Below are 115,343 nucleotides of genomic sequence, written 5' to 3'. Positions count from 1 at the left end.
TCCGCATTCGCTGTCGGGCGGCATGCGCCAGCGCGTGATGATTGCGCAGGCGCTGGCCTGCGATCCGCAACTTTTAATCGCCGATGAGCCGACCACCGCGCTGGATGTCACGGTGCAGGCGCGCATTCTGCATATCCTGCGCGACCTGCAACGCGAGAAGCAGATGGCGGTGCTGTTCATTACTCACGACATGGGCGTGGTGGCAGAAATCGCCGATCGCGTGGTGGTGATGCTGCGCGGCGAAGTGGTTGAACAGGGCACGGTAACTGAAATCTTCAATGCGCCGCAGCATCCTTACACCAAAGCGTTACTGGCGGCGGTGCCGAAGCTCGGCGATATGCGCGAACACGCATGGCCGCAGCGTTTTCCGCTGTTGGGCAGCAATGCTAGCGATAACAGCGAGCAGCGCACCGCGCGCTATGACGAAACGCCGCTGCTGGATGTGCGTGGCCTGAAAGTGTACTACCCGATTCGCAGCGGGATTTTCTCGGCGCTCACCCATCAGGTGCACGCGGTGGAGCAGATCGACTTCAGCCTGTGGCCGGGCGAAACCCTGGCGATTGTCGGCGAAAGCGGCTGCGGCAAATCCACCACCGGCCGGGCGCTGATGCGGCTGATTAACAGCGACGCCGACAGCATCCATTTCCAGGGCAATGAAATCGCCAACCTGAAAGAGGCGCAGTTCCAGCCGCTGCGCCGTGAAATTCAGATGGTGTTTCAGGATCCTTACGCCTCGCTCAATCCACGTCTCACTGTCGGCTTCACCATTGCCGAACCGCTGCTGCTGCACGGCAGGGTGAAATCGCTGGAAGAAGCGTCGCCGCAGGTTGATGCGTTGCTGAAAAGCGTGGGCTTATTGCCGGAACATGCGCGGCGCTATCCGCACGAATTTTCCGGCGGCCAGCGCCAGCGTATTGCGATTGCGCGCGCCATGGCGTTGAAACCCAAAGTGATCATCGCCGACGAAGCCGTCTCGGCGCTGGACGTCTCAATTCAGGCGCAGGTGGTGAACCTGATGATGGATCTGCAACAGCAAACCGGCGTGGCGTGGATTTTTATCTCGCACGACATGGCGGTGGTGGAACGTATCGCTAACCGCGTGGCGGTGATGTATCTCGGCCAGATTGTTGAGCTGGGCCCGCGCCAATCGGTGTTCAACCAGCCGCAACATCCTTATACCCAACGTCTGCTGGCCTCGGTGCCGGTGGCCGATCCCCAGAACCGGCAACCCCGCACTTTCGAAGAGGGCGAAATTCCTTCGCCGCTGCGCAAGGTGGGAGAAACGGTCATTAAACCGCGTTATCGCCAGGTTGCTCCGCAACACTGGGTCGCTGACTTTGTTTCGCGCTAACCCTCAATACCAGGAGATTTCATGAATCCGATTTTTCGCCGTACTGCGCTTGCGCTGGGATTGACCCTCTCGCTGGCCGCCGCCGCTCAGGCGCAGGATCTGCGTATTTCGATGTATGCCGATATCACCGGCCTCGATCCGCACGATACCTCCGATAACGTCAGCTACTCGGTGCAGAGCGGCATCTTCGAGCGTCTGTTCCAGTTCGATGCAAAGATGAAGCTGCAGCCGTGGCTGGCGACGAGTTACACCAGCAACGATAGCGCCACCGAATTTACCCTGACGCTGCGTAAAGACGTGACCTTCCAGGACGGCACGCCGTTCGATGCTGAAGCGGTGAAAGCCAACCTCGATCGCCTTGCCGATCAGAGCAAAGGCCTCAAGCGCAACAGCCTTTACAAGATGATTGCTAAGGTAACGGTGCTGGCGCCGGATCAGGTGAAAATCGATCTGAACCAATCGTTTGGTGCCTTCATTAACACGCTGGCGCATCCATCGGCGGTGATGTGGAGCCCGGCGATTCTCAAGCAGTATCCGGAAGAAGCGCAGCTGCGTCTGCATCCGGTCGGCACCGGCCCGTTCAAGTTTGTAACGTGGCAGCCGGGCAAAGCGGTGACGCTGGCGAAATACGACGGCTACTGGCAAAAAGGCTGGCCGAAAGTGGATAACGTGATCTTCTCGCCCAGCCCGGAAGATGCCACGCGCGTTGCGGCGCTGAAGTCGGGCCAGGTGGATGCGATCTGGCCGCTGCCATCCGATCTAATCGCCACCGTGCAAAGCGACAGCAAACTGGCGGTGCAGCGCGATCCGAGCATTTATCTCTATTACATGGCGATCAACACTCAGCACAAACCGCTGAATGATGTGCGCGTGCGGCAGGCGATCAACTACGCCATCGACCGCGATCTGTGGCTGAAAGTGGCGTTTGCCGGTATGGGTAAACCGGCCAGTTCGGCGATTCCGGAAGGCGTTCAGTTCTACCAGAAGCAGAGCGCGCCTAACTATCGCTATGCGCCAGATGAAGCCAAAGCGCTGCTGAAGGCCGCCGGTTATCCGAATGGCCTCGATCTTAAACTGTGGGTCACCAACGCCACCGCCAGCGTGCGTGCCGCGCAGGTGTTAAAAGCGCAGCTGGCAACGGTGGGCATTCGCGCCACGGTCACGCCGATGGATTCCGGCACACGCAACGCCAAACTGTGGGGCGTGAAGGATCCGAAACAGGCGGAATTTGATCTCTACTACGGCGGCTGGTCGACCTCAACCGGTGATGCCGATTGGGCCTTGCGTCCACTCTACGCCACCGAATCCTGGGTGCCGACCTCGTATAACGTTTCGTACTTCAGCAACGCCGAAGCCGACAAAGCGATTGCCGGTGGCTTAGCCACCGCCGATCCGGCCAAGCGTGGTGAAGCCTACGCCGAAGCGCAGAAAGTGTTGTGGAAAGAGGCACCGGTAGCGTTCCTCGGCACGCCAGACAACCTGGTCGGCAAACGCAGCACGCTGAGCGGTGTGTCGATGCTGCCGGATGGTAACTTCCTGTTTAATCAGGCGACGTTTAAGTAAAGGTTGGGTGCTCGCTTTCATCCTGCGAATGTGCTCGCTGTCCCCCTCCTCGGTCCTCCCCCATAAATGGGGGAGGAAGATGCTGCCACATGCAGCTTCATCACTGGCATGTGGCAGCATCTCCTTCCCCCGCAAGCGGGGGAAGGCCGGGATGGGGGGCAGCCAGCACGGTCTGGGGACAGCCAGCACGATCTGGAGACAGCCAGCACCATCTGGGAGCTACCAGCACCATCCCAAAAAATAAAGGAACCGCATGTTCGCATACATCATTCGCCGACTGCTGGAGATGATCCCCGTATTGCTGGTGGTCTCGCTGCTGGTCTTCGGCTTCATCAAACTGCTGCCTGGCGATCCGGCGCGTATCTATGCCGGACCGGATGCGCCTTTGGCCGCGGTGGAAGCAGCGCGTCAGCATCTCGGACTTAACGATCCGCTGCCGCAGCAATATATCAACTGGATCGGCGGCCTGCTGCGTGGCGATCTGGGCGTCACTTATCGCACCCAACAGCCGGTGCTGGACGTGATCAAACAGGGCTTTATGCCGACGCTGTGGCTGGCGCTGGCCGGGTTTGCCTGGTCGGTGATTCTGGGCTTATTCCTCGGCGTATTTGCCGCACTGAAACGCGGTAAATGGCAGGACTGGACCTTAATGAGCGTCGCCGTCGGCGGCATCTCCATGCCCACTTTCTGGCTCGGTCTGCTGCTGATCCAGTTCGTCGCCATGCCGTTTGGCCTGTTCTCCGTCAGCGGCTTCAACCAGCCCAGCGACATCGTATTACCCGCGATCACGCTCGGTTCCTCGGTGGCAGCGGTAATGGCGCGCTTCACCCGTTCGGCGTTTCTTGAAGTGGCGCAGGAAGATTACGTGCGCACCGCCAAAGCCAAAGGGCTGCGCAATCGGCTGGTGACATGGAAACACGTGATGCGCAATGCGTTGATCCCGGTGATCACCATGCTCGGTTTGCAATTCGGTTTCTTACTCGGCGGATCGATCGTGGTCGAAAGCGTGTTCAACTGGCCGGGATTGGGCTGGCTGTTGATCGAGTCGATCAAGGCGCAGGATCAGCCGGTGATCCAGGCATTAGTCATGCTGTTCGTGTTTGAATTTATCGTCATTAACCTGCTGGTCGATCTGCTGTATGCCGTGGTCAACCCAGCAATTCGCCTGCGACAGGAGCTCTGATGAGTCTGCAATCTCTGCCTGCCCACGCGCAGGAGGCGATCCGTTCGCCGTGGCGTGATTTCCTGCACGCGCTGGTGCGTAATCCGCTGGCGCTGGTCTCCGGTGGCTTTGTGCTGCTGCTGGTGCTGGTGGCTATTTTCGCACCCTGGCTGGCGCCATGGGATCCGATGGCGCCGGACTGGATGGCGCTGTCATCGCCGCCGTCCAGCACGCACTGGATGGGCACCGACGAACTCGGCCGCGATCTGTTCAGCCGCATCATTTTCGGCGCGCGTATCTCACTGTACGTTGGCGTGCTGTCGGTGACGCTCGGCATGGTGGTCGGCGTGCTGCTGGGCCTGCTGGCGGGCTATTACGGACGCTGGATCGATATGCTGATTATGCGTGGCTCCGACGTGCTGTTCGCCTTTCCCGGCATGCTGCTGGCGATTGCGGTGGTAGCGATTCTCGGTCCGGGACTCAACAACGTCATCATCGCGGTGGCCATCTTCAGCGTGCCGGTATTTGCCCGTATCGTGCGTGCTTCTACGCTGTCGCTGAAACAGGCAGCTTATGTTGAAGCGGTGCGCTGCGCCGGTGCGCCGGATCGCGTGATTCTGCTGCGCCATATTCTGCCGGGCACGCTGTCAAACGTGATTGTCTATTTCACTATGCGTATCGGCACCAGTATTCTGACCGCCGCCGGGCTGAGTTTTATCGGCCTCGGCCCGGAACCCGATGTGCCGGAGTGGGGCAATATTCTGGCGATGAGCCGCAGCATGATGATGGCGGGCTTGTGGCACGTCAGCGTGTTTCCGGGTCTGGCGATATTTATTACCGTGCTGGCGTTTAACCTGCTGGGTGATGCGCTGCGCGACACGCTCGATCCCAAACTGAAGAGCTAAGCATGGACTTTCAACAACTGCAGCGCGACCTGCTGCTGCAACGCTGGCGCAACGAGCGTCAGCTGGGACAACCGCGCAGCGCCAGCGGGCCAACCAATCGCATCAGCGATGTGCCCGGCGTGCGCGTCGGTCACTACACGCTAGCCGACGGCGAGCGACAAACCGGCGTTACCGCGATTGTGCCGCCGGGCGACAATCTGTTTATCCAGCCGCTGCCTTGTGCGGCGGCGGTGTTTAACGGTTTCGCCAAGCCGGTTGGCCTGGTGCAGGTTGAAGAGTTAGGCGTGCTGCAAACGCCGATTCTGCTGAGCAACACGCTGGCGATTGGCACGCTGTTTACCACGCTGGTGCGCGATGCCATCAGCCGTAACCCTGAGTTGGGCCGCAGCTTGCCCACGGTCAATCCGCTGGCGCTGGAGTGCAATGACGGCTGGCTTAACGATATTCAGGCGCTGGCGATCACCGAAGCGATGGCGCAGCAAGCACTCTATGACGCCACGGCAGATTTCGATCGCGGCAGCGTCGGTGCCGGGCGCGGCATGAGCTGTTTCAGTTTGAAAGGCGGCATTGGCACGGCATCGCGCAGTATTCCGTCGCTCAACGCCACGCTGGGCGTGCTGGTGCTGGCGAACTTTGGCGCGTTAACCGCGCTGACGCTGGATGGCGTACGCCTGGGTGAGATGATCGCGCCGCTGCTGCCGGAACTGACGCCGCAGCGCGATGCCGGTTCCATCATCATTATTATGGCGACCGATGCGCCGCTCGATGCACGTCAGCTGAAGCGCGTGGCCAAACGCGCCGGTGCCGGTTTGGGACGACTAGGCAGTTATTGGGGCCACGGTTCGGGCGATATCGCGCTGGCGTTTTCCACCCAGCCGCAACCGCAACCGCCAGAAGAGTCCACGCTGGAACCGCTGCTCGCCGCCGCCGCCGATGCCACCGAACACGCGGTGCTGGATGCCTTACTCAGCGCCGAATCTGTCACCGGTTTTCGCGGCCATCATCGGCCGTCGTTAACGGAAGTATTGGATAAATTAAGTTGATGAAAATCTTTATCTCAGCCGATATCGAAGGCATCGCCGGCGTGATGCGACCAGAACAGTGTTCACCCGGCCACGCCGAATACCAACTGGCACGCGGATTGATGGAACAGGAAGTTAACGCCGCGATCGATGGCGCCTTTGCTGGCGGCGCAACGGAAGTGGTGGTGGCCGACAGCCACGCGCAGATGACCAACCTGCGTGCGGAAAATATCGATCCCCGCGCGCGCATGGTGCAGGGCAAACCGCGCGGCTTATCGATGGTAGAAGGCATTGAGCAGCAGCCGTTTGATGGCCTGTTCTTTATCGGCTATCACAGCGCGGCGGGTGAACCGGGTGTGCTGGCGCACACCATTAACGGCCGTGCGTTCTGGCGCATTCACATCAACGGCAAGGTGATGGGCGAAAGCGACATTTACGCTGCAGCCGCGGCTGAACAGGGCACGCCGCTGTGGCTGGTGAGCGGCGACGACCAGCTTAAAGGCTGGATTGCCGAGCATTATCCCTCGGTGGATTACGTCTGTGTGAAACGCGCCATCTCGCACACCTGCGCCGAATCCATTAGCCCGCAGGCAGCGCAAAATGCCATTCGCGCTGCAGCGACGGCCGCCGTGCAACGCAAACGCCAGGTCAGCACCACGCGCCTGAGCGCGCCCTATGAGATGCAGCTGCAAGCCAGCAAACCGGTGCTGGCGGATTTGTTCAGCCTGATTCCCGGCGTGACGCGCATTGACGCGGTCACCGTTGGCTATCGCGCGGATGACATGAACACGTTGATTAGCCTGCTGAGCGCCTTCTCCTATCTGGCGACCACGCAGTCGTAATGTAAAATGTGCGATAAATCGCGCCGCTACCAATATGTGCACATACCGTAGCGGCGCAATTTATTGCGCGATGTGGAAAATAGCGTCATCAGGTCGGTCCGCATTTCCTGCTGAATTTTGCTAACCTGCGCGCAATTTATATATAACAACGAGGCAGTCATGCAGCTCTGCAGTTTTTATCTTATTGAACAGCAAAGAAAAAGTTACGGTATTGTGCAGCAAGAGGGCGTGATTGATATCGGCTTGCGTCTTGGAGCTGACTGCCCGGACCTGAAAACCTTGCTGCAACGCGGCGCGTTAAGCGATCTCGACGCCTATGTGTCCCAGCCGATTGATCACCCGCTTAGCGCCATTCGCTTCCTGCCAGTGGTGGAAAATCCTGGCAAAGTGTTCTGCGTTGGCATGAACTACGCTGACAAACGCAAAGAGTTTGCCGAGACGATTGAAGCGCCGACGCTATTTGTGCGTTTCGCGGATTCGCTGGCGGCGCACCAGCAGCCGCTGCTGAAACCCATCACCACGCAGGAATTTGATTACGAAGGTGAACTGGCGGTGATCATCGGCCAAGCGGCCTATCAGGTGAAAGCCGCCGATGCGTTGCAGCACGTTGCGGGCTACAGCTGCTTTATGGATGCCACGGTGCGCGACATGCAGTTTACCTGGTTCACCGCCGGGAAAAACTGGCAGCAGACCGGCGGTTTCGGACCGTGGATGACCACCGCTGACGAGATCCCCGATCCGCAGCAGCTGGCGATCAAAACCTGGCTCAATCAGCGCGAAGTGCAGAACGACACCACCGCCAGCATGGTGCATCCGGTGGCGAAGATCATTGAGTACATCTCCGCGTTCAGCCCGCTGTCGCCAGGCGATGTGATCATCACCGGTTCACCGGGCGGCGTCGGTAAAAAACGCACGCCACCGCTGTTTATGTTCCCCGGCGATGAGATTGAAGTCGAAATCGAGAAAATCGGTCGTTTACATCATTACGTGGCTTAGTGCCCGTCATACTTCGAGCCGCCGCTGCGTTGGCTACGTGTGCTCACCCCAGTCACTTACTGATGTAAGCTCCTGGGGATTCACTCACTTGCCGCCTTGCTGCAACTCGAATTATTTAGGGCGTGCTGTCTGTAAAAAGCGCACCACGCGGCTACGATTCAATTGCAGCCGCAGGGTGTCGCCTTCGCGCGCAATCGCGAAGCGCTTCTCCCACGGTCCATCCTGCGCGGTGGCTAATAGGCGATCGTTGCCCAGCGACTGCAAACGCGCACGAATTGCCGCCGGGCCGATGCCCATGATTAAGCTGTCGCCCTCAATCACCAACTCGCTGCGCCACTGCGGCGCGAACCAGCGGCCCTGCAGATGATCGAGGCTGGCCTGATCGGCCTGCACCGGCACAAAACGTCGGGCGGCATGACCAATCTCTCCCACAATCGCCGCGCCAGCATGGCGTAGTTGCATCGGGAAAGTGCTGGAGAGCGACACCGCCGTGCCGTGCACATCGTCACGCCACAAGGTTTCGCCTGCGCCGAGCCAGGTGGCGGTCACGCCTTTGATTTCCAGCCAGTCGGCGGCGTCTTCCGCCACGTAAAGTCCGGGCGTTAAATCGTGTCCTTTCTCCGGTAACGCGCGATTGAGCAGCGCCGCCATCACGCGCAGCACGCTTTCCGACGTGGTGACATCTTCGCGGTTGGCGACCAGCGCCACGCCGATTTTCAGCTCCGGATGCAGCAGGAAATAGCTCTTATAACCGGCATGCGAACCGCCGTGACCGAACAGCGTCTGGCTGCCAAGCGTCGAGCTGGTGATGCCCAAACCGTATCCGCTGGTGCGGCCATCGTTGAGATGACGCGGCGCGCTCAGGCGCTGCAGCACGCCCGCACCCGGCCCGCTATCGGCCAGCAGGCTTTGCAGCCAGCGCGTCAGATGATTCAGGCTGCCGGTGACGCTGCCCGATGCCGAGAGATGCAAACCGGCGCTGGAGTGCTGCCACTGCGCGCCGTTTTGCCAGTAGCCGGGCACTAAACCGGGCACAATATCGAACCAGCTTTCCGGCGCAATCAGGTTGATATCCAGCGGATCGCAGATGTACTGCTGCAGCAGGTCATTGAATAACACGCCTTTGGCTTTCAGCGCCTCTTCAACCAGCCGATAACCGGTATTGGTGTAGGAGATTTCGCTGCCGGGCGCGTAGTTGAGATCGCCTTCGCGCGCGACAAAATCCAGCAGGTCGTCGGCGCGGGTGGCGTTGTACACCGACAATCCCAGCAGCGATAAGGTTTCGCGCACGTCCGGCAAACCGCTGCTCATATCCAGCGCCTGGCCGACGGTGATCTGGCCGTTGGCGCCGCGCAGCTGCGGCAGATGCTGCACCAGCGGATCGTCGAGCTTGAGATAGCGGCGGCCCGGCCCGGTCACCAGCGCAGCAAACAGATGTTTGGTGATGGAGGCGAAACGTACCACGCTGTCGGCGCTGAACGGCGTTTGCTGCGCCAAATCAGCCAATCCGGCGCAGTGCGTTGAGTGAATCTGCTGCGCATCAAACAGGATCATCGCACCGCCCGGCGCGCCTGGCTGTTGCCAGCTTTCAGTGATCTGTTGTGCGACATCCGCGGCGCGTTGCCAGTAAGCGGTCATGCCGGTTCCTCCAGCGTCATGCTGAGATCGAAAAGTTGGGCGGTATGTGGATGCTGGATGCGCCGCGCGCGCAGATCGTCGGCGCTCAGCTGTTCCACCATCTCGCCATTCTGCATCACGCCAATGCGCTGACACAGATGCGTTACCACCGCGAGGTTATGCGTCACCATAATGTAGGTGAGTTTGCGCTCGCTGCGGAGATCGCTGAGTAAATTGAGTATTTCGGCCTGCACCGACACATCCAGCGCCGAGGTCGGCTCATCCAGCAGCAGCACTTCCGGTTCGGCGATCAGCGCGCGCGCAATCGCCACGCGCTGACGCTGGCCGCCCGACAGCTGATGCGGATAGCGGAAACGCACCGACGCGGGCAACCCCACTTCGCTTAACGCCTGGCTAATGCGCTGTTCGGCGCGATCAAGCTGATGCACCAGCAGCGGTTCGTGCAGGATGCGATCGATGGTCTGGCGCGGGTGCAGCGAACCAAACGGATCCTGAAATACCATCTGCACCTGACGATAGAAGGCGCGGCTGCGTTTGGCGCTGAGCTGCATGCCACCAAACAGCATGCTGCCTTGCCAGTCGGCATTCAGTCCGGCGAGCGCGCGCAGGATGGTGGATTTGCCCGAGCCGCTTTCACCGACCAGGCCAAAGCTTTCGCCGTTACCGACCGAGAAACTGACGTCTTTTACCGCCGTGTGCGCACCGAAGTTGATGCGCAGGTTATCGATTTGAATCATAAATTATTCTCGCCACGCGGCATCGCGCTGCAATACGGGTAAACGTTCGCGCGGATGGCGCAACGACGGCAAACACGCCAGCAAACCGCGCGTATAGGGATGCTGCGCCTGCTGCAACTGCCCGGCATCGAGCAGCTCAACGATGCGGCCGGCGTACATCACCGCCACGCGATCGCAGAAGTGCGACACCAGCGGCAAATCGTGGCTAATCAGAATCAGCCCCATGCCGCGCGCCGATACCAGCTCGTCAATCAGCTTAAGGATCTCCGCCTGCACCGTGGCATCCAGCGCGCTGGTGGGTTCATCGGCGATTAACAGCTCCGGATCGGGCGCCAGCATCATGGCAATCATCACGCGCTGGCCCATGCCGCCGGAAACTTCATGCGGATAGCGTTGCGCCACGGCTTCAGGGTCGCGAATCTTCACCAGCTCCAGCAGCTCAATCGCCGCCTGCATCGCCGCTTTGTGGCTGCCGCCTTTGTGCTCGCGCCAGGCTTCGGCAATCTGCTGGCCAATGGTCATCACCGGATTAAGCGAGTATTTCGGGTCCTGCAGGATAAAACCGACGCGCTTGCCGCGAATTTTGCGCAGCACTTTCTCGCTGGCTCCGCGCAGATCGATGCCGTCAAAGCGCAGCACATCGGCGCTCACTTCCGCGTTGCCCGGCAGTAGCTGCATCAGGCTGCGCGCGGTCAATGACTTGCCGGAGCCGCTTTCGCCGACAATGGCGAACTTCTCGTGGCCAACGCTAAAACTGACGCCGCGCACTGCTTCAACGGTTTCGCTGCGCGAGCGGAAGGCAACGCGCAGGTTCTCAATTTCCACCAACATTTAGCGCTCCTTAGGATCCAGCACGTCACGCAGACCGTCGCCGAGAAAGTTGAACGCCAGAGACGTCAGGAAAATCGCGATACATGGCATCAATGGCACCCACCATTCGCTGAACAGGAAACGACGCGCGGTGGCGATCATCGTGCCCCATTCCGGTGACGGCGGCTGCGCGCCCATGCCGAGAAAACCGAGGCTGGCAGCGGTGATGATGATGGAGCTCATGTCCAGCGTGACGCGCACAATCAGGCTCGGCACGCACAGCGGCATGATATGTCGCAGAATAATGCGCAGCGGCGAAGCGCCGGTCAGACGGCTGGCGGCGATAAAGTCGCTGTGGCGGAACTGCAGGGTTTCGGCCCGCGCCAGACGCGCATACGGCGGCCACGACGTCAGGGCAATCGCCAGAATCGCGCTCTCCACGCCGGGTTTCAGCGCGGCGACAAACGCCAGCGCCAGAATCAGACGCGGGAAGGCGAGGAAGATGTCGGTCAAACGCATCAGCGCTTTATCGATGAAACCGCCGGCATAGCCGGCGATGCAGCCAATCAGCAGACCGAGCGGCGCGGTGAGCAGCACCACGGCGATCACCATGCCGAGCGTGGTGCGGCCGCCGTAGATAATGCGCGTCCAGACATCGCGCCCCAGCTCATCGGTGCCGAGCCAGTGCGCGGCGGAAGGGGCCGCAAGACGGTTTTCCAGATGCTGCATACCGGGTTCGAACGGCGTCAGCCACGGGGCAAACAGCGCCAGCAGCAGCATCACCGCCACCACCAGCAATCCGGCCATCGCCAGCGGATTACTGCGCAGGCTGAGCCACAGGCGATAACGCCGGCCCCACACCGCCTGGCGGCGATTGGCTGGCGTGTCGTCGAGCAGCCATTCTCGTGAGAAGAAGATCATTTTACGCGCGGGTCCCAAAGTCGATAGAGAAGGTCAGCCAGCTGATTGAGCAGCACATACACGGTGCCGACCAGCAAAGTGGCGCCGATCACCGGGTTCATGTCGGCGTTCATCAGCGATGTGGTGAGATATTGGCCGATGCCGGGCCAGGCGAAGACGTTTTCCGTCACCACCGCGCCCTCCAGCAATCCGGCGTAGGTCAGCGCCAGCACCGTAACCAGCTGAACCGCCACGGTGGGAAACGCATGCCGCCAAATCACCCGCCGTGATGACAAACCTTTAGCGCGCGCGGTGATCACGAACTCGCCGCTCAGCGCGTTGAGCATAAAGGTGCGCGTCATACGTGTGATGTAGGCCATGCTGAAGTAGGCCAGAATCAGCACCGGCTGCGCCATGTGGGCCAGCGCATCCCAGAAGGCGTCGGTTTCTCCGGCCAGCAGCGAATCAATGGTGAGGAAGCCGGTGACCTGCGGCACCATATCCTGCCAGATGATGTCCTGCCGTCCGGGGCCGGGCGCGATGCCGAGCACCGCGTAGAACACCAGCAGGCTCAGCAGCGCCAGCACAAATACCGGCAGCGAATGGCCGGCGAGACAGATCACGCGAATGGTTTGATCGACCCACGAACGTTGACGCACCGCCGCCCACACGCCAAGCGGAATGCCGATCAGCGCCGCGATGATGATGGCCGCCGTTGCCAGCTCCATGGTGGCGGGGAAGAAGCGGGCGATATCGGTAATCACCGGATTCGAGGTGAGAATCGATTTACCGAGATCGCCATGCAGCAGTTGATTGAGGTAGTGACCAAACTGCACGTAAAGGGGCTGATCCAGCCCCATTTCTGCACGCACGCGCTCAACCACCGATTGCGGTGCGTTATCACCGACCGCCGCCAGCACCGGATCGGTGGGCATGACGCGGCCAATGAAAAAGGTCAACACCGACAGACCAAACAGCGTCAGCACCAGGCTTCCCAGGGTGCTGACGATTCTCTTCAGTAACGGCATCAGGCTTTTTTCACCTGCGCATACGGCCACTGCTCCAGCACGGTCATGTGGACATCACTCAGCGCTTTGCTGGTGGCCACGTTTTTGGTCTTCTGCATCATGAAAATAAACGGGCTCTTCTCGCGGCCTAACTGCTGAATCTGCTGATAGAGCGCGATGCGCTTCGTCGGATCCGGCTCATGCAGCGCCTGCTCGGTGAGTTTGTTAAATTCATCGTCTGACCAGCTGCAGCGCCACGCCAGCGTTCGCGCACGCGCGTTATCGCTGTTGTCGGTGTTAACGCAGAAGGCTTCGGTGTTGGAGTTGGGATCAAAGTAATCGGCGCCCCAAACCGTCAATGCCAGCTGATGCTGACGCGCACGCATCTTGGTCAGAACCTGGCGGTTTTCGGCGGCGATCAGTGACACTTTGATGCCAATCGCGCCCAATTGCGTCTGAATTGCCTGCGCGATGTCCGGATAGGGTTGCATGGAGTAGTGATCGAGGGTGATTTCGAAACCGTCCGGATATCCCGCTTCGGCCAGCAGCGCTTTGGCTTTCGCCACATCTTTGTGGAATGGCGTATCGTCCAGCGCCGCCGGGAAGCCGCTCGGCAGGAAGCTTTGATGGGTAACAAAACTCATCGACAGAATGTTTTTCTGAATGCTGTCGTAATCCAGCGCCCACTTCAGCGCCTGCCACACCTGCGGTTTTTTCAGGTAAGGATTATTGGTGTTGCACGACATCAGCATGATGGCCGACAGCGACTGATTCACCAGCGACACGCTGCTGTCGTTTTTCACCTGCAGCAGCTGTTCGGTGGTGAGGTCATATGCGGCATCAACATCGCCTTTTTTCAGCATCAGCGCCTGCGCGGCTGGGTCGGCAATGTGTTTGAGGATCACGCGTTTGGTTTTGCTGGCGCCTTTATATTGCGGGCTGATCTCCAGAATCACCGTTTCGCTGGCATTCCAGGTGCGCAGGGTAAAGGCACCGGAACCAGCGCTGTGCTGTTTCAGCCAGCCGTTACCGAAGTCATTGTTCTGCTGGTTCGCCAGACAGGCTTTCTTCGACACGATGCTGCCGACGGTGGCGGACAAGCAGTAGAGCAGGAAGGTTTCGGCCGCCGGCGCGCCGAGTTTCATCTCCACGGTGTGCGCATCTTTCGCGGTGACCCGCTGCGTCACGTTGTCTTTGGTAAAGCCAAACTGGTTGATAATAAAGGCCGGGCTCTTATCCAGCTTGACGATACGCTCAATCGAGAACGCCACGTCTTCTGCGGTAAGCGGCGAACCATCGGCGAATTTGGCTGCCGGATCGAGATGGAACGTGTAGGTGCCGTTATCGCTGCTGACGTCCCAGCTTTGCGCCAGTTGACCAATCACTTTATCGGCTTGATTGGGATCGGGCGTGACTAAACGTTGATAGAGGTTGCCGCAGATCTGGCCGCCGGTGGCTTCGAAGCTTTCGTGTGGATCGAGGCTGGTGATGTTATCGAGCTGCATCGCGATCACCAGCATGGTCGGCGGCGTCGCGGCAAAGGAAGCATTCAGGCTGAGGTAGGAAACAACAGGTACAGCAGTGCATCCTGCAAGAAAACGTCTTCTGGTAACCATGTAAACTCCCAACTTATTGATAATTAAAATAAAAAATTGCCGTTTGATTGTTTTTTGTCTTGACTTTAGGCACCCGCCGGAGGATTAATACCGGTTCTACGTCCTTTGTTTCACGCGTATGGTTTTGCCCTTTTATGGTGCAATTTGCTCCGCCAGCTGGCAGTGCTGCGCTTTCCCCCGAACATGGAACTGAACAACATGTCTGACTCGATTACCCTCGATATTCCGGTCTTTGACGGCCATAACGATGTGCTGAATAAGCTGTGGCAGCACCATCAGCCGGACGCGGTTAATGCCTTTTTTACTGGCACCAAAACGGGCCAAATGGATTTGCCGCGTATCCGTCAGGGAAATATGGCAGGTGGCATTTTCGCCACCTGGGTGCCGTCCCACCCTCTGATTGCAAGAAGTGCGCCAGACTTCGCAGATTTTCCTCAGGAAATTATCAACTCAGCGCGCGACGCGACTTTTTCCATGCTGGCGCTGCTGCTGCGCATTGAGCAGGCCTCGAATGGCCAGGTGAAGATTTGCCGCAGCGTGCGCGAGATTCGTCACTGCATGGCGAACACGGTGTTAGCGGTGGTGATGCACGTCGAAGGTGCGGAAGCGCTGGATACCCACGGCGAGCTGCTCGACATGCTGTATGCCAGCGGCTTGCGCACGCTGGGACCGCTGTGGAGCCGCCCGAATCAGTTCGGCGACGGCGTGCCGTTCCTCTATCCCTCGTCGCCGGATATCGGCAACGGCCTGACGGCAGCGGGCAAGCAGCTGGTGCGCGACTGTAATCGCCGCCGTATCATGGTCGACTTGTCGCACATGGATGAGAAAGGCTTCTGGCATACCGCCGAAATCAGCGATGCGCCGCTGGTGGCGAGCCACTCCAACGCGCATGTGCTCAGTGCGCAGTCACGTAATCTCACCGATCGCCAGCTGGCGGCGATTGCCGAAACCAACGGCTTTGTAGGCGTCAATTTTGCCGTGCCGTTCCTGCGTGAAGATGGCGATCGCCATGCGCCGACCGGCGTCGATGCCATCGTGCGTCACGTTGAGTATCTGCTGGAAAAAGTGGGGGAAGAGGGCGTCGGTTTTGGTTCGGATCTCGATGGCGCCACCATGCCGGGCGATCTGAAGGACGTGGCCGGATTCCCGCTGCTGGTGCAGGCGCTGGCGCAACGCGGCTATTCACGCGAGCTGCTGGAGAAGATTTGCCACGGCAACTGGCTGCGCGTGCTTGAAGCCACCTGGGGCGAATAATCATGCGGCTGCGGCATATTGAAGTCTTTCAGGCGATTGTGCAGACCGGCAGCATCAGTGCGGCGGCGCGTTTGCTGAATGTGTCGCAGCCGAATGTCAGCCGCGTGCTTAATCACGCCGAGCAGCAGCTCGGTTTTGCGCTGTTTGAGCGGCGCGCGCAGGGCATGGTGGTGACGGCAGAAGGGCGGCGCTTGCTGCCGGAAGTGGAAGATATCTATCAGCGTTTACAGGCGATTACCCAACTGACCGAGCAACTGCGGCGCGGCGAAGGGCAAACGGTGCGCGTGGGTGCTGCGCATGCGTTTGGTCAGATGGTATTAGCACCCGCGCTGGTGAACTGGCGGCAACAGGCGGCGTCGGTCAGCGTGGAACTGGTCACCGAGCACTTCAGCACCTTGTGCCGCATGCTGATGGATAATCAGCTCGATTTCGCGCTGGTGTTTGGTCAGCAGGTGGATGCCGATTTACTGGCGGAACCGCTGTTTCAGTCGTCGATGGTGGCGTTGCTGCCGCGCGATCACACCCACCATGAGCCGGTGACGCTGGAGTGGCTGTGCGCCAACAACCTGTTGATGATGCAGAATCAGGATCCGCTTGGTCGGGTGCTGCACCGCGCGCTGCGCGATAAAGGGCTCAATCCGGCGGTATCGCTGTCGATTAAAACCTATTCGGTGATTGCCGATATGGTGCTGGCGGGCGGCGGCGTCGGGATTGTCGATCTGTTTACCGCGTGCCGTTATGCCGACCAGCTCAAGTTGTTGCCGGTCGCGCAGCCGCTACCGTTTGAAGTGATGTTAATCAGTCGCCGCGATCAGCCGCAGTCGCAATCAACGCTGCAGCTGAAACAGGTGATTCGCAACAAGCTGTGGGAGATCGCGCGCCAGTGTGAATCGCAGTTTTTCACCCGCCCGGCATAACGCCAATTGCCGGTGTGCATATTCATAGTCACCCGGTCGCCATGCATGGCGACTTTACGGAGCTTACAGCGATTGTGAGTTAAGAAAACGCATTGCTGCTGCAGCGAGGCTGTTGAGGCGACATCCCAATCCGCTGAACGATTGAGGGATTCCAGGACGAGCCGCATGGATGCGGCGAGAGGTGGCGTTGAGCAGGAGCGAATCGACACCGGTCCGTCAGGAATCGTGAATGAGTGAAGGTACCGCGAAGCGGCGGGTTGGGCTGGCGCAAGGCCTGGGAGTGCAGAGGGCGTGGCCAGACGCCCTCTGCTCGGTCGCCGCACGAAGGTGCTGCAACTGCCTCAGTACGAGGCGAACGAAAGTCGCACTGCGCTTAACTGACATGTATTACGCCATTCCTGGCGACCATTCAAACCCCATCGGTAATCGGCTTACGCACCAGCAGCAAATAGGCCAGCGCACCCACCACCGTCACACCGGCGCAAATCATCAACGCCAGGCTAAACGACTTGGTGGTATCCAGCACCCAACCGGTGATCACCGGGGCGAACGAGGCGAACACGAAGCTGGCGAAGTTCTGGATGCTGCCGACCGAGGCGGTCATGCGCGCCGTGACGTTGGCGTGAATCAGACCCCAGCACGATGTACCGGCAAAGTGGATGCAGAACAGCGCCATACCAATCATGGTGACCGCGCTGGTGGTGTCGGTGGCACGCGTTACAAAGGCGGTAAACGCGGCGGACAACAGCATGCCCGTGACGATAGAGACCTTACGCACCTTCACCGCATCATGGCCACGACGCACCAGCGCATCGACCACATAACCGTTCAGCAGCATGCCCGCCGCGCCGAACAGGAATGGAATCGCGGCCAGTAAACCGGTGCTTTTCAGGTCGAGGTTATAAGTGGATTGCAGATAGCCCGGCAGCCACGCGATATACAGCCACGCGGTGTAATTGATGCCGCTGAAGCCAATCATCATGCCCCACATGGTGCGCTGCTTGAACAGGCCGCGCCACTCGGCAAAACTCAGCGGCTCTTTGCGCGATGCTACGCTGCCCGCCTGCAAATAGTGAATCTCTTCACCGCTCAGTGTGTTGTTATCGCGATCGCGGTACATCAGATACCAGCCGATGGCGAGAAACATGCCGAGCACGCCGATAGTGATAAACATGCCGCGCCAACCCATCACCATCATCATCGCGGCCAGAATCGGTGGCGCAATCGACAAGCCAATCATCGAAGCGGCGTTAAACATGCCCATCGGCATGCCGCGATCTTTGATGTTGAACCAGTCGTTGATCACCTTGACGCCGCACGGGTTCATCGGCGCTTCGCCAATACCTAAGCCGATACGCACCAAAATAAACTGGGTGAAGTTATGCACCAAACCGGCGGCCGCCTGGAACAGCGACCAGAAGAACATGCCAATCGCCAGCATGATGCGCGGCCCTTTGCGATCGAGCAGCGCACCGCACGGCAGCTGCGCTAAGCCATACGCCAGCGAGAAGGCCGACAGCAGCACGCCAATTTCAGTCGCGGATAAACCCAGTTCTCCCCGGATGGTCATATTGGCCACCGACAGCGAACTGCGGTCGAGATAGTTGATCATGGCGGCGAACAGCAGCAGCAGCATGGCGGTAATCTGGATCTTTCTGATGCGCGGCGAGCGCACCACGTCACTGCGTGCCGGGATAAAATCTTGCCCGTCTGCAGCCGGTTGTGGCGCGTTTTCGCGGCCACGAGCCGAAGTATTTTCCATTGCGACCTCCCGGATCTGGGTACTTATCGTTATGCGTTTGTGTGGGATCCTGCGGCAGCAAAACGGTGCTGCCTCAACGGATTGACTTCGAGACTAGAAGCAATTAGATCGGGATGTTGCGGAGATGTTTCAGATTCGTGCGGGAGCTAATGCTTTGTGGTTTTTAATCGGTTTTTAATTGTACTGGCGGATCGAACGGATCATCGATGTCTTGGCGGTGCCGAGATGATTGTGCAGGGCGCACAAGGCTTCGACATCCTGACGGCTAATTAGCGCTGTCAGAATCGCCATATGTTCCTCCAGCGCCACGATATTTCTCTGCTTAAGATCGGTTTCATCCCATTGATAATGTGAGTGAAAAATCACGGAAATAATCTCCAGCGCCTGATTAAAAAACGGATTGTTAGCGGCGGAGAGAATCAGCGTGTGCATCTCTTTATCCAGCGCGGCGAAGTGACGGTAATTGCTGGCGATGGTGTCACGCATCGAACGATGGCGATCCAGCAGGTCGCGCGCCTGCATCCAGCGCTCATCCTGCGAGGGCAGGTTGAGAAAACGGGTCAACGCGTGGGTTTCCAGCATTTCACGCAGCTCAAACAGGTTCTCGGCATACTTCTGATCGAACTTCTTCATGCGCCATTGTCCGCGCTTTACCGGTTCCAGCAGGTCATAACGCATAAAGCGCAGCAGGGATTCACGTACCACAACCGGACTGACCTTCACCTGCTGGGCTAACTGCAGCTCGCTAAAAGTATCGCCCGGCATCAGTTGACGCTGATTAATCAGGTTGAAAAAGGTCTGCTCAAACTGCAGCGCCTGCTGATCGATCGGCGGCGTCAGGGCGTTAAAACCATCTTCTTCGCTGGGATCACGCACGATAACGTAGGTTTCATCCACCTTTTCCAGCACGCCGCGCTCATGCAGATGCTGCAAAGTGTGGCGCACCGTAGTGCGGCTGATGTTGAACATCTCAGCCAGCGCCGCCTGCGGGGGTAACGGCGAACGGATATGCCGTTTGGCAATGCCTTCCAGCATCTGGTTAATCACGTTCTGACGTAGATTCTGGCTGCGGCTCATACGCGTCTCCGGTTTTTTATCTATTAAAAACCATACAAAGCCCAAAAAAAGCGGTTGGCTTCACACTTCCCCCAATGCAAAACGCTGCCATCGGCGATTTTCGCCATAACTGCGACAACAGCACAGGAGAAGCCAATGACAATGATGAAAACGCTGGTAGTCGCCGAGCCGCGCCAGATGGTATGGCAGCAGCGCGCGAAGCCGACGCCCGCCGCCCATGAAGTTCTGATCAAACCGATCGCCGCCGGCATTTGTGGCACCGATATCCACGCCTGGGCCGGAAATCAGCCGTTTTTCAGCTATCCACGCGTGTTGGGGCATGAGCTGTGTGGCGAAGTGGTAGAACTCGGCAGCCAGGCCAGCGGCTTCAGGCTGGGCCAGCGCGTGGCGCTGATTCCTTACGTTGCCTGCCAGCAGTGCGATGCCTGTTTAAGTGGCAAAACCAACTGCTGCGAAAAAATCTCGGTGATTGGGGTGCATCAGGATGGCGGTTTCTGCGAATACCTTAGCGTGCCGACCAGCAATTTGCTGGCGGTGGATGAGGTTGATCCCGAAGCCGCCGCGCTGATTGAACCCTTCGCCATCAGCGCGCATGCGGTGCGCCGTGCGGCCGTTACGGCGGATGAGCAGGTTTTGGTGGTGGGTGCAGGTCCGATTGGCCTTGGCGTGGCCGCGATTGCGGCGGCGGCGGGGGCGAATGTGGTGGTGGCCGACACCAGCGAGCAACGCCGTGCACACGTAGCGCAGAAGCTGGGTTTGGCGACGGTAAATCCATTAGACGCCGATTTTGAGGCGCAGTTGCGGGCGGAGTTTGGTGGGCGTTTGCCGGCCAAAGTGATCGATGCCACCGGCAGCCCAGCGGCGATGAACGGCGCGGTGAAACTGATTCGTCACGGCGGCACCATCGTGTTTGTCGGCCTGCACAAAGGCGATCTGGTGATCCCGGATATCGAGTTCCACAAAAAGGAAACCACGCTGCTGGGCAGCCGCAACGCCACGCTGGAAGATTTCGCGAAAGTAGGCGAACTGATGGCGAACGGGCAGCTTCGTGCCGACATGATGCTCAATCGCCATTATGATTTTTCTACCCTGGCAGATCGCTTTGAAGCGGATGTGATTAACAACCGGGAACTGATTAAGGGCGTGATTCACTTCGAACGTTGATATTGGCACCAACCGTAGCGGCGCAATTTATTGCGCCAAGAGGGGTTGGCACGGTGCCTTCACTGATGCGCGCGATAGATCGCGCCGCGACAACACTGTGCCTCCTTCACCATATTGTCTGCATTGCCAAGCCAGCGTATTATCTCCCGCCTAAGGTGATGGCGTGCCACCTTCCTCAACCGCCGTTCTGGTCACAGACGGCTGATGACGCCTGACAACACTCGTATCCCTGCGCGGGAGACGGCGGTGTGTCAGGTGTTATTCTGTCCTGCCGCGGCCCTGCGCGTCATTCATTTCAGGAGCTCCAAACTATGTTGAAATCGTTACTGGCGGTGGTGCTGGGCGGTGCGGTGGGCTGTACGCTGCGTTGGTTGATCTCATTACGTTTCAACGCGCTGTTTCCCAATTTGCCGCCCGGCACCTTGATGGTGAATCTGGTGGGCGGTTTTATCATCGGTGCGGCGCTGGCTTTCTTTGTGCGTAATCCGCATATCGATCCCTTTTGGAAACTGTTAATTGTCACTGGCTTGTGTGGCGGCTTAACCACCTTTTCCACTTTTTCTGCAGAAATTGTTGGGTTGCTACAATCAGGTAAATACCTTTGGGCGATGTCGAGCGTGATGGTGCATGTTATTGGTTCGCTGCTGATGACCTTCGCCGGTTTTGCTGCGGTCAATCTGCTGGGATAACCATCGCGCTTGAAATAACTCCTCAGAGGTAGATACTGATCGCCATTCTGTGCGCGTGACGCACAGAATTTGTCACCGATTATCCGGACGATTAAGGAGCTGTGTCATGCGTTGTAACCCTAAATTCCTTAACCTGGTGTTGTTAAACGGTGAACCTGAGGAGAAGCTGCGTGCCGCACGCGCCGCCGGTTTCGATCAGGTTGAGATCTGGCGCGACGATGTGCAAGCCAGTACGCCACAGTTAGCGAAGCAGTTGCAGCTTGGCTTCACCAATGTGCAGGTGCTACGCGATTTCACCGGTGCGCCGGATCGCGACCGCCAGCAAAAACGCGAAGAGCTGCGTCAGTTTATTCAGATTGCCCAAACCATCGGCTGCGACACCATTCAGGCACCGGCCAGCACGCGTGACGATTGTGTGGCGGCGCGTATTGATGAAGATTTACGTTGGATGGCATCGGAAGCCGCGCGTTACAACATGCGCATCATGTATGAGCCGATGGCGTGGTGCAGCGTAGATAACACACTGCCGCTGGCGTGGGAACGGCTGCAACGGCTGGACCAGCCGAATATCGGTTTGGTGGTTGATCTGTTCCACATCTGCGCGTTAGGCGGCGATGCGTCGCAGCTGGATGGCATTCCCGCCGACCGTATCTACGAAGTGCAGCTGTGCGATATGGCCGACATGCCACCGCAGGATAAGCAGCCGCTCAGCGAGTACGCGCGTCACCAGCGCCTGTTGCCGGGTGATGGCATCATCGAAGTGGAACGCTTTGTCGATAAGCTGAAAAGTGCCGGTTACAGCGGGCCGGTCGGCATTGAAGTGTTCAACGATAAGTTGAAGGCGCAGCCAGCAGACGTGGCTGCGCAAAAAGCGTGGCAGGCGTTAAATCGTTACTGGCCTTAATCCTGCAAACATTGCGCAATAAAACCGGCGGCATCCATCGCACCCTGCGATGAAATGGTGTGGCCGGTTGCCGCTTCATAACGCGCTTCCACCGTCACGCCAGCCTGCTGTAAACGTTGCTCCGCCGATACGCTTTCGCTAAACGGAATCACCTCATCGGCTTTGCCGTGAATCAGCAGCGCAGGCGTATACGGCTGCGGCGTTAATGCGCCATCAAATGCCAGACGGCCGGAAAAGGCCACCACGCCAGCCAGCGGATAACGGCCCGACGCCAGCGCATCTAACGCCATGATCGAACCCTGCGAAAAGCCCACCAGAATCACTTTGTCCCACGCATCCGCCATGCCGTGCTGCGCCATCAGCTGCTGCAGCGTGTCATCAAAGGCGGCGCGCGCCTCACGCACGCGCACCGGGCGGTTTTCGGGCGTGATGCCGGTCAGGCTAAACCACTGATATCCCATCGCGTGTTCAAAAGGATAGGGCGCATTCGGCGAGGCAAACGCCACATCCGGCAGCAGGCGCGCCCAATGTTCGCCGAGCACCGCGAGATCATCGCCGTTGCTACCGACGCCATGTAAAAAAATCACTAACGCTTTTGCCATCGCCCTGTTCCTTATAAATCGTAGGCCGCCATATCCGGGCCAACCGGCACAATGCCGTTGGGATTCAACGCTTTAATTGAATAATAGCCCTGCTTGATGTGATCGATATTCACCGTCTGACGCACGCCAGAGACCGAAAGCATACTCTTTAGATAACGATCGAGCAGCGGATAGTCGCGCAGGCGGCGCAGGTTGCATTTAAACAGGCCGTGATAGGCGGCGTCAAAGCGCACCAGCGTGACGAACAGGCGGATATCCGCTTCGGTTAAGCGCTCGCCGAGCAGGAAAGTACGGCCATCCTGCAAGCGCAGCTCCAGCTCATCTAACTGGCTGAACACATCGTTGAACGCCTGCTGATAACTCACCTGTGTGGTAGCAAAACCGGCGCGATAGACGCCGTTATTCAGGCGTGGATAGATCGATTCGTTCAGCGCGTCGATCTCTGCGCGCAGATCTTCGGGATAAAGATCGATGCGATCGTCCGCCAGCGCGCCAAAGCCGCTGTTCAGCATGCGCAGGATATCGGCTGACTCATTATTGACGATGGTTTGCGTCTTTTTGTCCCACAGCACCGGCACGGTGGCGCGGCCGGTGAAATCGGCATCGGCACGGGTGTAGAGTTCGTGAAGGTATTCGGCTTTATTCAGCCAGTCGCGATCCGCGCCAGGATAATCACCGAAGCGCCAGCCTTGCGCGCCGAGCTGCGGCTCAACCACCGACACGCTGATGACCTTATCCAGCCCTTTCAGACTGCGCGCCAGCAGCGTGCGCGAGGCCCACGGACAAATCAGCGCCACATAGAGGTGATAACGATCCGGCTCGGCAGCGAATGCGCTGGAACCATCTGCACTAATCCAGTGACGAAAACTGGAGGTCTGGCGCACAAATCCGCCTTGTTGATCGGTGGCTTGCACCGGATGCCACTCTGCACTCCACTTACCGTTTACCAGCATCGTCTTCTCTCCTCAGTGTTGATGAAGTGAGCATACAGCGCTGCTGGTTAGGCGATAATCCGGGCAAAATGGCTTTCATTGCTTCCAAAATGGAAGGAATTAGCCGGGCGGATGGTGCTGGAAATGGGCGGCGAGGAAATCGATCAACAGCCGGGTTTTCTGCGCCAGATGACGCGCCGGCGGATAGAGCGCGAACAGGCCCATGGGCGGCGTGGCGAATTCCTCTAATAGCGAGACGATTTCACCGCGCTGCAGTGCGGGTGCGGCAATAAAACCTGGTAGCCGCGCAATGCCCAATCCGGCGATCGCCGCCTGCAAACAGGCTTCGGTATTGGAGAAACAGAGACGACCGCGAATCGGCATGCTGACGCTGTCGCCGCACGGCGTGACAAACGGCCAGTGCCAGGGATCGCGGAAGTTGGTATCGCTGATGCACTGATGTGCCGCCAAATCGCGCCAGTGCTGCGGCGTGCCGTGTTGCAGCAGATAACCGGAAGACGCCGCCACGCGGATCGGCACATCGCCGAGGCGGCGCGCGATTAGGCTGCTGTCATCAAGCTTGCCGATGCGGATCGCCATATCAAAGCCTTCATCGACGATGTTAACTGCACGATCGGAGAAGGTCACGTCGAGTTCGATCTGCGGATAATGACGCGCGAACTCCACCAGCACGCTGGCCAACACCGCAGTACCAAAGGTACCGGGCGCGCTGATTTTCAGGCGGCCGCTCGGCGTAGTGGCGCTGTCGCGCACCGTGGCATCCAGCGTATCAAAGGCTTCCAGCAGGGTTTTTACCCGCTCGTAATAGGCGCGACCGATTTCGGTGGGCGAGAGCGCGCGCGTGCTGCGTTTAAACAGCTGCACCCCGAGTTCCTGCTCCAGCCGGGAGACCAGCTTCGACGCCTGGCCGCTGCTGGTGCCGAGGCGTTCAGCCGCCCCGGCGAAGCTGCCCACTTCCAGCACGGCGACAAACATGCGGTCACAATCGAGGCGATCCATGAACATTCCAGCTGACGAGAAAATCGTAGGGTGCGGCCTGCGGGCCGCCCGTGTCAAATTCTGCACTGTGCATTTGGGGTGCAGTTCATGACTGGCAACCCTACAAAATCGCGCCGGTCCGCTGTGGATAACCGCCGCACCGGGCTAGACGGTCGGGGAAGGGAAATCGAAGCAGAACGCAGTCAGACTGGTGCAGGAGTAACGAACGATGACAAAGCTGGAAAAACAGTTGCTGAGCGCATTAAAGCAGCTACAGCAGGACTATTCGCTGCGGATGAGGGAGTGGGACGCCGCCTTAGGGGAATTGCAAACGATGTTTGGCACTACGCAACGGATGTTATGTTCAATTCACCCGCGAGGCTGTCTGATCTAAAGAGCATTTTTCAATAAAGTAATTCAGGTGTGAAACTAATGGGGTATGATTAACCCCCATTAACCCTATAAATCAAATGGAATTGGAATGGAGATAGTTGGCGATAACACCTGTGTAACCAGCGTTGTACCCAAATCTAAAACCGTACTGTGCCGGGGTAAACCCCGGAAATACTGGATGGAGTTGCAGTTTGTTGATGAAAACAACGTGCCGGTTTCCGGACTGAACGTCAGTCTTGAATATCATCCTCTGGCTACGGCTGCGGAGGTGGCTGCGTCAAAACGGTTTGGCAAAGACGGCTACGATCCGACGCCTCCGCCAAATCCGCCGGTCGGCGTCACCGACAGCCAGGGCCTGGTGCGGTTTGATAACCTGTACTGGATCGGCGTTAACGTAAAAGCTGACGGGCAGCAGCTGGCTGACGAGATGGAGCAGCGCCCCTTGGGCGTCAGGCGCAACCCGAACAGCCATCCGGAAAGTAAAAACCGTTCCAGGCCGGCCACCCGGGATCTTACATGGCAGTCAGACGTGCAGAAAAAGGCGGATGCGGCCGGCCAGCGGCACCACTACGTGACAATCGGACAGCTCTGCGACCGGCTTCCAGTGATTGATAACTGGAAAGAGAATGAGCCACCCCGGTTTCATTTCCCCAGCGGCGATGTGATGAAAGGGACGCCGATTGCGCGGGAAGGCCTGGATCAGCGACATGTCATCGAAGTCTGTCCATTCCGGGCGTGGTCGCTGGTGCTGCACGACACGAAAGATTACTCGCTGGCAAACGGCTATAACCTTGGGGTGATGGCCGATATGGCCTACGCAAAGGGCGGTGATACGGTCATAAAACAGTTCTTTTTTGAACAGTGTCTGGATCTGTCCCGCACGCCCGAATACATCGACTTTCCGTCGTTTTCTCAGGCTCTGGTCGTTGACGTGCCGTTCAGTCAGCGTTATACCGCTGCCGAGTTTCTTGATTCAGCAGGCAAAAGTGGTGGTGACAACGATCGTCCGTTGCTCGACAGTACGCAGCTTTTTTACATCGAAAATGCAGAGCAGGTGGTGGTGTCGTGGCGGGGAACGCAGGAGCTCCCCGACTGGCTGACGGATGCCTCTTTTTCGCCACAGCCCTGTCCCGCTGAACTGGCAAAAGCCGGGCGTATTCACGGCGGTTTTTTAGATGCCTACCATCTGGCTAAACGGCGTTTTGATGCACAGTTTTCAGCGATAAGAGCGTCACTTGCTAAAGATGGGAAGAAAAAATTGTTTATCTGCGGGCACAGTCTTGGGGGCGCTCTGGGGCTGACTTATGCTGCAGAGATGAAGGCTATTGAGCCGATCCTTTACACCTACGGTATGCCGCGCACCTTCACTGCGGACGCGGTGGGACGCCTGTATCAGGTGACCCATTACCGGCACGTTAACGACAGCGACACCATCACCAGCGTGCCGTTTGATGCCAATCTGGACAACTGGCTGTACGGCAAGTTTGGGCCTCTCGGCGCCACGTTAGGTTTTTTCTGGGCTCTGACCACCGAACTGCCGGCGCAGATGGGAGGGCTGTATATCGGGGAACACTACTGGCACCACGGCAAGCCGGTGGTGTTCTTCCGCACTACCCAGACCGGTTCATTCGAAGAATGCAGGGTGATGATGAATCCGAATACGTGCAGACGGCTGAAATACAGCCAGCAGTACAAGGTGAAGCTGTTCCTCGTTCCGTCAATGGCAGAGACAGAAAGCGAGGAGGCGAAAGAGGCGCAGGAGGCGTTTATCAGCGAGTTTCCGATGGCCGATATTCAGAAGATTTTCCCACGCAATACCAACCCCGCTTTTGACCACGCGAGCAACCCCGCCCGGCACTCGATGGTGAAAGAGTACCTGCCGTTTCTGAATAACCAACTGCTCGAGATAGCTGATCCGGAGCGGAAGCTGGGCCGTAAAACGTACAGGGCCGACTTCAGGCAGCAGATGGACACATTCGGTGACAGCTCTCCCCCGGAGGAGCTGAAGCGAAACCGGATGTTCCTGGCTCTGCAGGATATGGTGGGGAATTCGCTGATTATTACCCGAAAGTATCCTGGCGGAGAAAATGCTCTCATTCGTTTCAAATCGGTTGCGGAGGAAGAAGTTGAACTGTCTAACTAAAACGCTCGCGGCGCTTTTTCCGGCAATTGCACTGTTGCCGCTGAGCGGCTGCGCCAGTCGTCTGGACTATACGCTGAACCCTCCTGTGAGTAACGATTGGGTGACTGTGACCGTAAAATTACCGCAGGAAACGGAGGCGCTGCCGCTGGATGTTTTGTACCGCTCAGAGACGTGTCGGAAAGAGGTCTATGACAACACCACTGAGTCGCATGTGACTGCGGTCAGGGGGCTGAATCCTAAACTGGTGACGTTGCAACCTCAGGGGAATGGTGATATCCGGCAGGCGCGGGTCGCCGTTGACGGGGGCGGTCGATGTGAATGGAAGCTCAGTGCTATAAGGGTTGATATACAGCTGAAAGGAGATGATCCGTTAGCCTCGGGGAAACATATTCTTCCAACAAGCTATGTTTTTGGTTTTGATGATCAGGCTTATGGAAGCGGTGAAGGTTCCGGCAGAAAGCGGGAAGTTCATGGCGATTTAACGTTAAAAAACGAGCTATTTCCCATGACCGTCTTTAATCGCGTATTTAATGAGAACACTATAGCGCTGTTTGGCGGAGATACTAACTATGAAAAATGGAGCCGCCACTACAGGCTTTTTGATTCAAAACATATACTTATCGAGCCAGTATTATATTCAAAAAAAATAGTTAGTCTTGAAACCCCTAAGAGCCGGAAGGATAGCCCAGGGATGACCGTATTGTATCCAGATGGGTCAACTGAAAAGGTCGATGACATTTATCCGAACTACGACAAACTGCTTCGGATGAAATAGTTACTTGTTTATCGTTCTGAAAAGGATCTTCTAGAGATCCTTTTTTTCTGCGCGTAATCTCTTGCTCTGTAAACGAAAAAACCACCCGGCAAGGTGGTTTTTCCGAAGGATCAGAGACCGGCAAGTTTCTGAACTGTGGTAACTGGGTGTACGAAACCGCAATTACCAAAACTGGAGTGAACCCGTTCCCCTACACATTCAGTGCGCTGCACCTTTTCCCACGCGGGAAAACCTGTTGAACTAGGCGCCTGCTTTCATCTGGCCGGGAGCCGTGAATGTCTTTGCTACATCTGTCGTCGCTGGCGGAGATCTCCGCCGTCGAATGGGATGCGCTGTTACCTGACGATCAACCGTTTTTACGCCACGCATTTCTCTTGTCACTTGAAGAGAGCGGCAGCGTGCGGCCCGAAAACGGCTGGCAGACGGATCACCTGCTGTGGCGCGAAAACGGCACGCTGCGTGCGGCGCTGCCGGGCTATCGCAAACGCCATTCGCGCGGTGAATATGTGTTTGACCATGCGTGGGCGGATGCCTGTCAGCGCGCCGGTATTCCTTACTATCCGAAATGGCTGGGCGCGATTCCGTTCAGTCCGGTGACTGGCGCACGCCTGCTGGGCGATGAAGAAGCGGTGCTGAAACTGCTCAGCGTGCTGCCGGATAACCTCTATCAACACGGTCTGAGCGGCGCGCACATCAACTTCACCACGCCGTTCGCCAACCACATCATGCAGCAGCAGCCAGACTGGCTGGAGCGCCTCGGCTTGCAGTATCACTGGCACAACAAAGGCTACCGCGATTTTCAGGATTTCCTCGACACGCTGATGTCGCGCAAGCGCAAACAATTGCGTAAAGAGCGTGAGCAGGTGATGAGCAGCGGCTTTGAATTCAGCTGGTATCGCGGCGATGAGCTGCGCGAAGATCAGTGGGATTTTGTTTACACCTGTTATGCCAACACTTACGCGGTGCGCGGCCAGCGGCCCTATCTGACGCGCCACTTCTTTAGCCTGCTGGCGGAGCGCATGCCGCATTCGATTCGCGTGGTGATTTCCTCGCTACAAGGGCAACCGGCAGCGATGGCGTTCTGCTTAATGGACGGCAACACGCTGTATGGCCGCTATTGGGGCTGTCTGGCGGAGTTTGATCGTCTGCATTTCGAAACCTGCTTCTATCAGGGCATGGATTTCGCCATCGCGGAAGGTGTGCAGCGTTTTGATGCGGGCGCGCAGGGCGAGCATAAGCTGGTGCGCGGCTTTGAGCCGCACATTACCCACTCGTGGCACTATCTGTGTCATCCCGGTTTGCGCGATGCGGTGGCGGATTTTCTGCTGCAGGAACGGGAAGGCGTGCGCGGCTGGGCAATTGAAGCGCGCGACGCCTTACCGTATCGGCGTGGTGATTAATCCGCGCCGACAAAACCGCCGGTCTGATGCTGCCACAGGCGCGCGTAAAGTCCGCCGTGCGCCAGCAGTTCGCGGTGGTTGCCCATCTCGACAATCTCACCCTGCTCCAGCACCACCAGACGATCCATTTTGGCGATAGTGGAAAGACGGTGCGCGATAGCAATCACCGTTTTGCCCTGCATCAGCGTTTCCAGGCTCTCCTGAATCGCCGCTTCCACCTCGGAATCCAGCGCCGAGGTGGCTTCGTCCATGATCAGAATCGGCGCATCTTTCAGCAGCACGCGCGCGATGGCGATACGCTGACGTTGACCGCCCGACAGCTTCACGCCGCGCTCGCCCACGTGCGCATCCAGCCCGGTGCGGCCTTGCGGATCAGAAAGCAGCGGAATGAACTCGTCGGCGCGCGCGCGGATAATCGCCGCCTGCAACTCCTCTTCCGTCGCATCCGGACGACCATACAGCAGGTTTTCGCGAATTGAGCGGTGCAGCAGCGACGTGTCCTGCGTGATCATGCCGATTTGCCCGCGCAGGCTCTCTTGCGTCACTTCAGCGATGTTCTGATCGTCAATCACAATGCGGCCGCTGTTGATGTCATACAGCCGCAGCAGCAGATTCACTAGGGTGGATTTACCGGCGCCAGACGGCCCAATCAAACCGATCTTCTCGCCCGGCTTGATGTTGAGGTTGAGGCGATTGATCACCTGACGGCTGCCGCCATAATCAAAGCGCACATCCTCAAAACGAATCTGGCCGCGCGTCACCTGCATGTTTTTCGCATTCGGTTCATCCTGCACGCTCAGCGGCTGCGCGATGGTATTTAGGCCGTCCTGCACCATGCCGATGTTTTCGAAGATGCCGTTCACCACCCACATGATCCAGCCGGACATGTTCACCAGACGGATCACCAAACCGGTCGCCAGCGCAATCGCGCCAACGCTGATCAGCGACTGGCTCCACAACCACAGCGCCAGGCCGGAGGTGCTGACAATCAGCAAGCCATTCAGCGTTGAGAGCGTGATATCCATGGTGGTGACCATGCGGCTGGCGTGCTGGGTTTTGTCGGTTTGCTCCTGAATGGCTTCGCGCGCGTAACGCTTCTCCAGATCGTTATGCGAAAACAGTTTGATGGTGGCGATGTTGGTGTAGCCGTCGACAATGGTGCCCATCAATTTCGAGCGCGCTTCCGATGACACCACCGAACGCTGTTTAACGCGCGGCACAAAGAAGCTCAGCGACACGCTGTAAGCCACAATCCAGATCACCAGCGGAATCATCAAGCGCCAGTCGGCTTCGGCGAACAGCACCAGCGAGGTCACCGCGTAAATCACCACGTGCCAGATGGCGTCCACCAGCTGTACCGCCGAATCACGCAGCGAGTTACCGGTCTGCATGATGCGCTGGGCAATGCGCCCGGCAAAATCGTTCTGGAAGAAATTCAGGCTTTGACGCAGCACGTAGTTGTGATGCTGCCAGCGGATCATGCTGGTCATGCTCGGGTTAATACTTTGATGCACCAGCATATCGTGCGCAGCAATCACCACCGGCCGCAGAATCAGCGCAACAAAACCCATCCACAGTAATATTTGCCAGTTATCGCTGAACAGCGAAGCGGGCGTCGAGTGATTAACCAGGTCAATGATGCGGCTGAGATAGCTGAACAGCGCCACTTCGATCAGTGCTTGCGCCAGCCCGACAATCAGCAGCGCGACAAAGCTCGGCCACACCTGACGCAGATAGTAGAAGTAGAACGGCCAGACGCTGGCGGGTGGGGAATCGGTTGGCGCATCCTGGAAAATATTGATAAAACGTTCAAAACGGCGATACAACATAGAATCACTCTTCCCGAAATGGTGAGAGTTAACAGCTTAGTGCAAGTGAAAAGGGATTACCGACATGGATTTACACATTCGCGGTCGTGAGCCGGGCGATGCCGCCGCCTACCAACGCCTATACAGCCATCCTGACGTTTATCGCTGGACCACGCAGTTGCCTTGTCCGAGCATAGCGACCTGGCAGAAAAAATTCGAAAAGATGGATGAGCTGGGATACATCGGCTTTGTTGCGGAGATTGAGGGTGCGATGGTCGGTGAGCTCACGCTGTTTGTCGAACAGCGTCCGCGCACGCGTCACAGCATCAGTTTTGGTATCAGCGTCGATCCGGCGTTTGGCGGGCGCGGCATTGGTGAAAAGCTGATCCGCAACGCCATCGATTACGCCTTCAACTGGCTCGGCATCATGCGCATTGAGCTGGAAGTGTTTCATGATAACGAACGCGCGCTGGGCCTTTATCAAAAGCTGGGCTTCGAGCGCGAGGGCGTGAAGCGCAAAGCCTGCCTGCGCGACGGCGAATATCACGATATCGTGCAGATGGCTAAACTAAAAAACTGATGGGTTTTGCGCAATAAATTGCGCCGCTACGGTTTTTGCACATGTTGTAGCGGCGCGATTCATCGCTCGCGTTTGACCTTTTACTGACTCTTCTCAACGTACTTCTGCATATTCTCTTTGGTCACCAGCTCAAACGGGATCCACACGTGTGAATCCACTTTCTCGCCTTTGATCAGCCTCTGTGCCACATCCACCGACGTTTTGCCCTGGCCGACCGCATCCTGGAAAACCGTGACCTGAATTTTGTCCTGCGACAGCGCTTTCAGGCCGTCTGGCGTAGCATCGATACCGCCAATCAGCACCTTTTTATTGCTTTTAGCCAGCGCCATGGCCGCGCCTATCGCCATCTCATCGTTATTAGCCGCAACGATATCAATCGCTTCATCGTTGCCCAGCCAGCTATTCATCAAATCCATGCCTTCATTGCGCGCGTAGTTGGCGGGCTGTTTCTGTACCACTTTCATGCCGGGATATTTCGCCACCACTTGCTCAACGTCTTTGGTGCGTTGCAGCGCACCGGCGTCGGTCAGGTTACCGATCATGATCGCCACATTGCCTTTGTAGTTAGCCATTTTCGCCAGCGCTTCCATCTGCAAGGTGCCGGATTCACGCTCGTCGGAGCCGACAAACACCACGCCGGCCGGCAGCGATTTATCGCCCGGCGTGCGGTTGACGTACACCAGCGGAATTTTTGCCTGCTGCGCCAGCCTGGTGAGCTGCGGCGTGCTGGCGGAATCGACCGGATCGACGATGATCGCATCCATGCCCGCACCGATAAAACTCTGCACCTGATCGGTCTGACGTCCCACATCGCCGCGTGCATCTTCAAACTGAATATCAAGCCCACGCGCTTTGGCTTCTTTATCAATCGACTGGCGAATAATGGTGAGGAAGTTTTGATCGAAGTAGGCCATCGACACGCCAATTTTTTCCGCCAGCGCCGAGGCTGACGTTGAGAGCAGGCCGAGCAACACAATCGCCTTGAGGGTTTTCATCGCAGACTCCAGAGTAAGCTTGTTATTAGAATGAATGTTTCATTGAGTTTAAAAATGGCTCAATGAAATCATTTTCAGCCTACGAGGCCGCCACCCGGCTGACAATCGGCAAGGTTGGATTTTGCAGCTAAGCGCACACTTTGCTCTCGGGTGCGTCTTTCCTTCGCGCACTCATAGTTGCACTGCGAAGGATTTTCTTAGAGTTGGCGCACATTGCGGTGCAACAGCCTGATGATTTTTGAGGTTCTGTGCAGCACAGCACCTCACTTTGTGCCAGCGGCTAAATCTGGCGCTATTTTGCGCCGTCGATTCCGCCATTCGCACAATGACCGTGGGTGAAACTGCTTTCTATAGTTGCTCAACAGGGAAATAAAGCGGTATTCCGGCATGTTTCATTTGAGGAATTCAGCCCATGCAAAAAGCCAATCATCGTCCACAGAACAGCCACGTACGTATTGGGATCCTTTGCCTGATCCTGTTTCTTTCCGTGGTGGCGTACGCCGACCGCTCGATCCTGTCGATCTCAGGATCGGCGATCAAAGATGAGTTTGGACTTTCAGCGATCCAGCTTGGTCTGATCCTCTCGGCGTTTAGCTGGGCCTATGTGATCGGCCAGATCCCCGGCGGCCTGTTTCTCGATCGCTTTGGCACCAAAAAAGTGTATGGCGTGACGCTGGCGCTGTGGTCGATCTCCACGTTGCTGATGGGCTTTGTCGGCGAGTTCTCCAGCGGCATGACCATGGCGCTCACGCTGATGTTTGCGCTGCGTTTCGCGCTGGGCCTGATTGAAGCACCGAGTTTTCCCGCCAATGCGCGCGCAGTGATCATGTGGTTCCCCAGCGCTGAACGCGGCCGTGCTTCTTCACTCTTTGCCTCGGCGCAATATTTTGCCGTCGCCATCTTTTCGCCGCTTTCCGGCTGGCTGGTGTCGCGCTTCGGCTGGGAATGGCCGTTCTTTGTGCTGGGCGGCATTGGCGTGCTGGCAGTGTTTGTCTGGATGGGCTTAATGCGCAGCCCGCGCCATCATCCGCAGGTCTCGGAAAATGAATTGCGCTACATTGAGCAGGGCGGTGCGCTGGTTGATATCGATTCGGCACAAACGCTAAAAGCGCGTCCGCCGTTGAGCAAAGCGATGTTCAGGAAGCTGCTCAGCAACCGCATGCTGTGGTGCGCCTATATCGGCCAATACTGCATCATCGCGTTGAGCTACTTCTTCATTACCTGGTTCCCGATCTATCTGGTGCAGGCGCGCGGCATGAATATTCTTGATGCCGGCTTTGCCACCATCGCACCGGCGGTATTTGGTTTTCTCGGCGGCATCAGCGGTGGCTATATCTCCGACAAACTGCTGGCAAGCGGCTGGAGTTTATCCTGGGCGCGTAAAACGCCGTATATTGTCGGCATGCTGATGGCGGCATCGCTGGTTCTGGCGGCGGTGATCCCCAGCAACGTCGGCATTATCGCCATGATGTCGTTCGCCTTCTTTGGTAAAGGCGTGGCGGCGGGCGCCGGAACCTGGACGATTGTCAGCGATACCGCACCGAAAGAAGCGGTTGGCCTGGCGGGCGCGATTTTTAACGGCATCGGCAATATGGCGGGTTTTATCACGCCGCTGCTGTTTGGCATCATCGTCGGCTTGACCGGCAGCTACAGCATCGGGCTGGTGTTTGTCGGCGCGCACTGCGTGGTGGCTGCACTGCTGTTCCTGCTGGTAATGGGACCGATTGAACGTGTTGGTGCGGAGCAGAATTCCGTAGCCTCTTATGAAAAGCAGGAGAAGGAGCAAGGCATTAAAGCGGTTTAATACTTGGATCATATTTTTTTGGAATCCCGATCTGAAATTCGTTATGATGTTAAATATTGCACTTGAGCACAGTGCGTGAGTGCAATAAATTGCCTGCCATGTTTACATTAGGTGTGGCGGCAGATGAAGGGTTCAATTCACAGTTTCAGGGATGATTGGCTGCGATTATTTTTTGTTTATGCAACGCCGCATAAGCATATCCCGGCCATGATTGAGTCCGCATTGGCGCGCAAGCTCGACATCATCCATGCCGCAACATCGCATCATGATTTGCGTTCACCACCGGGTAATCGCTTTGAGGCCTTAAGACCTCCGCTATTGGGATATTATTCAATACGGATAAATGAGCAGTATCGACTAATTTTTCAATGGGTTAATGGCACGGCAAGAGATTACTATCTCGATCCACACACTTATCGTAAACACCGCTACCAGCCACTTGTGGCCAACTGCTAACCGTTAAAGAGAAGCAACAATGAAACAGGCGATGCGTAAACCGACCAGCGTTGGCGATGTTCTGCAGTACGAGTTCCTCGAGCCGCTTAACCTCAAAGTGAATGACCTGGCAGAGATGTTGAACGTGCACCGCAATACAGTCAGTGCATTGGTGAATAACAACCGTAAACTGACCACCGAAATGGCCTATAGGCTGGCAGCTGTTTTCGATACTTCAGTCGATTTTTGGCTGAATCTGCAGCGCCATTTGGATCTATGGGAAGTGGAAAACGATGCCAGAACACAGGAAGAGTTGAGCAGGGTAACGCCGTTAAGTGCCTTTCTGGCGCAACGTTCAGCGGTTGTAGCCTAAAATCATGGTCGCCATTAATGGCGATCCAACGACGTAAAATTCGCATTTATACGCACCCCTCTCGCAAACCTCACCGATCGCACAAATCCACTCTGAAGATTTTTTGCTCAGCTGCCGATACCTCCTTACCACCCACTGATATTAAGGAGCGATATCGTGATAAAGCTGATTAATGTTGACGAACTGCGGCAGGGAATGTTTATCCACAAACTGGAGGTTTGGTGGGTCAAAGATAAGCGCATTCGCAACCAAATGCTGATCACTGATAAACGCCAGATCGCGATGATCCGCAATGAGGGGATCCTGCAGTTATGGATCGATCTCGACAAATCGGTACAGGCACCCGTCACGCCTGCGCCGAAAAAAGAGATTCCTCAAACCCCGTTTTTCCAGGAGATGGATCAGGCGCAAAGCATCTTCAATCAGGGGAAACCGCAGGTGCTGGCGATGTTTAACGAGGCGCGCATGGGGCAAGGCCTCGACCTCGATTACACCCTTGATCTGGTTGATCAAATTGCCGGTTCGATCACCCGCGAACCCACGGCGCTGCTGAGCGTGGCGCGGCTGAAAAATCACGACGATTACACCTATCTGCACTCAATGGCGGTGTGCGGTTTGATGATCTCGCTCGGCAAAAAAATGGGCCTCGATGAGCATCAGCTGCGGCGCGTTGGTATGGGCGGTTTGCTGCATGATGTGGGTAAAGCCGCGGTGCCGCTGGAGATTCTCAACAAACCCGGCAAGCTCAGCGATGAAGAGTTCACCGTGATGCGTCAGCATCCGATCGTGGGCGCGCAGATGCTAATGGAAGCCAATGCCGGTGAAGATCTGCTGGATATCGCGCTGCATCACCATGAAAAATATGACGGCAACGGTTATCCGCACGGACTGAAAGGCGACGAAATCTCACTGTATGCGCGCATGGCATCGGTATGCGACGTCTATGATGCCGTCACCTCGAATCGCCCTTATCGCCAAGGCTGGACGCCTGCCGAAGCGATGCACAACATGTTGAGCTGGCGTGGCCACTTCGATAACACGCTGCTGCACGCCTTCGTACGCACCATCGGCATTTATCCGGTGGGATCGCTGGTGCGACTGGCTTCCGGGCGCGTGGCGCTGGTGGTACAGGCGGGCGAAAAATCGCTGCTCAAGCCCAAAGTACATGTGTTCTGGTCGCTGCACGCGCAGCGCGAAGTGAAACCGGAAGCGCTCGATCTCGGCGACAGCTTCTGCACCGACAGCATCACCGGCGCGGAAGACAGCGGCTTATGGCAGAACATCGATCTGAACCGCATCTGGGCGTTAGAAAGCGCTTAATTCTTCACCATTTTTATACTTTATTTACGCCCGCTTCCCGCCTTTTTACCTCTTCTTTATGCCGCGCCGCGCATGCTTGCAGCACTACCTAAATCCTCTGGAGGTTGCTGTGAGCGTGGGCGTGATAGCCGGCATCGTGCTGGTGTTTGTTCTTCTGGGCTACCTGATTTATGCCCTGCTTAATGCGGAGGCATTCTGATGGCGGCGAATGCATTCATGCTAATTGCGGTGTTTCTGCTGGTACTGATGGTGCTGGCACAACCGCTGGGACGTTATCTCGCCCTGTTTGTCGCTGACAAGCCGCTGCTGCCGCGCACCGAAGGCGCGCTGTGGCGACTGGCCGGTGCCGACGGCGATGCCATGCGCTGGCCGCACTATCTGCTGGCGATTCTGCTGTTTAACGCGCTGGGTTTTGCCTTGCTGCTGCTGATGTTGATGACGCAGGCCGCGCTGCCGCTGAACCCGCAGCATCTGCCTAATCTCAGTTGGGATCTGGCGCTCAATACCGCCATCAGCTTCGTTACCAACACCAACTGGCAATCCTACGCCGGGGAAAGCACGCTGAGCTATTTCAGTCAGATGGCGGGCCTCACGGTGCAGAACTTCTTGTCGGCGGCGACCGGTATCGCCGTGGCGTTTGCGCTGATTCGTGGTTTTGCCAACCGTTCGCTGGATACGCTCGGCAACGCATGGCGTGACCTGACGCGCATTACCCTTTACGTGCTGCTGCCGATCAGCCTGGTTATCGCGCTGTTCTTCGTCAGCCAGGGCAGCATTCAAACCTTCGAACCTTACCATGCGCTCACCACGCTGGAAGGCGCGCAGCAGACGCTGCCGCTCGGGCCGGTGGCATCGCAGGAAGCGATCAAAATGCTCGGCACCAACGGCGGCGGTTTCTTCAACGTCAACTCGGCGCACCCGTTCGAAAACCCGACGGCGCTAACCAACTTCGTACAGATGCTGAGCATCTTCCTGATCCCGGCGGCGCTCTGTTTCACCTTTGGTCAGCATCTGGGCGATCGTCGTCAGGGCCACATGCTGCTGTGGGCGATGACCATCATGTTTGTGCTGGCGGTGATCACCGTGATGTGGGCCGAACTGCGTGGTAATCCGCACTTCCTCGCGCTCGGCGCAGACAGCGCCATCAACATGGAAGGCAAGGAGACGCGCTTCGGCATTCTCAACTCCAGCTTGTTTGCGGTGATCACCACGGCGGCGTCGTGCGGTGCGGTTAACGCCATGCATGACTCCTTCACCGCGCTCGGCGGCATGGTGCCGATGTGGTTGATGCAGCTGGGTGAAGTGGTGTTCGGCGGCGTCGGTGCTGGCCTGTACGGCATGCTGCTGTTCGTGCTGCTTGGCGTGTTTATCGCCGGGTTGATGATCGGTCGCACGCCAGAGTACATGGGCAAAAAAATCGACGTGTGGGAGATGAAGATGACCGCGCTGGCGATTCTGGTGACGCCAACGCTGGTGCTGCTCGGCACCGCGCTGGCGATGATGACCGACGCCGGTCGCGCCGGTATGGCCAATCCTGGTATTCATGGCTTCAGCGAAGTGCTGTACGCGGTTTCCTCTGCATCCAATAACAACGGCAGCGCCTTCGCCGGACTGAGCGCTAACACGCCGTTCTGGAACCTGCTGCTGGGCTTCTGCATGTTGGTGGGCCGCTTCGGCATCATCATTCCGGTGCTGGCGATTGCCGGTTCGCTGGCGGCGAAGAAAATTCAGCCAGTCGGCAACGGCACGCTGCCAACGCACGGCCCGCTGTTTATCGCGCTGCTGATTGGCACCGTCTTGCTGGTGGGCGCATTGACGTTCATCCCCGCGCTGGCATTGGGCCCGGTCGCGGAACATCTGCAATCAATTCAGGGATAACGGAATCATGAGTCGTCAACAACTGGCGCTGTTTGATGCGGCGCTAACCCGCGTTGCCATGCTGGATGCGCTGAAAAAACTCGATCCACGCGTGCAGTTCCGCAACCCGGTGATGTTTTTGGTGTGGATCGGCAGCGTGCTGACCTCGGTATTGGCGGTGGGCATGGCCAGCGGCGCGCTCAGCGGTAACGCGGGCTTTACCGCCGGCGTCGCCATCTGGCTGTGGTTCACCGTGCTTTTCGCCAACTTCGCCGAAGCGCTGGCGGAAGGGCGCAGCAAGGCGCAGGCCAACAGCCTGAAAGGCATCAGTAAAACCAGCGATGCGAAAAAACTGGCCGAAGCGCGCTACGGCGCAGCCTGGCACAACGTGGCGGCCGATACGCTGCGCAAAGGCGATGTGGTGCTGGTGGAAGCCGGTGACATCATTCCGTGCGACGGCGAGGTGCTGGAGGGCGGCGCATCGGTGGATGAGAGCGCCATCACCGGTGAATCCGCGCCGGTGATCCGTGAATCGGGCGGGGATTTCTCCTCGGTGACCGGCGGTACGCGCATTCTTTCCGACTGGCTGGTGATTCAGTGCAGCGTCAATCCGGGCGAAACCTTCCTTGACCGCATGATTGCGATGGTGGAAGGCGCGAAACGCCGTAAAACGCCGAACGAAGTGGCGCTGACCATTCTGCTGGTGTCGCTGACAATTGTGTTCCTGCTGGCGACCGCCACGCTGTGGCCGTTCTCAGCGTATGGCGGCACGCCGGTCAGCATCACGGTGCTGGTGGCGCTGCTGGTGTGTTTGATCCCGACCACCATCGGCGGCCTGCTGTCGGCCATCGGTGTGGCGGGCATGAGCCGCATGCTGGGCGCGAACGTTATCGCCACCAGCGGCCGTGCGGTGGAAGCGGCGGGCGACGTAGATGTGCTGATGCTGGATAAAACCGGCACCATCACGCTTGGCAACCGTCAGGCGACGCAGTTTCTGCCCGCGCCGGGTGTCAGCGAACAGCAGCTGGCCGATGCGGCGCAGCTGGCATCGCTGGCCGATGAAACGCCGGAAGGGCGCAGCATCGTGGTGTTGGCGAAGCAGAAATTTAACCTGCGTGAGCGTGACTTGAGCAGCATGGGGGCGAGCTTCATTCCCTTCTCGGCGCAAACGCGCATGAGCGGCGTAAACGTGCAGGATCGTCTGATCCGCAAAGGCGCGGTCGATGCGGTTCGTCGCCACATTGAAGCCAATCATGGCCGCTTCCCGTTAGAAGTGAATGCCGCCGTCGAAGAAGTGGCGCGCGCTGGCGGCACGCCGCTGGTGGTGGCCGAAGGCGCGCAGGTGCTGGGCGTGGTGGCGCTGAAAGATATCGTCAAAGGCGGTATCAAAGAGCGCTTTGCCGAGCTGCGCAAGATGGGCATCAAAACGGTGATGATCACTGGCGATAACCCATTAACCGCGGCGGCGATTGCGGCGGAAGCGGGTGTCGATGACTTCCTGTCTGAAGCGACGCCGGAAGCCAAGCTGGCACTGATTCGTCAGTATCAGGCCGAAGGGCGCTTAGTGGCGATGACCGGCGACGGCACCAATGACGCACCGGCGCTGGCGCAGGCCGACGTGGCGGTGGCGATGAACTCGGGAACCCAGGCGGCGAAAGAGGCCGGCAACATGGTCGATCTCGACTCGAATCCGACCAAACTGCTGGAAGTGGTGCACATCGGTAAACAGATGCTGATGACGCGCGGCTCGCTCACCACCTTCAGTATCGCCAACGACGTGGCGAAGTATTTCGCCATTATTCCGGCCGCGTTTGCCGCCACCTATCCGCAGCTCAACATGCTCAACGTGATGGGGCTGCATTCGCCGAACTCGGCGATTCTGTCGGCGGTAATTTTTAACGCGCTGGTGATTGTGTTCCTGATCCCGCTGGCGCTGAAAGGCGTGAGTTATCGTCCGCTGAGCGCGGCGGCGCTGCTGCGTCGCAACCTGTGGATTTACGGTGCGGGCGGATTAGTGGTGCCGTTTATAGGTATTAAAGCCATCGACCTGCTGCTAACGCTGCTTGGTCTGGCTTAAGGAGAAGAGAAATGAGTCAGTTACGTCCGGCTATTGTATTGTTACTGGTGCTTACGCTGCTCACCGGCGCGGTCTATCCGCTGCTGACCACCGGTCTGGCGCAATGGTGGTTCCCATCGCAGGCCAACGGTTCGCTGATTGAGCAGGATGGCGCGGTACGCGGTTCCGAGCAGATTGGGCAAATGTTTAATCAGCCGGGCCACTTTTGGGGCCGACCTTCCGCTACCGGCGATGCGCCTTATAATGCGTTGGCCTCCAGCGGCAGCAATCTGGCAGGCAGCAATCCGGCGCTGGATAAAGCGGTAGCGGAACGCGTCGCCGCGCTGCGTGCGGCGAATCCGCAAGCGCCCAAAGCGGTACCGGTGGAGTTGGTCACCGCATCGGCGAGCGGATTAGATCCGGATATTTCGCCAGAAGCTGCGTTGTGGCAGGCACCGCGCATCGCCGCCGCGCGCAAGATGGCGCTGAAAGATGTCGAGGCGCTGATTGTGCGCCACACCGAGCGCCCGCTGCTGCCGTTTGTTGGCGAAGAGACGGTAAACGTGCTGCGCCTGAATCTGGCGCTGGATGATTTACAAGGATAAACACCTCGCGCAATGCATTGCGCCGCTACGGTATATGCACGCAATCGTAGCGGCGCGATTCATCACGCTGTTTTTACGATGGACGATCGATGAACGACGATATTGCCCGCCCCGATCCCGATGCGCTGCTGCTGAACCACAGCGACAGCCATCGCGGTAAGCTGAAAATCTACTTTGGCGCCTGTGCGGGCGTGGGCAAAACGTTCGCCATGCTGCAGGAGGCGCAGCGCCTGCGGGCGCAAGGTCTCGACGTGTTAGCCGGCGTGGTAGAAACCCACGATCGTGCAGAGACCGCCGCGCTGCTCAACGGGCTGGCGCTGTTGCCACGGCGTACCACCGGCCGTTCGCGCCACGCCGAATTCGATCTCGATGCCGCGCTGGCGCGCCATCCGGCGGTGATCCTGATGGATGAACTGGCACACACCAACGTGCAGGGTTCGCGTCATCCCAAGCGCTGGCAGGACATTGAAGAGCTGCTCGAAGCGGGCATTGACGTCATCACCACCGTTAACGTCCAGCATCTGGAAAGCCTGAATGATGTGGTCGGCGGCGTCACCGGCATTCAGGTGCGTGAAACCGTGCCCGATCCCTTCTTTGATAGCGCCGACGAAGTGGTGCTGGTGGATCTGCCGCCGGACGATCTGCGTCAGCGGCTGAAAGAGGGCAAAGTCTACGTCGGCGACCGCGCCGAACGCGCCATCGAAAACTTCTTCCGTAAAGGCAATCTGTTCGCGCTGCGTGAGCTGGCGTTGCGTCGTACCGCCGATCGCGTGGATGACCAGATGCGTGCCTGGCGCGATCGGCAAGGCCGCGACAAAGTGTGGCACACGCGTGACGCCATTCTGCTGTGCATCGGCGACGATACCGGCAGCGAAAAACTGGTGCGCACCGCCGCGCGTTTAGCGGCACGGCTCGGCAGCGAATGGCACGCGGTGTATGTGGAAACGCCGCGCCTCAATCGGCTGCCGGAAGCGCGCCGTCGCGCCATTTTACGCACGCTGCAACTGGCGCAGGAACTTGGCGCTGAAACCGCCACGCTCTCCGATCCCGATGAAGCGCGCGCGGTGCTGCGTTACGCGCGCGAGCACAACCTCGGCAAAATCGTGACCGGCCGTCAGCCACAACGGCGCTGGCGGCGCGACAGCTTTGCCCAGCGCCTCGGCGAACTCGGCCCGGATCTCGATTTGCTGGTGGTCGCACTGGATGAACCGGTGCGCGATGCGCCGCATCCGCTCAGCGGCCAGCGCGCCAGCAACGAAAAATGGCGGCTCTATCTGCGCGGCTGTGTGATGGCGCTGCTGCTGTGTATTTTGGTCACTGGCGTCGGCCGCTGGCTGCTGGTGGCGTTTGATCCCGCCAACAGCGTGATGATTTATCTGCTGGCGGTGGTGCTGGTGGCGCTGCGCTATGGCCGCTGGCCGTCGGTGTTCGCTACGGTGATCAACATCATCGCTTTCGACCTGTTCTTTGTCGCGCCCACCGGCACCGTTGCGGTGTCGGATTTGCAGTATCTGGTGACCTTCGCGGTGATGCTGGCGGTGGGCGTGATTGTTGGGAATCTGACGGCGGGCGTGCGCTATCAGGCCAAAGTGGCGCGCTACCGTGAACAGCGCGCGCGGCATCTGTATGAGATGGCGAAAGCGCTCGGCAGCGATTTGACGCCGCAGGATATCGCCACCACCAGCCAGCGCATCATCGATGTCACCCTGCAGGCGCGCAGTTTACTGCTGCTGCCGGATGAGCAGGGCGAGCTGCAAACCGTGGGCGATACCGCGATCGGTACGCCGCCGGATCTGGCTATCGCCAAATGGAGTTACAGCAAAGGCCAACCGGCGGGCGCGGGCACCGATACCTTGCCCGCGGTGCCGTACCAGATTTTGCCGCTGAAAAGTGGTAATCACTGTCTCGGCTTGCTGGTGGTGGAACCGGAAAACCTGCGTCAGCTGATGATCCCCGAACAGCAGCGTTTACTGGAAACCTTCACCGTGTTGATTGCTAACGCGCTGGAACGCATGGCGCTGTCGCACAGTGAAGCGGCGTCGCGGCTGGCCGCCGAGCGCGAGCAGCTGCGCAATGCGCTGCTGTCAGCGCTGTCGCACGACCTGCGCACGCCGCTGACGGTGCTGTTTGGTCAGGCGGAGATGCTAATGCTCGATCTCGCCAGCGAAGAGTCGAAGTATGTCGGCCAGGCCAATCAGATTCGTGAACAGACGCTGAGTACTATCCGGCTGGTGAGTAACATGCTGGATATGGCGCGCATTCAATCCGGTGGACTCAATCTGCGCGAAGAGTGGGTGGCGCTGGATGAGGTGATTGGCGGCGCGCTGAGCAGCATGGGCCCGTCGCTGAAGGGCCATGAATTTATCCTCGATTTACCCGAGATGGTGCTGATCAAAGGCGACAGCGCCATGCTGGAGCGCGTGTTTACCAATCTGATCGAAAACAGCCTGAAATACGCGGGCAACGCGGCGCAGCACGGTATTCGGGCGTGGCGCGATCGCGATCGGCTGGAGATTGCAGTGTGGGACAGCGGTCCCGGCATCGCGGTGGAGAACCTCACGCGTATTTTTGACAAGTTTGCGCGCGGTGATAAAGAGTCGGCGGTGCCGGGCGTCGGCTTGGGTTTGGCGATCGGTAAAACCATTATCGAATCCCATCGCGGGCGCATCTGGGCGGAGAATCGGCCGGAAGGCGGCGCGGTGTTCCGTTTGTCATTGCCGCTGCCCGCCGCGCCTGAAATTTCTGAAGAAGGGCTGAAATAACTTCACATAAGTTCGGTTATACTCGCCCACTTGTCTGTTGATTAATGGGAACTTATGGAACGTTTTATCGAAAACCTGATGTATTCATCGCGCTGGCTGCTGGCTCCGGTTTACATGGGACTTTCGTTGGGCCTGCTGGCGCTGACCATCAAATTCTTCCAGGAAATTTTTCACCTGTTGCCGCACGTCTTCAGCATTGCGGAGAACGATTTGATTCTGCTGCTGCTGTCGCTGGTGGATATGACGCTGGTCGGCGGTTTGCTGGTGATGGTGATGCTTTCGGGTTACGAGAACTTTGTCTCAAAGCTGGATATTGATGAGCACAGAGAGAAGCTGAGCTGGCTCGGTAAAATGGACTCCGGCTCGTTGAAAAACAAAGTCGCGGCCTCGATTGTGGCGATTTCGTCGATTCACCTGCTGCGTATCTTTATGGACGCGCGCAACATCGAAAACGAAAAGCTGATGTGGTACGTGATTATCCACCTGACGTTTGTGCTGTCGGCCTTTGTGATGGGCTGGCTGGACAATATGTCGAAGGGGGATAAGAAAGCGGTGAAGATGTAGTTTGTGCGCGCTGTCCCTCACCCCAGCCCTCTCCCGCAAGCGGGCGAGGGGGCTGAGGGTGCTACCATCGGCACAAGCGGGCGAGGAGGCCGACCGCGCTACCATCGGTTCCCTCTCCCGTTGGGAGAGGGTTAGGGTGAGGGACAACCGCTACCGCGTCGCTGGCTGCGTCCCGGCTAACTTCGGCATCACGTCCCGAATCATGGCGAAAAACTTCTGTAACCGCGCCGGATAGTAGCTGGCCCACGGATAAGTTAGCCACACCGGCAGCGGCGGCGCTTGCCACTCCGGCAACAGCTGAATCAAATCCCCTTTCGCTAAATCCTCCTGCACCACCCACGATGACACCACCGCCGCGCCCATCCCGGCAACGGCGGCTTTGCGCACCGCGTACAAACTGTCGCTGGCGAGGCGCGGGGCAATCGCCAGGTTCACCGGCTGACCATCGTTAATACGCTGCAGGGCGATTTCGTTGCGATAAAAACTGGTCAGCGCCAGCCACGGCAGGTTGGTGAGCTGCGAGACGTCCTCAACTGGCGGGTGCGCGGCCAGCAGCGACGGTGCCGCCACCACAAAGCGCGGCACTTCCGCCAGCAGCACCGCCACGATGGACGCATCGCTGGGCGCACCGACCTGAATGGCGCAGTCGATGTTTTCGCTGATGAAGTCTGGCGTGCGGTCATTCAACGTCCACTCCACGTTTAAGCGTGGATAGCGATGCAGATAATCAATCAGCGGTTCAATTAGCTGATCCTGACCAAACGCATGCGGCGCCCGCACGCGCAGCGTGCCAATCGGGTCGTCGCTGGCGCCGGTGAGATCATCCTCCAGCGCGTGCCAGGTCGCGACCAGCTGACGCGCCTGCGCATAACAGCGTTCGCCATCGTCGGTGAGTTTCAGCGCATGCGTGGTGCGCATAATCAGTTTGAGACCAAGCCGCTGCTCAAGCGCCTGCAGCCGTCGGCTGATGGTGGGCTGCGTGGTGCCGAGCTGGGCGGCGGCGGCGGAGAGCGATCCGCTCTCGACGATGCGAATAAAGGTCTGCATCAGTTCGATACGATCAAGGCTGGATGGGTTGTTCATACGCACCACGCATAACAGTTCTGTGTTTGAGCAGTCTACCGCGTATGGCGGCAACGCGCTTTAATAAGCGCACTTTCACGGGGGAATCCACTATGTCAGCTATATCAACGTCAGCCATGCCAGCTGAAAAACTGCCCGCACCGCTGGTCTTTACGCTCGCGGCCGGTGCCGGACTCAGCGTCGCATCGATTTACTACAGCCAGCCGATGCTGGATATCATCAGCAAACAGTTCAACGTCGGTATCGGCAGCGTCGGCATGGTGCCAATGCTGACGCAAGCCGGTTACGCGCTGGGGATTCTGCTGCTGGCTCCGCTTGGCGACCGCCACGATCGTCGCACCATTATTCTGATTAAAGGTTTGCTGCTGGTTGCCGCGCTACTGCTGTGTGGCTTCTCGGGCGGATTGAACGCCTTGCTGATCGCCAGCTTCGTCACCGGTTTAACCGCCACCGTGGCGCAGGACATCGTGCCCGCTTCAGCGGCGTTAGCGCCGGAGCGCAGCCGCGGCAAAATCGTCGGCACGGTGATGACGGGATTGCTGGTGGGGATTTTGCTGTCACGCGTGGTAAGTGGCGTGGTGGCGGAGTATTTCGGCTGGCGCACCATGTACATGATTGCGGCGGCGGCGGTGTTGCTGATTAGCGTGGCGCTGTGGCGCGTGCTGCCGCGCTTTACGCCGGGCACGTCGGTGAGCTATCCGCGTTTGCTGCTGTCGCTGGCGCATCTGTGGCAGCACCATCAAACGCTGCGCCGCGCCGCGCTGGCACAAGGTTTGTTGTCGGTGGGCTTTAGCGCCTTCTGGTCAACGCTGGCGTTGATGCTAAGTCAAAACTTCCATCTGGATAGCGCGGTCGCTGGCGCATTCGGCCTCGCCGGAGCCGCGGGCGCTTTAGCCGCGCCGTTAGCGGGCAGCGTGGCGGATCGCATCGGTCCGGCGCGTGTTACGCAGTACGGTGCCACGCTGGTGATGGTGTCGTTCGCGCTGATGTTCCTGCTGCCGCTGCTGCCGATGCCGGCTCAGCTTGGTCTGATTATCATCAGCACCATCGGTTTTGATTTGGGGGTGCAGGCCACGCTGGTGGCGCATCAGACGCTGGTTTATAGCCTGGCGCCAGAAGCACGCAGCCGCCTTAACGCCTTGATGTTTACCGTTGTTTTCATCGGCATGGCGACCGGTGCGGCGCTGGGTAGCCTGGCGCTGGCACATTGGGGTTGGACCGGCGTGGTCGCACTCGCAACATTGGCCGCTGCGCTTGCCTTGATGATTCGCCTCGCAAGCCGTCATCTGAAAAACTGATCGCCCAACATGTGCCAGGCTTAAAGGAGAATGTTATTTAAAAACGGAGCGTTATGAATTTCCTGGCCTGGACCGCCGCCACCGGCGGTCTTTTACTTCTTATGTCACTGGCTTCCGGTTGGATACACCGCGGGCCAGTGACCTCATTTGGTCTCTACCTGTTCGCGGGCATTCTGTGTGGCCCGTGGATGCTCAATCTGCTGCAAGTCGACATCATCGGTCACGCCAATCTCGCCGCGCATCTTACTGAAATCGCGATGGCAGCCTCGCTGTTTATCACCGGGCTGAAACTGCGCTTGCCGCTCAACGCGCATGCGTGGCGGCTTGGCGTCAGGCTGGCGTTTCCGGCGATGCTGCTCACCGTCGGCGGCATGACGGTGTTGGTGCACTGGATCACCGGCTTTGACTGGGCGATGTCGCTGGCGTTTGGTGCCATTGTCGCGCCAACCGATCCGGTGCTCGCCAGCCTGATTTCAGTGAACGATGCGCGTGACGACGATGCCCTGCGCGTGGCGCTCTCCAGCGAAGCGGGCATGAACGACGGCTCGGCGCTGCCGCTGCTGATGCTGGCGATTTTGCTGTTGCAGCCGGGCGAACTCAGCACCGCTGCGCTCGGTGAATGGTTCGCCAAAGATGCGCTGTGGGCGATTGGCGGCGGGCTGGGAATCGGCTTTGCGCTGGGCTGGTTGATCGGCCAGCTGGCGACGCATTTACGTACCGCCAATCAGGATCTGGCACCCAACGATCTGTTCGCACTGGCGCTGATTGCGCTCAGCTATGCCGCCGCGCAGTCGGTGGATGCGTCGGGCTTCCTCGCCACCTTTGCGGCCGGCGTCGGTTTACGTCGTGCGGAATTGCGCGTGGTGAAGCACTATCCGCAAGATGAGATGTCTGAAGAGGAGCGTTTCTTACCGGCTGAAGCGCGCGTGAATACCGGTCAGCGGATGGCGCAGGGCAGCAGCGGCATGGTGAAATCGGTGGGTTTGGTGATAGGCGATGCGCTCTCCTTCGGTGATACTATCGAGCGTTTGCTGGCGGCGGGCATGATGGTGGTGCTCGGTATTACGCTGGCGCAGCACTGGAATCTCACCGGCATTGGCCTGGCGCTGCTGCTGTTTGTGGTGGTGCGCCCGCTGGCGGTGTGGATCACCACATGGCGCTGCGATATTCCGCTGATGCGACGCTTGCTAATTGGCTGGTTGGGTATTCGCGGCATCGGCAGTATCAATTATATTGCCTATGCATGGGTGCACGGCATGCGTGGACCGCAGGCGGAGCAGATGGTGGACATGGCGCTGACGTTAGTGGTGTGCAGCATTGTGTTGCACGGCATCACGGTCACGCCATTGTTGAACTGGCGTGCTGCCCGTCAGGCCGCCCGCGCCGAACAGAACGAAAAATGATTTATTGGAAATTATTGGAGCCTATTATGAAAGCGTTATTACTCGCCCTCGTTGGGCTGTCGCTGTCGGCCGGCGCGTTGGCTGCCGACGGTGACAATAATCAGGAAGAGAATGTTTATGCCAGCCAGCTGTGTCATCTGGTGAGCAGTGAAAAGAAGACCAGCGATTTGGATGGCTACACTGAGAAGCTGAAGTCGCAACTCGCGGCCAGCCAGTCTTCATCGGCCATGCAGCAGCCTGAATTCAATGAAGAAATCGCGCAGGAAGTGATTAGCGCATGGCTGGAGTTGGGCGAAGATGAGCGCGGCAAACTGCGTAAAGATCAGCAGCAGTGCGAACAAACGGTAATGACCCAGTTCCAGCAACAGGACTAATACCCGTCATACTTCAAGCTGCAGGTGCGTTGGCTGCGTGTGCTCACCCCAGTCACTTACTTTTGTAAGCTCCTGGGGATTCACCCCCTTGCCGCCTTCCTGCAGCTCGAATTATTTAGGGTATTCGAAAAAGCTCGCGCCTTTTTAGGCGCGTTTTTTTATGGCTTTTTTGTACGATTTACGTACATAATCGCCAACGTCGAAATCAGACACGCGTCACATAATGAGATTCAGCTGTTGAAGCTGGCATTTTTTGCATACTGGCACTGGGCAAGATGATTACACGTCGTCACTTTTTGTTGGCTACTGGAGCAACCGTTCTCTCGATGACCACGGGCAAGCTGTTTGCCCGCGATGACGTCATTCCGTTGTGGCCCGACGATCCGCCGGGCGGCGGCGGTCCTTCCGGCTTGCTTAAAGTGAATTCGCACGGCTCCTGGACCAATATCGTTTCACCCGCGATTCAGCGTTTCCGCCCGGAAAATCCCAACGGCGAAGCGGTGATTGTGGCCGCGGGCGGCGGCTATCGTTTTATCGGCATGGGCCGCGAAGCCTGGCCGGTAGCGCGCTGGCTTAATGCCAACGGTTATACCGTGTATGTGCTCAGCTACCGTTTGCCGGGTGAGAAGTGGCAGGCGGGCAATCTGGCACCGCTGCAGGACGCGCAGCGCGCCATTCGTCTGGTGCGTTCGATGGAGCGCAAAGTGCATGTGCTGGGCTTTTCTGCCGGTGGCCATCTACTTGGCATGGCGGCGGCGCGTCCGGATTTCGAATCCTATCCGGCGCAGGATCCGCTTGACCAGATCAGGCCGAAGGTGGATAGCGTTGGCCTGATTTATCCGGTGATCACCCTTGAAGCGCCATATCAGCACACCAACACGCATCTGATGATGGTGGGGAAAAACGCCACGCCAAGCCAGGAAGCCAACTGGTCAGTGCAAAATTACGTCACACGTCACTATCCCCCGACGTTCCTCGCGCAGGCCGAGGACGATCGCACCTCCAATCCTCATAATACTGAACTGATGCGCGATACCTGCCGCCGCATGCGCGTGCCGGTTGAGCTGATTGAGCTCAGCAGCGGCGGTCACGGTTTTGGTCTCGGCAAAGCGGGCACGCCTGCCGCATTGTGGGATCAGGCGTATGTGCGTTGGTTGGATAATCAGAGTTGATTACGTCAAATTGAAATGCGCATCCGGCTGCAGTGGTTCCGGTAGCGGCATATCGCCATTCATCGCTTTCAAATTGCGTTCGATAGTGACGCACAGCGCATCGAGCGGCAGATGATTCGGTGCGGTGCCAAACGGATGTTCCAGCTCCTCCGCCAGCGCTTCCAGCGATAAAAAGGTGTAGGAGATAAACATCGACACCAGCGGCGTCATCAGGTGCAAATCCGCCACCAGCGCAAACGGCAGCAGCGTGCAGAACAGATAAACGGTGCGATGCAGAATCAGGCTGTAGGCGAACGGAATCGGTGTGCTGGCAATGCGATCGCAACCGCCCAGAATCGCCGATAGCTGATTCAGATTCTCATCAATGCTTTGCCAGACAATATCCGACACCAACCCTTCATCGCGGCGTAGCGCCAGCCATTCACTCAAACACACTAAAATCTGCGACGTCGGCATCGGATGATGCAACACCGCGCTGTGCCAGTTAGCCGGCAGCAAACGCTGTAAATCGGCCTGCACATCGGTTTTACGCAGGCGATGTTTCAGGCACCAGCAGAACGCCAGCAGCAAGCCGGTAAATTCCCGCACCTTTTCTTCGCTCACGCCACGCATGCTTTTGATCTGCCGCAGCAGCGAGCGCTGGGTGATATGCAGGCTGCCCCACAAGGTGCGGGCTTCAAGAAAGCGCGCATAGCTGGCGTTATTGCGAAAGCCGAGGAAGATGGCGATCGACACCCCGACCAGGCTAAAAGGCGCAGTGGTGAGGTGAATGCCGAAAGTGGAGTACCACGGATAGCCAAAGATGGCGATCAGCGACATCAGCAGGTTAAGCGACAGGCGGAACACGATGTTGCTGAGCACCGATCCATGCCAGTCAAATAGCCGGAGAAACCAGTGTTGGTGAGGACGTACGATCATTTTGCGATGGTGTATTTTTTAGGTTTTGTGGCGACAGGTTACGCCGCCGGGCATGAGGTGATCAACGCCATTGCTACAGGTTTTAAGACAAAAGCCGTGCTGCTCGCCTCACGCATGACGCGGCAGGCTGATTTTCAGCGCATCGATAAACAGCCGCAGCGCCATGGATTGATGCCGGTTGGGTGGGAACCACAGCGCAATCCCCGCCGATTGCACCCGCCAATCGGCCAGCAGCTCCACCAACTGGCCGCTGCGCATCTCTTTCTCGACATACAGCGACGGCACATAAGCAATGCCTAAACCGGCGAGAGCGGCCTGCGCCATCAGCGCGTTGCTGTCCAAAGTCAGCGTGCCTGGCACGTCAATCTCCTGCTTTTCTTCCGCCTGCGCATATTCCCACTGATAACGTTTTCCGCTCGGTAAGCGCTGGCGAATGCACTGTTGCTGTAGCAGATCGCGCGGATGATTAACCGCCGCGTTTCTCGCCAGATAAGCGGGCGCGGCGACGGTGACAAACGTCAGCGGGCCGCCAAGCGGAACGGCCACCATATCCTGCGGCACATCCTCAATCAGCCGAATGCCGGCATCAAAACCGGCGGCGGTGATATCCACCAACGCACCTTGCGCGGCGAAATCGAGCTGGATATCGGGATAGCGCGCGCTAAAGTCCGCCACCACGTGCTCCAGCAGCAAAGCGATCGCGGCATCGCTGGCGCTGATACGCAGCGTGCCGTAATGCTGATGGCGGCTGGTGGAGATGTCGTGCAGCACATCATCCATCTGGTTCAGCAGCGGCGAGAGTCGATCCAGCAGTTGCTGCCCGGCATCGGTGAGCGACACGCTACGTGTGGTGCGTTGAAACAGCTGTACGCCCAGATTGTGCTCCAGCGTTTTCACCAGATGGCTGAGTGACGAGCGCTTGAGGCCGAGCATTTCAGCGGCACGACGAAAGCTGCGCTGCTCGCCCAGCGTTTTGATGGCCTGCAGTTCGTGCCAGGAAGGACGTCTCATTGGTGGCTTTTCCTCACCGGGTCATGCGCGATTAGGTGGATTATCTCCACCAGTAAAGCGATCTACCATCAGGTTTTCAATATGAGGAGCACAAGATGAAAACCTGGTTGATTACCGGCGCCAGCAGCGGGCTGGGCCGATTGATGAGTGAACGTTTACTGGCGCGTGGCGATCGCGTAGTAGCGACGGTGCGGCGTGAACAGGTGATGGCCGATCTGCAGCAAACCTATGGTGAACGGCTGCAGGTTATTACGCTCGATCTGGCGCACACCGCCAGCATCGCGCCCACCATTGAACGCGCCTTTGCCGCCATCGATCGCATTGATGTGGTGGTGAGCAATGCCGCTTACGGCCTGTTCGGCGCAGCTGAAGAGTTGAGCGATGCGCAGATTGATCGGCAGATCGCCACCAATCTTACCGGCTCAATCCAGCTGATTCGTGCGGTGATCCCGTTCCTGCGCCAGCAAGGCGGCGGGCGCATCGCACAGGTTTCCTCGGAAGGCGGCCAGGTCGCTTATCCCAATTTCAGCCTGTATCACGCCACGAAATGGGGGATTGAAGGATTTGTCGAGGCGGTGCGCCAGGAAGTCGCCAGTTTCGGTATCGATTTCCTACTGGTGGAACCGGGCCCCACCGCAACCCATTTTGGCGCGGGGCTGGACGTGGCAGATGCGCTAGAAGTTTATCGTGAAAACGCTGCGGGCCAGCTGCGCCAGGCAATTCTTTCAGGCGATTTCACCATTGCTGGCGATGCCGGGAAATGCGTTACGGCGATGATCGCCACGCTGGATCAGGCCAGCATGCCGCTGCGTTTAGCGCTTGGCAGTACGGCGTATCAGAACATCGAAGCGGCGCTGGAAGGGCGGTTGGCGGAGCTGCGCGGGCAACGCGATGTGGCATTCGGCGCGGATGTGTAATCGTATAATTTAAAAATCACGCGAGTGCCATGCAGAACGCGTGGCACAAAAAAGCCGGGAAGACCGGCTTTTTGTTTAATCATCGGTAAGTTGTTCTGGCATGCACTCGTAAAGCTCAGCGAGCTTGGCGAGATTAAAATCACGCGGTTTTTCGCTTTTTTCCATGGCGGAGACAGACGCTTGCGTGATGCCAAGCGCTTCAGCAACCTGCTTTTGAGTCAGCTTACGATAAATACGCCATGCGGCATGAAGGGTGACACCCTTATTAAGGGCGATGTCTACGACGTCATTAGGAATCAAGGCGTTATCATTAATACCGGATTCGTAAGGGATTGATTCCCATAGTTCAGCGAAATCAGCATGTTGAGTCATTTTTTCGAACAGCTCGATGGGAACAATTGCCGCTTTGCGGTTGCCAGCACTGTCAGTAATGAATTCGATCATGGGATTTATGTTCCAGTATTCAACGTTATCAGTTTCTTTGAAGCGAGATGAGAATCTGTGAATTAAGGCAGCAAATCTCTACCTTGATTATTTATATGTTCCGCTGGTACGTCTCATTACCTGCTGAATAGCGATGATTTTCGGTTCCTCGCCTTTGTTGTAGTCGAACAAAACACGATAATTTCCCCATCTAAGCCGATAGTCAGCCTGACCATTTTTCAAAGACTTAACATCCAGATTGGGCGGAACAAGCGGAAACTTTTTTAACTCATTCACTTGCTCATTCAGCTTCTTCCTTTCGTTAGCGTCTGCAATGGCTCGCATCTGCTTCAGAGCAGCTTTGCGCCAATGTAGCTCTGGCATTCCCTTACCTCACTTGTTACAAACACTCCTCACTGGATTTAGATATTATAGATATTCTTTTCTATATCTGCAATGTATATAGATTTTTACTGTGTTTTAGTTCTATATAATCACAAAGCAGAGGGTTTGGCGGCTATCCATCATCAACGCTTTTGAGCCATCATCAGAATAGAATGGCGTGCACCGTCGCACGCAGCGCAATACCGAGTAGAATGCCAGGCACGGCAAAGCGGAACAGGCGCGGGAATCGGCTCAACAGGCCAAGGTAAATCCCGATGCCGGGCAGGTCAAAGGTCTGAATCAGTAGTCCCGCCGAGGCGTTGATGTTGTGCGCGCTGTATAATCCTTTCTCCACCAATCCCGCCACCACGCCGTAATAGGCGGTGCCGCCCGCCAGACATTTGGTCAGCGCCGGAAGAATATAGACTTCGGAAATATTCAGCTTATCCAGCAGTGGCGACACCAGACGCGTCAGCATTTCAATCCCGCCCGCTTCTTTCAACATGCCAACCACCGATAATGAAATAATCAGCATCGGCAGCGAACCCAGCGCCAGACGAATCGCATCGGATCCGGCGCTATTAATGATGCCAATCAGCCCCATTTTATTTTCGCTGTTGGTAACAGCCTCATCTTCATTTAATAGCACCGCATCGGAAAGTTTGCGGCCAAACAGGTGATAGGTTGCCGCCGCCGCTAATACACCGCCGCAGATCGAAATAATTAGCGCTGTGCTCCAGTGTAATCCCGCCGGAATCAGGGGATAAAAGGTGCTGGCCTGGCCCATCGCAAACAGCATCGCCAGCGTAGCCGCCATATGACGATCGGATGTACCGCGCTTTTCCATGATGGCCAGCGCCGCCAGCGGGGCCGCGAAGCTGACGAAATTAAGTTGAATCATGGCAAAAAATGCCAGACCGGTAATACCGAAGGGTTTTAATAACGGTGTGGCATGACGTACAACAAAATCCAGTACGCCTTTGACCTCCAGATATTTCATGATGAATAACATCACCACCATAATCGGAATCAACGTGTAGAGCGCCACGTCTACCGAGGCTTTGCCTGCGGACATAATGATATCAATAATATTCATGCCCGATTCCGACCTTTGTTCACACCGTTCTCCCCGTAAAAATAAATAAGCTGGCAATGCCATGAAGTTTGCGGTGCGCATTAATGCGCACCCTGCAGCAAAGAAATAAATCTTATCCTGTGCGTGGATTATTGAGTAGTGAAGAAAAAGGTATATAAATTGCAGCCATAAAAAAACCAGCCATGAATAAATGGCTGGTTTTTCAATTCCGGCGGGAAATATTAACGCATCGTCACAAACTCTTCCGCCGCTGTTGGGTGAATCGCTACGGTGTTATCGAAGTCTTGCTTGGTCGCGCCCATTTTCAGCGCCACCGCGAAGCCTTGCAGCATCTCATCCATACCGTTACCGATACCGTGAATGCCGACAATCTTCTCTTCCGGGCCAACGCACACCAGCTTCATACGGCACGGCTGGCGATGCTGGGTAACGGCGGTATACATCGCGGTGAAAGAAGATTTATACACTTTCACCTGATCGTCGCCGTACTGTTCGCGCGCCTGCGGTTCGGTCAGGCCCACGGTGCCAATCGGCGGATGGCTGAACACCACGGTCGGCACGTTGCTGTAATCCAGATGCTCGTCCGGTTTGTTGTTGAACAGGCGCTCGGAGAGACGACGACCTGCCGCCACGGCCACCGGCGTCAGTTCCACCGCGCCGGTGTTGTCGCCCACCGCGTAGATGCCTTTCACGCTGGTGTTCTGGAACTTATCGACCTTGATGTAACCTTTGTCGTTCAGCGCCACGCCGGTTGCTGCCAGGTTGAGGTTGTCGGTCGCCGGCTCACGGCCAATCGCCCACACCAGGCAATCCACGGTTTGCTCGTGGCCACTTTCCAGCTGCAGCGTCAGGCTGCCGTCGGCGTTTTTAATCACGGCTTTTGGAATCGATTCGGTGTGCAGCGTTGGGCCTTCGGCCTGCATCACTTCAACCAGCGTATCGACGATCAGCGGATCGAAGCTGCGCAGTGGCGCATGCTTACGCACGAAGAGATGGGTTTCCGCACCCAGCGCATTGACCACGCCCGCCAGCTCAACCGCGATGTAACCCGCGCCCACGACCGCCACGCGTTTTGGCAGCGCATCGAGTTCGAAGAAACCGTCAGAATCGATACCGTATTCCGCGCCCGGCACGTTTGGATGGCTTGGACGCCCGCCGGTGGCGATCAGAATATGATCGGCAGTGAGTGTTTCACCGTTCACTTCCACGGTGTTGGCATCGATAAAGCGCGCGAAACCTTTGATCACCTCAACCTTGTTTTTACCCAGCACGTTGTCGTACGAGCTGTGAATGCGGTCGATGTAGGCGCTGCGGTTTTTCACCAGAATTGACCAGTCAAACCGGTTTACCGTGGTATCAAAGCCATAATCTGGCCCATAAAGATGAATAGCTTCAGCGATTTGTGCCGCATGCCACATGACCTTTTTCGGTACGCAGCCGACGTTGACACAGGTGCCGCCCAGCTCTTTGGCTTCAATCAGCGCGCACTTCTGGCCGTGCATCGCGGCACGGTTAATCGAGGCGATACCGCCGCTGCCGCCGCCGATGGCGAGGTAGTCAAAATGTCTGGTCATCCGTTATGTCCGTCTGTTGGAAGAAAATTGGCATAGAGTTTAACGCTATGACGATTATTGACGCAAAGATTGCACCTATGATTGTAATAGCATTGATTTTTATGTCCGATTACAGGGAAGCATAGCATGCAACTGACATTCCTCGGCACCGGCGGCGGTGCGCCCAGCCTGCAACGTAACGTCACGGCGATAGCGCTGACGCTATCGAAACGTGGCGACACCTGGCTGTTTGACTGCGGCGAGGCGACGCAGCATCAATATATGCGCTCCGCGCTGAAGCCGGGCAAGCTGGAGAAAATCTTTATCACCCATCTGCACGGCGACCACATCTTTGGGCTGCCGGGCTTGCTCACTAGCCGCTCCATGGCCGGCATCCCCGAACCGATGACCATTTACGGGCCGAAAGGTATTCGCCAGTTTATCGAGACGGCGCTCAGTTTGAGTGGCTCGTACACCTCTTATCCGCTGGAGATTATCGAGATCGAAGCCGGTTTAGTGCTGGATGACGGCGAAGTGCGCGTGACGGCCTGGCCGATGAATCATGTGATTGAGTGTTATGGCTATCGCATCGAGCAGCACGATAAACCAGGCTTCCTTGATGCGCCGCGCCTGAAAGCCGAAGGTGTACCGCGCGGGCCGTGGTATCAGGATTTGAAAGCGGGTAAGCGTATCCAGCTGGAAGATGGTCGCGAGATCAACGGCGCGAATTATCTTGGCCCGGCAACCAAAGGCAAAGTGCTGGCGATATTTGGTGATACCGCGCCCACCGACGTGGCGCTCCAGCTGGCCGCGAATGCCGATGTGATGGTGCATGAAACCACGCTGGAGGCGGCGCTGCAGGAGAAAGCCAATGGACGCGGCCACTCAACCACCATTCAGGCTGCGGAAGTAGCGAAACAGTCGGGGGCGAAGCGCATGATCGCCACGCATTTCAGCTCGCGCTATTTATCGAAGGATCGGGAAAAACTGTTGGCGGAGTGCCAGTCGGTGTTTGCGGCGACCGAGCTGGCACATGATTTCGCGGTGTTCGAGGTTTAGTGCTGTAGCGCCGGATAGGTGAAGAACAGCAGATGCGTCATGTTGAACAGGAAATGGATGCCGGTGGCGACCCACAGGCGTCCGCTCCACTGCCACGCCAGGCCGTAAATCAATCCGGCGAGCGTGGCGAAGATCATCAGCAGCGGTCCGCCAGGGAAATGCGCCAGACCAAACAGCAGCGACGTCAACAGCAATGCCGCCACGGCACCAATGTGCTGGCGCAGACGCTGTTGCAGATAGCCACGAAAGAACGCTTCTTCTGCAAGTGACACGAAGAACAGGTTCGCCAGCATAAAACGGCCCAACCATTCCGGCCAGTGGGGTTCAACGGCCAGGCCACCCAACTGCACCGCGACATACAACAGCAGCGGAATCGCCGCCAGCAGCGCCAGCCACAAAATTTTAAGTCGCGGCGGCGCGGATTGGGTGCGGAACAGCTGCGGCAAGCAGATGAGCAGCACAAACGGAATCAGCGCTTTATCGAAGTTGTACGAGAAACTAAAGGGCAGGCTGAGCGGCCCGGCCTGCACATCTTCCACCTGGCGCGGATTTTTGAAGCCCGGGAAAAAGTGTACAAACAGGCCGATGGCAATGGCAACCAGCGCGGCTTCACTCACCCACTGAATCCAGCGCGCGTTATTTTCCACGCGAATCCAGGCGATGACGGCAATGGCGCCGAGCAGCAGCATCGCTGGCCAATCCAGCACATCCTCGAACAGCCCAAGAATGGTGGCGAGCGTGAGCAGCAGTACCGAAAAACGTTTGGCGGGCGACAGCATAGCAAGCGCGCCAGCCAGAATGATCCACATGATAATAGTCCTGATAGGCTGGCGACGCGGTAAGGCGAACTTACTCTGGCACGATCTGCGTGACGCTGAAGTGACCGGTTCCGGCGGGCACCAGCTTCTGATGCAGCCACGGCAGCAGCTCTTCCATCTGCGCTTTCAGCTTCCACGGCGGGTTAATCACGATCATGCCGGAAGCCGTCATGCCGCGCTGATCGCTGTCTGGACGCACCGCCAGTTCAATCTGCAGAATGTTGCGGATATTAGTGGCCTGCAAATCTTTAATCATGTGTTTTATCTGCTGACGCATCACCACTGGATACCACAGCGCAAACACGCCGGTGGCGAAACGCTTGTGACCTTCCTGAATGCCTTTCACCACATCCTGATAATCGCTTTTCAACTCATATGGCGGATCGATCAGAATCAGGCCGCGACGGCTCAGCGGCGGCAGCTTGGCTTTCAGCTGTTGGTAGCCATCACCACGCGCCACGCGCGCACGTGAATCTTTGCTGAATTCGGTGCGCAGCAGCGGGTAATCGCTGGAGTGCAGCTCTGTCAGCTCCATTTTGTCCTCTTCACGCAGCAGGAAGCGGGCAATCAACGGCGAACCAGGATAGTACTTTAAGGTGCCGTGCGGATTGAGATTACGCACCGCCGAGAGATACGGCTTGAGCAACTCCGGCACATCCGGCTGCTGCCAGATGCGGCCAATGCCTTCCAGATATTCACCGGTACGCTCGGCGTGCTCTCCGCTCAGCAGGTAACGTCCGGCACCGGCGTGGGTATCCAGATAGAGGAAAGGTTTTTCCTTCTCCATCAGAGCGGTGAGGATCAGGCTTTCAACGGTGTGTTTCAGCACGTCGGCATGGTTGCCGGCATGAAAACTGTGGCGATAACTCAGCATAAAAAAAGGGGGTCCGCGGTTGCATCAAAGGGAGTGAAAACATCGTGTGTGGCGCGATTATAGCCGCGCTGCATAAAAATTGCTGACGTTTTGGCTGCCGCTTAAGTTTTGCGCCAATGCGCCGCTATAGCCGGTTGCGATCAGACTTCTTGTCGGTAATTTGCTACGAAATGACGTGATACTCGAAATTTCATCGCGGATTAAGTAAGTTAGTTTCCGATAACGAAGCGGTCATGAGCGAAATGCCAGGTGGTTCTGGCAGGAAACTTTCCGGTGAAGACCGTATAATTTTTTGCTAAAAGCATCTCAAACAACTCCTGGTGACAATAATGAAAAAAATGACTGGTGTCGCGGTGGCAAGCCTGTTGGTACTGACTGGCTGCGCGAAACAACAACCCGTTCATAGTTTAGTAACGCCGCCGACTGCGGACGAACAATCCGCCGCGCAAACCGCGCCAGAGCAGCAAGGTACGCCATTTGTGGCTTCAGCGCCGGCGCAACCCGCGACGGCTTCACTCAGTGACGACCGTTCCAGCAATATTCAGCAGTGCCGTAAAGAGCTCGACGCGATGCGTCTGTATAGCCAGGCGTCATTTGACAGCTATCAGGCCGAATTCCAGAAAATCGGTGCCCAGACCAATAAATACCTGCAAATTAAAGATTCCATTGGCGCGGATATTAACGACTTAGTGATGCCGCGTTATCAATTCCAGATTCGTGAATTGTGCTTCCGTATTAAGACACGTCTGTCACAGCTGATTATTCGTCAGGCCGGTTAAACATCTGTATTTAACCCCCTGAGCATTAAGCTGCCGTACGATAATTCCCGCTTTGCATGGGCTTCAGCACTATTAAACCAATAGCGCTGAAGCCTTTGTTGCCTTTTAAGCCGTGACAGGAAAATGTGATGAGACAACGTCATCGGCCGTGATGCTGGATTATTACCGTGTTTTTACTCTCCGCCTGAGTCTTAGCGCAGCCTTTTCTTCGTGGGTCCGGGCTCAGTGGCATTGATTTTCCTGTCATCAAGCCGCATGTTAGTAAAATGCGTCGCGCGAGCATTCGCGCCACTACTTCATCATGAAAGGACTGCGCTTATGACCAATCCGTTACTCACGCCTTTTTCGCTGCCCCCGTTTTCTGCTATCAAACCTGAACATGTGGTTCCTGCGGTTACCGAAGCGCTGAACGACTGCCGCGCAGCGGTGGAGCGCGTTGTGGCGCAAGGCGCGCCTTACACCTGGGAAAATCTGGTGCAGCCGCTGGCTGAAGTTGACGATCGCTTAGGTCGCCTGTTCTCGCCGGTCAGCCATCTGAACTCGGTGAAAAACAGCCCGGAACTGCGCGAAGCTTACGAGCAAACGCTGCCGCTGCTGTCCGAATACAGCACCTGGGTCGGCCAGAATGAAGGTTTGTATCAGGCCTATCGCAACCTGAAAGAGGGCGATAGCTATGCGGCGCTGGATACCGCGCAGAAGAAAGCGGTGGATAACAGCCTGCGTGATTTCGAGCTGTCCGGTATCGGCCTCGATAAAGAGAAGCAAAAGCGCTACGGCGAAATCGCGGCACGTCTTTCTGAACTGGGTTCGACCTACAGCAACAACGTGCTCGACGCCACCATGGGCTGGAGCAAGCTAGTGACCGATGAAGCGGAGCTGGCGGGTATGCCGGAAAGCGCGCTGGCCGCCGCCAAAGCGCAGGCCGAAGCCAAAGAGCAACAAGGCTGGCTGCTGACGCTGGATATCCCAAGCTATCTGCCGGTCATGACTTACTGCGACAACGCTGCGCTGCGTGAAGAGCTGTACCGCGCGTATTCAACGCGTGCTTCCGAACAGGGCCCGAATGCTGGCAAATGGGACAACGGTCCGGTGATGGCGGAAGAGCTGGCGCTGCGTCATGAACTGGCTCAGCTGCTGGGCTTCGATTCTTACGCCGACAAATCGCTGGCAACCAAAATGGCGGAAAATCCGGCGCAGGTCATCGACTTCCTGACCGATCTGGCGAAACGCGCCCGTCCGCAGGGTGAAAAAGAGCTGGCTCAGCTGCGCGCCTTCGCGAAGAAAGAGTACGGCGTCGACGAGATGAATCCGTGGGATCTGACGTATTACGGCGAGAAACAGAAACAGCATCTCTACACCATCAGCGACGAGCAGCTGCGTCCGTACTTCCCGGAAGCGCGCGCGGTGAGTGGTTTGTTCGAAGTGGTTAAACGCATTTACGGCATCACCGCTAAAGAGCGTAAAGACGTCGATGTTTACCATCCAGACGTGCGCTTCTTCGACCTGTTCGACGAAAGCGGTGAACTGCGCGGCAGCTTCTACCTCGATCTCTACGCACGTGAAAACAAGCGTGGCGGTGCGTGGATGGACGATTGCGTCGGCCAGATGCGTAAAGCCGACGGCAGCCTGCAGAAGCCGGTGGCCTATCTCACCTGTAACTTTAACCGTCCGCTGCAGGGCAAACCGGCGCTGTTCACGCACGATGAAGTGATCACGCTGTTCCATGAATTCGGTCACGGTCTGCATCATATGCTGACGCGCATCGAAACTCCGGGCGTGTCTGGCATCAGCGGTGTGCCGTGGGATGCCGTCGAGCTCCCGAGCCAGTTTATGGAAAACTGGTGCTGGGAGCCGGAAGCGCTGGCGTTTATCTCCGGCCACTACGAAACCGGTGAACCGCTGCCGAAGGAACTGCTGGATAAAATGCTGGCGGCAAAAAATTATCAGGCGGCGCTATTTATTCTGCGTCAGCTGGAGTTCGGCCTGTTCGATTTCCGTCTGCATACCGAGTTCGATCCCGCCCAAGGTGCGCGCATCCTCGAAACCCTGCGTGAAGTGAAGAAGCAGGTTGCCGTGGTGCCAAGCCCGGAATGGGGCCGTTTCCCCCACGCCTTCAGCCACGTCTTTGCTGGCGGATATGCGGCCGGTTACTACAGCTATCTGTGGGCCGACGTGTTGGCTGCCGATGCCTATTCGCGCTTCGAAGAAGAGGGCATTTTCAACCGTCAGACTGGTCAGTCGTTCCTCGACAACATCCTGACGCGTGGCGGTTCCGAAGAGCCCATGGAGCTGTTCAAACGCTTCCGTGGTCGTGAACCGCAGCTCGATGCGATGCTGGAACACTACGGAATTCAGGGATAAGCCGGCTTGTGAAAATTGGTTTAATCGATGAAACGGGCGCCGGAGACGGCGCCTTATTACATTTAGCCGAGCGCTGGGGTTTGCAGCAGGACGAACAAGCGACGATGGCGCTGGTGTTAACCGCTGAGCATCTTGAGTTGCGTAAACTGGATGAGCCGAAACTCGGCGGCATCTTCGTGGATTTCGTCTCGGGCGCGATGGCGCATCGGCGTAAGTTTGGCGGCGGTCGCGGCGAAGCGGTGGCAAAAGCGGTCGGCATCAAAAGCGGTTATCTGCCAGACGTGGTTGATGCAACGGCCGGTTTGGGGCGCGATGCGTTTGTGCTGGCGGCGCTGGGCTGTCGCGTGCGCATGCTGGAGCGCCATCCGGTGGTGGCGGCCTTGCTGGACGATGGTTTGCGTCGCGGTTATCAGGATGCGGAGATTGGCGGCTGGCTGCGCGATCGGCTGACGTTGCTGCACGCTGTTAGCCAGCAAGCGCTGAGCGATATCACGCCTGCGCCGGATGTGGTCTATCTCGATCCGATGTATCCGCATCGCCAGAAAAGCGCGATGGTGAAGAAAGAGATGCGGGTGTTTCAGTCGTTGGTCGGTGCGGATGATGATGCTGATGCGTTGCTGGAACCGGCGCGCCGTCTGGCGAAGAAGCGCATTGTGGTGAAGCGTCCGGATTACGCGCCGCCGTTAGCGGGCGTGGTGACGCAGGATGCGGTGGTGACCAAAAGCCATCGTTTTGATATTTATCCGCCGCAGGGGTAATAACGCAAACAATGCGCAATACATTGCGCCGCTACAAAAAATCAGGCCGGTAACCCGGCCTGATTTTTATTCTTCGTCTTCGTCGCGCAGCGGCACAATCAACATGTCGATATGCACGGTGTTAATCAACTGGCGCGCCGATGACATCAGCTTGCTCCAGAAGTCCTGATGGTGACCACACACCACCAAATCCACATCATATTTCTTAATCGCATCCACCAGCACCTGGCCAAGATCGCCGCTGCCGCTCAGGGTTTCACTGATCGGATAACCGGCGTTAATTGACAGCTCTTTCAGCGCGGTGTGCGTCTCTTCAGAAATACGCTTCTGCATGTCGCCCAGATTGACATCAATCAGCCCGGTGTAGAGGTCTGAATAGTTCACATCAACGTGGATCAGCGAGATTTTTGCATCATAAGGACGGGCCAGCGAAACGGCTTTATCAACCAGCAACTGGCTTTCCGGGGAAAGGTCTACTGCAATCAGGATGTGTTTATAAGCCATGATAAAACTCCTTTCTCAAGATTCGGGGCAATCTTCCTGCTTTCACGGTCGGCGATTCCTTTGCGCGAGACGGCGATGAAGCGCCACCAACCAACTATTTCAGCCTTGCAGGCGGTTTTTGTTATGTCCTGAGTATAGCCAGAGTTGTTAACAAATGCTGCAAGCGCAAGTTCGCTTGTGAGGAAGATCAAGCGTTATCGGCTTTTTCACTCGCCCTGAACGAAAATCATCGCTGGAAAAAAATTCAACAGATCTCCTACACTGAAAATAAGTGCCACTGCCGTATGCGTTGCGCACTCAGGTTCGCATAACAACAATGCAATCGACATCATTCAATGGCTGGTTTATTTCCCGTGCGGCGTCTACAGCAATTCCCCGCTGCGTTCGACGTCGTTGCGGCTCCAGCCGGGAGGGGAACATGATCAGCACTATCGCGCTTTTTTGGGCTCTGTGTGTGGTTTGTCTGGTGAATATGGCGCGCTATTTCTCTTCTTTGCGCTCACTTTTAGCCGTTTTGCGCGGTTGCGATCCGCTGTTATATCAATACGTGGATGGCGCGGGTTTCTTCACGTCGCACGGGCAGCCGAGTAAGCAGGTGCGGCTGGTGCGCTATATCTGGGAGAAGCGCTATCACGATCATCATGACGACGAGTTCATTCGCCGCTGTGAGCGCGTGCGCGGGCAGTTTGTGTTGACCAGCGGGCTCTGCTTTTTGGTGGTGGTGAGTTTGATTGCGATGGCGATCTGGCAATAAAAAGGGCAATAAAAAAGGGCAATAAAAAAGGGCGACATCGCGTCGCCCTCGAATATTTCTGCGCTTTGCTTAGATCAGTTTCAGTGCAATCCAGTAGAGCGAACCCGACAGCAAAATACACACCGGCAAGGTGAACACCCACGCCATAGCGATATTTTTGATGGTGCGACTCTGCAATCCTCCGCCATCGACCAGCATAGTACCGGCTACCGACGACGACAGAATGTGCGTGGTAGAAACGGGCATACCGGTGTAACTGGCCACGCCAATCGATACTGCGGCCGTCACCTGCGCCGACATCCCTTGCGCATACGTCATGCCTTTCTTACCGATTTTCTCACCAATGGTGGTGGCAACACGACGCCAGCCAATCATGGTGCCGATGCCCAGCGCCAGCGCCACAGCCACAATAATCCAGATCGGTGCGTACTCAACGGTGCCCAGCAAATCGCTTTTCAGCTTGTTGAGGAAGCGCTTATCGTCCGCGCTGGTTTCCGGCAGCTTGGCCACTTTATCTACGGTATCGGAAACGCACAGCAGCAGGCGACGCATCTGGCTGCGTTGATCAACCGTCAGCTGATCGTAGCTCTGCAGATTGTTCAGCAGCAGCTGCGCACGATCGATAGCCTGCAGCGCACGGCTGCTGTCGCAATGGAACTCCTGCGGACCGCCAAGCGATTCATCTGGCGTTGGCACCACAGGCGGCGCCATCTGCACCATGTGCGTCAGTGATTCGTTGTGCTGCTGATAATACTGCTCCAGATGGTTTACGGCATCGCGCGTGCGGGTGATGTCATAACCCGACGCATTCAGGTTCACTACAAAACCAGCCGGCGCAACGCCTATCAGCACCAGCATAATCAGGCCAATGCCTTTCTGACCATCGTTAGCGCCGTGTGAGTAGCTCACGCCAATCGCAGAAACGATCAGGGCAATGCGCGTCCAGAACGGGGGCTTTTTCTTGCCATCAATCTTTTCACGGTCAGCAGGCGTCATGTGGATGCGTGAACGCTTGGTGGTTCCGCTCCAGTAGCGACGCAGGATAAAGATCAGACCGCCTGCAATCACCAGACCTACAATCGGCGAAAGAATCAGGGACATGAAGATATTGATGACTTTCGGCAGGTTGAGCGCGTCAACCACCGAGGTGCCGGTCATCAGGGCGTTGGTGAGACCAATACCGATGATGGCGCCAATCAATGTGTGAGAACTGGACGCCGGCAAACCCAAATACCAGGTGCCAAGGTTCCAGATAATCGCGGCCAGCAGCATGGAGAAGACCATGGCGAGTCCGTGAGCCGAACCGACATTCAACAGTAAATCGGTCGGAAGCATGTGAACGATGGCATACGCCACGCTCAATCCACCAAGCAAAACACCTAAGAAGTTGAAAACACCCGCCATGACAACCGCCAGTTGCGCCCGCATCGCACGGGTATAAATGACAGTCGCGACCGCGTTAGCAGTGTCGTGAAAACCGTTGATTGCTTCGTAAAACAATACAAACAGCAGAGCAAGAATCAGTAACAGGCTGGTACTGAGGTCGAGACCAGCAAACAGATGTAGCATAAACGTTACGCCATTTTGGGAGGACATGAACGCGGCGCATTATCTGCGACAACGTGCGCGATATGAAAGAAAAATATAGCTCTTTATTGTCTTAAAATTGTAATGCAGCGTATAGATTTAGCTGAAAACAGCTTAAAATTAGTAAGTTACATTATGACACATTTACGGCATTTTTTTGAAGCTGGCGCTAAAAGCCGCAAATCCCTACAATCAGCGCCTTTCGAGCAAGGCGGATAAAAGCAGTGGAAAAGTTTGACGTTATCATTATTGGTGCAGGCGCAGCCGGCATGTTCTGCGCTGCGCAGGCAGGGCAATTGGGTCGCCGCGTATTGCTGCTGGATAACGGCAAAAAAGCCGGTCGCAAGATTTTGATGTCGGGCGGCGGTCGCTGCAACTTCACCAACATGCACACCGAACCGGCGGCGTATCTGTCGCACAATCCGCATTTCTGCAAATCGGCGCTGGCGCGCTACAACCAGTGGGATTTCATCGATCTGGTCAATCGCCACGGCATTGCGTATCACGAGAAAACGCTCGGGCAATTATTCTGCGATGACTCCGCACAGCAGATTGTCGATCTGCTGTTGAAAGAGTGTGATGCCGGCCAGGTGACGCTGCGCCTGCGCAGTGAAGTGCTGAGCGTCGATCGCGACGATAATGGTTATACCTTGCAGCTGAACGGCACATCGGTGCAGGCAGAAAAACTGGTGATCGCCAGCGGCGGGCTCTCAATGCCAGGCCTCGGCGCCACGCCGTTTGGCTATAAAGTGGCGGAACAGTTCGGCCTGAAAGTGTTCCCGACGCGCGCGGCATTGGTGCCGTTCACGCTGCATAAACCGCTGCTGGAACAGCTCAACACGCTGTCGGGCGTCGCGCTGCCCACCACCATCACCGCGCAGGACGGCACCTTATTTAAAGAAGCGATGCTGTTTACCCATCGCGGCTTATCGGGGCCCGCCGTGCTGCAAATCTCCAGCTACTGGCAGCCGGGTGAATTCGTCACCATTGATTTGTCACCTGCCACTTCGCTGGATGATTTCATTCATGTGCAGCGCGAGGCGCATCCCAATCTTAGCCTGAAAAACAGCCTGGCGAAAATTCTGCCAAAACGGTTGGTGGAAGTGCTGCAGGAGCTAAAGCAGATTCCTGACGTCACGCTGAAGCAGCTAAACAGCAAGCAGCAGGGCGAACTGGTCAGCACGCTACATCAATGGCGCGTGCAGCCAAACGGCACCGAAGGCTATCGCACCGCCGAAGTGACGCTAGGCGGCGTCGATACCACCCAACTGTCGTCAAAAACCATGGAAGCGCGCGATGTGCCAGGTTTGTTCTTTATCGGCGAAGTGGTGGACGTTACCGGTTGGCTGGGCGGCTACAACTTCCAGTGGGCGTGGAGCTCGGCCTGGGCGTGCGCGCAGGCGCTTTAAAAGGTAATCTTTACACCCAGTTGTGTCTGCCAGTTGCTGGCACCTTCCTGACTTAGGCGATGTTGCCACTTAAGCTGGCTATTAAGCTGAACATTCTCAGTCAGTTGCCAGCCAACGTCGCCGCTATATTGCAGGTGCTTACCGCCTCGGCCAGTACGCAGATTATCTTTATCTACCGCAACATTGCCCGCATGGCCGCTGTACTGCACATAGCGTGTTTCAAGGCCAAATTTCAGGCTATCTGTTGGTCTGAAGTCATATTTCATACCGCCAGAGAACTGCAGCTGTTTTTGCTGTGAATAACCAATATGTAGATTGTCGTTGTCATGAATATCCTTGATGCGTGCCCATTGCATGGTGGCGCCCAGCACTGGGGTGAACGCATGTGAACCCTGCTGCCAGCGCCAGCCAACATCCATACCGATATTGGCGCTGCGGGCTTTTACCTGCGCCACCTTATCTTTTTCATCACTGCTTATATTGCCGCGATAGTGACCGACGCTAATCGGCAGAGCCAGTTGCAGGCCATGCTGTGGCTGCCAGCTCAACATGGCATTGATACCTTGAGTATCAACCTGCCCGTGGCTGTTGCCGCTGGACTGTGAGGGCTCCAGAGTGAAGTGACCTTTACTGATCGCCACACTCAGTGCCAGCTGTCGTTGCTCATCTTCCGTCAGTAATCCACGTAAGCCTACCAGCCAGCCGTAATAGCGGTTTTCACTCTGGTTGTGATTGGCTTCGCTGCGATAGCGCTCATCAACGCTAAAACCCGAAATGAACAGGTCATGGCGACCATCCCGACCTGCAAGTTGTGCATCATAGATAAAGCGTGCTTGCAGATTTTCATCCATACCAAAGAGTGCGGCAGGCAGAGCGGCATAAGCTGGGATTTGTGGCTTAGGTCCTGGCACGGAGGGCGGCGGCGGGGGAGGTGGATTGCCATCGAGCACGGGGTCGATCAGATCCGGATCGGGTGGAAGCGGAGCAATCATCGAGCTCTGCAGCCGGTAAAACCAAAATAAATGGGGCCTGCTACCGGCAAGCTTTCCCTGAATATGCGGGCGATTAGCCGCCGGATTGAAATCATCATACCAGCTGTTTCGTGCGAAAAATTTCCCCACCATTTTTAAGCTGTCAGCGGCTGCATGTTTAACGTTATGCAACAGCGAATCGGAGTGGGGATGCTCGGATAAAGGCGCTAAAACCGCTTCGGTTGATGAGTGAGAAAGGGGGGTTACAGGAAGCGGTGGAATGTCTGAAGAAAAGGGTTTTATCTCTTTAGCATATAACGGCTCGAAGCTACAAAGTGCACCGATAGCCAGCGTCAGCTGAGTCAGGTTCATCGTATCTGGTCGATTTATGGCGAAAGGGTTTGCAACTTATAGTGACCTGTTAGTCGAGCTATTTAAGACCTGTCTTGTTTTGACGGGCAAAATGAATCGCTCGGCAGCTGATCACAGTTAACTGGTTACGTTATGGATGCGGCCGGCAAAATATGTGCGGCCAGCCGAATGCTGTTACTATCGCGCGTTTCCTTTTTCCAGCGGACAAACCATTCATGTTAAAACTCAAATTCATTGTGCCGTTGCTGATCATCATCAGTGCTGCGGTTTGGTGGCTGATGCCGCATTACAGCGATGAGGACAAAGGCTATTACATCGCCATGTTCTGTACGCTGACTCACGATGGACGCGGCAATACCGCGCAGGATATGCAGCAGATTATTGAAGGCAGTAATGCAGATTACGCATTGCAGAAGATTCATTTCCAACAGGGTTTGGCTGATCATCTGCAAGCGGTGTGGCAGGATTTGTCGCCAGAACAGCAGCAACAAGCGCGACAGGAAAGGCTCTCCTGCCGCCGCTTGATGTCTGAGAAATTGCTACCGGGCCAGCCGGTTCAGTAATTATTGAACGGGCAGCGCAGGGATTAAAAGCTGCGCCGCCGTTTTAAGAAGCCGCTCAACACCTTCCCGCTCCCATATCGCAAAACGTTTCGCAGCAGAATCTGACGCCAATTTTGCGAGACGCCCCGCATCCGCTTGCACGTTACTTGTTGTACTAATTGATATTTTTCGCAGCGCCGCGCAAAATACACACAGTCACATGGTGCAGCAATCGCTCGCTGAGCATGATGTTGGCACGCGCCTCACATCAACTCAGGAGCTTCACGGATGACACTCGCGATGATGAACACACACAAAGCCTTTAAAGCACTGCAGTTGGCCGGCGTCAGCGACCAACAGGCCGAAGCCATGGTCGAGATCTTTACTGAGATGCAGCAGGATAATGCGTTATCTCGTGCTGATTTAATGAAGGCCGGAGAAGGAATTACAGGGAGCATTAAAGAACTGGATGTTCGACTTACCGGCGATATCAGAGAGCTGGATATTCGGCTTACTGGTGCGATTAAAGATCTGGATGTTCGGTTAAGTGGCGCGATTAAGGATATTGAGGAACTGAAAGCTGACGTGAAACAACTCAAAGCGGATGTTGCCACGCTGAAAACCGATATGCGCTGGATCAAACGTTTGCTAATGGTGATGACCACCACGATGGTCATTGCAGCGATCAAATACATTTTCTCTTAGATCTCGTGCTCCTGCGCCAGGAGTACAACCGACTGTACTCGCAGCGCGGCGCGATTCACATTCCCGCACACGCGCTGCCAGCAAACGCGCTCAGCGCCGCGTAATTTGAAGCGGCGCACACTTATCACGAAGTAAAACTACAACACTGCGCTCCAGATCATCAGACTGGAGTCCAGCATGTTGGAAATTACGCCTGTCCCCGCGCTGACGCGCGCCATTGCGATTCTCGACTTTATTGCCCAGCACGGACCGTGCAGCGCCGCCGAGATCATCGAAACGCTGGCGCTTCCTAAAAGCAGCGCCTACCTGCTGTTCGCTGAACTGAAAAAACAGCGTCTGATCACTATTGATCGCAACAACAACTATTGCCTGTGGACGCGGCTGGTGGAGTTTGCCGGTCACGCACTGCAGCGCATGGATATCCGCGATATTGCGCGTCCACCTCTGACACGTTTAATGCAGCAGACCAATCTGCTGTGCCACCTCGGCATCCTCGAGGGTGGTCACGCCTGTTACATCCTCAAACTCGAATCCGCCGCCACCATCAGCGTGCGCTCGCACGAAGGCAAAAGCCTGTCGCTGTATCGCTCGGGCATTGGCAAGTGTCTGCTCGCCTGGCAGCAACCTGAAGAGCAGGAACGCATCATCAGCGGCCTGCGTTTTGTGGCGGTGACGCCAACCTCGCTGCGTAACGCCGAGGCGCTGCGTACCGAGCTGGCACGCATTCGCCGTCAGGGCTGGAGCTTTGATAACGGTGAAGATTATCCCGATGTGCGCTGCGTCGCCGCGCCGATTTTCAATGCCCGCCAGCAGCTCGTCGCCGCCATTTCGCTGGTGGGTACCCGACTCGACATTGACGACGACAAACGCGATTACCTTGCTGGCCAGGCGATTGCCTGCGCCCGCGATATTTCCCGTCTGCTGGGCTGGCGTAGCCCGGCGGAAAAACACGCCTCGTAACCAGGAGAAGAGCATGTCCCTACCTAAAATTAAAACTGTCCGCGCCTACTTTGCCGGTGGCGCTACCGCGGATAAAGCAGCGGCTGGCGGTGATTATCACGATCAAGGTGCCAATCACTGGATTGACGACCACGTCGCCACGCCCATGAGCAAATACAAGCAGTATGAGCAGTCGCGTCAATCCTTTGGCATCAACGTGTTAGGCACGCTAATTGTCGAAGTCGAAGCCGATAACGGTCAAACCGGTTTTGCCATTACCACCGGCGGCGAAATGGGCTGCTTCATTGTGGAAAAGCATCTCAACCGCTTCCTTGAAGGACGCTGCGTCAGCGACATCAAACTGATTCACGACCAGATGATGAACGCCACCCTGTATTACGCCGGTTCGGGCGGCCTGGTGATGAACACCATTTCGTGCGTCGATTTGGCGCTGTGGGATCTGTTCGGCAAAGTCACCGATCTGCCGGTGTACAAACTGCTGGGCGGCGCGGTACGCGATGAACTGCAGTTCTACGCCACCGGTGCGCGTCCGGACCTGGCGCAGCAGATGGGCTTTATCGGCGGCAAAATGGCGGTGCAGTGGGGACCGCACGATGGCGATGAAGGCATCCGTAAAGAGGTGGCGCGCATCGCTCACTATCGCGAAAGTTGCGGCCCGGATTTCTGGCTGATGCTTGATTGCTGGATGAGCCAGGACGTCAATTTCGCCACCAAGCTGGCTCACGCCTGCGCACCTTATAACGTCAAGTGGCTTGAAGAGTGTTTGCCGCCGCAACAGTTCGAAGGATACGCCCAGCTGAAACAGCAAGCGCCGCAGGGCATGTTGATCACCAGCGGCGAACATCACGGCACGCTGCAATCATTCCGCACGCTGGCTGAAACCGGCATCGATATTTTGCAGCCTGATGTCGGTTGGTGCGGCGGCCTGACCACGCTGGTGGAAGTGGCGGCGCTGGCGAAATCACGCGGCCAGCTGGTGGTGCCGCACGGCTCCTCGGTTTACTCGCATCACGCGGTGATCACCTTCACCAACAGCCCATTCAGTGAATTCCTGATGACCAGCCCGGATTGCAGCACGCTGCGCCCGCAGTTTGATCCGCTGCTGATCAACGAACCGGTACCGGTTAACGGTCGCATGCACAAATCGGTGCTGGATAAACCGGGCTTCGGCGTGGAGCTGAATCGCGATGGACTGAAGCGTCCTTATCAACACTAATCGCAGCGGCTGCGGCGACGCGTCGCAGCCCTGCGTGAGGGTTTACCATGAATAATCTGGTGTTAAGCGCGGTTAAAAAGAATCGCGCACGTCTTATTCCTTTCATGTTGATGCTCTACGTGTTGGCGTTTCTCGATCGCGCCAACATTGGTTTCGCCAAAGAGGCATATCAACTTGATACCGGCCTGAGTAATGAAGCTTACGCGTTAGGTGCTGGAATCTTCTTTGTGGTGTACGCGCTGCTTGGCGTGCCGGCCAATTTGCTGATGCGACGCTTTGGCGCGCGCAGCTGGATTGGCGGCACCACGCTGCTGTGGGGATTGCTTTCGGCGGCGATGGCATTTGCTGATACCGAAGCCAAATTCCTGCTGGTGCGTACCTTGCTCGGCGCCGCTGAGGCGGGTTTCTTCCCGGGCATGATTTATCTGACCTCGCTGTGGTTCCCGCAACAGCAGCGCGCTAGCGTCATGGGACTGTTCTACATGGGCGCGCCGCTGGCGTTGACGCTGGGTTCACCGCTCTCTGGCGCACTGCTGGAAATGCACGGCGTGCTAGGCCATCCCGGCTGGTTCTGGATGTTTATCATTGAAGGATTACTGGCGGTGGCAGCCGGCGTTTTCACTTTCAGCTATATCGACGACACACCGGCGAAAGCGCGTTTTCTCAGCGCCGAGGAGAAGCGGGCGCTGCAACGTCAGCTGGAGAGCGAAGAGCAGCAGAAGCCGACTTCACATCTGCGTGATGCGCTGCGCAATGGTCGCGTCTGGCAGCTCGCCATTATCTATATGACCATTCAGATAGCGGTTTATGGCCTGATTTTCTTCCTGCCTTCTCAGGTCGCAGCGTTGTTGGGCACCAAAGTCGGTTTCCTCGCCTCGCTGGTGGCGGCCATTCCGTGGGTGGCCGCGCTGTTTGGCACCTGGCTGATTCCGCGCTATTCCGACCGCAGCGGCGAGCGTCGCCGGGTCGCGGCGTTCACCTTGCTGGCTGCTGCAGCCGGGATTGGTTTGTCCGGATTGGTTTCGCCGCTGTTGGCCATCATTGCGCTTAGCGTCGCGGCGGTGGGTTTTATTGCCGTGCAGCCGGTGTTCTGGACCATGCCGACGCAGCTGCTTTCTGGCACTGCGCTGGCGGCGGGCATCGGCTTCGTCAATTTGTTTGGTGCTGTAGGTGGCTTCCTCGCACCGCTGGTTCGTGTGAATGCCGAAATGCACTTTAACAGCAGCGCTGCCGGATTGCTGGCGCTGGCGCTAATTGCCGCCATCGGTTCACTCATTATCCTCAGCCTGAAAGTGGAGCGTCAGTTGCCACACTCTCAGCAGCCAAGTCATTAAGTAAGGAGCAGCTATGCAGGATCCGTTAAAAAATCCTTTCAAAGCCGGATTAGCGAAAGGCGAAACGCAGATTGGTTTGTGGCTGAGCAGCACATCGTCGTATCTGGCCGAAATTGCTGCCACCAGCGGCTACGACTGGTTATTGATTGATGGCGAACACGCCCCGAATACCGTACAGGATCTCTATCATCAATTGCAGGCCGTTGCGCCTTATCGCAGTCAGCCGGTGATACGGCCAATCGAATTCCAGACGGCACTGATTAAGCAGGTGCTGGATATCGGTGCGCGCACCTTGCTGGTGCCGATGATCGATACCGCTGAGCAGGCACAGGCGCTGGTGAAGGCGACGCGCTATCCGCCTTATGGCACGCGCGGCGTCGGCGCAGGCGTGGCGCGGGCGGCACGTTGGGGGCGCGTGGAAAATTATATGGCGCGCGCCAATGAAGAGTTATGCCTGCTGATTCAGGCCGAAAGCAAAACGGCGATTGATAATCTCGATGCGTTGCTGGAGGTTGAGGGCGTTGACGGAATCTTTATTGGTCCGGCTGATTTGTCAGCCTCATTGGGCTATCCCGATAATGCCGGGCATCCTGAAGTGCAGAAAGTGATTGAGCAGAGTATCAAACGCATCCGCAGCGCAGGAAAAGCGGCCGGTTTTCTGGCGGTTAATCTGGAGATGGCGGAACGCGCTATTCATTGGGGAGCTAATTTCGTTGCCGTCGGTGTGGATACCATGCTGTATACCGATGCGCTGGATAATCGGCTCGCGCATTTTAAAAAGAGCGTAAATGCGCTGAATAAATCGAGTTACTAATTGAGAAACGGATGGTATGCCATCCGTTTCTATTCAATTAAAGCGTTCATGAATTGGAATGAAGAAGTCTGTTGGCGTCAAATGGCGCCAAAAAAGAGTCAATTATTTATCAACGCATCGCACAACCAATTCGCGGCATATATTTATCGTTACGTACCGCGGGCGTGATAATTGCTTTATTGCGTTCGGTGGCGTTAAATCCCGCCTGACGGCAAAGCACACAGGGATCGCCACTTTCACGCATTGCAAGTTTGGCTTCCTCATCCAGCTGGCGCTTACGGCAATAAAGAGGCGTGCAGCCCAGCACATGTTTAAATGAGCGCGTGAAAGATTGTTGGCTTTCAAAATGATATTTCACTGCCAGGCTGATAATTGGCACATTGCTGTCTTTTAAGTCATTAATGCAATGAACCAGTTTCTTTTTTCGGATGTAGCGTGCCAGTGTCTCATTGTGATAACGGGCGAAGAGTTTCTGTAAATACCATTTCGAATAGCCAGACTTCAGTGCAATATCATCAATCGTTAAACGTTGATCCAGGTTAGCCATAATCCATTCGGTTACCGAATCAATTACCCCTTCATTATATTTTTGCTGTGTCATCATAGTCCTCCATTAACAGTGGCAGAGTGTAATTTAATTAATCTTTCCAATCTGCAATTAATGTAAAGTTTTCTGGTTATTTGGCTGTTTTAATATTTGTCATCAAGACCGGTCTTGGTTTTCGTGAATTTACAGGTTTTCTTGTTGTGATTGTGTTGAGTATTTATCGTAATAACGGGCGTTATTATTAACTCAAATTTTTCATCGCTTCGCGGCGCTTAATAGTAAAAGGTGTGCTTTCTGGCGGCACACCTCATCAATACTTAACGCGGATTAACGTGCCACACTGAAGGTTTTCACTGTTGAGGAATCACCTAATGGGTTTTCGTTTCAAGCCAAAACAGTCACTTGCCGTGATTCTGGCATCAGTGGCGTTAGGCGCTGTTGCTCCGGCGCTCGCCGGCAATGTGTATGGTGAACAGCTCGAAGGCTTTAACTATCCCTATCCGCTGCAGCACTTTAACTTCTCCTCGCAGCAGCAAGCGCTGAGTATGGGTTATATGGATGTCAAACCTACGCAGCAGGCCAACGGTGAAACCGTGGTGCTGATGCACGGCAAGAACTTCTGTGGCGCAACCTGGGATGACACCATCAAAGCGCTGAGCCAGAAAGGGTATCGCGTCATCGCGCCAGATCAGATTGGCTTCTGCAGCTCAACTAAACCAGCTAACTATCAATACACCTTCCAGCAACTGGCACAGAACACCCATCAACTGTTGCAGCAACTGGGTATCGACAACGCCATTATGGTTGGGCACTCGACCGGCGGCATGCTGGCGACGCGCTATGCGCTGATGTATCCCAGACAAACGCAGAAGCTGGTGCTGGTCAATCCCATCGGCTTAGAAGACTGGAAAGCCAAAGGCGCGCCGTGGCGCTCGGTGGATCAGTGGTATCAGCGTGAACTCAAGCTGGATGCGGCGGGCATCAAGAAGTACGAACAGCAGACATATTACAGCGGCCAGTGGAAGCCGGAGTATGACAAATGGGTCAATATGCTGGCTGGGCTAAACAGCGGGCCAGGCCACAAGAAAGTGGCGTGGAACTCGGCGCTCATCTACGACATGATTTTCACTCAGCCGGTGTATTACGAGTTTAAAGATCTACGCGTGCCGACCACGTTGATGATTGGCACCGCAGATACCACGGCGATTGGCAGTGATATCGCGCCGCCGGAAGTGAAAGCAAAACTCGGGCATTACAATGTATTGGGCAAGCAGGTGGCGCAACTGATTCCCGGCGCACGCTTAATCGAATTCCCGGGCATGGGGCATGCGCCGCAGATGGAAGAACCGCAGAAGTTTAATCAGGCATTGATCACGTATTTAGTGGGGCATTAATTGCAGGGGCGCCATTCACGGAGTAATGCTTGTCAGTTAAGCCAACGACGAATGCGCAGGCCGGAGCCACTTTTGGTCCGGCGGTCCTCGCGCCGCTTACGCGGTACCTTCACTTCGCTCGTCTGCCTGACGGACCGGTGGAGACGGGACTTCCTTGTCCCGGCTCCGCCTTTCGCCCGCGTCCTGCGGGCTCTCCTGGCTTCCTCGTTTCGTTCAGCGCTGCGGATTGCCGGTCCAAAAGTGGCCCCGGCCTGCTCATAAGCTTCAGTGCGTGTTGCTGAAAAGGGCACGTTTGCCAGAGGCGCTGGCGCGTCTGCTGCGGCAAAAGGGCTATTCGCAGCTCTGAGGCTTTTACGTTGGGCCAGGAGGCTCACGCAGGGATGCGTGAGGCAGTTCGGGGCCGGCCATGGATGGCCGATCCACGAACGGTCCGTTGGCACAACGTGGAAGCCGAAGGTACCGCGTTAGCGGCGCGAGGACGGTCCGTGACGCAGCAGATGTGTCAGAGCCCGCATCAGAGCTAAAGCAAAATCCTTTCTCAACTGACGTGCATTACGCCATTCACGGCGACCCACAATCAACTCAACTTCTTTTTCCCGTTCTTAGCGGCGTACATCCGTTCGTCGCTGCCTTCCAGCAGCTGTTCCAGCGATTGCGGATGATCGGGATCGAACTCAACAATGCCCGATGAGAAGTGCAGAGCGTAGCGGCGCTCGAGGTTCTGGGTTTGCTGTTGCAGGAAACCATCAAAGCGCGCCAACACACCTTCGGCATCGGCTTGCTGCAAGCCATTAAACAGCACCACAAATTCGTCGCCGCCCAAACGGGCAAAGATATCCGCATGGCGAAAACTCACCTTCATGGCGTTGGCAAAGTCCATTAATGCGCGGTCGCCTTCGCGATGACCGAGCGTATCGTTAATGGCTTTAAAGCGATCGAGATCGAGGAAAGTCAGGCTGGCCGGTAACTGCTTCAGCTGGCACTCATTCAGCGCCAACTGGCCGAGCGTCATAAAGCCACGGCGATTGGTGATTTGCGTCAGTTCATCGGATGTTGCGGTCTGGAACGCCACCAGCTCCGCTTCCGCCATTGCGGCTAAATCACGCAATGTATGGATATCATCCGCATCGAACTGGCGCGCATGATGATCGATAATGCACAAGGTGCCGACTTTCGCACCAGCCGGCGTGCGCAATGGGCAACCGGCGTAGAAACGCACCGGATTTTCGGCATTTTTAACCAGTGGATTATCGAAGAAGCGCTCGTCATCAAGCGCGTTTTCTACCACCATCACATCATCCTGCAGCACGGCGTGGCCACAGAAAGAGGTATTGCGCGGTGCGGTGGTATCGCTTGAACCCGCAGTGGATTTGAACCACTGATGGTCCTCTTCCAGCAGGCTGACCAGCGCAACGGGTACACCAAACAAACGACGGGCAAGGCGGGTTAAACGGTCGAAACGCTCTTCGGCAGGCGTGTGCAGAATGTTGAGCGCACGTAACTGGGCCAGACGATATGACTCGTCTGCAGGCAGTGCAGGTGCTTTCATCGCGTTACTCTTATTAATTATGGAATTACAGAAACACTGGTGTTTAAGCCACAAAGGCTGAAAGCGCCTGGCAACGGTATGCGATGTCCGATGCCAGGCGTAACGATAATCAGAGCACTTTTTGCTCAGCGAGATCAAGGGCAAAATAGCTGAAAATGAGATCCGCGCCGGCACGTTTAATCGCGCCAAGGCTCTCCAGAACCACATTACGTTCGTCGATGGCACCCGCCTGCGCGGCGAATTTGATCATCGCGTACTCACCGCTCACCTGGTACGCAGCGAGCGGCAGCGTGGTGCGTTCGCGGATATCGCGCAGGATATCGAGGTAAGCGCCAGCTGGTTTTACCATCAGAGAATCTGCACCTTCCGCTTCATCAAGCAGCGACTCGCGCAGCGCTTCACGGCGGTTCATCGGATTCATCTGGTAAGTCTTACGATCGCCTTTCAGCGCGGTGCCTGCGGCTTCACGGAACGGGCCGTAGAAGGAGGACGCGAACTTCGTCGAATAAGACATGATGGCGGTATCGGTGAAGCCGGCGGCGTCGAGCGCCTGGCGAATGGCTTTCACCTGGCCATCCATCGCGGCAGAAGGAGCGATAAAGTCTGCGCCGGCTTGTGCCGCAACCACGGCTTGCTTGCCGAGGTTAATCAGCGTTTGGTCGTTATCGACGCCGTGATCGCACAGCACGCCGCAATGGCCGTGGCTGGTGTATTCGCAGAAGCAGGTATCAGACATCACGATCATTTCTGGCACGGTGTCTTTGCAGATACGTGACATACGCGCCACTAAACCGTTTTCATTCCAGGCATCGCTGCCGGTGGCGTCGGTGTGGTGGGAAATACCGAAGGTCATCACTGAACGAATGCCCGCTTTGGCAATACGTTCAATCTCATAAGCTAAACGTTTCTCGGGGATACGCACCACGCCCGGCATGGCGTTAATGGGCACATACTCGTCCACGCCTTCTTCAACGAAAATGGGCAGTGCCAAATCGTTGATGCTGAGGTGAGATTCCTGGAACATTTCGCGCATTGACGCGCTTTTGCGCAGCCTTCTTGGGCGCTGGATCAGATTAAATTCAGACATGCTTTACAACTTATGCAGGTTAAAAAAGTGGCAATAGTTTACCCCTTTTCGCGGCTGTGCATGAAGGATTGTGTGCGGAAACGAAAACTCCCGCCGGGTGGCGGGAGTAGGGAAGATTACTCGTTGATGTCCGGATGCTGCTGCACCAGGTTTTTACGTTTCGCCTCAAGCTTGGCGATCTCGTCATCAATATCTTCGATTTTCTGCTCGATGTTGTCGTGATGCTCCTGCAGGATCTCACGTGCTTCATCCATGTCCGACGCGGCTGGCGTGGCACCGCGCAGCGGCTTGTTGGCGGTCTCTTTCATGAAGATACCGGTAATCAAACCAATCACCGCGACAACCATCAGGTAGTAAGCCGGCATATACAGATTGTTGGTGGCTTCCACTAAATAAGCAGCGAATGTCGGCGTTAGACCGGCAATCAGCACCGAAATATTGAAGGCACTTGCCAATGCGCTGTAGCGAATGTGGGTTGGGAACATCGCAGGTAGCGAGGATGCCATTACACCGGTAAAGGCGTTTAAGATCACAGCCATCAGCAACAGACCGGCAAAAATCAGACCCAGCACGCCACTGTTAATCAGCATAAAGGCCGGAATCGCGAAGGCAAACAGGGCGATACTGCCGATGATGACAAATGGACGACGGCCAAAGCGGTCACTCAGCATGCCCATTACTGGCTGCACAAACAACATACCCATCATAATGGCGATGATGATCAATACGCCGTGATCTTCCGAGTAGTGCAGGTTATGTGACAGGTAACTCGGCATGTAGGTCAACAGCATGTAGTAGGTCACGTTGGTGGCAATCACCAGACCGATACAGGCCAACAGGCTTTTCCAGTGTTTGGTCGCGATCTCTTTAAACGACACTTTCGGGCCGTCGCGCAGACCTTCACGGTCGCCTTGTTCCAGCTTGTCAACGTGCTGCTGGAACGCCGGCGTTTCTTCCAGGGCATGACGCAGATACAAACCGATAATGCCGAGCGGCAGCGCAATAAAGAACGGAATACGCCAGCCCCACTCGAGGAATTTCTCTTCACCGATAATGGTGGAGATCAGCACCACGACGCCCGCACCGAGCACAAAACCGGCGATGGAGCCGAAATCAAGCCAGCTGCCCATAAAGCCGCGCTTGCGGTCAGGCGAGTACTCGGCAACGAAGATCGATGCACCGGTATATTCACCGCCGACCGAGAAGCCCTGCGCCATTTTTGCCAACAGCAGGAGAATCGGTGCCCAAATACCAATTGAGGCATAGGACGGTATCAAGCCGATACAGAAGGTACTGATCGACATGATAACGATGGTAATAGAAAGGATTTTCTGGCGACCATATTTATCGCCCAACATGCCGAAGAACAAACCACCGAGTGGACGAATCAGGAACGGAACTGAGAACGTACCCAGCGCAGCAATCATCTGTACACTTGGAGAAGCATCCGGGAAGAACACCTTACCCAGCGCGTAAGCCACAAAGCCATAAACACCAAAATCAAACCATTCCATCGCGTTGCCCAGCGAAGCCGCGGTAATGGCTTTACGTAAACGGGAGTCATCGATAATGGTGACATCATCAATCCCGATAGGTTTTACACGCTTCCTACGTAGTTTCATGCAGATACCCTGTATTGGAATTCGAAAAATCCTCAACGCTGCGGACTCAAACAATGCCAACAGTCCGCGGCGTTGAGAAAATTAAAGCATAGCGGGGAAATAACGCTTTTTCCCTGCCCTGCCGGGCAATTATTAGGAAAGTAATGATTGCCAACCGCGACAGAGTATACCGATTTTGTGTGATATTTGTCATGTTCTCACCATTAACTGGCTATTTTTTAGCTAATGCTGTGGCCTGTTAGCGCTTAAAACGCGTCGAAAAAAGGCCACAATTTCACGCAGCGATTTGCAGTTAGCGTGCGCCATCTCGCGAAACTACATATACTTGCGTGAGTTGCTTTTTTGGAAATCAGGTTTCATATGGCGCGCTTTGTTTTATTTGCCAAAAGTCTCTGTTTTGATGCCGACCAACAGGTGTTTTATCCACTCAATTCTCCCGCTCAACGCGTGGCATTAAGTCCGCTGCAAAGCGCGGTATTACGTCGCGTGCTCAATGCCCAAGGCAAGCTGGTGCGTAATCAGGCATTGCATGTGCTGTTTCAGCGCGAACCTTCTGAGATCCCCTTTGCCGATCGCTTAACGTTGACCATTGCTGAGATCAATCGTCTGGCGCAGCAGGCGCACGCGCCAGGTGCATTGGTACATCAGGTGCCGCTGATTGGCTGCGTGCTGGCCGAGCAGGTCGATGTCGAATCCTTCAGTGAGGTCGCTACGCCTGTTGCTGAAGCTGAAAAGCCGGTCACGGTGCAGCCCGAACCTGCTGTGAAAGCGGTCGCCGTGAAGAAAAAATCCTGGCTGTGGCGTGGCGTGCTGGTGGGATTATTACTGCTGAATGTGGCGCTGGCACTGATTGCCCGTCAGGAGTTTGCGCCAACCGAACATGATGGCATGCAATTTAAATTTTATGGTCAGGAAGCGCAGACGCAGGTCTTTATCAATGAAAGACTTGCTGCCGATTCTTTTGTCGTTCAGGATGCTATGCGCCGATTCCGCGAGTTAAAACCGCGCCTGCCGGATGGCTCAGTCCCGCCGTTGCTGTACATCAACCGTTCACGCATTCGTGCCTTCAGCAGTGCTTTCCTTTGCCTCCAACCCATCGAGCAAAAGAATAATGGATGTATTTCATGGTTGATATCTAATCAGGAGCTACCTGATGCGTAAGTCATTACTCACATTGGTTGTTATTATTGCGTTCATTCTTCCCTGGGCGTGGGTTCTGTTGGTCCGCCCAACCGTTGTGGTACCCGAATGGTGTGATGTTCCCTATCGCATTGATAATGAAGGGAAGCCAACGGGTACGCTGGATGCTACGGTACGCACACGTTTTAAAGCGGATGGTAGCGGCGCATCAACGCTAATCGGCACGGTGACATTGCCGGATCGTCAATATCGTTTAAATCGCGTTTCTGTCAGTAGCTGGCATCGTCAGGGCGATTTTATGCTGGTGAATACCCGTAAAGTGCAGGCGATGGCCGATGATACGGTGCCCGAGCCACTCGCTGCGCAGATACTTTTCACCTCGGCGCGAGAATCCCACAGTGATTATTATCAGATGTATCAACTCCCCAATGGCGATCAAATAATCAATTATTCTGGTATGCCGCGGCTTTATTGCCATACCTAATTGATGCGCAAATAAATAAGAAAAATTTACTATTAAGCGAGGCGGCAACCTCTGCTTGCCAGCTCCAAAACATTGGGTAATACTCTGCCGCCGTGCTTTGGTGGAGTGTTCATGTCGAGGATAAACGCCCAGTCTTTTAAGAATCCCTGGCTGTCGATGAGCGACAGTGTAGAAAGCAATCTTATCAATCTTGTGCCTGCGGCACAGCGTACGACTGCCGTTTCCATTAGCTCGGTGGCGTGGATTAACTGTGGCGAACGAACCGATGCGCAGCTGGCATTATTGGCGCAACAACCCGATGAACTGCTGCAGCGCCTGAAAAGCTGGCGTCAGGCCGGATTACTCTCCCGCCAGGCGACCGAGAGCTTGCGTCAGCTGCAACGGTTGACGCAAACCAGCATCGCATGTAACCAACCCATCACGCAGCTTGATGAATATCAGCAGTTGGTGGGGCAGTTAACGCCGACGCTGGAGCGCATTAATCAACGTCTCAATGCCCAGCGCGATGTGCCGAATGGCGCGCTGGCGGAAGACAGCCTTGAAGTGGCGCTGCGCATTGCGGAAAAACGGCGCGCAGGCCGTTCAGAGCAGCGAGCGCAGCGGCGCACCCGTTAACCATCCCTGAATATCTTCCACCGCCTGCGTGAAGTAGGTGCGATAATTGCTGTCGGCGACATAGCCGAGATGCGGCGTCGCCAGCACGTTCGGCAGCTGACGCAGCGGATGATCGGCGGGCAGCGGCTCCTGTTCAAACACATCTAATCCCGCACCGGCTAACTGACCCGATTGCAGCGCGGCGATCATCGCCTGTTGATCGACAATGCCGGCGCGCGATGTGTTAATCAGCAGCGCGCCAGGCTTCATCTGCGCCAGCGCCGCTGCATCAATTAAATGGCGTGAGCGCTCGCTCAATACCAGATGAATGGACACCACATCGCTGCTACTGAGCAGCGCAGCCAGCGATGGCGAACGTTCTACGCCACACTCGGCGGCACGTTCGGCGGTTAAATTCTGGCTCCACGCACTCACGCGCATCCCAAACGCCTGCGCCACTTTTGCCATCTCGCCGCCGATTTTACCCAATCCAAGTAATCCCAGCGTTTTGCCCTGCAGGCCCAGGCCAACGGTGTGCTGCCACGCGCCGTTGCTGCGCAGCGCCTGATTCTCCGGCACGATATGGCGCGCCAATCCCAGCAACAATCCCCACGTCAGTTCCAGCGGTGCCGCGCTGCTGCTGGCGGTACCGCACACCGCGATATAGCGTTCCGCGCAGGCATGTAAATCGATGGAGGCATTACGCATGCCGGAAGTGACTACCATTTTCAGATTGGGCAAGCGGCCAATCAACTCGGCGCTGAGCGGCGTGCGTTCGCGCATAACTACCAAAATGTCGGCGTGAGCGATGCGCTTAACCAATTCATCCTGGTCGGCGAAATGTTCAGTCAGGGAAGTGGTGTGGACCAGCGGGGCGAGAGACGCCCAATCGGCAAGCGACTGGGCGACGTTCTGGTAGTCATCAAGAATGATGCAGTTCAGGCTCATAATGTTCCTCGACGAGAAGTGGCTTGTGCCCTTGCTCGCTGAGCCAGGCACGCAGCCGGTCATTATCCAGCGGACGGGCATAATAGTAGCCCTGAATAAATATCACACCACGCTGCCGCAGGTACTCAAATTGTGTTGCGGTCTCGACGCCTTCGCCCAGCACATCCAGTTCCAGCTTGTGGCACAGATTAATAATCGCATCCAGCACCGGCGTTTCCACGTCGAGGCCTTCAATGGCATTGATAAAGCCGCGATCGATTTTCAGGTAGTCCAGCGGGAAGGTGAGCAGGTAGGTCAGTGAACAGTGGCCGGTACCGAAATCATCAATCGCCACCTTCATGCCCTGCGCGCGCAAATGACGCAGCTTACACGCCACCTTTTCACCCTCTTCAATCAGGCTGCGTTCGGTCAGCTCCAGCGTGATGCACAGCTGTTTATCTTTGATGCGCTCAGCAAACAATTCAATATCGGCCACGAAATCGTCATGCTGCAGATGCTCCGCCGCCAGATTCAGCCCGAGGTGAAATCCGGGCTCGACCTGCCAGCTCTGAATATCTTCGGCCATCAACTCCAGCAGATGCTGCGTCAACGGCACAATCATCCCTTCGGCTTCAGCGGCGCTGATAAAGATATCCGGACGAATCATCACGCCATTGGGCCGTTGCCAGCGCAGTAAGGCTTCAACACCGGCGCAGGCGTGCAAGGTATTGCTGTATACCGGCTGATAATGCACTGAGAACTGGCGGGCGCGGATAGCGCGACCAATCTCATCGTGCCAGGAAATACGACGACGCAGCCAATTGGCGGTGAGGATCATCAGCAAAATCGAGAAAATCGCCGCCATCGGCAGGAAGATGAACAGCGCCTGACGCCAGGCTTTGAGCAGCTCAGAAGCCGGAACGGTTACATTAACGGTGATGGGATAGCGGCTGGAGTCGGCCTGAAAAGATTCACTTTTCATATACAGCTTTGGCTGCATGTCAGCCGGTCCGCTGGCGATCACTGCGCCACCGCTAAATTGCAGGCTCATGTGGTAACCGCGTGAACCGCCGATGGCGTTCATGAAATCCATCAAATATTGGCCGTCGATGACCGCCCAAAAACCGCTGGTATCGGGAAGCTGACGCATAAACACCACCGCCGGACGATTAGGCACGCCAACCGTTCCGCGCACCGAAATGCTCCACCAGGCTTTGCCGGTTATCGGCGGCGGCTGCATCATCATCTCAGTCAGGGTGCCATGTCGCAGGCCAAAGGCGGACGAGCAAATGATGTCATTGCCTTTCATCATACCAATGGATCGAAAATAGGGATTAAGCGTACCGGCGCGCTGCAGCTGATCTTCGATTTTGGCACAAGGCTGGTACTGATACTGGCGCATCTCAGTGATCATATTCCAGGCGTTGTCACTCATCTTTTCAGCCTGAGTAATCAAGGTATTGGCGGTTGAGATCTGCTGTCGGCTGACGGTGTGGCGCGCTTCGATGGCCGTACAAAGGATGCCGAGCACCAACGGCAGCAACCCGGCACAAACGATTAAGACCCAATCAAAATCGTGATGTCGTTTTTTCAGTGGCACCAGACAATCCTCAGTCGGTTTAAGCTGCGCTTGCGGCGTCAGCAGCATACCATTTTCACAGGGCTGTGTAGGGTAGCGATTTAAGAATAAACCGGTCTGATACAGGTCAATGATCAATCTCACTTTGCGTTTAATGACATTGTTTTGCCGTTATTGGCATTTCCCAGCGGCAAAAACGCTATGCCACGATGTTAGGTAAGCACATTGACCTGAAATGAGGAGCGGAAATGAGCACGGAAACCCTGGATGTCACATCATTACGGCAGCGCATCAGCGAAGGCGAATGGCAGGCGCGCATCAAACTGGCGCAGGCTTATCATCTGGCGGCGAAGCTACGCTGGACCGACCATATTTACACCCATTTTTCCCTGCGCGTACCGGGCGATCAGCCGCACTTTCTTATCAACGCTTTCGGGCAAACCTTCGATGAAATCCAGGCGGAAACGCTGGTTAAAATCGACATCGACGGCAATATTATTGACGACCCAACCGGGCTGGGAATTAACCTTGCCGGGTTTGTTATTCACAGCGCGATTCACCGCGCGCGGCCAGATGCCCATGCGGTGCTGCATACGCACACCGCGGCCGGCATTGGCGTTTCAGCGCAGCGAAACGGCCTGCTGATGATTTCGCAACACAGCACGCGTTTCCATAATCGCCTCGGCTATCACGATTACGAAGGTATCGCGCTGGAGCTCGACGAGCAGCAGCGCATCGTTGCCGATCTCGGCGATCTTAACGCGCTGATCCTGCGCAATCACGGCCTGCTGACCAGCGGCGGCAGCATTGAAGAAGCTTTCTATAACCTCTATTACCTCGAGCGCGCCTGCCAGGCACAGTTGGCGGCACAATCGGGTGGCGCGGATCTGATCATTTTGCCGGACGCCGTTTCCGAGAAAGCCGCGCAGGCGTTTGATAACAGCATCCGCAATCGCAAATATCAGCTGCACTGGGATGCTTACATCCGCCAGCTCAACCGCAACGCACTCTGAGAATCTCCCCGATGAAATGGCTAAAACCGGTAGTTTCTGCGCTGCTGCTGTGCGCGGCATTTGGCAGTCAGGCGGCGCCTGATTTGAGTAAAGTCACGCTGGTGCTGGGCGATCAGGCACGCAATCTGCGTTCGCTGATCGAAGCGGCAGATGTCATGAAAGACGCGCCTTATCACTATCGCTGGGCGAATTTCCAGGGCGCGGCGCCGCTGTTTGAAGCGCAGCGTGCGGGTGCGGTCGATACCTCGTACGCTGGCGATTTACCGGTGCTGATGGCGGCGTCGGGCGGCGTACCGCTGAAGATCATCGCCACTAACGTCGGTGACGCCGGTTCGAACGGGCTGATCGTCCCCGCCGATTCGCCGATCCACAGCGTGAAAGATTTGGCTGGCAAGCAGGTTGTCGTCTCGTCGGCGCGCGGCAGTATCTCGCAGCACTTGCTGTATGAGGCGTTGGAAGAGGCGAAAGTGCCACGTGATACGGTGCCGGTGCGTTTTGTGTTGCCAACCGACGCCAGCGCGGCGTTTAACTCCGGGCAGATTACCGCATGGGCGACCTTCGATCCCTATTTAGGTATTGCGGAAAAGCATGGCGCGCGTCTGCTGCGTGACGGCAAAGGGCTGACAACCGCGCTGTCGTTTGTCACCGCCACGCAAAGCTCGCTCGACGATCCCGCGAAGCGCGCGGCGATTGCGGATTTCACCCATCGTCTGGCCAAAGCGCGCGAGTGGGCGCTGGCGCATCCGCAGCAGTATAACGAGGTATATGCGCAGTTAACGCGCCTGCAACCGGCGGACGCGCAGCAGATTACTGCGCGTATTTCCCACGGTGTACGTGGCGTGACGCCGGATGATGTGGCAAAGGTGCAGAAGGTGTCGGACTTGTTTAGCGAGTTGAATATCCTGCCAAACAAAGTTGATGTACAGGCGATTACCGACAACAGCGTGTTTCAAACGCAATAACGTAAAATCACGGCGCTACGGCATGCACTGAATCTGTAGCGGCGCAATTTATTGCGCGACCTTGAGTAAAAGAGCCTTAACGCGCCCGTTTACCCGGCCGTCCATTACCCAACATAATCGCCAATCGGCTTCCGCCCGGCGTGGTTTCCATCAAAATCTTGGTCACGCTGGTGAGCGGCACCGACAGCAACATGCCGACCGGACCCAGCAGCCAGCCCCAGAAAATCAACGACAGAAACACCACCAGCGTCGAGAGTCCCAGCCCGCGCCCCATCAATCTTGGCTCTAGCATGTTGCCGAACACCATATGAATCGCGCTGAACAGCGCCGCCACCAGCATGGCGTCATAAATATCATTTAACACCAGCGCCTGAATAAATGGCGGAATACCGGCGATGATCGGGCCAATGTTGGGGATGAAATTAAGGATGAACGCCACCACGCCCCAGAACAGCGCGAACTTCACGCCGAGGAGCAGCAGCGACAGCCAAACGGCCACGCCGGTAATCAAACTCACCAGGGTTTTCAGTGCCAGATAGTGCGTCACACCTTTCAGCGCACGGTGCAGACCGGCGATGCGGATTTGTGGATTAACCATCGCATTGCGCATCTTGTACGGCAGATGACGCACTTCAAACAGCATAAACACCACGGTGAGGATCAGCAGCAGGACGTTGGTCATCGCGCCGGACAGCTGTTTTAGCACTGATGTTGCCATATCCATCACCACGTTGGGATCGAGGCGCGCAGCCAGCGCTTCGGTAGAGATGTTGATATGAAAACGCGCGGCAAAATGTTGCACCACCGCCAGTTTCTGCTCCAGCATGGCGCGGATTTGCGGATAGGTATCGCTGAAGTCACTGGCCGAGCTGGCGAGTACAGCAATGAGTAACAGTACGACGATAAAAATCACGGTGATCACCAGCGTAATCGCCAGGCCACGTTTGACGCCGCGTCGCATTAGCATCGTAACCAGCGGATTGAGCACAATAGCTAAAAAGCTGGCGAGTAAGAAGGGCACCAGAATGTCCGAGGCGGCGCGAATGCCCGCCAGAATAATCACCAGCATCGCCAGTTTTACCAGGATGTTCTGGCCAATTTTTTCCTGAAGCAGGTTATTCATTCTCTCTCCTGAGACAAAATTTCTCAGGAGAGTGTAGTTGATGAAAATTAACCATCTGTTTTTTAAGATAAAGAGAAATTTTTACAACACGCAACATCCGTAGCTACCTGCATGAACGTCAAGCGGTAGCTGTGGAATTTTCACACCTCGGCTTACCGTGCCGACATCAATACTTATTTAAACATCGGCACAGACAAACAGCGAGCAAGGTAAGGTGTTAGCTATTTAATTAAGCGATCATTCGTTCATTCCAACCATCTTTAAACTGAATATTTCCATCGACGTATTTCCACATAATAGTTTCATAACGAATCTCGACATTTTCCATATGTGTGCTTGCTATGCCTGCTGGTACGAGTGATGGAGTAATGCTGGTTATTTTTACGTTTTCAAGAACAATGTTAAAGTATTCTGTTTCAATTCCTGCCTCATTAATTCTATACATTTTTATCGTGGCTGATTTAAGTATTCTGCCCTGACACAGCGCGCGAAATAATAATGGCGTCGTCTGGTCAAATTCTTTCTGGAAAACTATTGGGGCATGGATTCTTGCTGCTGTTAACTTTCCGGTATGTCTGTCGGCTGGAACCGATATGTTATGCGTTAGAGTGCGCATTTCAATTGAGCCGAGTCGTGTAGGCATCAGGCATCCACCCGCGATAGGGGATCCGTTTTCATCTGTTAGCCATAAATGAGCTGGAGTTGACATAGTTAAGTTCCTTTTAATTTTAACGAGGGCGGTTAAACCAGACAACAAACGCAAAGGTAATGATTATCAAAACCCCTATGGCCTGAAGTGCGTAGGGGCGAAAGTACGTTACTGCAAAAACACCGAAAGTAATAATTAAAACAAGCGGAACGTAGCCCCAAAAGAAATATGATGCCTGCGCCTTTAACCATTGTTTTAGAAAATTACGCATGCCTACTTCACCATGTTAATTATTGCGTTGGTAATGTCACTCTCAAATGCTTGAGCTTTCATAAAAGTCGGCTCGACGAGGAAATACATCATTTCGAGTCTTTGCATGTGCAGGGCTTGATAATACATCGGCGCTTGCAGCCTAAGCCTTTCAGCACTATCAGCAGCTTGTTGTACGATGCCGTATAGCCCTAGCCCGGTAACAGTTAGCGCGGCGGTCTTTCCTGTCCAGGCGACGATGGATGAGTTAAAGCCTATGCCAAGGCAAACAGCTGTTGTTATTCCAATGATAAAAGTCTGATTGTTTAGTGTGTTAGAGGAGATGATCACGCCTGCTTTTAATAAACCGGAATTGATTGCTGAAAGTTGTTCGCGTGTTTTGAATCTGAAAATTTCTTCAAAATAGATGTGAACCAGCCTATAGATAATGTCACGTCTTTTGACCACTTCGGCAATGCCATCCAGGAAGCGCAAGTCTTCTTCTTTTAGCTTTGCACAGACATCTTGATAGTTATCGGTGAAGCAAGATGTGTAATACACCAAGCGTGTTGCTCCGTCGCCAATTTTACTGGCTTGCTGAAGTACCTGGTCTTTTACACCTATAAGAGCTTTTTCAAGCTGTGACGCCATCAACTCATCGGCTTTGATGCCCTTGAGTATCAAATCACTGTGATACATGCCGTTTCCTTACGGTTAGAAATCATCCCTAGTCGAAACTACAATTTACCCATTTAAAGTGTAAGGTCAATGCCGCACGGACATGGGTTTTAAAAAATGTGGATAAGATGACAGTTAAACCCACAATCACAGCTTAAATAATTTTAATCATCAAGGTCCTATTTATGCGTGATGAATCACGCCGCTACGGTATGTATGACTATTTTTCATGACGCCGCATTAGCACCGTGGCCGCCAACATCAAACTCAAACTGGCGCAAAGCGTCAGCGTGGCCATCGCCATACCTTGTCCCACCGAGCCCTGTTCGAACTGACGCCAGATAAAGATCGCCACGGTTTGCGTGCCTGCCGGAGCCAGCAGCAGCGATGTCACCAGCTCACGCGACGCTACGGCAAACACCATCATCATCGCCGCCAGCAAGCTGGGCGCGACTAGCGGCAGCACAATCAGACGCAGCGCCTGCACACGTGATGCGCCGTGCACGCGCGCCGCCGGTTGCAGCGTGGGTGCCAGCTGGCGCAGCGCGCTACTGACATAACGCACCGGCCACGGCAGCAGCAAACAGCTGTACGACAGCAACAGAATAAACATCGTGTTGTAGGGCGAAACCGGCCAGAAACCGCGGTTCCACAGCAGAATCAACCCCACGCCCACCACCACGCCGGGCATCGCCGCAGGCAGCAGCGCCAGGCCATCCATCATTGCCAGCAAACGGGTTTTCCCTTCTGATACGCGCCAGGCGATCAGAAAACCCAGCGCGCCGGTCAGCAGCGCCGCGCCGAACGACAGGCCAATGCTGGTGGAGAAGGCCGCCAGCGCATCGCCTTGCTGGCTGAACAGCGCGCCGAAGTGGCGTAGCGTCAGATTACTCAGATGTAATCCGCCAGAGAGCGTATTCAGCAAGCCGCTCAGGGTCATCGCGCCGAGCGGCAGCACCACCGCCAGCAGCACGGTGACAGCAAACGGCAGCAGCATTAAGATTTGTAAGCGTCCCGCATGCGCCAGTTCCTGACTCACCGGTTTGCCACCAACCGCCGTCACATCGCTGCTGCCGGTCAGTTTGCGCTGCAGCAGCCACGCCGTGAGCGCCATCAGGCTCAGCATCAGTGACAGCGACGCCGCGCCAGGCAGATCGATCGGCCAGTCGGCGAGTTTGGTTTCAATACCGACGGTCATCAGCGTCATCTTCGCCTGCGCACCGAGCGCCGCAGGCACGCCGTACTCCTCAATCGCCAGCGTAAACGCCAACAGCACGCCGCCCGCCAATGCCGGTAAGGTGAGCGGCAAGGTGATGTGCCAGAAGCCGCGCCACGCCGATGCGCCATGCACGCGCGCCACCCAGGCGAGACGTTGCCCGCTGGCCAGCAGCGAACGCGACACCGCGAAATAGACCACCGGGAAGATGTTCAGCGTCATCACGCCAATCATGCCGCTGCTGCTAAACAGCAGGCTGTCGAAGTTGATGCCGGTGAGTTGTTCGATATATCCGTTGCGTTGCAGCGCCAGCGTCCATGACAGCGCCACAATATAGGGCGGCGTCAAAAAGGGGATCAGAAACAGCAGATCCCACAGCGCCGCGCCCGGCAAGCGGAACAGGCCGCGCAGTGCGCCGAGCGGCAAGCCCAGCAGCAAACTGCACAGCGCCACGCCGCCGCCGATTTTCAGCGTGCCCAGCCACATCGCTGCCAGCTGCGGATCGTCCAGCAGCGCCGGAAAAGCACTAAAAGCGCCGCGCCAACTGCCTTCACCTAAGTAGGGAAACAACGCTTGCAGCACGATAAACAGCAGCGGCAGCGCCACCAGCAGCAATAACGCCAGCAGAATCACGCCATTCAGGGCACGCGACATCGCTTACTGTCCGAACAGGACGCCAAAGCGCTTTAGCACCGCCGAACGTTCGCTGCTGCCATCCTGATTAGTCGGCAATAACTTGATCTCGGTAAACAGCGGACGTTGCGCTTTGATATCGGTACGCGCCGGCATCAGCCAGGCTTTCGCCACTTGCTCCTGACCTTCATCTGACAGCACGTAATCAACGAACTTTTTCGCATCGTCTGGGTGCTGGCTGCTTTTCAGGATCATCATCGGACGCGGTGCGACCACGGTACCGTTTTCCGGGAAGATCACCTTCACGCTCTCGCCCTGCGCGATGTTGTTATAGGTGACGTAATCGACCGCGCCAAACACCGCCGCTTTCGCGCCTTGCAGCACCGGCGTCACCGCCTGCGCGTTGGGGCCGCTCATCACCATGCCGTTGGCTTTCAGCTGGTCAAACAGCTGCCAGGCTTTTTCGCCTTCGCTGTTTTGCAGGCCAATCAGCAGATCGAGTGACGCGCCAGACAGCGCCGGATCCGGCGTGGTGACGTTATCTTTGAAGGCGGGCGCGGTGAGATCCTGCCAGGTTTTCGGCTCTGGCGTGTTGCTTTGCGTATTCCACACGATGCCGAGCGCGGAAATGCCCTGCGCGACATAGTTGGCGGTTTTGAACTGATTCGGCACCTTCGCCGCGTTGGCGCTGTTGAACGGCAGCAGCCAGCCGCGCTGTTGCAGATCTTCGGCGGTATCCCACGAAGCCGAGATCAGCACGTCGGCTTGCGGATTGGCCTGTTCCGCTTCCAGACGCGCCATCACTTTGCCGGTGGTGGCCTGGAAAATATTCACTTTGATGCCGGTCTGTTTTTCAAATCCGGCGGCAAGACTTTTCGACAGCGAACCCGGACCGGCGGTGTATACCGTCAGCGCCTGGGCGTCGTTGATCATGATGGCGGAAGTCAACATCATCGCGCTGATGGCTCCTGTTTTAACTGACTTGAGAGATGGCATTGCAGTCCCCTGAGAGGTGAGTAACGGAAACAATCTGGCCCTGCGCCAGGTGAATGATGCGGTCGGCCAGCGTGTTGGCTTCGTCGCGATCGTGCGTAACGTAAACAGCGGTGATGCGCGCCGCGCGCAGCAAATCCGCCATGGTGTGAACCAGAGTTTCACGCAGGTCGCGGTCGAGGTTGGAGAGCGGTTCGTCGAACAGCAGAATGGCCGGTTTCGCCACCAGCGCCCGCGCCAGCGCCACGCGCTGCTGCTGGCCGCCTGAAAGCAGCGCCGGTTTGCGATCGCCAAAATCCTCAAGGCCCACCTGCGCCAGTGCGGCATCGGCCTGTTGCCGCGCGGCGGCTTTTTTCATGCCGCGCATACGCAGCGGAAAGGCGACGTTTTGCGCCACCGACATGTGCGGCCACAGCGCGTAATCCTGAAACACCATGCCAAGGTTACGTTTTTCCGGCGCATCACAGTGGCGCGGTGAGGCCACGCAGCGTTGGCCGATCCACAGTTCGCCGGCGGTGGGCTGCAACAAACCCGCCAGCAGTTTCAGCAGCGTGCTTTTGCCACAGCCGCTCGGGCCGAGCAGCGCCAGAATTTCGCCTGCGGGAATGGTCAGGGAGAGATCGTGCAGAATAGTCAGGTTATCCACCGACCATCTGAGATTTTTCAGTTCAATAGGCAGCGCGGCATGCGTCATCGGCCACCTCGCGCGAAGGCGTGAGCGTTACGCACGCGCGCCTGAGAAATCAGGGGCGTCATCAGATTGTTATCCTCTTTGGGATTTGATTGGGGGCGAGTCTACGAGTGCGATATGACGAAATGATGACCATAAAACTGGGCATTTCACTGATGCGGATAAAACCAAATGGCGTATAGTTATCCTCTTGTTATAAAAATTCCGTCACCCACGAGCGCAATCACTCATGCCTGACTCGCCTGCCGCCGCACCTGAACACGGTCGTTTTCGCCTCAATTTACTGATCCTTTCCATCGTGAAGTTCAACTTTGCCAGCTATCTCACCATCGGCTTGCCGCTGGCGGTGCTGCCCGGCTTTGTCCATGACGGACTGGGCTACAACGCCTTCTGGGCCGGATTAGTGATCAGCCTGCAATACATCGCCACGCTGCTCAGTCGCCCACACGCGGGACGCTATGCCGATCTGTGGGGGCCGAAAAAAGTGGTGGTGCTGGGGCTGGTGGGATGCTTGCTGAGCGGCATCTGTATTTTGCTGTCGGCGCTCAGCGATGGGCAGAGCGTGCTGAGCCTAGTGCTGCTGTGTCTGGGGCGCGTGATTCTCGGCATCGGACAGAGTTTTTCCGGCACCGGCACTTCACTGTGGGGCGTGGCGCGCGTCGGTTCGCTGCATATTGGCCGGGTGATTTCGTGGAACGGCATTGTCACCTATGGCGCGATGGCGATTGGTGCGCCGCTCGGCGTGGTGATTTTCCGCAGCGGCGGCTTGCTGCTGCTCTCCAGCATCATCATTGCCATTTGTTTACTGGCAATTGCGCTGGCGCTGCCGCGCGCATCAGTGAGAGGCAGCAAAGCTAAGCCGCTGCCGTTCCGTGACGTGCTGAGCAAGGTGTACGGTTTCGGCCTGATTCTGGCGATGGGTTCCGCCGGATTTGGCGTGATCGCCACCTTTATCACGCTGTTTTATCAGGATAAAGGTTGGGATGGCGCCGCCTTCGCGTTGACCATGTTCAGCGCCGCGTTCGTCGGCACGCGTCTGCTGTTTCCGAATGCCATCAACAAGCTCGGTGGTTTGCGCGTGGCGAGTATCTGCTTTGCGGTAGAAGCGATGGGCCTGTTTCTGGTGGCCGGTTCATTCGACCCGTGGATGGCGAAGATGGGCGCGTTCCTCACCGGCGCGGGTTTCTCGCTGGTATTCCCGGCGATTGGCGTGGTGGCGGTGAAAGTGGTGCCGCAGCAGAATCAGGGCAGCGCGCTCGCCACCTATACCGCGTTTATGGATTTGTCGCTGGGCATCACCGGCCCGATCGCCGGTTTCATCATGAGTTATGCCGGCGTGTCGCTGGTCTATTTCCTCACCGCGCTGCTGGTGTGTTTAGCGCTGTTCTGCACGCTGCGCATGATTAAGCGGATGCCGGAAGAGCCGATGGTGGAGGTTAAAGAGAACGCATAATTTTGCTATTGAACTCAGGCATACCCTAAATAGTTTAAGTCAGAGCAAGGCGGCAAGCGTGAGAATCCCCAGGAGCTTACGCCCGTAAGTGACTGGGGTGAGCACGGGCAGCCAACGCAGCTATGGCTTAAAATATGACGGGTATGAAAAAAAGGCCTCCGACCGAGGCCTAACACTAACAAAAGTGCCTTGTTTAGACACAGATAAGGGTTCGTTTAGGCTTGCAGCAACTCAATGCTGTAGCGAATTTGGCGCTCAATGTCTGCTGGCTTCCACGTCTCCAGCGCGGATGAAAACGGCTCAAAGGCATACACGCCTTTATAGCCCAACATCTCCAGACGTTTCACCTGCGCCACGCTGTTCAGCACATCGCGGTCGCTGAGCATGATGCGTTCTTCATCGGTCAGTTGCGCCGTTGGGCGGGTATCTTCCACGCCGGATAAATGCACCAGACCAATATGGTTGATATCAATCTCCTGCGGGAACTCGTTTTCGGCGTTCTCATACAGGTGATGATGGAAGGTATCGAGCAGTACCTTAAATGGGACTTTTGCTTGCTGAATCAGTTGCTGCGTCTGCACCGCCGAGCGCAGCGAACTGACCGGGAAGCCCAGCGGTTCAACCAGCCCCTGAATGCCATACTTTTCAAAGCGCGGTGCCAGTACCTGTAGCGCTTCCAGCGTCTGCTGGGGCGAAATCTCAATCCCTTCATTGAGCGGACACATCACCAGCGCTTTTGCGCCGATGGCCTGAGCTTCCTGTAGCAGCGCGTCGGCTTTAGCCAGCAGCGACTCATCGGCACGGTTAAACGGATAGAGCGCGTTAATCGTCACGATTTCAATGTGGTACTTATCCGCTAGCGCGCGCAGCTGCGCCGCGCTGAGATCATCGGTTACCTTGCCGCTCTGCATGTCATTACGCAGTTCAACCTTGCTCAATCCCAGACGTTGCACCAGCTGAAAGAAGGCTTCCAGCGTTAGCTTGGGCGCAATTTTACGGTTAATACAGAAACGGGTCGGATCGATGGCCATGTGCGGCTCCTGTAAACGGATACGGATTAGGTGCTGCAAAGAGAACATTTATTTCATTATTATTGAATTATGAAATATCAGATATTGGATCTGCCTCGCAAAAATTTCATATTTCGTTTCGCGTTGCATGGGTAAGCTGGATTTCAGACATAAATTCGGTGCGGGCAACGGCTTAGCGGCAGAGCGGTTTGGCGAGCCTTTAGCGCCAGCAGTGCAGCGCTACGAGCTGATTTACACCCGGCTGTCAGCGCAGGCGGAAAAAATGCGATCCATGCCGCTAAAAGGAAATTTTCTAAAAAGAAGTATTTGAAAAATTCATTTCATTACGATAGCTTCATAGCACGCTTTAAGTATTGCCTGCACACGCAGCGTCGCGGTTCGAACGGGCTATCTGCAGGGAACTTCACATCTAAGAGGCAACGACATGACTATCGTAGGAAACTTTATCGGCGGCAAAATTACCCACAGCGCCAGCAATGAAACCATTCCCGTGTACGATCCGGCGACCGGCAAAGTCGTGCGTGAACTGACGCAGAGCACCGCTGCTGAAGTGGAAAAGGCGATTGAAGTCGCGCATGCCGCCTTCCCGGAATGGTCGAAAACCGCGCCGTTGCGTCGTGCCCGTGTGATGTTCAACTTTAAAGCGCTGATGGAAAAACATCGCGAAGAGCTGGCGGCACTGATCGTGTCTGAGCACGGTAAAGTGTGGTCCGATGCGCTGGGTGAACTGACGCGCGGTATCGAAGTGATCGAGTATGCCTGCGGTATTCCACATCTGATTAAAGGTGAAAACTCACCGAGCGTGGGCACCGGCGTTGACAGCTATTCGCTGATGCAGCCGGTCGGCGTTGTCGCCGGTATCACACCGTTTAACTTCCCGGCGATGGTGCCACTGTGGATGTTCCCCATCGCGCTGGCGTGCGGCAACACCTTTATCCTCAAGCCACCGGCGCTGGATCCTTCCGCATCTGTGCGCATGGCCGAACTGCTGAAAGAAGCGGGCCTGCCGGATGGCGTATTCAACGTGGTGCATTCGTCTAACGAAGATGCCGAGCAGCTGTACAAAGATCCGCGCATCGCCGCAGTCAGCTTCGTGGGTTCTTCCGGCGTAGCGGAGCACATCTATAAAACTGCCAGCGCCCACGGTAAACGCGTGCAGGCGTTTGGCGCGGCGAAAAACCACGCCATCGTGATGCCCGATGCCGATCTCGATGCCACCGTGAACGCCATTATGGGCGGCGCGTTTGGTTCAGCGGGTGAACGCTGCATGGCGCTGCCGGTTGTGGTTGCCGTGGGTGACGACACCGCAGACAAACTGATTGCGCGTCTGACGCCGCTGATCAAAGCGCTGCGCGTCGGTCCTGGCATCCAGAAAGGTACCGAAGAGAATGAAATGGGGCCGGTGGTTTCTGCTGCGCACCAGAAGAAAGTGCTGGGCTACATCGACAAAGGTGAGCAGGAAGGCGCGAAGCTGGTGGTTGATGGCCGCGGCATCCAGGTTGCTGGCCATGCAGAAGGTTACTACGTTGGCGGCACGCTGTTCGACAATGTGACGTCGGATATGACCATCTGGCGCGAAGAGATCTTCGGGCCGGTGCTGAGCATCATGCGTTCCAGCGATTACGACAGCGCACTGCAGCTGGTTAACAGCCACGAATTCGGTAACGGTAGCGCCATCTTCACCAGCAACGGCCACACCGCGCGTGAGTTCGTGCAGAACGTCGAAGCTGGCATGGTTGGCGTTAACGTGCCGGTTCCGGTGCCGATGGCGTTCCACAGCTTCGGCGGCTGGAAGCGTTCGGTATTTGGTGCGCTGAACGTGCACGGTCCAGACGGCGTGCGTTTCTACACCCGCATGAAAACCGCCACCGTGCGTTGGCCGAGCGGTCAGCAGACCGTATCTGAGTTCAGCATGCCGACGCTGGGCTAATTTCGCTCAACAAGGAGGAACAGGATGTCTCTGATTTCGAAAGCGCAAAAACCCGACAGCAACGGCCGCATCCAGCACGTCACGCCGGAAAGCGCGGGCTGGGAATATGTCGGCTTTGATGCCTATCTGCTGAAAAAAGGGCAGAGCCTGAAGCTGATTAGCGGCGACAAAGAGTTGTGTCTGGTGCTGGTGGCGGGCTTTGCGTCGGTGAAAACCCGTCACGCCGAGTTTCCGAATCTGGGTAAGCGTCTGTCGCCGTTTGAACGCACTCCGCCTTACTCAGTTTACGTACCGCATAACGACGAAGTGGAAGTGTATGCGGATAGCGATCTGGAGCTGGCGGTGTGTAATGCACCGAGCAGCGGCAACCTGCCGGCGCGACTGATTGCGCCGGAAGATGTTGGTGTTGAGCAGCGTGGTAAAGGGCGTAATCAGCGTCTGGTACACAACATTCTGCCGGACAATAAAGAGGCCGACAGTCTGCTGGTGGTGGAAGTTTACACCGATGAAGGCGCGACCAGTTCGTACCCCAGCCACAAGCACGACCAGAAAAACAGCCCGGACGAAACCTATCTGGAAGAGACCTACTATCACCGTTTCGATCCTGAGCCAGGTTTCGCCATGCAGCGCGTTTATACCGACGACCGTTCCCTCGACGAGTGCATGGCGCCGTATAACCGCGATGTGGTGACGGTGCCGCGTGGCTATCATCCGGTGGCAACCATTGCCGGGTACGATAACTACTATCTCAACGTGATGGCGGGTCCAAAACGTCTGTGGAAATTTACCTGGGAGAAAGATCACGCCTGGGTGAACAGCGACCAGTATCCGCGTTCGTAACATGCGTACCAACGTAAAAAAGGGCAGCCACTTGGCTGCCTTTTTAGTTGGTGGCCGCCATAAATGGCGACTCTACGGAGTATTTATTCGCTGGCCACGTTGTTGTTCAGCGCCAGCGACACGGCAAGTGTCTGTGCCAGACACAGCGAGGCGACCTGCGAACGGAAGCCATCCACTTGCGCTTCACGCACCACAAAACACACATCGCTGAAGGCGGCCAGCGGGCTGACCTGGCTGTCGGTGATGGCGATCAGATGCGCGCCACGTTTGGCACCCAACTCAACCAACTCCACCGCTTCACGCGCGTATGGCGAATAGCTGATGGCGATCACCACGTCTTTCGGGTTCACCATGCTCAGCTGCTCGGTGAACATGCCGCCGAGGCCGTCGATCAGGAACGCACGACGCTCCAGATGGCGCAGCGCATACACCAGATACGATGCCACGCTGAATGAGCGACGCAGGCCGATGATGTAGATGTTCTCGGCTTCATCGAGCATTTTCACCGCGCGGTTGAGCTGGTCCGGATTTACCTGCATCGCCAGCTGTTGCAGCGCCTGACTATTCACCATGGTGAAGACATTGAGAATTTCGGCCGGGCTCTCTGGTGAAGTGGCGCTGTCGTCAGTGGCGGTCTGGCGGAACAGACGTGCGCGCTCGGTATAGTTAACGGTCTCTTCCATCAGGTGCTGACGGAAAACCTGTTTCATTTCGTTGAAGCCGCTGAAGCCAAAGGCGTTGGCAAAGCGGATCAGCGTGGAGGGCGGCACATCGGCATGTTGTGCGATGGAAGCAACGGTATCGAAAGCGATACTGTTACTGTTATCAAGGATATAACGAGCCACCTGCTTCAGGCGTTTGCTCAGCGTCTCATAGCGACGACGGATCTCGTCCTGTAACAAGGTTAATTGCGTTGGATTATTGGTCATTACTTCGGCCCGCTAGAAAAGAAAATATGGCTGGATAATGAGCGCTATAGTACCAGATGGATGGAAAATTTCATTTGTTTGACATCATCGTGACGCTTATTTCATCGGTTTATGAAATGCCTCACAGAATATGCAGGTTTTCCCCTCACCCTAACCCTCTCCCGCAAGCGGGCGAGGGAACCGTCTTGTGCGGTACCCCGGATCGCGTTCATTACTCAACAATTGCTGGAGCGGTCCCTTCTCCCGCTGGCGGGAGAAGGCTAGGTTGAGGGCCAGCGAGAACAATCAAAAAAGCGGCCAATTGGCCGCTTTTTCCCAGCTAACTTCGCACTTAACCGCGTACAGCGCGCCAGTAGCCGATCAACCGCAGGTAATTCCCTTTCACGGTCTCAACCAGCGCCTTATCATCCAGCTCGCCTTGCAGCCACTGGCGTGACGGCTGGCCGAAGATGGTGCGACCTACCGCGAAACCTTTCACCCACGGCGCTTGCGCTGCGGCGGCGAAACCAGCTTTCAGCGTCTCTTCCGGGGCATCGAGGCCCAGCAGCAGAATGCCGCGGCAGTGCGGGTCGTTCTGCTCGATCAACCCGCTGATCGCCTGCCAGCTTTCGGCAGACAGCGGCGGCAGTTTCCACCAGTCTGGCTGAATGCCAAGGCTGTAGAAGTGGCTCAGCATGTCGTAATAGTAGGATTCGTCACGGTCCGGATTGCTCTCCGGCAGAATCAGCTCCAGCAGCAGTTCGTGCCCGCTCTTGTTACAGCCATTCCACACATCGAGCACCAGCTCATCCTGCTCTTTACGCAGTTCCGCGCTGTCGTGCGGATGGTAGAACACCAGACATTTCACCACGTGCTCGGCTGGCCAGTCGACCAGCTGTGAGCCGATGTTGCCGTGCTCAAGACGCAGCGGACGTGAACTTGGCAGCTCAATTGGACGCCCAATCCACCAGTTTTTACCGGTAATCGCGTTCAGCGCTTTCTGGCCGTAAGTGGTATCCGCGAGGATGCCGCTCTTTTCATTCAGGCCGGCTTCATTGGCCGCTTCTTCTGCGGCACGCAGCAGCAGCAGTTTCAATTCTGGGATGCGCGCTTCGCTGACGCCCGCTTCGCGCGCCATATCAGCCAGCTGTTTGCGATGGTCGAAGGCGAACACATTCAGCTCTGGCCACTGCTGTTTACGCGTGGTGACGCGATGCAGGTGATTGAGACGTACATCAAGATCCGGACGTTTCACCTCTTTATCGCGGCTTAGGAAATCATCCAGCTCTTCTTTGGTCGGCATCGCCGGTGCACAGCCGTGGCGCGAAACCACCAGCGCGCCACAGGCGTTCGCGTAACGGCACGCTTGCTCCCAGCTTTCATCATTCAGCCAGCCGCGCAGCAGGCCAGACATAAAGGCATCGCCGGCACCCAGCACGTTCAGCACTTCAACGCGCACGCCGCTCTGCAGTTTGGTCTGTTCCCAACTATCCGGGATCTCGCCCTCAAACACCACGCAACCCAGCGGACCGCGTTTGCACACTAATGTGGCCTGGCTCGATTTACGCACATTTTTCAGCGCGGTCAGCGTATCGGTGCTGCCACCAGCGATATGGAACTCTTCTTCCGTTCCGACCACCAAATCGAAATAGTGCAGCACTTCCTGTAGCTGTTGCGTCACTTCGCCCGATTCAATGAAACGCGTTTCGCCGTCGCCGAGTGAGGTCAATCCCCACAGTACCGGACGATAATCGATATCCAGCGCGGTGCGCAGGCCGTTGCGTTTGGCGATATCCAGCGCTTTCAGTACGGCGGCGCGGGTTTGCGGATGCGAAAGGTGCGTGCCGGTGACGGCGACCGCGCGTGAAGAGGTGATGAAATCTTCGTTAATATCTTCCGGCACCAGCCCCATATCGGCGCAGTTGTCGCGGTAGAAGATCAGCGGGAAGCTCTCTTCATCTTTGATCCCAAGGATCACCAGCCCGGTCAGGCGCTGCTTATCGGTAATCAGGCCATCGGTATTGCAGCCCGCACGTTGCAGCTCTTCACGCAAAAAGCGGCCGTTATGCTCGTCACCTACGCGCGCCAGCATCGCCGATTTCAGGCCCTGGATCGCCGTACCGTAGGCCACGTTGCCGGAAGACCCGCCGAGATATTTGTTGAAGCTGGTCATATCTTCCAGGCGTGATCCAATTTGCTGACCGTAGAGGTCGACGGCGATGCGTCCGATACAAATCACATCAAGCCGCTTCTGTTGTGTACTCATACCTATTGTTTCCTTCTGTGATAAGCAGACACTGCGGGCGCTGCCGCCCAACGTCGAGCGCTTTGCTTCCGGGTTCTCAAGGTGCCTGATTGGCTTTGGTCGCAGTATGAGGAATAAAAATTCCAAATTCAATATGAAATGAAACATCCATCACGATTTTGTGAGCCAGGTAAAACTCTGACCAGGCCGCAAAGCGGCGTTTGAATCGTCGGGAGTTTCAGTGATAGTCAGGCTTGTGAGCCAGGTCTCAGGAAAGTGCTGGCGAATCAAGGAAGCTACTGAAGTGAAATGAAATTTCGTTATGACCTGCAAATGACCTGTTACTGTTCCACTTTTCCCCCTTTCGCGGCTTGCGCAGCCCACGTTTCATTGCTGAATTTGATCTCCATCGCAAAATGAAATGTTTCTTCTGTAATCGTGTTTAATGAAAAAAATATTTGTTTATAATCGCCTCACGTTTCACTTAATCCGCGGGCGCCGTGAACGGCAGTTTTTACCCGAACCGCGATGTACCTCGCCGCAGGTACCAGCATGTAAAGGAAGAAGCATATGGGCACAATCAGACTCACCACGGCACAGGCGCTGGTAAAATTTCTTGATAACCAATACCTGAACGTTGACGGCGTTGAAACCAAATTTGTGAAAGGCATTTTTGCCATTTTCGGTCACGGCAACGTGCTGGGATTGGGACAGGCGCTGGAGCAGGACAGCGGCGATCTGGTGGTGCATCAGGGCCGTAACGAGCAGGGCATGGCGCACGCTGCTATTGGCTTTGCCAAGCAGTCGCTGCGTCGTCAGATTATCGCCTGTACCTCATCGGTCGGTCCCGGCGCGGCCAACATGATTACCGCTGCTGCCACCGCGACCGCCAACCGCATTCCTTTACTGCTGCTGCCGGGCGATGTGTTCGCTACGCGCCAACCGGATCCGGTATTGCAGCAGATCGAACAGAGCCACGATCTCAGCATCAGCACCAACGACGCGTTCCGCGCCGTGAGCAAATACTGGGATCGCGTCAGCCGCCCGGAACAGCTGATGACTGCCTGCATCAACGCCTTGCGCGTGTTGACCGATCCGGCAGAAACCGGCGCGGTGACGATTGCGCTGCCGCAGGACGTGCAGGGCGAAGCCTGGGACTTCCCGGAATACTTTTTCCAGAAACGTGTGCATCGTCTGGATCGCCGCTTGCCAACTGCCGCGCAATTAGAAGATGCGCTGGCGCTGATTGCGCGTAAACACAAGCCGCTGATCATTGTCGGCGGTGGCCTGAAATATTCCGATGCCGGGGATGCGCTGCTGAAATTTGCCGAGCGCTTCAACATTCCGTTTGCCGAAACTCAGGCCGGTAAAGGCACCATCGTTTCCGATCACCCGCTCAATGTCGGCGGCGTGGGCGAAACCGGCTGCCTGGCGGCCAACCTGCTGGCGAAAGAGGCCGATCTGGTGATTGGTATCGGTACGCGTTACACCGACTTCACCACCGCGTCGAAATGGATTTTCCAGAATCCGGACGTGAGCTATCTGAACCTCAACGTCAGCAACTTCGACAGCTACAAGCTGGATGCGGTGCAGCTGCTGGCGGATGCGCGTGAAGGTTTAACCGCGCTGGAAAGCGGGCTGCAAGGTTTCGAAAACCATTGGGGCGGCCAGATTGAGCTGTCGCAAAGCAAGCTGTTGAAAGAGACGCAGCGCGTCTATGCCGCCACCTATAACACCGACGATTTCATTCCGGAAATCGCCGACCACGCCGATCGCGAAGCGCTGTTTGCCGAGTTTGAGCGCCTGACGAAATCGGTGCTGACGCAGAGCAGCGTGCTGGGCGCCTTAAACGAGCAACTCCCAAAGGATGCGGTGATTGTCGCGGCAGCGGGCAGTCTGCCGGGCGACCTGCAGCGCGTGTGGCGCACCAAAGATTACAACTCGTACCACGTTGAGTACGGCTACTCCTGTATGGGTTATGAAGTGAATGCCGCGCTGGGCGTAAAGCTGGCGCAGCCGCAGCGTGAAGTCTACGTCATGGTTGGCGACGGTTCGTTCATGATGCTGCACTCCGAGCTGGTCACGTCGATTCAGGAAGGGGCGAAAATCAACGTGGTGCTGCTGGATAACATGACCAACGGTTGTATCAACAACCTGCAGATGGAACACGGCATGGACAGCTTCACCACCGAGTTCCGCTTCCGTAATCCGGAAGGGGGCAAGCTGGATGGCGGCTTTGTGCCGGTGGACTTCGCGGCGATCGCCGGCGGTTACGGCTGCAAAACCTACCGCATTACCACGCTGGAACAGCTGGAAGCCGCGTTGATCGACGCGCAGAAGCAGACCGTTTCCGTGCTGTTCGACATCAAAGTGCTGCCAAAAACCATGGTGCACAAATACTTCAGCTGGTGGCACGTCGGCGTGGCGCAAACCTCTACGTCAACGCGCACGCAAGAAGTGGCCGACAACCTTAACGTGCATATCGAACAAGCACGTAAGTATTAAAACCTCTTTTAGGCCGGAGCTCTCCGGCCTTGTTTTACCCTAACTTATCCGACTCTACAGGTGTAATTATGACGCTCAAACTCGGTGTAATTGGTACCGGTGCAATTGGTCAGGAACACATTCGTCGCTGCAATAACGTCTTGCAGGGTGCCAAAGTGGTGGCGGTTTCTGATATCAACGTGGAAGGGGCGCGCGCGGCGCTGCAACGTCTGAATATCGAAGCCGAGGTGTATCAGGATGGTCATCAGGTGATCAACTCGCCAGACGTTGACGCCGTGCTGGTGACATCCTGGGATCCGACCCACGAAGAGTTTACGCTGGCGGCAATCGCGGCCGGCAAACCGGTGTTCTGTGAAAAGCCGCTGGCGCTGAGCGCTGAAGGTTGCCGTCGCATTGTGGATGCCGAGATCAAACACGGTAAACGTCTGGTGCAAGTGGGCTTTATGCGCCCTTACGATGCCGGCTATCGCGCGCTAAAAAAAGTGATCACTGACGGTGAAATCGGCGAACCGCTGATGCTGCATTGCGCGCACCGCAACCAGAGCGTCGGCGAGAATTACACCACCGACATGGCGATCACTAACACCCTGATTCACGAGCTGGACGTGCTGCGCTGGCTGACCGAAGACGACTACAAAACCGTGCAGGTGGTGTTCCCGCGCACCACGTCGAAGTCTCATGCCAATTTGAAAGATCCGCAGATCGTGCTGTTCGAAACGCAGAAAGGCATCCGCATTGATGTGGAGATCTTCGTTAACTGCGCGTACGGCTACGACATTCAGTGTGAAGTAGTGGGCGAAGAGGGCATCGCTAAGCTACCGGAGCCTTCGGCGATCCAAACGCGCAAAAACGCGCGTCTCGGCGTGCCGCTGCTAACCGACTGGAAAGACCGTTTCATTGATGCTTATGACGTTGAGCTGCAAGCGTTTATTAATGACGTGAAAGACGGCCAACTGACCGGACCTTCTGCCTGGGATGGTTTTGCTGCTTCCGTGGCCGCCGATGCCTGCCACAAAGCGCAGAACAGCGGTGCGATTGAGCCGGTAACCATGCCGCCGCGTCCGGATTTCTACGCCAAATAACTGAGCTGTGCGCTAAATACTCCTCGGCGGCTCAGCGGCCGCCTCTGTGAATCAGGGACAACACCATGAACAAAGACAACGTTAAACTGGCGATCGCGCCAATCGGCTGGACTAACGACGACATGCCAGAGCTGGGCAGCGAAAACACCTTCCAGCAAACCGTGAGTGAAATGGCGCTCGCGGGTTTTACCGGCAGTGAAGTGGGCAGTAAATATCCGCGCGACCCGGCGATTCTCAAGCCGATGCTGGATATCCGTGGCATTCAGATCTGCAACGCCTGGTTTAGCACCTTCTTCGCCAACGGCGACAAAGCGAAAACCATCGACGAATTTACCCATCACATGAACTTCCTGCATGCGATGGGCGCGCGCGTGATTGGTTGCTCCGAGCAGAGCAAAAGTATTCAGGGCACCACGCTGCCGGTGCTGGAGCAGAAGCCGATTTTCAGCGATGAAGAGTGGCGCTTAACTGCAGAAGGCTACAACGAGCTGGCGGAGATCGCCGCGAAGAAAGGCATGCGTTTGACGCTGCACCATCACATGGGCACCGGCATTCAGACGCCAGCCGAGATCGATCGCTTTATGGAATCGACCAATGAGAATGTTGGCCTGCTGTACGATACCGGCCACATCTATTATTCCGAAGGTTCACAGCAGGCGATGCTGGATGTGCTGACCAAATATCTGCCGCGTATTTTCCACGTGCATCTGAAAGACGTGCGCGACAGCGTGGTAGCCGAAGTGCGTGAGAAATCGCTGTCGTTCCTGGATGGCGTGAAGAAGGGGACTTTCACCGTGCCGGGCGATGGCGTGATCGATTTCAAACCGGTGTTCAAAATCCTCGATGATTACGGCTATAAAGGCTGGATGGTGGTGGAAGCGGAGCAGGATCCGGCGTTGGCCAATCCGTTCGAATATGCGGTGAAAGCGCGTAAGTACATCCGCGAGAATGCGGGGTTATAAGGGCAAATGCTCGCAATGCATTGCGCCGCTACGGGATGTACACGCATTCGTAGCGGCGCGATTTATCGCGCTGTTTTCCATAAAAAAAGGCCGTTATCCCTTCAGGATAACGGCCTTTTAATTGGCTGAGATTATGACGCTAACGACAACGCCGGTTTCTGTGCGTTGACCGCCAGCCACTCGGCAATGCGCGCCTGCTCGGCTTCGTTCAGCCACATACCTTGTTTGGTACGACGCCAAATCGCATCATCCAGCTCGCGTACCCATTCGTTTTTCACCAGGTAACGCAGCTCGGCTTCGTAGAACTCGTGACCGAAGTTTTCACCCAGATCGTCGATGCTCTTCGCGCCTGCCAGCAGCTCTTCGGTGCGGCTACCGTAAGTCCGCGCAAAGTGACGCGCCATACCTTCGCTAATAAACGGATAGCGACGACGCAGGCTGGCGGTGTAATCCTCGCGTGAACCGGAGAAATCCCCGCCCGGCAATACCGCGTTTTTGGTCCAGGCCGGGCCGATATTCGGGTAGTATTTAGTCAGTTTCTCCAGCGCATGTTCCGCCAGCTTACGATAGGTGGTCAGCTTGCCGCCGAACACGGACAGCAGCGGAGCCTGGCCATTGTCGTCATGCACATCCAGCGTGTAATCACGGGTGATGGCCTGCGGCGAATCCGATTCGTCATCGCACAGCGGACGTACGCCCGAGTAAGTCCAGACGATGTCATCTTTGCTCAGCTGCTGTTTGAAGTGTCCATTAAACACGTTCAGCAGGTAGCTGATTTCGTTGTCATCGATTTTCACGTCTTTCGGATCGCCTTTGTACTCCACGTCGGTGGTGCCGATGATGGAGAACTCATCCATCCACGGAATCACAAACACGATACGGTTATCTTCGTTTTGCAGGATATACGCCTGCTTTTCGCGATGGACGCGCGGTACCACGATGTGGCTGCCTTTGATCAGACGAATGCCGTACGGCGATTTCAGCTTAAGGCCATCGTCGAAGAACTCTTTTACCCACGGACCAGCCGCATTGACCAGACCTTTGGCGCGCCAGGTGTAGGTTTTACCGCTGTCGATATCTTCGGCTTCCACCATCCACAAACCGGCTTCACGCCAGGCGCGGGTCACGCGCGTGCGGGTGCGTACTTCGCCGCCCTGTTTTTCCACTTCCTGCGCATTGAGTACCACCATTCGCGCATCATCAACCCAGCAGTCAGAATATTCGAATCCGCGCGTGATCTCCGGCTTGAGGGCCGAATCCGCGCCAAAACGCAGGCTCTTACTACCCGGCAGCGTGGTGCGTTTGCCGAGGCGATCGTACATAAACAGGCCCATACGGATCATCCACGCCGGACGCAGATGCGGACGGTGCGGCAGACGGAAGCGCATCGGGAAGGCGATGTGCGGGGCCATTTTCAGCAGCACTTCACGTTCTGCTAACGCTTCGCCCACCAGGCGGAATTCATAGTGTTCAAGGTAGCGCAGGCCGCCGTGAATCAATTTCGAGCTGTTGGAGGAGGTTGCACAGGCCAAATCCCGCGCCTCCAGCATCAGCACCGACAGTCCGCGTCCTGCAGCGTCCACTGCAATGCCGGCTCCGTTAATGCCGCCGCCGATCACGATCAGGTCTTTGGTTTCCACGTCATCTCCTCCGATGTTCGGAATAGTTCTAAAATGTTCGTTTTCGAGCGTAATAATAATCGGAAACCAACATCTACGCCAGCGGTTAACTGAATAAAAACATTTTTGCGTGATATAGCTAACATTCCGACAGGAAAAAAATCACATAACCACAGGACTTGTCAGGTTATCGCGGCGCGTTCTCAGGTTAAACTAGGCGCTAATTGTGATGAAGTAATGAGAGACACCATGGAAACCTTCGAGTGTATTAACGTCCTGCAGGCGCAAGAGCATCTGGCACAAGGTGCGCAGCTGGTGGATATCCGTGATCCGCAGAGCTTTATGATGGGCCACGCGGCGGGCGCGCAGCACCTGACCAACGACAATCTGGCGGATTTCATCGCCAACGCCAATCAGGCTTTGCCGGTGCTAGTGATGTGCTATCACGGCAACAGCAGCAAAGGCGCGGCGCAGTTCCTGCTGGGCCAGGGATTCAGCGCGGCGTACAGCATTGACGGCGGATTTGATGCCTGGCGCGCGGCATTCCCGGCGCAGGTTGCCCTCGGCGACGCCTGAGCCCATCGCATAAGGAAGGAGATCACCGCATGATGCGCATCACCCAGTTCAATAATCCGCGCATGGCGCAGGCGTTTGTCGACTACATGGCGACTCGCGGCGTGACGCTACGCATTGAGCGCGAAAGCCACTTTGTCATTATGTTGGATGACGAAAGCAAGCTGGAGAGGGTCGAAAACGAACTCGCGCAGTTCGTGCGCGATCCCAACCATCCGCGCTATCAGGCGGCCAGCTGGCATAGCGGCAACACCGAGAGTGGCTTGCGCTACGAGCGCACCCACATCTGGGCGAGCATTCGCGAACGCGCAGGTCCGCTCACCATGACCATCATGATCGCCTGCGTCGCGGTATTTATCCTGATGCAGATCGTCGGTGATGATGTGGCGCTGGATTGGCTGGCATGGCCGGCGAATTCCTCGCAATATTTCCAGGTGTGGCGCTGGTTTAGCCATGCGCTGCTGCACTTCTCGCTGCTGCATATCCTGTTCAACCTGATGTGGTGGTGGTATCTCGGCGGTGCGGTCGAGAAGCGTCTCGGCAGCGGCAAGCTGTTTGTGATTATGCTGATCTCGGCGCTGCTAACCGGCTGGATGCAGGCCAAGTTCAGCGGCGTGCTGTTTGGTGGTTTGTCGGGCGTGGTTTACGCGTTGATGGGTTACTGCTGGCTGCGCGGCGAGCGCGATCCCGAAAGTGGTATTTATCTCGAGCGCGGCCTGATTGGCTTCGCGGTCGTATGGTTGGTGATTGGCTGGTACGGCGCATTTGGCCTGTCGATCGCCAACGCCGCGCACGTCACCGGCTTACTGGTGGGTTTAGCGATGGCATTTGTTGATACGCGTAAGATTACGCGTCGTTAGCAGCACCAATAAAAGAAGCGGCCACGAGCCGAGGAGAGAGATGTGAAGCAGACGCAACGTCATGACGCCATTATCGATCTGGTCCGGCGTCAGGGATATGTCAGTACCGAAGAGCTGGTGGATCACTTTGAAGTCAGCCCGCAAACCATTCGGCGTGACCTGAACGACCTGGCCGATCAGAACAAAATCATGCGCCATCACGGCGGGGCGGCGCTGCCGTCCAGCTCAGAAAATACCGCATGGCAGGATCGTAAAATGATGTGGTCGGCGGAGAAAGCGCGCATCGCCGAGCGCGTGGCGAGCCAGATCCCTGATGGCGCCACGCTGTTTATTGATATCGGCACCACGCCGGAAGCGGTGGCGCATGCGCTGCTCAATCACAACAATCTGCGCGTTGTCACCAACAACCTCAACGTGGCGATTCTGCTGATGGCGAAACCTGATTTCCGCGTAATTATCGCCGGCGGCGAAGTGCGCACGCGCGATGGCGGCATCATGGGCGAAGCGACGCTGGACTTCATTTCGCAGTTTCGCCTCGATTACGGCATTCTCGGCATCAGCGGCATTGATATGGATGGTTCGCTGCTGGAGTTCGATTATCACGAAGTGCGCACCAAACGCGCCATCATCGAAAACTCGCGCTGCGTGATGCTGGTGGTGGATCACTCGAAGTTTGGCCGTAATGCGATGGTCAACCTCGGCAATATGAGCCTGATTGATTACATGTATACCGATCAAAGCCCGCCGGCCAGCGTGCTGAAAGTGATTGAACAGCACGAAGTTCACCTCGAACTTTGCTAATGCCGTAGCGGCGCAATTTATTGTGCGATAAATTGCGCCGCTACAAAAATCAGCACCGATTTTTTTCACTGCACCTGCATTTCCCTGTCGCTTTTTTCTGCGCCCCCAGCTTTACTTATCCATTCACCTCTTGCGCTCGCCCGGCTTTACCGTTAACGGACTTGAAGGGATTGATATGTCGCAGCAAAAATTCAATAAAACACGTTTCGACGCCGCGCTCACCCGCCAATGGCAGCATCTCGGACTCACTTCCGCCCAGCAAATGACACCGCAGCAATGGTGGCAAGCGCTGAGCCGCGTGCTGGCAGAAATGCTGGCGACGCAGCCACCTGTGCCAGCCAAACACGGGCAGCGCCACGTCAACTATCTGTCGATGGAGTTTCTGCTGGGGCGTTTGACCGGCAATAATTTGCTCAATCTTGGCTGGTATAACGAGGTGCAAGCCGCGCTGGCGGAACATCAGGTTGAGCTGAGCGAACTGCTGGAAGAGGAGGTGGATCCGGCACTCGGTAACGGCGGATTGGGGCGTTTGGCCGCTTGCTATATGGATTCGATGGCGACCGTCGGCCAGGCTGCGATGGGCCACGGCCTCAACTATCAATACGGCCTGTTTCGTCAGACGTTTGCCGACGGACAGCAGCAGGAAGCGCCGGATGACTGGCAGCGCGATCGCTATCCGTGGTTCCGCTACAACGCCGCGCTGGATGTGCAGGTAGGCCTCGGCGGCAAGGTCAAAGAGAACCACGATGGTAGCCTCAGCTGGCGACCTAAAATTCACCTCAAAGGCGAAGCCTGGGATTTGCCGGTGGTGGGCTATCGCAACGGTATCACGCTGCCGCTACGCCTGTGGAAAGCCAGCAGCGCGCAGCCGTTCGATCTCACCGCATTCAACAACGGCCAGTTCCTGCAGGCTGAGCAGCAAGGCATTGCAGCCGACAAGCTGACCAAAGTGCTCTATCCCAATGATAATCATGCCGAAGGTAAGCGGCTGCGCCTGATGCAGCAGTATTTCCAGTGCGCCTGCGCGGTGGGCGATATTCTGCGGCGTCATCATCTCGCCGGGCGCGCCATTCGCACCTTGCCAGATTTCGAAGTGATCCAGCTTAACGACACGCATCCCACCATCGCCATCCCGGAGATGCTGCGCGTGCTGCTGGATGAGCATCAACTGAGTTGGGACGATGCGTGGCAGATCACCAGCCGCACCTTTGCGTATACCAATCACACGCTGATGCCGGAAGCGCTGGAGCGCTGGGATGAGAAGCTGGTGCGCGACCTGCTGCCGCGCCATATGTTGATCATCCGCGAGATTAATCGCCGCCTGAAAAAGATAGTGAAGCAACGGTGGCCAGACGATAAAGCGATCTGGCACAAGCTGGCGGTGGTGGCTGATGGTCAGGTGCGCATGGCGAATCTGTGCGTGGTGAGCTGTTTCGCCGTCAACGGCGTGGCGGCGCTGCACTCCGAGCTGGTGGTGAAAGATCTGTTCCCGGAATATCACCTGCTGTGGCCGAACAAATTCCATAACGTGACCAACGGCATCACGCCGCGCCGCTGGTTGAAACAGTGTAATCCGCTGCTGGCGACGCTGATCGATGACAGCCTGCAGGTTGAGTGGGCCAACGATCTCGATGCGCTGGCGTGGCTGGCACCTTTCGCCCGCAAAAAGGCGTTTCGTCAGCAGTTCCGCGACATCAAGCAGCAAAACAAACAGCGGCTGACGCTCTACGTCAAGCGCGTGACCGGCATTGATATCAATCCGGATGCGCTGTTTGACGTGCAGATTAAGCGACTGCATGAGTACAAACGTCAGCACCTCAGTTTGCTGCATATGCTGCACTGCTATCGCCAGCTGCGCGACAACCCGGATAACCCCGACTTCGTGCCGCGCGTGTTCCTGTTTGGCGCCAAAGCCGCGCCCGGCTACTACCTCGCCAAAAATATCATCTATGCCATCAACAAAGTGGCGGAGGTGATCAACAACGATCCACTCGTCGGCGATCGCCTCAAAGTGGTGTTTATCCCGGATTACCGCATCACCGCCGCAGAGCTGATGATTCCGGCCGCCGATCTCTCCGAGCAGATTTCCACCGCCGGTTATGAGGCTTCCGGCACCGGCAATATGAAGCTGGCGCTGAACGGCGCGCTCACTATTGGCACGCTGGACGGCGCCAATGTGGAGATTGCTGAAGCGGTGGGCGCGAAGCATATCTTTATCTTCGGCAACAGCGTGGATGAGGTGAAAGCGCTGAAGGCGGGCGGCTACAGCCCGAAAAAGCTGCGTAAACAGAATCCTTATCTGGATGGTTTGCTGAAGGAGCTGGAGAAGGGCAAGTTCAGCGAGGGCGATAAGCATGCGTTTGATTTGATGCTGCAAAGCCTGACCAAAAATGGCGATCCCTGGCTGGTGCTGGCCGACTTTGATGCCTACATCGCCGCGCAGCAGCAGGTGGAAGCGTTGTGGAAAAACCCGGACGCCTGGACGCGCGCAGCGATCCTCAATACCGCTCACACCGGCCGCTTCAGCTCTGACCGTTCAATTCGCGATTATCAGCAGCGGATTTGGCAGGCGGCCCGATAAAGACACGATTGATGATTTTGGAGACACGATGACGCTCAACAAGCTGGACCAGGCGACACAGGATGCCGGCATTTCGCTGCGCTTTATTAACGCGCACGGCGAGCCGGAAACCATCAGCGATGAGACCAAACGCGCGTTGCTGGCAGTCATGGAAACGCCTACCGGTAAAGCGCCACCGCTGCCGCCGGTGCAGGTATTTGCCGATCGCAGCAAGCGCCAACTGACGCCACAAGGCAGCGGCACTTTTTCCTGGCAGCTACAAACCGAACAGGGCAAAAGCTTCAGCGGCGAAGTGCAGGGCGGAGAACCGCTCACACTGCCGCCACGTCTGTCACAAGGTTATCACCAGCTCACGCTGCGCAAAGGTCGCCAGCAGTGGCAAACGCGCATCATCATTGCGCCACGCCGCTGTTTTATCCCGGCATCAGTCGAGCAAGGAGAGAAACTGTGGGGCGCGTTAGTACAGCTTTACACGCTGCGATCGGATGACAATTGGGGCATCGGTGACTTCGGCGATTTGGCGCAAATGCTGGAGAACGTTGCCAATAATGGCGGTGACTTCGTTGGCCTTAATCCTTTGCATGCGCTTTATCCTGCACAGCCAGAACATGCCAGTCCTTACAGCCCAACCTCGCGTCGCTGGCTCAACGTGCTGTATATCGACGTTAATCGGCTGGAGGATTTTCAGCGTAGCGAGGCAGCGCAGCGTTGGTGGCAAAGGGCGAAAACACGCAAAGCGCTGGATCAGGCGCGCGCGGCTGAGTTTGTCGATTACAGCGCGGTGGCCAAACTGAAATTGGCCGCGCTGCGCTTTGCCTGGCAGCGCTTCCAGCCGCGCGCCGCTGAAGATGCCGGATTTCAGCAATTTATCGTTGAGGGCGGCGACCATCTGCGTTATCAGGCGGCGTTTGATGGCATTCTCGCCGAACGCAGCCAGCAGCATCCTGATGAATGGGGTTGGACCAACTGGCCGGAAGGCTGGCGCAACGCTTTGCTGCCGGAGGTGCAGCAATGGTGTGCGGAACACGAAGAGGAGATTCAGTTCTGGAGTTGGTTGCAGTGGGTGGCGCAAGAGCAGTTTGCCATCTGCTGTCAAATTAGCCAGCAGCTTGGCATGGAAGTGGGATTATATCGCGACTTAGCGGTCGGCGTGGCGCAAGGCAGCGCGGAAACCTGGCAGGATCCGGAACTGTATAAACTCGGCGCTTCCGTCGGTGCGCCGCCGGATCGCCTCGGTCCACAGGGGCAAAACTGGTGTTTGCCGCCGCTCGATCCACATGTGATGCGCGCGCGCGGCTATCAGCCTTTTATCGACTTGCTGCGCGCCAATATGCGTGACTGCGGCGCTTTGCGTATCGATCACGTGATGGCGCTGCTGCGCTTGTGGTGGATTCCCTACGGCGAAAGCGCGGATAAAGGCGCTTACGTGGCCTATCCGGTTGAGGATCTGCTAGCGATCCTGGCGCTGGAGAGTCAGCGCCATCGCTGCATGGTCATTGGCGAAGATCTCGGCACGGTGCCAAAAGAGATCGTCAGCCTGCTGCGCAAAAGCGGCATTTTCTCGTGGAAAGTGTTGTTCTTCGAGCAGCACGGCGATGGCCGCTATCGTCAGCCGCAAGAGTATCCCGTGCAGTCGATTGCCAGCGCCAGTACCCATGATTTGCCGACGTTGGCGGGATTCTGGAGATATGAGGATCTTTTTCTGGGTCACAAACTGGGCTTGTACCAGGAGAGCGTATACATGTCATTGCTAAGGCAAAGGGATAAACAAAAACAGGCGCTATTGGATGCGCTGCATCAGATGAATACGTTGCCTGCGCGCCACGGTACCGTTGCCAGCCGATTGTCCTTCACACCGATGCTCAATCGCGGCTTCCACCGCTATCTGGCGCGCACTAACAGCGCATTGCTGGGGCTGCAACCTGAAGACTGGCTTGCTATGACTTCACCGGTCAACGTGCCGGGTACGGTAGATGAATATCCAAACTGGCGGCGCAAGTTAAGCGTCACAATCGAAAAGATGTTTAGAGGAAACGTGCCGGGCTTATTGAATGCGGTAAATACCGGGCGCAGGAAGCGTTGAAGAACGCGCGGCAGCGTCGGGTCGCTGCCGCGTGCTTAATCAGTAGTACGAGTGCTCGCCGCGCTGGTGCTCGGTCAAATCGCGCACGCCTTTCAGCTCAGGGAAGGCTGCCAGCAGCTCTTTCTCGATGCCATCTTTCAGCGTGACGTCGATCATCGAACAACCGTTACAGCCACCGCCGAATTGCAGAATGGCGATGCCGTCATCGGTGATTTCCATCAGCGATACGCGACCGCCGTGGCCAGCCAGCTGCGGGTTAATCTGCGCTTGCAGCAGATATTCCACGCGTTCCACCATTGGCGCATCGTCAGAGACTTTCCGCATTTTGGCGTTAGGCGCTTTCAGCGTCAGCTGCGAACCGAGGTTGTCGGTAACAAAGTCGATTTCCGCGTCATCGAGGTACGGTGCGCTCAGCTCATCAACAAAGGCTGACAGTTTTTCGAACTTAAATTCGGTATCAGTCGCTTCTACTGCATCGGGTGGGCAGTAAGAAACACCGCATTCTGCGGTTGGCGTACCCGGATTAATGACGAATACGCGAATCTGAGTGCCATCTTCTTGTTTGGACAGCA

General features: G+C 56.5%; 104 protein-coding genes and 1 riboswitch (2 of these 105 only partly in view). Of the genes, 62 read left to right on the top strand and 42 right to left on the bottom strand.

Annotated elements, in window-relative coordinates; genetic code table 11:
• The 7 genes from P6287_RS18495 to P6287_RS18465 form a co-directional block, all read left to right on the top strand.
• On the top strand, positions 1-1,351 hold the 3' portion of the coding sequence (locus tag P6287_RS18495) for an ABC transporter ATP-binding protein (protein WP_277974227.1). 512 nt of this gene lie to the left of the window's left edge; the window shows 1,351 of its 1,863 coding nt (coding positions 513-1,863); its start codon lies beyond the left edge, outside the window; its stop codon occupies positions 1,349-1,351.
• A 21-nt stretch (positions 1,352-1,372) separates the two neighbouring features.
• On the top strand, positions 1,373-2,914 hold the full coding sequence (locus P6287_RS18490; protein ID WP_101762769.1) for a glutathione ABC transporter substrate-binding protein: 1,542 nt from the start codon (positions 1,373-1,375) through the stop codon (positions 2,912-2,914).
• 253 nt (positions 2,915-3,167) lie between these two features.
• Complete coding sequence (locus tag P6287_RS18485) at positions 3,168-4,097, top strand: ABC transporter permease subunit (protein ID WP_277974226.1); 930 nt, start codon at positions 3,168-3,170, stop codon at positions 4,095-4,097.
• Positions 4,097-4,981 (top strand): ABC transporter permease subunit, encoded by an 885-nt coding sequence (locus P6287_RS18480; protein ID WP_007891891.1) that lies wholly within the window; start codon positions 4,097-4,099, stop codon positions 4,979-4,981. Before P6287_RS18485 ends, P6287_RS18480 begins: the two co-directional genes overlap by 1 nt.
• 2 nt (positions 4,982-4,983) lie before the next feature.
• The gene (locus P6287_RS18475; RefSeq protein WP_277974225.1) at positions 4,984-6,024 is read left to right on the top strand and encodes a P1 family peptidase; all 1,041 of its coding nucleotides are present in this window, start codon (positions 4,984-4,986) and stop codon (positions 6,022-6,024) included.
• Positions 6,024-6,845 carry a M55 family metallopeptidase gene (locus P6287_RS18470; RefSeq protein ID WP_222235034.1) on the top strand — a complete coding sequence of 274 codons (822 nt, stop codon included), beginning with the start codon at positions 6,024-6,026 and terminating at the stop codon, positions 6,843-6,845. Before P6287_RS18475 ends, P6287_RS18470 begins: the two co-directional genes overlap by 1 nt.
• Positions 6,846-7,004: 159 nt before the next feature.
• Positions 7,005-7,841: a fumarylacetoacetate hydrolase family protein gene (locus P6287_RS18465; RefSeq protein ID WP_277974224.1), complete on the top strand. Its 837-nt coding sequence runs from the start codon at positions 7,005-7,007 to the stop codon at positions 7,839-7,841.
• Between the two features lie 111 nt (positions 7,842-7,952).
• Here the strand turns inward: P6287_RS18465 and P6287_RS18460 are convergent, their stop codons facing one another.
• Genes P6287_RS18460 through P6287_RS18435 form a run of 6 tightly spaced genes read right to left on the bottom strand, consistent with a single transcriptional unit; the run spans position 7,953 to position 14,549 of the window.
• Positions 7,953-9,479, bottom strand: coding sequence for a serine hydrolase domain-containing protein (locus P6287_RS18460; protein WP_277974223.1), 1,527 nt, complete (start codon positions 9,477-9,479; stop codon positions 7,953-7,955).
• Positions 9,476-10,216: an ABC transporter ATP-binding protein gene (locus P6287_RS18455; protein WP_110867700.1), complete on the bottom strand. Its 741-nt coding sequence runs from the start codon at positions 10,214-10,216 to the stop codon at positions 9,476-9,478. Before P6287_RS18455 ends, P6287_RS18460 begins: the two co-directional genes overlap by 4 nt.
• 3 nt (positions 10,217-10,219) lie before the next feature.
• Complete coding sequence (locus P6287_RS18450) at positions 10,220-11,047, bottom strand: ABC transporter ATP-binding protein (protein WP_277974222.1); 828 nt, start codon at positions 11,045-11,047, stop codon at positions 10,220-10,222.
• Entirely contained in the window at positions 11,048-11,947 is a 900-nt protein-coding gene (locus P6287_RS18445; protein ID WP_061719814.1) for an ABC transporter permease, read from the bottom strand.
• Positions 11,944-12,954, bottom strand: a complete 1,011-nt coding sequence (locus P6287_RS18440) for an ABC transporter permease (protein WP_008106687.1) — start codon at positions 12,952-12,954, stop codon at positions 11,944-11,946. Before P6287_RS18440 ends, P6287_RS18445 begins: the two co-directional genes overlap by 4 nt.
• Positions 12,954-14,549, bottom strand: coding sequence for an ABC transporter substrate-binding protein (locus tag P6287_RS18435; RefSeq protein WP_277974221.1), 1,596 nt, complete (start codon positions 14,547-14,549; stop codon positions 12,954-12,956). The genes P6287_RS18440 and P6287_RS18435 overlap by 1 nt, the downstream gene beginning before the upstream one ends.
• Before the next feature lie 198 nt (positions 14,550-14,747).
• On the opposite strand from P6287_RS18435, the gene P6287_RS18430 reads away from it, so the two are divergent.
• Positions 14,748-15,803, top strand: coding sequence for a dipeptidase (locus tag P6287_RS18430; protein ID WP_277974220.1), 1,056 nt, complete (start codon positions 14,748-14,750; stop codon positions 15,801-15,803).
• Between the two features lie 2 nt (positions 15,804-15,805).
• Positions 15,806-16,720: a LysR family transcriptional regulator gene (locus P6287_RS18425; protein WP_137386723.1), complete on the top strand. Its 915-nt coding sequence runs from the start codon at positions 15,806-15,808 to the stop codon at positions 16,718-16,720.
• 409 nt (positions 16,721-17,129) lie between these two features.
• Here P6287_RS18425 and P6287_RS18420 read toward each other — a convergent pair whose 3' ends face one another.
• Both P6287_RS18420 and P6287_RS18415 read right to left on the bottom strand, forming a co-directional pair.
• On the bottom strand, positions 17,130-18,482 hold the full coding sequence (locus P6287_RS18420) for an MFS transporter (RefSeq protein WP_192236922.1): 1,353 nt from the start codon (positions 18,480-18,482) through the stop codon (positions 17,130-17,132).
• Between the two features lie 174 nt (positions 18,483-18,656).
• On the bottom strand, positions 18,657-19,559 hold the full coding sequence (locus P6287_RS18415) for a GntR family transcriptional regulator (protein WP_277974219.1): 903 nt from the start codon (positions 19,557-19,559) through the stop codon (positions 18,657-18,659).
• 135 nt (positions 19,560-19,694) lie between these two features.
• On the opposite strand from P6287_RS18415, the gene P6287_RS18410 reads away from it, so the two are divergent.
• The 3 genes from P6287_RS18410 to P6287_RS18400 all read left to right on the top strand — a co-directional run bounded on the left by P6287_RS18410 (position 19,695) and on the right by P6287_RS18400 (position 22,316).
• Positions 19,695-20,723 carry a zinc-binding alcohol dehydrogenase family protein gene (locus tag P6287_RS18410; protein ID WP_277974218.1) on the top strand — a complete coding sequence of 343 codons (1,029 nt, stop codon included), beginning with the start codon at positions 19,695-19,697 and terminating at the stop codon, positions 20,721-20,723.
• Positions 20,724-20,868: 145 nt separating this feature from the next.
• Positions 20,869-20,944: riboswitch (Fluoride riboswitch) on the top strand.
• Between the two features lie 90 nt (positions 20,945-21,034).
• Entirely contained in the window at positions 21,035-21,412 is a 378-nt protein-coding gene (gene crcB / locus P6287_RS18405) for a fluoride efflux transporter CrcB (protein WP_101762757.1), read from the top strand.
• Between the two features lie 106 nt (positions 21,413-21,518).
• Positions 21,519-22,316: a sugar phosphate isomerase/epimerase family protein gene (locus tag P6287_RS18400; protein WP_217549840.1), complete on the top strand. Its 798-nt coding sequence runs from the start codon at positions 21,519-21,521 to the stop codon at positions 22,314-22,316.
• Here P6287_RS18400 and P6287_RS18395 read toward each other — a convergent pair.
• From P6287_RS18395 to P6287_RS18385, 3 genes are all read right to left on the bottom strand, one after another.
• Positions 22,313-22,918 carry a prolyl oligopeptidase family serine peptidase gene (locus P6287_RS18395; RefSeq protein ID WP_277974217.1) on the bottom strand — a complete coding sequence of 202 codons (606 nt, stop codon included), beginning with the start codon at positions 22,916-22,918 and terminating at the stop codon, positions 22,313-22,315. The two genes, P6287_RS18400 and P6287_RS18395, sit on opposite strands and share 4 nt — an antisense overlap.
• Before the next feature lie 11 nt (positions 22,919-22,929).
• Complete coding sequence (locus tag P6287_RS18390; RefSeq protein WP_192415473.1) at positions 22,930-23,871, bottom strand: glutathione S-transferase family protein; 942 nt, start codon at positions 23,869-23,871, stop codon at positions 22,930-22,932.
• Positions 23,872-23,970: 99 nt separating this feature from the next.
• Complete coding sequence (locus tag P6287_RS18385; protein ID WP_277974216.1) at positions 23,971-24,870, bottom strand: LysR family transcriptional regulator; 900 nt, start codon at positions 24,868-24,870, stop codon at positions 23,971-23,973.
• 208 nt (positions 24,871-25,078) lie between these two features.
• Between P6287_RS18385 and P6287_RS18380 the strand changes: the two genes are divergently transcribed.
• The 4 genes from P6287_RS18380 (at position 25,079) to P6287_RS18365 (ending at position 29,560) form a co-directional block, all read left to right on the top strand.
• Positions 25,079-25,243, top strand: a complete 165-nt coding sequence (locus tag P6287_RS18380) for an MbeD family mobilization/exclusion protein (RefSeq protein ID WP_110867689.1) — start codon at positions 25,079-25,081, stop codon at positions 25,241-25,243.
• A 177-nt stretch (positions 25,244-25,420) separates the two neighbouring features.
• The gene (locus tag P6287_RS18375) at positions 25,421-27,385 is read left to right on the top strand and encodes a lipase family protein (RefSeq protein ID WP_277974215.1); all 1,965 of its coding nucleotides are present in this window, start codon (positions 25,421-25,423) and stop codon (positions 27,383-27,385) included.
• Positions 27,369-28,160 carry a hypothetical protein gene (locus P6287_RS18370; RefSeq protein ID WP_277974214.1) on the top strand — a complete coding sequence of 264 codons (792 nt, stop codon included), beginning with the start codon at positions 27,369-27,371 and terminating at the stop codon, positions 28,158-28,160. The genes P6287_RS18375 and P6287_RS18370 overlap by 17 nt, the downstream gene beginning before the upstream one ends.
• A gap of 275 nt (positions 28,161-28,435) precedes the next feature.
• On the top strand, positions 28,436-29,560 hold the full coding sequence (locus P6287_RS18365; protein ID WP_277974213.1) for a GNAT family N-acetyltransferase: 1,125 nt from the start codon (positions 28,436-28,438) through the stop codon (positions 29,558-29,560).
• Here P6287_RS18365 and P6287_RS18360 read toward each other — a convergent pair.
• Complete coding sequence (locus P6287_RS18360; RefSeq protein ID WP_110867683.1) at positions 29,557-31,389, bottom strand: ABC transporter ATP-binding protein; 1,833 nt, start codon at positions 31,387-31,389, stop codon at positions 29,557-29,559. The genes P6287_RS18365 and P6287_RS18360 overlap by 4 nt on opposite strands.
• A gap of 64 nt (positions 31,390-31,453) precedes the next feature.
• Here P6287_RS18360 and P6287_RS18355 point away from each other — a divergent pair, with 64 nt between their 5' ends.
• Positions 31,454-31,948 carry a GNAT family N-acetyltransferase gene (locus P6287_RS18355; protein ID WP_277974212.1) on the top strand — a complete coding sequence of 165 codons (495 nt, stop codon included), beginning with the start codon at positions 31,454-31,456 and terminating at the stop codon, positions 31,946-31,948.
• A gap of 80 nt (positions 31,949-32,028) precedes the next feature.
• On the opposite strand, the gene P6287_RS18350 is transcribed toward P6287_RS18355, so the two are convergent.
• Positions 32,029-32,943: a sugar ABC transporter substrate-binding protein gene (locus P6287_RS18350; protein WP_277974211.1), complete on the bottom strand. Its 915-nt coding sequence runs from the start codon at positions 32,941-32,943 to the stop codon at positions 32,029-32,031.
• 412 nt (positions 32,944-33,355) lie between these two features.
• Between P6287_RS18350 and P6287_RS18345 the strand changes: the two genes are divergently transcribed.
• The 10 genes from P6287_RS18345 to P6287_RS18300 all read left to right on the top strand — a co-directional run bounded on the left by P6287_RS18345 (position 33,356) and on the right by P6287_RS18300 (position 44,719).
• A complete protein-coding gene (locus P6287_RS18345; protein WP_277974210.1) occupies positions 33,356-34,747 on the top strand; it encodes an MFS transporter in 1,392 nt (463 codons plus the stop codon).
• Positions 34,748-34,870: 123 nt separating this feature from the next.
• On the top strand, positions 34,871-35,203 hold the full coding sequence (locus P6287_RS18340) for a type II toxin-antitoxin system RelE/ParE family toxin (RefSeq protein WP_277974209.1): 333 nt from the start codon (positions 34,871-34,873) through the stop codon (positions 35,201-35,203).
• Positions 35,204-35,222: 19 nt separating this feature from the next.
• On the top strand, positions 35,223-35,555 hold the full coding sequence (locus P6287_RS18335) for a HigA family addiction module antitoxin (protein WP_101762746.1): 333 nt from the start codon (positions 35,223-35,225) through the stop codon (positions 35,553-35,555).
• Positions 35,556-35,711: 156 nt separating this feature from the next.
• The gene (locus P6287_RS18330) at positions 35,712-36,875 is read left to right on the top strand and encodes an HD-GYP domain-containing protein (RefSeq protein ID WP_192236933.1); all 1,164 of its coding nucleotides are present in this window, start codon (positions 35,712-35,714) and stop codon (positions 36,873-36,875) included.
• A 109-nt stretch (positions 36,876-36,984) separates the two neighbouring features.
• Positions 36,985-37,074, top strand: coding sequence for a K(+)-transporting ATPase subunit F (gene kdpF / locus P6287_RS18325; RefSeq protein WP_081113208.1), 90 nt, complete (start codon positions 36,985-36,987; stop codon positions 37,072-37,074).
• A complete protein-coding gene (kdpA, locus tag P6287_RS18320) occupies positions 37,074-38,753 on the top strand; it encodes a potassium-transporting ATPase subunit KdpA (protein WP_277974208.1) in 1,680 nt (559 codons plus the stop codon). The genes kdpF and kdpA overlap by 1 nt, the downstream gene beginning before the upstream one ends.
• Before the next feature lie 7 nt (positions 38,754-38,760).
• Positions 38,761-40,809: a potassium-transporting ATPase subunit KdpB gene (gene kdpB / locus P6287_RS18315; protein WP_137386708.1), complete on the top strand. Its 2,049-nt coding sequence runs from the start codon at positions 38,761-38,763 to the stop codon at positions 40,807-40,809.
• Positions 40,810-40,820: 11 nt separating this feature from the next.
• A complete protein-coding gene (kdpC, locus tag P6287_RS18310; protein WP_137386707.1) occupies positions 40,821-41,393 on the top strand; it encodes a potassium-transporting ATPase subunit KdpC in 573 nt (190 codons plus the stop codon).
• 89 nt (positions 41,394-41,482) lie between these two features.
• Positions 41,483-44,155, top strand: a complete 2,673-nt coding sequence (kdpD, locus tag P6287_RS18305) for a two-component system sensor histidine kinase KdpD (RefSeq protein WP_277974207.1) — start codon at positions 41,483-41,485, stop codon at positions 44,153-44,155.
• 54 nt (positions 44,156-44,209) lie between these two features.
• Complete coding sequence (locus P6287_RS18300; protein WP_110867675.1) at positions 44,210-44,719, top strand: TIGR00645 family protein; 510 nt, start codon at positions 44,210-44,212, stop codon at positions 44,717-44,719.
• A gap of 150 nt (positions 44,720-44,869) precedes the next feature.
• On the opposite strand, the gene P6287_RS18295 is transcribed toward P6287_RS18300, so the two are convergent.
• Positions 44,870-45,802: a LysR family transcriptional regulator gene (locus P6287_RS18295; RefSeq protein WP_192414746.1), complete on the bottom strand. Its 933-nt coding sequence runs from the start codon at positions 45,800-45,802 to the stop codon at positions 44,870-44,872.
• A gap of 92 nt (positions 45,803-45,894) precedes the next feature.
• Between P6287_RS18295 and P6287_RS18290 the strand changes: the two genes are divergently transcribed.
• The 4 genes from P6287_RS18290 to P6287_RS18275 all read left to right on the top strand — a co-directional run bounded on the left by P6287_RS18290 (position 45,895) and on the right by P6287_RS18275 (position 50,049).
• Positions 45,895-47,100, top strand: coding sequence for an MFS transporter (locus P6287_RS18290; protein ID WP_101762738.1), 1,206 nt, complete (start codon positions 45,895-45,897; stop codon positions 47,098-47,100).
• 53 nt (positions 47,101-47,153) lie between these two features.
• Entirely contained in the window at positions 47,154-48,503 is a 1,350-nt protein-coding gene (locus tag P6287_RS18285; RefSeq protein ID WP_192236938.1) for a sodium:proton antiporter, read from the top strand.
• 26 nt (positions 48,504-48,529) lie between these two features.
• Positions 48,530-48,877, top strand: coding sequence for a hypothetical protein (locus P6287_RS18280; protein WP_101762791.1), 348 nt, complete (start codon positions 48,530-48,532; stop codon positions 48,875-48,877).
• Between the two features lie 275 nt (positions 48,878-49,152).
• Positions 49,153-50,049, top strand: coding sequence for an alpha/beta hydrolase (locus P6287_RS18275; protein WP_101762736.1), 897 nt, complete (start codon positions 49,153-49,155; stop codon positions 50,047-50,049).
• On the opposite strand, the gene P6287_RS18270 is transcribed toward P6287_RS18275, so the two are convergent.
• Together P6287_RS18270 and P6287_RS18265 are read right to left on the bottom strand one after the other, a co-directional pair.
• Positions 50,050-50,967 carry a bestrophin family ion channel gene (locus P6287_RS18270; protein WP_277974206.1) on the bottom strand — a complete coding sequence of 306 codons (918 nt, stop codon included), beginning with the start codon at positions 50,965-50,967 and terminating at the stop codon, positions 50,050-50,052. It lies immediately after the preceding gene.
• A 108-nt stretch (positions 50,968-51,075) separates the two neighbouring features.
• Positions 51,076-51,978, bottom strand: a complete 903-nt coding sequence (locus tag P6287_RS18265; RefSeq protein ID WP_277974205.1) for a LysR family transcriptional regulator — start codon at positions 51,976-51,978, stop codon at positions 51,076-51,078.
• Positions 51,979-52,073: 95 nt separating this feature from the next.
• Between P6287_RS18265 and P6287_RS18260 the strand changes: the two genes are divergently transcribed.
• On the top strand, positions 52,074-52,895 hold the full coding sequence (locus tag P6287_RS18260; RefSeq protein WP_277974204.1) for an SDR family oxidoreductase: 822 nt from the start codon (positions 52,074-52,076) through the stop codon (positions 52,893-52,895).
• Between the two features lie 75 nt (positions 52,896-52,970).
• On the opposite strand, the gene P6287_RS18255 is transcribed toward P6287_RS18260, so the two are convergent.
• From P6287_RS18255 to gorA, 4 genes are all read right to left on the bottom strand, one after another.
• Positions 52,971-53,339: a helix-turn-helix transcriptional regulator gene (locus tag P6287_RS18255; RefSeq protein WP_277974203.1), complete on the bottom strand. Its 369-nt coding sequence runs from the start codon at positions 53,337-53,339 to the stop codon at positions 52,971-52,973.
• Between the two features lie 87 nt (positions 53,340-53,426).
• Entirely contained in the window at positions 53,427-53,702 is a 276-nt protein-coding gene (locus tag P6287_RS18250) for a hypothetical protein (protein WP_101762732.1), read from the bottom strand.
• A 163-nt stretch (positions 53,703-53,865) separates the two neighbouring features.
• Positions 53,866-54,798 (bottom strand): nucleoside recognition domain-containing protein, encoded by a 933-nt coding sequence (locus P6287_RS18245; RefSeq protein WP_277974202.1) that lies wholly within the window; start codon positions 54,796-54,798, stop codon positions 53,866-53,868.
• Between the two features lie 221 nt (positions 54,799-55,019).
• Complete coding sequence (gene gorA / locus P6287_RS18240) at positions 55,020-56,372, bottom strand: glutathione-disulfide reductase (RefSeq protein WP_210081399.1); 1,353 nt, start codon at positions 56,370-56,372, stop codon at positions 55,020-55,022.
• A 126-nt stretch (positions 56,373-56,498) separates the two neighbouring features.
• Between gorA and rnz the strand changes: the two genes are divergently transcribed.
• On the top strand, positions 56,499-57,410 hold the full coding sequence (rnz, locus tag P6287_RS18235; RefSeq protein ID WP_277974201.1) for a ribonuclease Z: 912 nt from the start codon (positions 56,499-56,501) through the stop codon (positions 57,408-57,410).
• Here the strand turns inward: rnz and P6287_RS18230 are convergent.
• Complete coding sequence (locus P6287_RS18230) at positions 57,407-58,219, bottom strand: CPBP family intramembrane glutamic endopeptidase (RefSeq protein ID WP_277974200.1); 813 nt, start codon at positions 58,217-58,219, stop codon at positions 57,407-57,409. The genes rnz and P6287_RS18230 overlap by 4 nt on opposite strands.
• Before the next feature lie 40 nt (positions 58,220-58,259).
• Positions 58,260-59,102, bottom strand: a complete 843-nt coding sequence (locus tag P6287_RS18225) for a 23S rRNA (adenine(2030)-N(6))-methyltransferase RlmJ (protein ID WP_277974199.1) — start codon at positions 59,100-59,102, stop codon at positions 58,260-58,262.
• A gap of 329 nt (positions 59,103-59,431) precedes the next feature.
• On the opposite strand from P6287_RS18225, the gene P6287_RS18220 reads away from it, so the two are divergent.
• The 3 genes from P6287_RS18220 to rsmJ all read left to right on the top strand — a co-directional run bounded on the left by P6287_RS18220 (position 59,432) and on the right by rsmJ (position 63,000).
• The gene (locus P6287_RS18220; protein WP_233501792.1) at positions 59,432-59,881 is read left to right on the top strand and encodes a hypothetical protein; all 450 of its coding nucleotides are present in this window, start codon (positions 59,432-59,434) and stop codon (positions 59,879-59,881) included.
• 318 nt (positions 59,882-60,199) lie between these two features.
• On the top strand, positions 60,200-62,242 hold the full coding sequence (prlC, locus tag P6287_RS18215) for an oligopeptidase A (RefSeq protein WP_271461174.1): 2,043 nt from the start codon (positions 60,200-60,202) through the stop codon (positions 62,240-62,242).
• A gap of 8 nt (positions 62,243-62,250) precedes the next feature.
• Positions 62,251-63,000: a 16S rRNA (guanine(1516)-N(2))-methyltransferase RsmJ gene (gene rsmJ, locus P6287_RS18210; protein ID WP_110867661.1), complete on the top strand. Its 750-nt coding sequence runs from the start codon at positions 62,251-62,253 to the stop codon at positions 62,998-63,000.
• A gap of 66 nt (positions 63,001-63,066) precedes the next feature.
• On the opposite strand, the gene uspA is transcribed toward rsmJ, so the two are convergent.
• Complete coding sequence (uspA, locus tag P6287_RS18205; RefSeq protein ID WP_007889892.1) at positions 63,067-63,504, bottom strand: universal stress protein UspA; 438 nt, start codon at positions 63,502-63,504, stop codon at positions 63,067-63,069.
• A 418-nt stretch (positions 63,505-63,922) separates the two neighbouring features.
• Here uspA and uspB point away from each other — a divergent pair, with 418 nt between their 5' ends.
• Positions 63,923-64,258: a universal stress protein UspB gene (gene uspB / locus P6287_RS18200; protein ID WP_008108136.1), complete on the top strand. Its 336-nt coding sequence runs from the start codon at positions 63,923-63,925 to the stop codon at positions 64,256-64,258.
• Between the two features lie 69 nt (positions 64,259-64,327).
• Here the strand turns inward: uspB and pitA are convergent, their stop codons facing one another.
• Complete coding sequence (gene pitA / locus P6287_RS18195) at positions 64,328-65,827, bottom strand: inorganic phosphate transporter PitA (protein ID WP_137386695.1); 1,500 nt, start codon at positions 65,825-65,827, stop codon at positions 64,328-64,330.
• Between the two features lie 242 nt (positions 65,828-66,069).
• On the opposite strand from pitA, the gene P6287_RS18190 reads away from it, so the two are divergent.
• A complete protein-coding gene (locus tag P6287_RS18190; RefSeq protein WP_192236948.1) occupies positions 66,070-67,254 on the top strand; it encodes an NAD(P)/FAD-dependent oxidoreductase in 1,185 nt (394 codons plus the stop codon).
• Here P6287_RS18190 and P6287_RS18185 read toward each other — a convergent pair.
• Positions 67,251-68,246, bottom strand: a complete 996-nt coding sequence (locus P6287_RS18185; RefSeq protein ID WP_192414769.1) for an autotransporter domain-containing protein — start codon at positions 68,244-68,246, stop codon at positions 67,251-67,253. The genes P6287_RS18190 and P6287_RS18185 overlap by 4 nt on opposite strands.
• Positions 68,247-68,812: 566 nt before the next feature.
• Between P6287_RS18185 and P6287_RS18180 the strand changes: the two genes are divergently transcribed.
• From P6287_RS18180 to yfaU, 6 genes are all read left to right on the top strand, one after another.
• The gene (locus P6287_RS18180) at positions 68,813-69,160 is read left to right on the top strand and encodes a hypothetical protein (protein ID WP_277974198.1); all 348 of its coding nucleotides are present in this window, start codon (positions 68,813-68,815) and stop codon (positions 69,158-69,160) included.
• Positions 69,161-69,427: 267 nt separating this feature from the next.
• A complete protein-coding gene (locus P6287_RS18175; RefSeq protein WP_137386691.1) occupies positions 69,428-69,844 on the top strand; it encodes a DUF1640 domain-containing protein in 417 nt (138 codons plus the stop codon).
• 177 nt (positions 69,845-70,021) lie between these two features.
• Complete coding sequence (locus P6287_RS18170; RefSeq protein WP_277974197.1) at positions 70,022-70,804, top strand: IclR family transcriptional regulator; 783 nt, start codon at positions 70,022-70,024, stop codon at positions 70,802-70,804.
• 13 nt (positions 70,805-70,817) lie between these two features.
• A complete protein-coding gene (gene rhmD, locus P6287_RS18165; RefSeq protein WP_192236950.1) occupies positions 70,818-72,020 on the top strand; it encodes an L-rhamnonate dehydratase in 1,203 nt (400 codons plus the stop codon).
• Between the two features lie 47 nt (positions 72,021-72,067).
• Positions 72,068-73,354 carry an MFS transporter gene (locus P6287_RS18160; RefSeq protein ID WP_277974196.1) on the top strand — a complete coding sequence of 429 codons (1,287 nt, stop codon included), beginning with the start codon at positions 72,068-72,070 and terminating at the stop codon, positions 73,352-73,354.
• Positions 73,355-73,367: 13 nt separating this feature from the next.
• On the top strand, positions 73,368-74,168 hold the full coding sequence (yfaU, locus tag P6287_RS18155) for a 2-keto-3-deoxy-L-rhamnonate aldolase (protein ID WP_210081394.1): 801 nt from the start codon (positions 73,368-73,370) through the stop codon (positions 74,166-74,168).
• Positions 74,169-74,277: 109 nt separating this feature from the next.
• Here yfaU and P6287_RS18150 read toward each other — a convergent pair whose 3' ends face one another.
• Positions 74,278-74,769 carry a helix-turn-helix domain-containing protein gene (locus P6287_RS18150; RefSeq protein WP_110867655.1) on the bottom strand — a complete coding sequence of 164 codons (492 nt, stop codon included), beginning with the start codon at positions 74,767-74,769 and terminating at the stop codon, positions 74,278-74,280.
• Between the two features lie 317 nt (positions 74,770-75,086).
• Here P6287_RS18150 and P6287_RS18145 point away from each other — a divergent pair, with 317 nt between their 5' ends.
• Positions 75,087-76,109, top strand: coding sequence for an alpha/beta hydrolase (locus tag P6287_RS18145; protein ID WP_277974195.1), 1,023 nt, complete (start codon positions 75,087-75,089; stop codon positions 76,107-76,109).
• Between the two features lie 577 nt (positions 76,110-76,686).
• On the opposite strand, the gene P6287_RS18140 is transcribed toward P6287_RS18145, so the two are convergent.
• From P6287_RS18140 to proP, 3 genes are all read right to left on the bottom strand, one after another.
• A complete protein-coding gene (locus tag P6287_RS18140) occupies positions 76,687-77,658 on the bottom strand; it encodes a sensor domain-containing diguanylate cyclase (RefSeq protein WP_192236953.1) in 972 nt (323 codons plus the stop codon).
• Positions 77,659-77,767: 109 nt separating this feature from the next.
• A complete protein-coding gene (gene hemB, locus P6287_RS18135; RefSeq protein ID WP_110867652.1) occupies positions 77,768-78,745 on the bottom strand; it encodes a porphobilinogen synthase in 978 nt (325 codons plus the stop codon).
• A gap of 116 nt (positions 78,746-78,861) precedes the next feature.
• Positions 78,862-80,367, bottom strand: coding sequence for a glycine betaine/L-proline transporter ProP (proP, locus tag P6287_RS18130; protein ID WP_101762711.1), 1,506 nt, complete (start codon positions 80,365-80,367; stop codon positions 78,862-78,864).
• Between the two features lie 360 nt (positions 80,368-80,727).
• Between proP and P6287_RS18125 the strand changes: the two genes are divergently transcribed.
• From P6287_RS18125 to P6287_RS18115, 3 genes are all read left to right on the top strand, one after another.
• Positions 80,728-81,528 carry a hypothetical protein gene (locus P6287_RS18125; RefSeq protein WP_277974194.1) on the top strand — a complete coding sequence of 267 codons (801 nt, stop codon included), beginning with the start codon at positions 80,728-80,730 and terminating at the stop codon, positions 81,526-81,528.
• Positions 81,521-81,991: a hypothetical protein gene (locus P6287_RS18120; protein WP_101762709.1), complete on the top strand. Its 471-nt coding sequence runs from the start codon at positions 81,521-81,523 to the stop codon at positions 81,989-81,991. Before P6287_RS18125 ends, P6287_RS18120 begins: the two co-directional genes overlap by 8 nt.
• A gap of 111 nt (positions 81,992-82,102) precedes the next feature.
• Positions 82,103-82,606: a hypothetical protein gene (locus P6287_RS18115; protein ID WP_137386684.1), complete on the top strand. Its 504-nt coding sequence runs from the start codon at positions 82,103-82,105 to the stop codon at positions 82,604-82,606.
• Here P6287_RS18115 and P6287_RS18110 read toward each other — a convergent pair.
• Positions 82,574-83,533 (bottom strand): D-2-hydroxyacid dehydrogenase family protein, encoded by a 960-nt coding sequence (locus P6287_RS18110; protein ID WP_277974193.1) that lies wholly within the window; start codon positions 83,531-83,533, stop codon positions 82,574-82,576. The two genes, P6287_RS18115 and P6287_RS18110, sit on opposite strands and share 33 nt — an antisense overlap.
• A complete protein-coding gene (locus P6287_RS18105) occupies positions 83,508-85,112 on the bottom strand; it encodes an EAL domain-containing protein (protein ID WP_277974192.1) in 1,605 nt (534 codons plus the stop codon). The genes P6287_RS18110 and P6287_RS18105 overlap by 26 nt, the downstream gene beginning before the upstream one ends.
• Positions 85,113-85,339: 227 nt before the next feature.
• On the opposite strand from P6287_RS18105, the gene P6287_RS18100 reads away from it, so the two are divergent.
• Together P6287_RS18100 and P6287_RS18095 are read left to right on the top strand one after the other, a co-directional pair.
• The gene (locus tag P6287_RS18100) at positions 85,340-86,104 is read left to right on the top strand and encodes a class II aldolase/adducin family protein (protein ID WP_277974191.1); all 765 of its coding nucleotides are present in this window, start codon (positions 85,340-85,342) and stop codon (positions 86,102-86,104) included.
• 11 nt (positions 86,105-86,115) lie between these two features.
• Positions 86,116-87,066 carry an ABC transporter substrate-binding protein gene (locus P6287_RS18095; RefSeq protein WP_101762705.1) on the top strand — a complete coding sequence of 317 codons (951 nt, stop codon included), beginning with the start codon at positions 86,116-86,118 and terminating at the stop codon, positions 87,064-87,066.
• A 76-nt stretch (positions 87,067-87,142) separates the two neighbouring features.
• Here P6287_RS18095 and P6287_RS18090 read toward each other — a convergent pair whose 3' ends face one another.
• The 6 genes from P6287_RS18090 to P6287_RS18065 all read right to left on the bottom strand — a co-directional run bounded on the left by P6287_RS18090 (position 87,143) and on the right by P6287_RS18065 (position 93,301).
• Positions 87,143-88,189, bottom strand: coding sequence for an AI-2E family transporter (locus P6287_RS18090; protein WP_101762704.1), 1,047 nt, complete (start codon positions 88,187-88,189; stop codon positions 87,143-87,145).
• Between the two features lie 229 nt (positions 88,190-88,418).
• Complete coding sequence (tssD, locus tag P6287_RS18085; protein ID WP_101762703.1) at positions 88,419-88,898, bottom strand: type VI secretion system tube protein TssD; 480 nt, start codon at positions 88,896-88,898, stop codon at positions 88,419-88,421.
• A gap of 213 nt (positions 88,899-89,111) precedes the next feature.
• Positions 89,112-89,786 (bottom strand): hypothetical protein, encoded by a 675-nt coding sequence (locus P6287_RS18080; RefSeq protein WP_110867645.1) that lies wholly within the window; start codon positions 89,784-89,786, stop codon positions 89,112-89,114.
• Positions 89,787-89,985: 199 nt separating this feature from the next.
• On the bottom strand, positions 89,986-91,635 hold the full coding sequence (locus P6287_RS18075) for an ABC transporter permease subunit (RefSeq protein WP_277974190.1): 1,650 nt from the start codon (positions 91,633-91,635) through the stop codon (positions 89,986-89,988).
• A 3-nt stretch (positions 91,636-91,638) separates the two neighbouring features.
• Positions 91,639-92,610, bottom strand: a complete 972-nt coding sequence (locus P6287_RS18070; protein ID WP_277974189.1) for an ABC transporter substrate-binding protein — start codon at positions 92,608-92,610, stop codon at positions 91,639-91,641.
• Positions 92,588-93,301, bottom strand: a complete 714-nt coding sequence (locus P6287_RS18065; protein WP_101762698.1) for an ABC transporter ATP-binding protein — start codon at positions 93,299-93,301, stop codon at positions 92,588-92,590. Before P6287_RS18065 ends, P6287_RS18070 begins: the two co-directional genes overlap by 23 nt.
• 226 nt (positions 93,302-93,527) lie before the next feature.
• Here P6287_RS18065 and P6287_RS18060 point away from each other — a divergent pair, with 226 nt between their 5' ends.
• Entirely contained in the window at positions 93,528-94,751 is a 1,224-nt protein-coding gene (locus P6287_RS18060) for an MFS transporter (RefSeq protein WP_277974188.1), read from the top strand.
• 215 nt (positions 94,752-94,966) lie between these two features.
• Here P6287_RS18060 and P6287_RS18055 read toward each other — a convergent pair whose 3' ends face one another.
• The gene (locus P6287_RS18055) at positions 94,967-95,782 is read right to left on the bottom strand and encodes a TIM barrel protein (RefSeq protein WP_277974187.1); all 816 of its coding nucleotides are present in this window, start codon (positions 95,780-95,782) and stop codon (positions 94,967-94,969) included.
• A 127-nt stretch (positions 95,783-95,909) separates the two neighbouring features.
• Here P6287_RS18055 and P6287_RS18050 point away from each other — a divergent pair, with 127 nt between their 5' ends.
• The 3 genes from P6287_RS18050 to iolB all read left to right on the top strand — a co-directional run bounded on the left by P6287_RS18050 (position 95,910) and on the right by iolB (position 98,552).
• Positions 95,910-96,092: a hypothetical protein gene (locus tag P6287_RS18050; protein ID WP_277974186.1), complete on the top strand. Its 183-nt coding sequence runs from the start codon at positions 95,910-95,912 to the stop codon at positions 96,090-96,092.
• Between the two features lie 114 nt (positions 96,093-96,206).
• Entirely contained in the window at positions 96,207-97,712 is a 1,506-nt protein-coding gene (locus tag P6287_RS18045) for a CoA-acylating methylmalonate-semialdehyde dehydrogenase (protein ID WP_192236963.1), read from the top strand.
• 24 nt (positions 97,713-97,736) lie between these two features.
• The gene (gene iolB, locus P6287_RS18040; protein ID WP_192414804.1) at positions 97,737-98,552 is read left to right on the top strand and encodes a 5-deoxy-glucuronate isomerase; all 816 of its coding nucleotides are present in this window, start codon (positions 97,737-97,739) and stop codon (positions 98,550-98,552) included.
• 83 nt (positions 98,553-98,635) lie between these two features.
• Here iolB and P6287_RS18035 read toward each other — a convergent pair whose 3' ends face one another.
• Positions 98,636-99,481, bottom strand: a complete 846-nt coding sequence (locus P6287_RS18035) for a MurR/RpiR family transcriptional regulator (protein WP_192414806.1) — start codon at positions 99,479-99,481, stop codon at positions 98,636-98,638.
• 331 nt (positions 99,482-99,812) lie between these two features.
• Entirely contained in the window at positions 99,813-101,726 is a 1,914-nt protein-coding gene (gene iolC, locus P6287_RS18030) for a 5-dehydro-2-deoxygluconokinase (RefSeq protein WP_192414808.1), read from the bottom strand.
• Between the two features lie 549 nt (positions 101,727-102,275).
• On the opposite strand from iolC, the gene iolD reads away from it, so the two are divergent.
• The 3 genes from iolD to iolE all read left to right on the top strand — a co-directional run bounded on the left by iolD (position 102,276) and on the right by iolE (position 106,254).
• Positions 102,276-104,210 carry a 3D-(3,5/4)-trihydroxycyclohexane-1,2-dione acylhydrolase (decyclizing) gene (gene iolD / locus P6287_RS18025; protein WP_192414810.1) on the top strand — a complete coding sequence of 645 codons (1,935 nt, stop codon included), beginning with the start codon at positions 102,276-102,278 and terminating at the stop codon, positions 104,208-104,210.
• A 68-nt stretch (positions 104,211-104,278) separates the two neighbouring features.
• The gene (locus tag P6287_RS18020) at positions 104,279-105,292 is read left to right on the top strand and encodes a Gfo/Idh/MocA family oxidoreductase (protein ID WP_217549901.1); all 1,014 of its coding nucleotides are present in this window, start codon (positions 104,279-104,281) and stop codon (positions 105,290-105,292) included.
• A 65-nt stretch (positions 105,293-105,357) separates the two neighbouring features.
• On the top strand, positions 105,358-106,254 hold the full coding sequence (gene iolE, locus P6287_RS18015) for a myo-inosose-2 dehydratase (protein ID WP_192414812.1): 897 nt from the start codon (positions 105,358-105,360) through the stop codon (positions 106,252-106,254).
• 131 nt (positions 106,255-106,385) lie between these two features.
• Here iolE and glpD read toward each other — a convergent pair whose 3' ends face one another.
• On the bottom strand, positions 106,386-107,894 hold the full coding sequence (gene glpD, locus P6287_RS18010; protein ID WP_110867634.1) for a glycerol-3-phosphate dehydrogenase: 1,509 nt from the start codon (positions 107,892-107,894) through the stop codon (positions 106,386-106,388).
• A gap of 228 nt (positions 107,895-108,122) precedes the next feature.
• On the opposite strand from glpD, the gene glpE reads away from it, so the two are divergent.
• The 5 genes from glpE to malQ all read left to right on the top strand — a co-directional run bounded on the left by glpE (position 108,123) and on the right by malQ (position 114,771).
• Entirely contained in the window at positions 108,123-108,449 is a 327-nt protein-coding gene (gene glpE, locus P6287_RS18005; protein ID WP_008107933.1) for a thiosulfate sulfurtransferase GlpE, read from the top strand.
• Positions 108,450-108,481: 32 nt separating this feature from the next.
• Positions 108,482-109,306, top strand: coding sequence for a rhomboid family intramembrane serine protease GlpG (gene glpG / locus P6287_RS18000; protein WP_277974946.1), 825 nt, complete (start codon positions 108,482-108,484; stop codon positions 109,304-109,306).
• 42 nt (positions 109,307-109,348) lie between these two features.
• Complete coding sequence (locus P6287_RS17995) at positions 109,349-110,107, top strand: DeoR/GlpR family transcriptional regulator (protein ID WP_008107931.1); 759 nt, start codon at positions 109,349-109,351, stop codon at positions 110,105-110,107.
• 175 nt (positions 110,108-110,282) lie between these two features.
• Positions 110,283-112,688 carry a maltodextrin phosphorylase gene (gene malP, locus P6287_RS17990; RefSeq protein ID WP_277974185.1) on the top strand — a complete coding sequence of 802 codons (2,406 nt, stop codon included), beginning with the start codon at positions 110,283-110,285 and terminating at the stop codon, positions 112,686-112,688.
• 28 nt (positions 112,689-112,716) lie between these two features.
• Positions 112,717-114,771, top strand: a complete 2,055-nt coding sequence (gene malQ, locus P6287_RS17985; RefSeq protein ID WP_277974184.1) for a 4-alpha-glucanotransferase — start codon at positions 112,717-112,719, stop codon at positions 114,769-114,771.
• A gap of 39 nt (positions 114,772-114,810) precedes the next feature.
• On the opposite strand, the gene nfuA is transcribed toward malQ, so the two are convergent.
• Positions 114,811-115,343, bottom strand: the 3' portion of a protein-coding gene (nfuA, locus tag P6287_RS17980) for a Fe-S biogenesis protein NfuA (protein WP_064741235.1). 43 nt of this gene lie beyond the right edge of the window; the window shows 533 of its 576 coding nt (coding positions 44-576); its start codon lies off the right edge, out of view; the stop codon is at positions 114,811-114,813.

This window comes from Pantoea sp. X85 (assembly GCF_029623675.1).
Classification (GTDB): Bacteria; Pseudomonadota; Gammaproteobacteria; order Enterobacterales; family Enterobacteriaceae; genus Pantoea; species Pantoea leporis.
The sequence above is the reverse complement of the archived record's forward strand: the minus strand, read 5'-3'. Positions and strand labels throughout refer to the sequence as shown.

Bases quoted from the DNA above. Each gene is read 5' to 3' on its own strand.
- kdpB (WP_137386708.1), top strand. From the start codon at position 38,761: ATGAGTCGTCAACAACTGGCGCTGTTTGATGCGGCGCTAACCCGCGTT.
- P6287_RS18270 (WP_277974206.1), bottom strand. From the start codon at position 50,967: ATGATCGTACGTCCTCACCAACACTGGTTTCTCCGGCTATTTGACTGG.
- tssD (WP_101762703.1), bottom strand. From the start codon at position 88,898: ATGTCAACTCCAGCTCATTTATGGCTAACAGATGAAAACGGATCCCCT.
- P6287_RS18280 (WP_101762791.1), top strand. From the start codon at position 48,530: ATGAAAGCGTTATTACTCGCCCTCGTTGGGCTGTCGCTGTCGGCCGGC.
- pitA (WP_137386695.1), bottom strand. From the start codon at position 65,827: ATGCTACATCTGTTTGCTGGTCTCGACCTCAGTACCAGCCTGTTACTG.
- hemB (WP_110867652.1), bottom strand. From the start codon at position 78,745: ATGTCTGAATTTAATCTGATCCAGCGCCCAAGAAGGCTGCGCAAAAGC.
- P6287_RS18175 (WP_137386691.1), top strand. From the start codon at position 69,428: ATGACACTCGCGATGATGAACACACACAAAGCCTTTAAAGCACTGCAG.
- P6287_RS18225 (WP_277974199.1), bottom strand. From the start codon at position 59,102: ATGCTGAGTTATCGCCACAGTTTTCATGCCGGCAACCATGCCGACGTG.
- P6287_RS18185 (WP_192414769.1), bottom strand. From the start codon at position 68,246: ATGATTGCTCCGCTTCCACCCGATCCGGATCTGATCGACCCCGTGCTC.
- iolC (WP_192414808.1), bottom strand. From the start codon at position 101,726: ATGAGTACACAACAGAAGCGGCTTGATGTGATTTGTATCGGACGCATC.
- P6287_RS18445 (WP_061719814.1), bottom strand. From the start codon at position 11,947: ATGATCTTCTTCTCACGAGAATGGCTGCTCGACGACACGCCAGCCAAT.
- P6287_RS18360 (WP_110867683.1), bottom strand. From the start codon at position 31,389: ATGTTGTATCGCCGTTTTGAACGTTTTATCAATATTTTCCAGGATGCG.
- P6287_RS18285 (WP_192236938.1), top strand. From the start codon at position 47,154: ATGAATTTCCTGGCCTGGACCGCCGCCACCGGCGGTCTTTTACTTCTT.
- P6287_RS18230 (WP_277974200.1), bottom strand. From the start codon at position 58,219: ATGTGGATCATTCTGGCTGGCGCGCTTGCTATGCTGTCGCCCGCCAAA.
- P6287_RS18390 (WP_192415473.1), bottom strand. From the start codon at position 23,871: ATGCTGGTAAACGGTAAGTGGAGTGCAGAGTGGCATCCGGTGCAAGCC.
- P6287_RS18475 (WP_277974225.1), top strand. From the start codon at position 4,984: ATGGACTTTCAACAACTGCAGCGCGACCTGCTGCTGCAACGCTGGCGC.
- proP (WP_101762711.1), bottom strand. From the start codon at position 80,367: ATGAAACTACGTAGGAAGCGTGTAAAACCTATCGGGATTGATGATGTC.
- prlC (WP_271461174.1), top strand. From the start codon at position 60,200: ATGACCAATCCGTTACTCACGCCTTTTTCGCTGCCCCCGTTTTCTGCT.
- P6287_RS18290 (WP_101762738.1), top strand. From the start codon at position 45,895: ATGTCAGCTATATCAACGTCAGCCATGCCAGCTGAAAAACTGCCCGCA.
- P6287_RS18395 (WP_277974217.1), bottom strand. From the start codon at position 22,918: ATGGCAAAAGCGTTAGTGATTTTTTTACATGGCGTCGGTAGCAACGGC.
- yfaU (WP_210081394.1), top strand. From the start codon at position 73,368: ATGCAGGATCCGTTAAAAAATCCTTTCAAAGCCGGATTAGCGAAAGGC.
- P6287_RS18345 (WP_277974210.1), top strand. From the start codon at position 33,356: ATGCAAAAAGCCAATCATCGTCCACAGAACAGCCACGTACGTATTGGG.
- P6287_RS18060 (WP_277974188.1), top strand. From the start codon at position 93,528: ATGCCTGACTCGCCTGCCGCCGCACCTGAACACGGTCGTTTTCGCCTC.
- P6287_RS18260 (WP_277974204.1), top strand. From the start codon at position 52,074: ATGAAAACCTGGTTGATTACCGGCGCCAGCAGCGGGCTGGGCCGATTG.
- P6287_RS18295 (WP_192414746.1), bottom strand. From the start codon at position 45,802: ATGAACAACCCATCCAGCCTTGATCGTATCGAACTGATGCAGACCTTT.
- P6287_RS18250 (WP_101762732.1), bottom strand. From the start codon at position 53,702: ATGCCAGAGCTACATTGGCGCAAAGCTGCTCTGAAGCAGATGCGAGCC.
- P6287_RS18170 (WP_277974197.1), top strand. From the start codon at position 70,022: ATGTTGGAAATTACGCCTGTCCCCGCGCTGACGCGCGCCATTGCGATT.
- P6287_RS18090 (WP_101762704.1), bottom strand. From the start codon at position 88,189: ATGAATAACCTGCTTCAGGAAAAAATTGGCCAGAACATCCTGGTAAAA.
- P6287_RS18160 (WP_277974196.1), top strand. From the start codon at position 72,068: ATGAATAATCTGGTGTTAAGCGCGGTTAAAAAGAATCGCGCACGTCTT.
- P6287_RS18045 (WP_192236963.1), top strand. From the start codon at position 96,207: ATGACTATCGTAGGAAACTTTATCGGCGGCAAAATTACCCACAGCGCC.
- P6287_RS18070 (WP_277974189.1), bottom strand. From the start codon at position 92,610: ATGCCATCTCTCAAGTCAGTTAAAACAGGAGCCATCAGCGCGATGATG.
- P6287_RS18465 (WP_277974224.1), top strand. From the start codon at position 7,005: ATGCAGCTCTGCAGTTTTTATCTTATTGAACAGCAAAGAAAAAGTTAC.
- P6287_RS18385 (WP_277974216.1), bottom strand. From the start codon at position 24,870: ATGGATCGCCTCGATTGTGACCGCATGTTTGTCGCCGTGCTGGAAGTG.
- P6287_RS18220 (WP_233501792.1), top strand. From the start codon at position 59,432: ATGAAAAAAATGACTGGTGTCGCGGTGGCAAGCCTGTTGGTACTGACT.
- P6287_RS18245 (WP_277974202.1), bottom strand. From the start codon at position 54,798: ATGAATATTATTGATATCATTATGTCCGCAGGCAAAGCCTCGGTAGAC.
- iolB (WP_192414804.1), top strand. From the start codon at position 97,737: ATGTCTCTGATTTCGAAAGCGCAAAAACCCGACAGCAACGGCCGCATC.
- glpG (WP_277974946.1), top strand. From the start codon at position 108,482: ATGCGCATCACCCAGTTCAATAATCCGCGCATGGCGCAGGCGTTTGTC.
- P6287_RS18365 (WP_277974213.1), top strand. From the start codon at position 28,436: ATGTCTTTGCTACATCTGTCGTCGCTGGCGGAGATCTCCGCCGTCGAA.
- crcB (WP_101762757.1), top strand. From the start codon at position 21,035: ATGTTGAAATCGTTACTGGCGGTGGTGCTGGGCGGTGCGGTGGGCTGT.
- P6287_RS18410 (WP_277974218.1), top strand. From the start codon at position 19,695: ATGACAATGATGAAAACGCTGGTAGTCGCCGAGCCGCGCCAGATGGTA.
- P6287_RS18400 (WP_217549840.1), top strand. From the start codon at position 21,519: ATGCGTTGTAACCCTAAATTCCTTAACCTGGTGTTGTTAAACGGTGAA.
- P6287_RS18380 (WP_110867689.1), top strand. From the start codon at position 25,079: ATGACAAAGCTGGAAAAACAGTTGCTGAGCGCATTAAAGCAGCTACAG.
- P6287_RS18455 (WP_110867700.1), bottom strand. From the start codon at position 10,216: ATGATTCAAATCGATAACCTGCGCATCAACTTCGGTGCGCACACGGCG.
- P6287_RS18100 (WP_277974191.1), top strand. From the start codon at position 85,340: ATGAGCACGGAAACCCTGGATGTCACATCATTACGGCAGCGCATCAGC.
- malP (WP_277974185.1), top strand. From the start codon at position 110,283: ATGTCGCAGCAAAAATTCAATAAAACACGTTTCGACGCCGCGCTCACC.
- kdpC (WP_137386707.1), top strand. From the start codon at position 40,821: ATGAGTCAGTTACGTCCGGCTATTGTATTGTTACTGGTGCTTACGCTG.
- P6287_RS18140 (WP_192236953.1), bottom strand. From the start codon at position 77,658: ATGAAAGCACCTGCACTGCCTGCAGACGAGTCATATCGTCTGGCCCAG.
- kdpA (WP_277974208.1), top strand. From the start codon at position 37,074: ATGGCGGCGAATGCATTCATGCTAATTGCGGTGTTTCTGCTGGTACTG.
- P6287_RS18065 (WP_101762698.1), bottom strand. From the start codon at position 93,301: ATGACGCATGCCGCGCTGCCTATTGAACTGAAAAATCTCAGATGGTCG.
- gorA (WP_210081399.1), bottom strand. From the start codon at position 56,372: ATGACCAGACATTTTGACTACCTCGCCATCGGCGGCGGCAGCGGCGGT.
- P6287_RS18350 (WP_277974211.1), bottom strand. From the start codon at position 32,943: ATGAAAACCCTCAAGGCGATTGTGTTGCTCGGCCTGCTCTCAACGTCA.
- glpE (WP_008107933.1), top strand. From the start codon at position 108,123: ATGGAAACCTTCGAGTGTATTAACGTCCTGCAGGCGCAAGAGCATCTG.
- P6287_RS18145 (WP_277974195.1), top strand. From the start codon at position 75,087: ATGGGTTTTCGTTTCAAGCCAAAACAGTCACTTGCCGTGATTCTGGCA.
- P6287_RS18450 (WP_277974222.1), bottom strand. From the start codon at position 11,047: ATGTTGGTGGAAATTGAGAACCTGCGCGTTGCCTTCCGCTCGCGCAGC.
- P6287_RS18480 (WP_007891891.1), top strand. From the start codon at position 4,097: ATGAGTCTGCAATCTCTGCCTGCCCACGCGCAGGAGGCGATCCGTTCG.
- P6287_RS18115 (WP_137386684.1), top strand. From the start codon at position 82,103: ATGTCGAGGATAAACGCCCAGTCTTTTAAGAATCCCTGGCTGTCGATG.
- malQ (WP_277974184.1), top strand. From the start codon at position 112,717: ATGACGCTCAACAAGCTGGACCAGGCGACACAGGATGCCGGCATTTCG.
- P6287_RS18485 (WP_277974226.1), top strand. From the start codon at position 3,168: ATGTTCGCATACATCATTCGCCGACTGCTGGAGATGATCCCCGTATTG.
- P6287_RS18430 (WP_277974220.1), top strand. From the start codon at position 14,748: ATGTCTGACTCGATTACCCTCGATATTCCGGTCTTTGACGGCCATAAC.
- P6287_RS18355 (WP_277974212.1), top strand. From the start codon at position 31,454: ATGGATTTACACATTCGCGGTCGTGAGCCGGGCGATGCCGCCGCCTAC.
- P6287_RS18075 (WP_277974190.1), bottom strand. From the start codon at position 91,635: ATGTCGCGTGCCCTGAATGGCGTGATTCTGCTGGCGTTATTGCTGCTG.
- uspB (WP_008108136.1), top strand. From the start codon at position 63,923: ATGATCAGCACTATCGCGCTTTTTTGGGCTCTGTGTGTGGTTTGTCTG.
- P6287_RS18340 (WP_277974209.1), top strand. From the start codon at position 34,871: ATGAAGGGTTCAATTCACAGTTTCAGGGATGATTGGCTGCGATTATTT.
- kdpD (WP_277974207.1), top strand. From the start codon at position 41,483: ATGAACGACGATATTGCCCGCCCCGATCCCGATGCGCTGCTGCTGAAC.
- P6287_RS18425 (WP_137386723.1), top strand. From the start codon at position 15,806: ATGCGGCTGCGGCATATTGAAGTCTTTCAGGCGATTGTGCAGACCGGC.
- P6287_RS18470 (WP_222235034.1), top strand. From the start codon at position 6,024: ATGAAAATCTTTATCTCAGCCGATATCGAAGGCATCGCCGGCGTGATG.
- P6287_RS18375 (WP_277974215.1), top strand. From the start codon at position 25,421: ATGGAGTTGCAGTTTGTTGATGAAAACAACGTGCCGGTTTCCGGACTG.
- P6287_RS18080 (WP_110867645.1), bottom strand. From the start codon at position 89,786: ATGTATCACAGTGATTTGATACTCAAGGGCATCAAAGCCGATGAGTTG.
- P6287_RS18150 (WP_110867655.1), bottom strand. From the start codon at position 74,769: ATGACACAGCAAAAATATAATGAAGGGGTAATTGATTCGGTAACCGAA.
- P6287_RS18275 (WP_101762736.1), top strand. From the start codon at position 49,153: ATGATTACACGTCGTCACTTTTTGTTGGCTACTGGAGCAACCGTTCTC.
- P6287_RS18300 (WP_110867675.1), top strand. From the start codon at position 44,210: ATGGAACGTTTTATCGAAAACCTGATGTATTCATCGCGCTGGCTGCTG.
- P6287_RS18035 (WP_192414806.1), bottom strand. From the start codon at position 99,481: ATGACCAATAATCCAACGCAATTAACCTTGTTACAGGACGAGATCCGT.
- iolD (WP_192414810.1), top strand. From the start codon at position 102,276: ATGGGCACAATCAGACTCACCACGGCACAGGCGCTGGTAAAATTTCTT.
- P6287_RS18110 (WP_277974193.1), bottom strand. From the start codon at position 83,533: ATGAGCCTGAACTGCATCATTCTTGATGACTACCAGAACGTCGCCCAG.
- P6287_RS18460 (WP_277974223.1), bottom strand. From the start codon at position 9,479: ATGACCGCTTACTGGCAACGCGCCGCGGATGTCGCACAACAGATCACT.
- P6287_RS18415 (WP_277974219.1), bottom strand. From the start codon at position 19,559: ATGAGCCGCAGCCAGAATCTACGTCAGAACGTGATTAACCAGATGCTG.
- P6287_RS18050 (WP_277974186.1), top strand. From the start codon at position 95,910: ATGGGTAAGCTGGATTTCAGACATAAATTCGGTGCGGGCAACGGCTTA.
- P6287_RS18490 (WP_101762769.1), top strand. From the start codon at position 1,373: ATGAATCCGATTTTTCGCCGTACTGCGCTTGCGCTGGGATTGACCCTC.
- P6287_RS18120 (WP_101762709.1), top strand. From the start codon at position 81,521: ATGCGTAAGTCATTACTCACATTGGTTGTTATTATTGCGTTCATTCTT.
- rnz (WP_277974201.1), top strand. From the start codon at position 56,499: ATGCAACTGACATTCCTCGGCACCGGCGGCGGTGCGCCCAGCCTGCAA.
- P6287_RS18435 (WP_277974221.1), bottom strand. From the start codon at position 14,549: ATGGTTACCAGAAGACGTTTTCTTGCAGGATGCACTGCTGTACCTGTT.
- iolE (WP_192414812.1), top strand. From the start codon at position 105,358: ATGAACAAAGACAACGTTAAACTGGCGATCGCGCCAATCGGCTGGACT.
- P6287_RS18420 (WP_192236922.1), bottom strand. From the start codon at position 18,482: ATGGAAAATACTTCGGCTCGTGGCCGCGAAAACGCGCCACAACCGGCT.
- P6287_RS18095 (WP_101762705.1), top strand. From the start codon at position 86,116: ATGAAATGGCTAAAACCGGTAGTTTCTGCGCTGCTGCTGTGCGCGGCA.
- P6287_RS18440 (WP_008106687.1), bottom strand. From the start codon at position 12,954: ATGCCGTTACTGAAGAGAATCGTCAGCACCCTGGGAAGCCTGGTGCTG.
- rhmD (WP_192236950.1), top strand. From the start codon at position 70,818: ATGTCCCTACCTAAAATTAAAACTGTCCGCGCCTACTTTGCCGGTGGC.
- P6287_RS18125 (WP_277974194.1), top strand. From the start codon at position 80,728: ATGGCGCGCTTTGTTTTATTTGCCAAAAGTCTCTGTTTTGATGCCGAC.
- uspA (WP_007889892.1), bottom strand. From the start codon at position 63,504: ATGGCTTATAAACACATCCTGATTGCAGTAGACCTTTCCCCGGAAAGC.
- P6287_RS18055 (WP_277974187.1), bottom strand. From the start codon at position 95,782: ATGGCCATCGATCCGACCCGTTTCTGTATTAACCGTAAAATTGCGCCC.
- P6287_RS18265 (WP_277974205.1), bottom strand. From the start codon at position 51,978: ATGAGACGTCCTTCCTGGCACGAACTGCAGGCCATCAAAACGCTGGGC.
- P6287_RS18335 (WP_101762746.1), top strand. From the start codon at position 35,223: ATGAAACAGGCGATGCGTAAACCGACCAGCGTTGGCGATGTTCTGCAG.
- P6287_RS18180 (WP_277974198.1), top strand. From the start codon at position 68,813: ATGTTAAAACTCAAATTCATTGTGCCGTTGCTGATCATCATCAGTGCT.
- P6287_RS18255 (WP_277974203.1), bottom strand. From the start codon at position 53,339: ATGATCGAATTCATTACTGACAGTGCTGGCAACCGCAAAGCGGCAATT.
- P6287_RS18020 (WP_217549901.1), top strand. From the start codon at position 104,279: ATGACGCTCAAACTCGGTGTAATTGGTACCGGTGCAATTGGTCAGGAA.